The 115,343-nt window shown below is 69.3% G+C and carries 78 protein-coding genes and 5 pseudogenes (1 of these 83 running past the window's edge); 43 read left to right on the forward strand and 40 right to left on the reverse strand.

Annotation, left to right across the window (positions count from 1 at the left end):
• From ACFV0O_RS12925 to ACFV0O_RS12985, 13 genes are all read left to right on the forward strand, one after another.
• Nucleotides 1–1,016 (forward strand): alpha/beta fold hydrolase (locus tag ACFV0O_RS12925; RefSeq protein ID WP_380340304.1); only part of this gene is annotated, 1,016 nt, incomplete at its 5' end.
• 142 nt (nucleotides 1,017–1,158) lie between these two features.
• A complete protein-coding gene (ccrA, locus tag ACFV0O_RS12930; protein ID WP_380340596.1) occupies nucleotides 1,159–2,412 on the forward strand; it encodes a crotonyl-CoA carboxylase/reductase in 1,254 nt (417 codons plus the stop codon).
• Between the two features lie 81 nt (nucleotides 2,413–2,493).
• The gene (locus ACFV0O_RS12935; RefSeq protein WP_380340307.1) at nucleotides 2,494–2,946 is read left to right on the forward strand and encodes a cobalamin B12-binding domain-containing protein; all 453 of its coding nucleotides are present in this window, start codon (nucleotides 2,494–2,496) and stop codon (nucleotides 2,944–2,946) included.
• Complete coding sequence (locus tag ACFV0O_RS12940; protein WP_380340310.1) at nucleotides 2,943–4,358, forward strand: methylaspartate mutase; 1,416 nt, start codon at nucleotides 2,943–2,945, stop codon at nucleotides 4,356–4,358. The genes ACFV0O_RS12935 and ACFV0O_RS12940 overlap by 4 nt, the downstream gene beginning before the upstream one ends.
• Nucleotides 4,355–5,371: an asparagine synthetase A gene (locus ACFV0O_RS12945; protein ID WP_380340313.1), complete on the forward strand. Its 1,017-nt coding sequence runs from the start codon at nucleotides 4,355–4,357 to the stop codon at nucleotides 5,369–5,371. The genes ACFV0O_RS12940 and ACFV0O_RS12945 overlap by 4 nt, the downstream gene beginning before the upstream one ends.
• Nucleotides 5,368–6,678: a glutamate synthase-related protein gene (locus ACFV0O_RS12950; protein ID WP_380340315.1), complete on the forward strand. Its 1,311-nt coding sequence runs from the start codon at nucleotides 5,368–5,370 to the stop codon at nucleotides 6,676–6,678. Before ACFV0O_RS12945 ends, ACFV0O_RS12950 begins: the two co-directional genes overlap by 4 nt.
• 21 nt (nucleotides 6,679–6,699) lie before the next feature.
• Complete coding sequence (locus ACFV0O_RS12955; RefSeq protein ID WP_380340318.1) at nucleotides 6,700–9,357, forward strand: amino acid adenylation domain-containing protein; 2,658 nt, start codon at nucleotides 6,700–6,702, stop codon at nucleotides 9,355–9,357.
• The gene (locus tag ACFV0O_RS12960) at nucleotides 9,354–9,758 is read left to right on the forward strand and encodes a nuclear transport factor 2 family protein (RefSeq protein WP_380340321.1); all 405 of its coding nucleotides are present in this window, start codon (nucleotides 9,354–9,356) and stop codon (nucleotides 9,756–9,758) included. Before ACFV0O_RS12955 ends, ACFV0O_RS12960 begins: the two co-directional genes overlap by 4 nt.
• A 24-nt stretch (nucleotides 9,759–9,782) precedes the next feature.
• A complete protein-coding gene (locus tag ACFV0O_RS12965) occupies nucleotides 9,783–10,871 on the forward strand; it encodes a branched-chain amino acid aminotransferase (protein ID WP_380340324.1) in 1,089 nt (362 codons plus the stop codon).
• A gap of 77 nt (nucleotides 10,872–10,948) precedes the next feature.
• Nucleotides 10,949–12,310 (forward strand): DUF6002 family protein, encoded by a 1,362-nt coding sequence (locus ACFV0O_RS12970; RefSeq protein ID WP_380340327.1) that lies wholly within the window; start codon nucleotides 10,949–10,951, stop codon nucleotides 12,308–12,310.
• Nucleotides 12,311–12,470: 160 nt separating this feature from the next.
• Nucleotides 12,471–13,634 carry a hypothetical protein gene (locus ACFV0O_RS12975; RefSeq protein ID WP_380340330.1) on the forward strand — a complete coding sequence of 388 codons (1,164 nt, stop codon included), beginning with the start codon at nucleotides 12,471–12,473 and terminating at the stop codon, nucleotides 13,632–13,634.
• A gap of 20 nt (nucleotides 13,635–13,654) precedes the next feature.
• Nucleotides 13,655–15,475, forward strand: a complete 1,821-nt coding sequence (gene asnB, locus ACFV0O_RS12980) for an asparagine synthase (glutamine-hydrolyzing) (RefSeq protein WP_380340333.1) — start codon at nucleotides 13,655–13,657, stop codon at nucleotides 15,473–15,475.
• Nucleotides 15,476–15,534: 59 nt separating this feature from the next.
• Nucleotides 15,535–17,184, forward strand: coding sequence for a DUF885 family protein (locus tag ACFV0O_RS12985; RefSeq protein WP_380340335.1), 1,650 nt, complete (start codon nucleotides 15,535–15,537; stop codon nucleotides 17,182–17,184).
• On the opposite strand, the gene ACFV0O_RS12990 is transcribed toward ACFV0O_RS12985, so the two are convergent.
• Nucleotides 17,169–18,110, reverse strand: a complete 942-nt coding sequence (locus ACFV0O_RS12990) for an LLM class flavin-dependent oxidoreductase (protein ID WP_380340338.1) — start codon at nucleotides 18,108–18,110, stop codon at nucleotides 17,169–17,171. The two genes, ACFV0O_RS12985 and ACFV0O_RS12990, sit on opposite strands and share 16 nt — an antisense overlap.
• 4 nt (nucleotides 18,111–18,114) lie before the next feature.
• On the reverse strand, nucleotides 18,115–19,425 hold the full coding sequence (locus ACFV0O_RS12995) for an MFS transporter (RefSeq protein WP_380340340.1): 1,311 nt from the start codon (nucleotides 19,423–19,425) through the stop codon (nucleotides 18,115–18,117).
• Between the two features lie 462 nt (nucleotides 19,426–19,887).
• Here ACFV0O_RS12995 and ACFV0O_RS13000 point away from each other — a divergent pair, with 462 nt between their 5' ends.
• From ACFV0O_RS13000 to ACFV0O_RS13015, 4 genes are all read left to right on the forward strand, one after another.
• Entirely contained in the window at nucleotides 19,888–20,124 is a 237-nt protein-coding gene (locus ACFV0O_RS13000; protein ID WP_380340343.1) for a hypothetical protein, read from the forward strand.
• A 36-nt stretch (nucleotides 20,125–20,160) separates the two neighbouring features.
• Entirely contained in the window at nucleotides 20,161–21,348 is a 1,188-nt protein-coding gene (locus tag ACFV0O_RS13005; protein WP_380340346.1) for an SPFH domain-containing protein, read from the forward strand.
• 237 nt (nucleotides 21,349–21,585) lie between these two features.
• Nucleotides 21,586–22,998: a DUF2252 domain-containing protein gene (locus tag ACFV0O_RS13010; RefSeq protein ID WP_380340348.1), complete on the forward strand. Its 1,413-nt coding sequence runs from the start codon at nucleotides 21,586–21,588 to the stop codon at nucleotides 22,996–22,998.
• Between the two features lie 239 nt (nucleotides 22,999–23,237).
• Nucleotides 23,238–23,408, forward strand: a complete 171-nt coding sequence (locus ACFV0O_RS13015) for a hypothetical protein (RefSeq protein WP_380340351.1) — start codon at nucleotides 23,238–23,240, stop codon at nucleotides 23,406–23,408.
• 111 nt (nucleotides 23,409–23,519) lie between these two features.
• Here ACFV0O_RS13015 and ACFV0O_RS13020 read toward each other — a convergent pair whose 3' ends face one another.
• A complete protein-coding gene (locus tag ACFV0O_RS13020; protein ID WP_380340354.1) occupies nucleotides 23,520–25,136 on the reverse strand; it encodes an alpha/beta hydrolase in 1,617 nt (538 codons plus the stop codon).
• A gap of 331 nt (nucleotides 25,137–25,467) precedes the next feature.
• Nucleotides 25,468–25,887 (reverse strand): hypothetical protein, encoded by a 420-nt coding sequence (locus tag ACFV0O_RS13025; protein ID WP_380340357.1) that lies wholly within the window; start codon nucleotides 25,885–25,887, stop codon nucleotides 25,468–25,470.
• Nucleotides 25,888–26,368: 481 nt separating this feature from the next.
• On the opposite strand from ACFV0O_RS13025, the gene ACFV0O_RS13030 reads away from it, so the two are divergent.
• Nucleotides 26,369–27,619: a metalloprotease gene (locus ACFV0O_RS13030; protein WP_380340360.1), complete on the forward strand. Its 1,251-nt coding sequence runs from the start codon at nucleotides 26,369–26,371 to the stop codon at nucleotides 27,617–27,619.
• A gap of 302 nt (nucleotides 27,620–27,921) precedes the next feature.
• On the opposite strand, the gene ACFV0O_RS13035 is transcribed toward ACFV0O_RS13030, so the two are convergent.
• The 4 genes from ACFV0O_RS13035 to ACFV0O_RS13050 all read right to left on the reverse strand — a co-directional run bounded on the left by ACFV0O_RS13035 (nucleotide 27,922) and on the right by ACFV0O_RS13050 (nucleotide 30,636).
• Nucleotides 27,922–28,050: a hypothetical protein gene (locus ACFV0O_RS13035; protein WP_380340363.1), complete on the reverse strand. Its 129-nt coding sequence runs from the start codon at nucleotides 28,048–28,050 to the stop codon at nucleotides 27,922–27,924.
• 28 nt (nucleotides 28,051–28,078) lie between these two features.
• Nucleotides 28,079–28,795 carry a hypothetical protein gene (locus tag ACFV0O_RS13040; protein WP_380340366.1) on the reverse strand — a complete coding sequence of 239 codons (717 nt, stop codon included), beginning with the start codon at nucleotides 28,793–28,795 and terminating at the stop codon, nucleotides 28,079–28,081.
• A 289-nt stretch (nucleotides 28,796–29,084) separates the two neighbouring features.
• Nucleotides 29,085–30,116 carry a peptidase gene (locus ACFV0O_RS13045; RefSeq protein WP_380340368.1) on the reverse strand — a complete coding sequence of 344 codons (1,032 nt, stop codon included), beginning with the start codon at nucleotides 30,114–30,116 and terminating at the stop codon, nucleotides 29,085–29,087.
• 4 nt (nucleotides 30,117–30,120) lie between these two features.
• Nucleotides 30,121–30,636 carry a hypothetical protein gene (locus ACFV0O_RS13050; protein ID WP_380340370.1) on the reverse strand — a complete coding sequence of 172 codons (516 nt, stop codon included), beginning with the start codon at nucleotides 30,634–30,636 and terminating at the stop codon, nucleotides 30,121–30,123.
• Between the two features lie 49 nt (nucleotides 30,637–30,685).
• On the opposite strand from ACFV0O_RS13050, the pseudogene ACFV0O_RS13055 reads away from it, so the two are divergent.
• The 6 genes and pseudogenes from ACFV0O_RS13055 to ACFV0O_RS13080 form a co-directional block, all read left to right on the forward strand.
• Nucleotides 30,686–30,925: pseudogene (locus tag ACFV0O_RS13055) on the forward strand (hypothetical protein); the annotation flags it as partial.
• Nucleotides 30,926–31,482: 557 nt separating this feature from the next.
• Nucleotides 31,483–32,166 (forward strand): zinc ribbon domain-containing protein, encoded by a 684-nt coding sequence (locus tag ACFV0O_RS13060; protein WP_380340373.1) that lies wholly within the window; start codon nucleotides 31,483–31,485, stop codon nucleotides 32,164–32,166.
• 395 nt (nucleotides 32,167–32,561) lie between these two features.
• On the forward strand, nucleotides 32,562–32,924 hold the full coding sequence (locus tag ACFV0O_RS13065) for a hypothetical protein (protein ID WP_380340375.1): 363 nt from the start codon (nucleotides 32,562–32,564) through the stop codon (nucleotides 32,922–32,924).
• Nucleotides 32,925–33,212: 288 nt separating this feature from the next.
• On the forward strand, nucleotides 33,213–33,815 hold the full coding sequence (locus ACFV0O_RS13070) for a hypothetical protein (protein WP_380340378.1): 603 nt from the start codon (nucleotides 33,213–33,215) through the stop codon (nucleotides 33,813–33,815).
• A 483-nt stretch (nucleotides 33,816–34,298) separates the two neighbouring features.
• Nucleotides 34,299–34,508: pseudogene (locus tag ACFV0O_RS13075) on the forward strand (transposase); the annotation flags it as partial.
• Between the two features lie 369 nt (nucleotides 34,509–34,877).
• Complete coding sequence (locus tag ACFV0O_RS13080) at nucleotides 34,878–35,087, forward strand: DUF6243 family protein (RefSeq protein WP_380340380.1); 210 nt, start codon at nucleotides 34,878–34,880, stop codon at nucleotides 35,085–35,087.
• A 760-nt stretch (nucleotides 35,088–35,847) separates the two neighbouring features.
• Here ACFV0O_RS13080 and ACFV0O_RS13085 read toward each other — a convergent pair.
• Nucleotides 35,848–38,457 (reverse strand): tetratricopeptide repeat protein, encoded by a 2,610-nt coding sequence (locus tag ACFV0O_RS13085; protein ID WP_380340383.1) that lies wholly within the window; start codon nucleotides 38,455–38,457, stop codon nucleotides 35,848–35,850.
• Nucleotides 38,454–38,876 (reverse strand): hypothetical protein, encoded by a 423-nt coding sequence (locus ACFV0O_RS13090; protein ID WP_380340386.1) that lies wholly within the window; start codon nucleotides 38,874–38,876, stop codon nucleotides 38,454–38,456. Before ACFV0O_RS13090 ends, ACFV0O_RS13085 begins: the two co-directional genes overlap by 4 nt.
• 361 nt (nucleotides 38,877–39,237) lie before the next feature.
• Between ACFV0O_RS13090 and ACFV0O_RS13095 the strand changes: the two genes are divergently transcribed.
• Together ACFV0O_RS13095 and ACFV0O_RS13100 are read left to right on the forward strand one after the other, a co-directional pair.
• Nucleotides 39,238–39,861, forward strand: coding sequence for a hypothetical protein (locus ACFV0O_RS13095; RefSeq protein WP_380340389.1), 624 nt, complete (start codon nucleotides 39,238–39,240; stop codon nucleotides 39,859–39,861).
• Nucleotides 39,862–39,905: 44 nt separating this feature from the next.
• Entirely contained in the window at nucleotides 39,906–40,676 is a 771-nt protein-coding gene (locus ACFV0O_RS13100; RefSeq protein ID WP_380340392.1) for a transposase, read from the forward strand.
• Between the two features lie 128 nt (nucleotides 40,677–40,804).
• Here the strand turns inward: ACFV0O_RS13100 and ACFV0O_RS13105 are convergent, their stop codons facing one another.
• From ACFV0O_RS13105 to ACFV0O_RS13155, 11 genes are all read right to left on the reverse strand, one after another.
• Nucleotides 40,805–42,346: a long-chain fatty acid--CoA ligase gene (locus ACFV0O_RS13105; RefSeq protein WP_380340395.1), complete on the reverse strand. Its 1,542-nt coding sequence runs from the start codon at nucleotides 42,344–42,346 to the stop codon at nucleotides 40,805–40,807.
• Nucleotides 42,347–42,428: 82 nt separating this feature from the next.
• A complete protein-coding gene (gene hemA, locus ACFV0O_RS13110) occupies nucleotides 42,429–43,643 on the reverse strand; it encodes a 5-aminolevulinate synthase (RefSeq protein WP_380340398.1) in 1,215 nt (404 codons plus the stop codon).
• A 336-nt stretch (nucleotides 43,644–43,979) separates the two neighbouring features.
• The gene (locus tag ACFV0O_RS13115; RefSeq protein WP_380340401.1) at nucleotides 43,980–45,581 is read right to left on the reverse strand and encodes a fatty acid--CoA ligase family protein; all 1,602 of its coding nucleotides are present in this window, start codon (nucleotides 45,579–45,581) and stop codon (nucleotides 43,980–43,982) included.
• 98 nt (nucleotides 45,582–45,679) lie between these two features.
• A complete protein-coding gene (locus tag ACFV0O_RS13120) occupies nucleotides 45,680–47,089 on the reverse strand; it encodes a class II 3-deoxy-7-phosphoheptulonate synthase (RefSeq protein WP_380340404.1) in 1,410 nt (469 codons plus the stop codon).
• 40 nt (nucleotides 47,090–47,129) lie between these two features.
• On the reverse strand, nucleotides 47,130–48,059 hold the full coding sequence (locus tag ACFV0O_RS13125; RefSeq protein WP_380340407.1) for a diiron oxygenase: 930 nt from the start codon (nucleotides 48,057–48,059) through the stop codon (nucleotides 47,130–47,132).
• Between the two features lie 13 nt (nucleotides 48,060–48,072).
• Complete coding sequence (locus ACFV0O_RS13130; protein WP_380340409.1) at nucleotides 48,073–48,900, reverse strand: aminotransferase class IV; 828 nt, start codon at nucleotides 48,898–48,900, stop codon at nucleotides 48,073–48,075.
• On the reverse strand, nucleotides 48,897–51,017 hold the full coding sequence (gene pabB, locus ACFV0O_RS13135) for an aminodeoxychorismate synthase component I (protein ID WP_380340412.1): 2,121 nt from the start codon (nucleotides 51,015–51,017) through the stop codon (nucleotides 48,897–48,899). The genes ACFV0O_RS13130 and pabB overlap by 4 nt, the downstream gene beginning before the upstream one ends.
• Nucleotides 51,017–51,847 carry an arylamine N-acetyltransferase gene (locus tag ACFV0O_RS13140; protein WP_380340415.1) on the reverse strand — a complete coding sequence of 277 codons (831 nt, stop codon included), beginning with the start codon at nucleotides 51,845–51,847 and terminating at the stop codon, nucleotides 51,017–51,019. The genes pabB and ACFV0O_RS13140 overlap by 1 nt, the downstream gene beginning before the upstream one ends.
• 14 nt (nucleotides 51,848–51,861) lie before the next feature.
• Nucleotides 51,862–52,662 carry a UbiA family prenyltransferase gene (locus tag ACFV0O_RS13145; protein WP_380340418.1) on the reverse strand — a complete coding sequence of 267 codons (801 nt, stop codon included), beginning with the start codon at nucleotides 52,660–52,662 and terminating at the stop codon, nucleotides 51,862–51,864.
• Nucleotides 52,663–52,768: 106 nt separating this feature from the next.
• The gene (locus ACFV0O_RS13150) at nucleotides 52,769–53,923 is read right to left on the reverse strand and encodes a cytochrome P450 (RefSeq protein WP_380340421.1); all 1,155 of its coding nucleotides are present in this window, start codon (nucleotides 53,921–53,923) and stop codon (nucleotides 52,769–52,771) included.
• 78 nt (nucleotides 53,924–54,001) lie between these two features.
• Entirely contained in the window at nucleotides 54,002–54,958 is a 957-nt protein-coding gene (locus ACFV0O_RS13155; protein WP_380340424.1) for a polyprenyl synthetase family protein, read from the reverse strand.
• A gap of 774 nt (nucleotides 54,959–55,732) precedes the next feature.
• Here ACFV0O_RS13155 and ACFV0O_RS13160 point away from each other — a divergent pair.
• Nucleotides 55,733–56,953, forward strand: coding sequence for a cytochrome P450 (locus tag ACFV0O_RS13160; protein ID WP_380340427.1), 1,221 nt, complete (start codon nucleotides 55,733–55,735; stop codon nucleotides 56,951–56,953).
• A 342-nt stretch (nucleotides 56,954–57,295) separates the two neighbouring features.
• On the opposite strand, the gene ACFV0O_RS13165 is transcribed toward ACFV0O_RS13160, so the two are convergent.
• Nucleotides 57,296–58,126 (reverse strand): methyltransferase domain-containing protein, encoded by an 831-nt coding sequence (locus tag ACFV0O_RS13165; RefSeq protein ID WP_380340430.1) that lies wholly within the window; start codon nucleotides 58,124–58,126, stop codon nucleotides 57,296–57,298.
• A 306-nt stretch (nucleotides 58,127–58,432) separates the two neighbouring features.
• Nucleotides 58,433–59,344, reverse strand: a complete 912-nt coding sequence (locus tag ACFV0O_RS13170) for an SAM-dependent methyltransferase (protein WP_380340433.1) — start codon at nucleotides 59,342–59,344, stop codon at nucleotides 58,433–58,435.
• A 513-nt stretch (nucleotides 59,345–59,857) separates the two neighbouring features.
• On the opposite strand from ACFV0O_RS13170, the gene ispH reads away from it, so the two are divergent.
• Together ispH and ACFV0O_RS13180 are read left to right on the forward strand one after the other, a co-directional pair.
• A complete protein-coding gene (gene ispH, locus ACFV0O_RS13175) occupies nucleotides 59,858–60,808 on the forward strand; it encodes a 4-hydroxy-3-methylbut-2-enyl diphosphate reductase (RefSeq protein ID WP_380340435.1) in 951 nt (316 codons plus the stop codon).
• 112 nt (nucleotides 60,809–60,920) lie between these two features.
• Nucleotides 60,921–62,744, forward strand: coding sequence for a 1-deoxy-D-xylulose-5-phosphate synthase (locus ACFV0O_RS13180; RefSeq protein ID WP_380340438.1), 1,824 nt, complete (start codon nucleotides 60,921–60,923; stop codon nucleotides 62,742–62,744).
• Nucleotides 62,745–63,086: 342 nt separating this feature from the next.
• Here the strand turns inward: ACFV0O_RS13180 and ACFV0O_RS13185 are convergent, their stop codons facing one another.
• Nucleotides 63,087–63,371, reverse strand: coding sequence for a LuxR C-terminal-related transcriptional regulator (locus tag ACFV0O_RS13185; RefSeq protein WP_380340441.1), 285 nt, complete (start codon nucleotides 63,369–63,371; stop codon nucleotides 63,087–63,089).
• Nucleotides 63,372–64,659: 1,288 nt separating this feature from the next.
• Between ACFV0O_RS13185 and ACFV0O_RS13190 the strand changes: the two genes are divergently transcribed.
• Nucleotides 64,660–65,679 (forward strand): ISAs1 family transposase, encoded by a 1,020-nt coding sequence (locus ACFV0O_RS13190; protein ID WP_380340444.1) that lies wholly within the window; start codon nucleotides 64,660–64,662, stop codon nucleotides 65,677–65,679.
• On the opposite strand, the pseudogene ACFV0O_RS13195 reads toward ACFV0O_RS13190, so the two are convergent.
• Together ACFV0O_RS13195 and ACFV0O_RS13200 are read right to left on the reverse strand one after the other, a co-directional pair.
• Nucleotides 65,654–65,884, reverse strand: a pseudogene (locus ACFV0O_RS13195) (IS5/IS1182 family transposase); the annotation flags it as partial. The gene ACFV0O_RS13190 and the pseudogene ACFV0O_RS13195 overlap by 26 nt on opposite strands.
• Nucleotides 65,885–66,912: 1,028 nt before the next feature.
• Nucleotides 66,913–67,062 (reverse strand): hypothetical protein, encoded by a 150-nt coding sequence (locus ACFV0O_RS13200; RefSeq protein ID WP_380340447.1) that lies wholly within the window; start codon nucleotides 67,060–67,062, stop codon nucleotides 66,913–66,915.
• A 128-nt stretch (nucleotides 67,063–67,190) separates the two neighbouring features.
• On the opposite strand from ACFV0O_RS13200, the gene ACFV0O_RS13205 reads away from it, so the two are divergent.
• The gene (locus tag ACFV0O_RS13205) at nucleotides 67,191–68,705 is read left to right on the forward strand and encodes a recombinase family protein (RefSeq protein WP_380340449.1); all 1,515 of its coding nucleotides are present in this window, start codon (nucleotides 67,191–67,193) and stop codon (nucleotides 68,703–68,705) included.
• Nucleotides 68,706–69,155: 450 nt separating this feature from the next.
• On the opposite strand, the gene ACFV0O_RS13210 is transcribed toward ACFV0O_RS13205, so the two are convergent.
• Both ACFV0O_RS13210 and ACFV0O_RS13215 read right to left on the reverse strand, forming a co-directional pair.
• Nucleotides 69,156–70,328 carry a two-component system response regulator gene (locus ACFV0O_RS13210; protein ID WP_380340451.1) on the reverse strand — a complete coding sequence of 391 codons (1,173 nt, stop codon included), beginning with the start codon at nucleotides 70,326–70,328 and terminating at the stop codon, nucleotides 69,156–69,158.
• Between the two features lie 29 nt (nucleotides 70,329–70,357).
• Nucleotides 70,358–73,384 (reverse strand): ATP-binding protein, encoded by a 3,027-nt coding sequence (locus ACFV0O_RS13215; RefSeq protein ID WP_380340454.1) that lies wholly within the window; start codon nucleotides 73,382–73,384, stop codon nucleotides 70,358–70,360.
• 360 nt (nucleotides 73,385–73,744) lie between these two features.
• Between ACFV0O_RS13215 and ACFV0O_RS13220 the strand changes: the two genes are divergently transcribed.
• The 5 genes from ACFV0O_RS13220 to ACFV0O_RS13240 all read left to right on the forward strand — a co-directional run bounded on the left by ACFV0O_RS13220 (nucleotide 73,745) and on the right by ACFV0O_RS13240 (nucleotide 83,316).
• Nucleotides 73,745–75,289, forward strand: coding sequence for a hypothetical protein (locus tag ACFV0O_RS13220; protein WP_380340457.1), 1,545 nt, complete (start codon nucleotides 73,745–73,747; stop codon nucleotides 75,287–75,289).
• Complete coding sequence (locus tag ACFV0O_RS13225; protein WP_380340460.1) at nucleotides 75,286–76,098, forward strand: hypothetical protein; 813 nt, start codon at nucleotides 75,286–75,288, stop codon at nucleotides 76,096–76,098. Before ACFV0O_RS13220 ends, ACFV0O_RS13225 begins: the two co-directional genes overlap by 4 nt.
• A 17-nt stretch (nucleotides 76,099–76,115) precedes the next feature.
• Nucleotides 76,116–80,576 carry a hypothetical protein gene (locus ACFV0O_RS13230; RefSeq protein ID WP_380340462.1) on the forward strand — a complete coding sequence of 1,487 codons (4,461 nt, stop codon included), beginning with the start codon at nucleotides 76,116–76,118 and terminating at the stop codon, nucleotides 80,574–80,576.
• Nucleotides 80,573–81,721, forward strand: a complete 1,149-nt coding sequence (locus ACFV0O_RS13235; RefSeq protein ID WP_380340465.1) for a Wadjet anti-phage system protein JetD domain-containing protein — start codon at nucleotides 80,573–80,575, stop codon at nucleotides 81,719–81,721. The genes ACFV0O_RS13230 and ACFV0O_RS13235 overlap by 4 nt, the downstream gene beginning before the upstream one ends.
• 416 nt (nucleotides 81,722–82,137) lie before the next feature.
• A complete protein-coding gene (locus ACFV0O_RS13240) occupies nucleotides 82,138–83,316 on the forward strand; it encodes a hypothetical protein (RefSeq protein ID WP_380340468.1) in 1,179 nt (392 codons plus the stop codon).
• Between the two features lie 371 nt (nucleotides 83,317–83,687).
• Here ACFV0O_RS13240 and ACFV0O_RS13245 read toward each other — a convergent pair whose 3' ends face one another.
• Nucleotides 83,688–84,395: a PIN domain-containing protein gene (locus ACFV0O_RS13245; RefSeq protein WP_380340470.1), complete on the reverse strand. Its 708-nt coding sequence runs from the start codon at nucleotides 84,393–84,395 to the stop codon at nucleotides 83,688–83,690.
• 163 nt (nucleotides 84,396–84,558) lie between these two features.
• Here ACFV0O_RS13245 and ACFV0O_RS13250 point away from each other — a divergent pair, with 163 nt between their 5' ends.
• The 4 genes from ACFV0O_RS13250 (at nucleotide 84,559) to ACFV0O_RS13265 (ending at nucleotide 93,368) form a co-directional block, all read left to right on the forward strand.
• Nucleotides 84,559–85,233 (forward strand): hypothetical protein, encoded by a 675-nt coding sequence (locus ACFV0O_RS13250; protein ID WP_380340472.1) that lies wholly within the window; start codon nucleotides 84,559–84,561, stop codon nucleotides 85,231–85,233.
• Nucleotides 85,234–85,235: 2 nt separating this feature from the next.
• Nucleotides 85,236–86,627, forward strand: a complete 1,392-nt coding sequence (locus ACFV0O_RS13255) for a Shedu immune nuclease family protein (RefSeq protein WP_380340474.1) — start codon at nucleotides 85,236–85,238, stop codon at nucleotides 86,625–86,627.
• 435 nt (nucleotides 86,628–87,062) lie between these two features.
• Nucleotides 87,063–92,339 (forward strand): sacsin N-terminal ATP-binding-like domain-containing protein, encoded by a 5,277-nt coding sequence (locus ACFV0O_RS13260; protein WP_380340477.1) that lies wholly within the window; start codon nucleotides 87,063–87,065, stop codon nucleotides 92,337–92,339.
• Nucleotides 92,340–92,720: 381 nt separating this feature from the next.
• Complete coding sequence (locus ACFV0O_RS13265; RefSeq protein ID WP_380340479.1) at nucleotides 92,721–93,368, forward strand: DCL family protein; 648 nt, start codon at nucleotides 92,721–92,723, stop codon at nucleotides 93,366–93,368.
• 294 nt (nucleotides 93,369–93,662) lie between these two features.
• Here the strand turns inward: ACFV0O_RS13265 and ACFV0O_RS13270 are convergent, their stop codons facing one another.
• Entirely contained in the window at nucleotides 93,663–93,824 is a 162-nt protein-coding gene (locus tag ACFV0O_RS13270) for a hypothetical protein (protein WP_380340482.1), read from the reverse strand.
• Nucleotides 93,825–94,042: 218 nt separating this feature from the next.
• On the opposite strand from ACFV0O_RS13270, the gene ACFV0O_RS13275 reads away from it, so the two are divergent.
• On the forward strand, nucleotides 94,043–97,519 hold the full coding sequence (locus ACFV0O_RS13275; protein WP_380340485.1) for a hypothetical protein: 3,477 nt from the start codon (nucleotides 94,043–94,045) through the stop codon (nucleotides 97,517–97,519).
• Nucleotides 97,520–97,921: 402 nt separating this feature from the next.
• Here ACFV0O_RS13275 and ACFV0O_RS13280 read toward each other — a convergent pair whose 3' ends face one another.
• The 3 genes from ACFV0O_RS13280 to ACFV0O_RS13290 all read right to left on the reverse strand — a co-directional run bounded on the left by ACFV0O_RS13280 (nucleotide 97,922) and on the right by ACFV0O_RS13290 (nucleotide 105,751).
• On the reverse strand, nucleotides 97,922–102,238 hold the full coding sequence (locus ACFV0O_RS13280) for a hypothetical protein (RefSeq protein WP_380340487.1): 4,317 nt from the start codon (nucleotides 102,236–102,238) through the stop codon (nucleotides 97,922–97,924).
• Nucleotides 102,239–102,695: 457 nt separating this feature from the next.
• Nucleotides 102,696–104,924 (reverse strand): hypothetical protein, encoded by a 2,229-nt coding sequence (locus ACFV0O_RS13285; protein WP_380340490.1) that lies wholly within the window; start codon nucleotides 104,922–104,924, stop codon nucleotides 102,696–102,698.
• Between the two features lie 191 nt (nucleotides 104,925–105,115).
• Nucleotides 105,116–105,751 (reverse strand): hypothetical protein, encoded by a 636-nt coding sequence (locus tag ACFV0O_RS13290; RefSeq protein WP_380340493.1) that lies wholly within the window; start codon nucleotides 105,749–105,751, stop codon nucleotides 105,116–105,118.
• Nucleotides 105,752–106,362: 611 nt separating this feature from the next.
• Here ACFV0O_RS13290 and ACFV0O_RS13295 point away from each other — a divergent pair.
• Nucleotides 106,363–106,485, forward strand: a pseudogene (locus ACFV0O_RS13295) (formate dehydrogenase); the annotation flags it as partial.
• A gap of 151 nt (nucleotides 106,486–106,636) precedes the next feature.
• Here ACFV0O_RS13295 and ACFV0O_RS13300 read toward each other — a convergent pair.
• The 6 genes and pseudogenes from ACFV0O_RS13300 to ACFV0O_RS13325 all read right to left on the reverse strand — a co-directional run bounded on the left by ACFV0O_RS13300 (nucleotide 106,637) and on the right by ACFV0O_RS13325 (nucleotide 112,855).
• Nucleotides 106,637–106,843, reverse strand: coding sequence for a hypothetical protein (locus tag ACFV0O_RS13300; RefSeq protein WP_380340496.1), 207 nt, complete (start codon nucleotides 106,841–106,843; stop codon nucleotides 106,637–106,639).
• A gap of 129 nt (nucleotides 106,844–106,972) precedes the next feature.
• Nucleotides 106,973–107,425, reverse strand: a complete 453-nt coding sequence (locus tag ACFV0O_RS13305; RefSeq protein ID WP_380340598.1) for an SDR family NAD(P)-dependent oxidoreductase — start codon at nucleotides 107,423–107,425, stop codon at nucleotides 106,973–106,975.
• 127 nt (nucleotides 107,426–107,552) lie between these two features.
• Nucleotides 107,553–107,813: pseudogene (locus ACFV0O_RS13310) on the reverse strand (AAA family ATPase); the annotation flags it as partial.
• Nucleotides 107,814–108,045: 232 nt separating this feature from the next.
• The gene (locus ACFV0O_RS13315) at nucleotides 108,046–111,690 is read right to left on the reverse strand and encodes a DUF4132 domain-containing protein (RefSeq protein ID WP_380340498.1); all 3,645 of its coding nucleotides are present in this window, start codon (nucleotides 111,688–111,690) and stop codon (nucleotides 108,046–108,048) included.
• Between the two features lie 165 nt (nucleotides 111,691–111,855).
• Complete coding sequence (locus tag ACFV0O_RS13320) at nucleotides 111,856–111,990, reverse strand: hypothetical protein (protein WP_380340501.1); 135 nt, start codon at nucleotides 111,988–111,990, stop codon at nucleotides 111,856–111,858.
• Nucleotides 111,991–112,051: 61 nt separating this feature from the next.
• The gene (locus ACFV0O_RS13325; protein WP_380340504.1) at nucleotides 112,052–112,855 is read right to left on the reverse strand and encodes an exodeoxyribonuclease III; all 804 of its coding nucleotides are present in this window, start codon (nucleotides 112,853–112,855) and stop codon (nucleotides 112,052–112,054) included.
• Nucleotides 112,856–113,164: 309 nt separating this feature from the next.
• Here ACFV0O_RS13325 and ACFV0O_RS13330 point away from each other — a divergent pair, with 309 nt between their 5' ends.
• Nucleotides 113,165–113,938, forward strand: a complete 774-nt coding sequence (locus ACFV0O_RS13330; protein ID WP_360262999.1) for a GntR family transcriptional regulator — start codon at nucleotides 113,165–113,167, stop codon at nucleotides 113,936–113,938.
• Between the two features lie 312 nt (nucleotides 113,939–114,250).
• Here the strand turns inward: ACFV0O_RS13330 and ACFV0O_RS13335 are convergent, their stop codons facing one another.
• Nucleotides 114,251–115,343: the 3' portion of an ROK family protein gene (locus ACFV0O_RS13335; protein WP_360262997.1), read on the reverse strand. The gene runs 71 nt beyond the window's last position; 1,093 of the gene's 1,164 nt are visible here — the last part of the coding sequence; its start codon lies beyond the right edge, outside the window; its stop codon occupies nucleotides 114,251–114,253.

The raw sequence follows: 115,343 nt of genomic DNA on the forward strand, positions 1-115,343 counted from the left end.
AGACCGTCATCGCCGGGATCTGGGCCGAGGTCCTCGGCGTCGACCGGGTCGGCGTCCACGACAACTTCTTCGACCTCGGCGGACACTCCCTGCTGACCACCCGCGTGGTGGTCGACGCCCGGGCCCGGGGTTTCCGGCTGCTGCCCAAGGACATCGTGAAGTTCCCGACGGTCGCCGGTCTCAGTGCCGCCCTGCGGAGGCCCGAGCAGGCAGCGTCGGAGCGGGACCCGGTCGCACCCGAGATCGTGCGTCTGAACGGGCACGCCCCGGGCCGGCCCACCCTGTTCTGCGTGCACGAGATCGGTGGCGGTACCAGTGCCTACGCCCACCTGGCGCGCCGGCTCGTCGGGCGGGTGAACGTCCTCGGCGTCGATGTGCCGTCCGACGGGACGGCGCTGGGAGGCGACCTGCCGGCACAGTCCGCCCGGTACCTGGCGGCCATCCGCGCGGTGCAGCCCGAGGGGCCCTACCACCTGGCGGGCTGGTCGTTCGGTGGGCTGGTGGCCCTGGAGCTGGCCGGGCAGGCCAGGGCCGGGGGTCAGGAGGTCGGTCTGCTGGCCGTGATCGACTCGGTACTCCCAGAGGGTGAACTGCGCGAGCGGATCACCAGGGACGCCGACACCCTCGACGAACTCCTCGCCCAAGCCGATGACTTGCGCGCTGAGGGTCGGCCGAGCGGGATCTCGCCGGCCGCGGCGGACGTGCTTCGGAAGGCCGGGGTCACCGAGGACATTCTGCTGCTCGGCTTCGACGCGGTGATCTCCCACCTCGGGATCAGGACGTTCCAGCTCCGTCGGATGGCGGCGTTCGTGCCGCGCCGGGTCGATTGCGACCTCCGGCTGTACACCGCGACCGGCAATCAGTGGAAGCACTCCCTGGAACCCGTCTGGCGCCCGTTCGTCGCCCGCCTCGAATGGCGGGAGTTGGCGGGTGACCATTACTCGATCATGCGGAACCCGAGCATCGGGGACATCGCCGACGACATTCTCCGGCATCTGGAGGATCCGCAGGACTAGCGGACCTCCGGATTCGCCCGAGAATCCTGACCTCCCCCTTGAATGCTTCCCTCCCGGAATGCTTTCCCCCCGGAATATTTCCCCGGAATCCGTCCCGCCGAATTCGCCCCACCGAATCCGACCCGCCGACACGGGAGATCTCATGGAGTCCAAGAAAACCGACACCCTGTACGACGTGGGTGATCTGCCCCCGCTCGGGACCGTTCCGCGCAGCATGTACGCCTCGGTCATCCGCCCGGAGCGGTACGGCGACCCGGTCGACGCGTTCCGGACGGAGGTCGTCGACACCCCCGAGGTACCGCCGGGGTTCGTGCTGGTGGCGGTCATGGCCGCCGGGATCAACTACAACAACGTCTGGGCCGCGAAGGGCCGTCCGGTCGACGTGGTGGCGATGCGTCAGCGGCAGGGAAGTGCCGAGCCGTTCCACATCGGCGGCTCGGAGGGCTCCGGGATCGTCTGGCAGGTCGGTGCCGGCGTCCGCCGGGTGGAGGTGGGCGACGAGGTCGTGCTGTCGGGCTGCCGCTGGGACGAGGACGACCCGGACGTCCGGCTAGGCCTGGACCCCATGCTGGCGGCGTCGCAGCAGGTGTGGGGGTACGAGCTGAACTGGGGGTCGTTCGCCCAGTTCACGCTGGTGGCCGAGTTCCAGTGCCTGCCCAAGCCCGGTCGGCTCAACTGGGCCGAGGCGGCGGGGTACCTGCTGACCGGTGCGACGGCGTACCGGCAGCTGAACGGCTGGCCGCCGAACACCGTGCAGCCAGGCGACGGCGTGCTGATCTGGGGCGGTTCCGGCGGCCTCGGTTCGATGGCGATCTCGCTGACCCTGCAGATGGGCGGCAAACCGATCGCCGTCGTGTCCTCGCCGGAGAAGGCCAAGTACTGCCTGGACCTGGGCGCCGCCGGTGTCATCGACCGGACGAAATACCGTCACTGGGGGCGGGTGCCGGAGGCCGGTACCGCGGAGCACAAACCCTGGACGGCCGACCTGCGGGCTTTCGGCCGGGAGGTCTGGGAAATCCTTGGCAACAAGGTGTCTCCCAAGATAGTGTTCGAACACCCCGGCAGTGACACCATTCCCACATCGGTCTACGTCTGTGCTCCCGGCGGAATGATCGTGATTTGCGGTGCCACGTCCGGATTCACCGTGGACGTCGACCTCCGGTATCTGTGGATGCGGCAGAAGCGGCTCCAGGGCTCTCATTTCGCCAATCCGCGGGAATGCCACGCGGTGACCCGCCTGGTGGACATGGGCCTGCTCGATCCGCATTTGGGAAACACCTATGCGTTCGACCGGATCGGTGAGGCCCACCAGCACCTGATGGAAGGCGTGCAGGGGCCGGGCAACGTCGCCGCGCTCGTCGGCGCGACCGGCGACGCCGGCCTTCCGCACCGCTGAGCCCGGCCTTCCGCACTGCTGAGCGGCCCACCCGCGCTGCACCCAAGCTCCTCGCCCCAAGCCCTTCGACGGGAATCGACTGTGGAATCTCAGGTCTTCGCGCGCCCGCCCGCACCCACGGGCCTGGACGTCGTGGTCACCAGCCTGGCCTCCGACGCCCACACCTGGAACCTGGTCTACCTCCAGCTGCTCCTCGAGGAGTTGGGGCACCGGGTGACCAACCTCGGTGCTTGCGTGCCCGACGAGATGGTGGTCGAGGAGTGCCGCACCGTGCGTCCCGACCTGATCGTGATCTCGACGGTCAACGGGCACGGCGCCGTGGACGGCAAGCGCGTGGTGGGTCTGCTGCGGAGCTGCCCGGAACTGCGACGGACGCCCGTCGTGATCGGCGGCAAGCTCGGCATCGGCGGCGAACGGAGCGGCGGCGCCGACGAATTGCTGGCGGCGGGCTTCGACGCGGTGTTCGAGGACGGCGCGGGCATTGTCGGGTTCCGGGACTTCGTCCGGTCGCTGCCGACAGGGGTGGCGGGGTGAGCGGGCACGGCCTCGCCCGGCCGGCGGGCCCGGGCGGCGGTGACCGTCCGGCCGGGCCCCCGCCCCGGTCCTTCGGCGGCTTCGTCGGTGCGGCCCGGCGGGCCGGTCACCTGGTGGTCCAACCGAGGATGGGGATGAGCGACCCAGGGCTGATGCGGTCGGGACTGCGGGCCACCCGGCAGGCCGAGGCGGTCACCGTGGGCACGGTCACCCTGGACAGCTACACCCGCCTGGGCGCCCACGAACGTGCCCGCCGGGCGATGGCCGAAGGCGTCTCCCTCAACGGCTACCCCATCGTGGCCCACGGCACCGCCACCACCCTCGCCGTCACCGAGGGGATCGCCGGCCCCGACTTCCCGATCCAGGTCCGGCACGGCTCGCCCGCCCCGCACGACATCTTCGAAGCGCTGACGGCCGCCGGGATGACCGCCACCGAGGGCGGGCCGGTCTCCTACTGCCTGCCCTACAGCCGGGATCCGCTGGAGCGGTCCGTCGCGGAATGGGCCAGGTGCTGCGAGCTGTTCGCGCGCCTCGCGGAGCGCGGCGTCGAGCCGCACCTGGAGACCTTCGGCGGCTGCATGATGGGCCAACTGGCCCCGCCCGGGCTGCTGGTCGCGCTCTCCGTGCTGGAGGCGCTGTTCTTCCGCCAGCACGGTCTGCGCAGCGTCTCGCTCAGTTACGCGCAGCAGACCAACGCCGCTCAGGACGAGGAGGCCGTCGGCGCGCTGGCCCGGATCGCCGGCGAACTGCTGGGCGGGATGGACTGGCACATCGTCCTCTACACCTACATGGGGGTGTATCCGCGCACCTCGTACGGCGCGGAACTGCTCCTGGCGGAGGCTGCCCGCCTGGCGGTGCGGACCGGCGCCGCCCGGCTGATCGTCAAGACAGCCGCAGAGGCGCACCGGATCCCGACCGTCGAGGAGAACGTGGCGGCGCTGGAGGCCGCCGCCCGGGCCGCGGAGGGCGAGGCGACCGGACGTCCCCGCGCACCCGTCGAGGACACCGGCATCCTCGACGAGGCCCGGACCGTCATCGACGCCGTCCTGGCGCTCGACCGCTCGGTCGGCCGGGCGCTGGTCCGGGCGTTCGCCCTCGGCCTGCTGGACGTCCCGTACTGCCTGCACCCGGACAACGCCGGCCGCACGCGCAGTCTGCTGGATGCCGAGGGGCGGCTGCACTGGTGCGACCCCGGCGCGATGCCGGTCCGCGCCACGGCACGGGACCGCACCCGGCTCTCCTCCTCCGACCTGCTCAGCTCGCTCTCCTACGTCGAGCGCACGTTCGACGGACTCGCCCTGGCAAACGCAACGTCCCGTACGGCCGCTCAGCACGGTGCCCGGTACCCGGCCCTGACCGCTCCGGTTGACGTCGCCGATCCCACCCGACACGAGAAGGAACCGGTCCCATGACGCACGTTCCCGAGCCCACGCCCACCGGTCGACGGCTGCCGACTCCGGGGGGTCTGCGTGACCACCTCACCTCCGAGGTCACCCGGGCCGTCCTGGCCGTCCAGCGGCACGTGCTGGCCGTCGCCCGCGAACACCTCACCGGGGCGGGCTTCGTGGAGATGCTGCCGCCGGTCATCGGACCGGTCACCGACCCGGGAACCCGGGGTTCGAAGCAGGTGGACGTGGACTTCTACGGCCACCGCTACAAGCTCATGACCAGTGCGATCCTCTACAAGCAGGCGTCCCTGCTGACCGCCGGGAAGATATTCTTCATTGCTCCCAACGTACGGCTTGAGCCGCTGGAGACCACCGACACCAGCCGGCACCTCGCCGAGTTCCACCAGATCGACGTCGAGATGGCGGGCGCCTCGCGCGAGGAGATCACCGGCGTCCTGGAGGAGCTGGTCCGGCGGATCGTGAGCCGGGTGGTGAGCGATCTGCCCGCCGAGCTGAAGACCCTCGGCCGTGACACCGCCGCCTTCGAGCAGGTGGTCACCCGGAACTTCGCCCGGCTGACGCATGCCCAGGCCATAGACGAGCTGGCCGGGTTGGGACACACCCAGAACGCCGACGCGGAGATCGACTGGGCGGGCGAGGCCCTGCTCTCCCGCCACCTGGGGCGACCGGTCTTCGTCACCGACTACCCCAAGGGCTCGCGCGGCTTCTACGACCGCGAGAGCCCGACCGAGCCCGGCGTGCTGCGCAACTTCGACCTGCTGGCCCCGGAGGGGTACGGCGAGCTGTGCAGCGGCAGCGAGCGGGAGTACGACTACACCCGGATCGTCAGCCGGATCCGGGAGACCGGCGAGAACCCGGCCAAGTACGGGTGGTACCTGGACCTGCTGCGCGAGGGCGTGCCCGCGAGCGCCGGCTTCGGCATCGGCCTGGAGCGGCTCACCCGCTACCTCGCCGGGCTGGACGGCGTCTGGCAGGCGGCGGCGTTCCCGAAGCTGCCGGGGGTGGTGTCGCCATGACGTCGGTGCGCGCACGGGGATTCGCCGAGGACGCCGTCCGGGCCCGCGCCCGCGCGGGCGCGGCGGCGGCGTTCCCGGACCGGCAGGACTACGGCGAGGCCCTCTTCGGCTCGACCCCGGGTCCGGCTGCGGTCGGCAACGGCGACCCCCTGGACGCGCTGCGGCTGACCCCGCCGGTGTTCATGCCGCAACGGTTGGCGAAGTTGATCGAACTCGGCCGGGAACCGCTGCACAGCGACGTCGTCCTCGACACGGTGGTCGGCGGCCTGCGTTCCGCCCTGCCGCTCTACCTGTCCGCCTTCGGCTCGACCAGGGCCGCCGGCACCGGACAGGTGCTGAACGCCGGCCGGCAGGCCGGCCGGCTGGGCATCCCGATGGTGATCGGCGAGAACATCGTGCCGATGACGGGATACGGCCGGGGCGGCGAGCGGACCCGGCGTACCGTGCTCGACCGGCTCGCCGCCTACCAGGAGGAACTCCCCGACGGGCTGGGCGGCGTGGCGGTCCAGCAGAGCACGGAGGACGCCGACGCCGAGGTGTGGAACCTCGTCCACAGTGATCCGTCCGCGCAACCGCTGCTGGAGAGCGGACGGCTGGCCTTCGAACTCAAGGTCGGCCAGGGCGCCAAGCCGGGCCTCGGCGGGATGACTCTGCTGAACCGCGCCGCCGCGGCGCAGGTGGACGAGCAGTTCGCCCTGGACCCGGTATTCGGCCGAGACGCCGAGGAGGTCCTGCGCTGCGGCAGCGCCGGGACCTTCACGGAGGAGATCCTGCGCCAGCAGATCCGGCTGATGCGCAACAACTTCCCCCGCGTCAAGGTCTGGGTGAAGCTGCATCCCGGACGGGACGTCGCGCTGGCCGCGGCGACCGCCTGGCAAGCCGGGGCGGACGCGGTCACGGTCGACGGGGCCGAGGGCGGAACCGGCTGGGCGCCGGTCGCCGCGATCGACCAACTCGGGCTCCCCCTGGGCGAATGCCTGCGGCGGATCGGAAACCGGGACGCCTGTCTGCTCGCCTCCGGGCGACAGTGGGAGGGCGCCCGGGCCGTCAAGTGCCTGGCGCTCGGGGCCACCGCGGTCGGACTCGGGCGGGCCGCACTGCTCGCCGTGGACGAGGACCCGAAGGCGGGTCTGCTCAACCTCGTGGACTGTCTGGCGCTCGAACTTCGGTTGCTGATCAGCGCGTTGGGCAAGTACGAGCCCGCCTCCCTGGGGACCGAGGATCTTTGGACAGAGGATCTGCGGACCGGGGGTCTGGGTCCCGGGGATCTGCGGCCCGCACCAGCCTGGTCCACGGCAGTTGACTGACCGACTCTGGGGGAAAGCTCGATGACGCCACCATCTCCGACACAGGCGCAGGACCACCTGCGGTACTGGCGCGCGGCCCTCGCGGATCTGCCCGAGGAACTCGCGATACCCGCCGACCGGCCGCGTCCGGCCGTGCCGTCCCGCGGCGGCGGGGTGCATGAGGCCCGGATCGGGGCCGACTTGCACCAGCGGATGACCGCCTTCGCGCGGCAGCACCGGGTACAGGTGCTCCTGGTGGTCCACGCGGCGCTGGCGGGATTGCTCTCCAGGCTGGGAGCGGGCACCGACCTGCCTATCGGCACCCCCGTCCCCGGGCGGACCGGTGCCGGCGACGACGTTGCCGGAGGCGTCGTCAACCGGCTCGTCCTGCGCACCGACGTGTCGGGCGACCCGGACTTCCAGGAGCTCGTCCGCCGGGTCGGGGAGACCGACCGTGCCGCCCGCGCCCACCAGGACCTGCCCTTCGAACAGCTGGTGGCGGACCTCTGCCCGACCCACGCCGGGGACCGGCACCCGCTCTTCCAGATCATGCTGGCGGCGCGGGACGAGGCCACGGGCCGCGCCGGGCTCGTCGGCACGGTCGACGGGGCGGGAACGTCGGGCCGGACCGTGGCCGGCCCCGATCTGATCGTGGAACTGGCCGAGGGGCACGCCGCGGACGGCAGCGCGACCGGTGCCGAGGTCCTGCTGCGGTACGCCACCGCGCTCTTCGACCGGGAGTCGGCCGTCGCCCTGACGGAGCGCCTGGTCCGTTTCCTGGGCGCGGCGCTGGCCGACCCGCGGCGGCCGCTGAGCGGGTTGGACCTGCTGTCGGACGCCGAACGCCGCACCCTCCTGACCGACTGGAACGGCGCGTCGGCCGGGCCGCCCGGGGAACCCGGGGCGCAGGTGGTGCACGCGGTGTTCGAGCGGCGGGCGGCCGAGCGACCGGACGCCGTCGCCCTGGTCCTCGGCCTGGAGCGGCTCGGCTACCGCGAGCTGGACGAGCGGGCGAACCGGCTGGCCCACCACCTGGTCGCCATCGGACTGCGGCGTGGGGACACCGTCGGCGTGTACCTGGAGCGCGGCATCGAGCAGGTGGTCGCCGTCCTGGCGGTGCTCAAGGCCGGCGCCGCCTACACCATGCTCGACCCCGACCTGCCGGCCGGCCGGGTGGACGCACTGATCGCCCTCGCCTCCGCACGGGTCGTGGTGACCCGGAGCGAACTCGCCGGCCGGCTGCGCCGGCGCCCGGACACCGTGGTGTGCGTGGACACCGACGCGGCGACGACAGCCCGGCAACCCGCCCGAGGGCTCGGGCACCGCGCCGGTCCCGAGGACGCCGTGTGCGTGATGTTCACGTCGGGTTCGACGGGCGTGCCGAAGGGCGTGCTGACACCGCACCGCGCGATCGTCGGCACCATGCTGGGCCAGGACTTCGCGGACATGACGCCTTCGCGGGTGTGGCTGCAGTGTTCACCGGTGTCGTGGGACGCCTTCGCACTGGAGCTGTTCGGAGCGCTGCTCTCCGGCGGCGCGTGCGTCCTGCAGCCGGGACAGCGGCCCGAACCGGCGGCGATCGCCGCCCTCGTGCCGGAGCACGGCGTCACGACGCTGCACGTTTCGGCCAGCCTGCTGAACTTCCTCCTGGACGAGCATCCGGAGACCTTCACCGGCCTGCGGGAGGTGATGACCGGTGGGGAGGCGGCCTCGGTCCACCACGTGATGCGGCTGGTGAGGGATTTCCCCCGGATCAGCTTGGTCAACGGGTACTCGCCGGCCGAGTCGACGATCTTCACACTGACCCACCGCATCACCGCCGAAGACGGTTCCCGTCCCTCCGTCCCGGTCGGCAGGCCGCTGCGAGGCAAGGGCCTGTACGTGCTGGACGACGAACTCGCCCTCGCGGCTCCGGGCGTGGTGGGCGAGCTGTACATGTCCGGCGTCGGCCTCGCGCACGGCTACGTCGGCCAGTCGGGTCCGACCGCCGAGCGCTTCGTGGCGTGTCCCTTCGGCGCGCCCGGCGAGCGCATGTACCGCACCGGTGACCTGGTGCGGTGGCGTCACGACGGGGTGATGGAATACCTGGGGCGCGCCGACGAACAGGTGAAGATCCGCGGCTTCCGGATCGAACCGGGCGAGGTGCGGGCGGCGTTGGCGGAGCACCCGGCGCTGGCGCGGACGGCGGCCGTCGTGCGCGAGGACGTCCCCGGCGACAAGCGCCTGGTGGCGTACGTCGTGGCCAGGGCCGGCGGTGACGGCGTGGATCCGGCCGAGGTCCGGGCGTTCCTGTCCGACCGGCTGCCGCACCACCTGGTGCCCTCCGCCGTGGTCGTGGTGGACTCGCTCCCGATCACGGCGACCGGCAAGCTCGACCGCCGCGCGCTGCCGGCCCCCGGCCCCGCTCCACGCGCGGTCGGCCGGGAGCCGAGCAGCGAGGAGGAGAGGGTCCTCTGCGGCCTGGTCGGCGAGGTCCTCGAAGTCGACGGGGTCGGTCCCGACGACAACCTCTTCGACCTCGGTGGTCACTCCCTGCACGTCACGAAGCTGGTCAACCGGGTCCGCTCGGTCCTCGGGGCGGAGCTGACCATCAAGGCGGTCTTCGAAGCACCCACGGTCGCGGTCCTCGCCGGCCGGCTCACGGTGGTCCGTCAAGCCGGACCGGTGCTGCGCGCCCGGTCCAGGAAGGAAACGCGATGACGCCCGGTCCCGTACGTTCCGACGACTCTGCGGGCTCCGGCTCCGAGCCGCCGGCGATCCGCGTGGTCCGCCGCTTCTACCACCTGGTGGACACCGGGGATGTGCCCGGCCTGGCCGCGTTGTTCGCCCCCGACGCCCGGTACCGCCGCCCCGGCTACGAGACCATGACCGGTCCGGAGGGCCTGTCGGGCTTCTACGGCGGGAAACGGACGATCCGTTCCGGCCGGCACACCCTCACCACCCTGCTCACGGACGGTCACCAGGTCGGCGTCTTCGGCGAGTTCCACGGCGTGCTGAACGACGGCGAGCCGGTGGACCTGCGCTTCGCGGACGGCTTCTCGGTACGCCCCGACGGCCTGTTCTCCAGCCGCGACACCTACTTCTTCGCCCCCCTCGTCTGAGACCACAGCCCCAAGGAGTCACCCATGTCCGCCATCTCCGAACCCGGTGCCGCCCCGCGCAGCCGTGTCGTGGAGCATCCCGGCCACGGCGAGTCGTTCACCGAGCACATGATCAGCATGGAGTGGTCCGAGGCCGAGGGCTGGTCCGAGGCCCGGACGACCCCGCTGGAGGACCTGCGCATCCACCCGGGGATGCTCGGCCTCCACTACGGCCAGGTCGCGTACGAGGGGCTGAAGGCGCACCGGCGTGCCGACGGCTCGATGGGTGTCTGGCGCCCGTACGACCACGCGCGGCGCTTCCAGCGGTCCTGCCGCCGGCTGGCGATGCCCGAGCTGTCCGTGGAGACCTTCGTGGCGGCCGTCGACCGGCTGATCGACGCGGACCAGGGCAGCCTCTCCGACGACCCGGCACACAGCATCTACGTGCGGCCGATCATGTTCGCCACCGACACCTCGTTGATGCTGCGCGAGTCGCGGACCTACCGGTTCCTGGTGATGGCCTTCGTTGCCGGCGGCTTCTTCGGGGACGGTGTCGAGTCGGTCTCGGTCTTCGCCAGCCACACCTACAGCCGGGCGTTTCCCAGCGGCACCGGCGACGTCAAGGTGGCCGGCAACTACGCCCCCTCGTTCCTGGCCCAGCGGGAGGCGGAGGCGGCGGGCTGCCAGCAGGTCCTGTGGCTGGACGCGGCCGAGCGGCGTTACCTGGAGGAGATGGGCGGGATGAACATCTTCCTGGTCCGCGGCGGGGGAGACCGGGCTCAGGTGGTCACTCCCGCGCTGACCGGCACCCTGCTGCCCGGCGTCACCCGCGACAGCATCCTCACGCTGGCCGAGCGCCTGGGCCACGAGCCGGTGGAGGAGCGGATCTCCCTCGACCGGTGGCGCGCCGAATGCGAGGCGGGCGTGATGACCGAGGCGTTCGCCTGCGGGACCGCTGCCGTGGTCACCCCGGTCCACCGGGTCGTCGACCGCGGCAGCGAGTGGACCATCGGGAGCGGGAAGCCCGGCCCGGTGACGCTGGCCTTGCGCTCGGCACTGACCGACCTGCACCACGGGCTCGCCGCCGACCCGGACGGCTGGCTGCACTCGCCGGTCGACCACCGACGCCGGTGAAACAGCGGGCGGCCCGGTCCGGGTGATGCCCGTCCAGATCGTCGAACCGAGAACTTCCCCAAAGGAGTGAGCCCCCGATGTCCGCTGCGGGTCAGGCGGCCGATGCCGGCCGTGTCGTGCACAACGTCCTCGACAGGTACTTCCCCCAGATTCAGGCGGCCGCGCGCAAGGCGGACGCCGAACGCACCACTCCACCGCAGATACCTCTGCAACTCGCCTCCAAGCCAACAGCGTTCACCCGCTTCACCGAGGTCACCGACGTCGGCCTGACCCAGGTGCGGCCGCGGACCTACCTGCTCGACCTGATGCGCAACCCCGGCGCGCGGACCACGAAGACGGTCGCGTCACTGCTGATGATCGCCCGGGCCGCCGCCCACGTCCGCAGCACCGGCGAGCGGGTGCTGCTGGTCACCCCCACCTCCGGCAACAAGGGCACCGCCCTGCGGGACGCCGTCGCCCGCGCCTACGAGACCGGCCTCGCGACCCCCGACGAGCTGCGGATCGTCATGCTCGCCCCAGAGGAGTCGCGGACCAAGCTGCGCGATTGCCCGCTGACCGCCGATCCGGTGCTGCGGACGGCCAACCCGGTGGTCCTCGCCGACGTCGAGCAGGCGGCCGACGTGAAACTGCTCAGCAGCCAGGTCGTGGACGCGTACACCGACGAGATCCTCGACACCACCGGCTTCCGCATCTGGTACACCCTGGACCTCGACAACTACCGCATCGCGGACGCGGCGCGCGCCTTCGTCGAAGCCGAACTGCTGCCCCTCACCGAGCAGTCCGCGCCTCGCGTGCACGCCCACGCCGTCTCCAGCGCGTTCGGCCTGCTCGGCTACCACCTCGGGCACCGGCTGCTCGCCGAGGGCTCGACCGGCTTCCCTGTGCCCGCCCGGCACCCCGGCTTCTTCCTGATCCAGCAGCTCGCCACGGCCGACATGGTGACCAGCCTGCTCGGCACGAAGGTGCCCGACTACACCTACGACGACGACTCCGGCCTGTGGCGGCAGTCCACGGCCGCCGCGTTCCCCGCGGTCACGGACCACCCCGAGGAGGTGATCGACGCGACCTTCTACACCAAGGAGCCGCCGACCCGGGCGCAGGTCAACGCGATCGTCGCGCGCCACGGCGGCGGCGGTGTCGTGGTCTCCCGCCGAGAGTGCCTCGACCGGTACGACGAGGTGCGCTCGATCGCGGCCGAGGCCGGTATCACGATCGCCGCCGACCCGGCATCGATCCGGGAGTGGTCCCTGGTGAAGGCGCTCACAGGCGTACTCGTGGCGCGCGAACGCCGCCTGATCGCGCAGGACGTCGACGTGGTCGTGCACGCCTCCGGCTACTACAGCGACGAACTGCTCGCCCCGCTGCGCGACGAGCACATCACCCGCGTCCGGACCGCGTCCGACCTCGCCGAGGTCGTCCTCGCGGCCGCCCGCGCGTAGTCCCCGGCAGCGACCCCCCCCGAGAACCCTGACGAACCCGAAGGGCGACGGCGATGTTCCGCAGCATGCTCAGACCAGGGATCCACCGGGCCACCGTCACCCGGTGCGGTCCGAGGCACGCCGGCCACGGACCGGTCGACGGGGACACGGCGGCGGCCCGGTGATTCCACCGAAGTGGCGGTACGCCTGGAACAACAGCGCCGACCCGCGGATCCTCCGGGCCCACACCCTGGCGGACGCCGTCCTCGCCGCGCGGCCCCGGGTCACCTGGTCCCGGCCGGAGGGCGAAGGGCCGGTGCTGGCGTACGGCGGCCTTCCCCACGGCCTGACGCACGTCCTGCCCTTCCTCGAGCAGCGGCGCCGTACCGCGTCGCACCGCACCGGGCGGAGCACGTCCTGGCCCGACCTGCTGGCGGGTCGCGCCGCCCCGGGCGCCGACCTCCTCGCGGTCGGCATGCCGACCGACCGCGTCCCGGCCCGGCTGCCGCGCCACAGCCTGCTGCTGCCGTTCCGGGTGAGCCTGGCGGTGCCGGTGGGGCCCGACCGGCCGGACATCCTGGGCAGGGTCTCGCGCAAGGCCCGACAGCAGCACGTGCGCGAGCTCCGCTCCCACTGCCGCACGCTCGAAGTGGCCACCGGCGAGGAGGACTTCGCCGCCTTCTACGACGGCATGCACCGGCCGACCATGGTGGGCAGGCACGGTGACGCGGCCCGCTCGGAGGACCGGGAGAGCGCGCGGACCTGCCTCTTCCGACGAGGAGTGCTGTTCTTCCTGCGGGAGTCCGACCACCGGGTGGCGGGGATGCTGTGCCGCCTGGAGGGCCCGACCCTGGTGATCCGCCTGGCGGGCGTCGAGGGAGGCGCAGCCCGCGCGTACGACTCCGGCACCTACATGGCGATGTACGTGCTCATCCTGCAATGGGCGGCCGGGCACGGCCTGACCCGGGTGGACCTGTCGGGGTGCGAGCCGTTCCTGAGCAAGGGGATCTTCCAGTTCAAGCGCAAGCTGCACCCGGAAGTGTCCCTGCCGGCCAACCACTTCGCCGACAAGCGGCTCCTGCTCCGGGTCTGCCGGGACAGCCCGTCCGTCCGTGACTTCCTGACCGCCAACCCGGTGCTCGGCTTCGGCCGGGCCGGGGCGCTCGAAGCGGTCCACTTCCACGACGACGACCGCCCGCCCAGGCTCGACCTGCGCTGGAGCTGCCCCGGCGTCGAAGGGCAACGGCTCGTCCACTTCGACGACTTCTTCGCCGGCCCCGAAGGAACCACCGTCCCCGCCGCCCCGCCGCGGCGGGCACCCGTGGTCCACCCCGACCTTCCCTGACGATTGCACCAGGAGTGCGCATGTGCGGCATCGCCGGCTGGATCGACTTCTCCCGGGACCTCACCCTGGAACGCGAGACCGTGGAGGCCATGACCGGTACCCTCTACCGGCGGGGCCCCGACTCGGACGGGGTGTGGTGCGCTCCGCACGCCGCGCTCGGCCACCGGCGCCTGGCCGTCGTCGATCTGGAGGGCGGCAAGCAGCCCATGCTGGCCCGCCGCGGCGCGGCTCAGGCACCGGTGGTGCTCACCTACAGCGGTGAGGTGTACAACTTCCGTGAGCTCCGTGCCCAGTTGTCCGGGCGCGGGCACCGGTTCGAGACGGCCTCCGACACCGAGGTCGTGCTCCGTGCCTACCTGGAGTGGGGCGCCGCGTTCGTCGACCACCTGACCGGCATGTTCGCGTTCGCGATCTGGGACGCCGGCCGTGAGGAACTACTCCTCGTCCGCGACCGGCTCGGCGTCAAGCCCCTGTACTACCACGCCTACGACGGCGGCCTGCTGTTCGGCTCGGAGCCCAAGGCGGTCCTGGCAAATCCGCTGTTCACGGCGCGCACCAGCGAGGACAAGCTCCCCATCCTGTTCAACCCCCGGCTGTCCATGCCGTGGGAGACGCCGTTCACCGGCCTGCGCCAGTTGCAGCCGGGCCACCTGCTGCGCTTCGACCGGTCCGGAGCCCACGAGACGCCCTACTGGCGGCTGGTGAGCCAGGAGCACCACGACGACGCCGAGACCACAGTGGCCCGGGTCCGCGAGATCCTGGAGGACGTCGTCGTCCACCAGCTGGTCTCGGACGTACCGCTGTGCTCCCTGCTGTCCGGAGGCCTGGACTCGTCGGCCGTCACCGCCCTGGCCGCCGCCCACCAGCCGCCGGGACTGCGCTCCTTCTCCGTCGACTTCGAGGGCGCCGACGAGGACTTCCGCGCCACCGTCCTGCGCCCGGAACGCGACACCCCCTTCGCCCTGGCCGCCGCCGCCCACCTGGGCGTCGACCACACCGCGATCACACTCGACCCGCAGGACCTGGCCGGGGTCGTACCGGAGACGCTCCGCGCGCGCGACCTGCCCAGCCTGGGCCAGTTCGACGCCTCCATGTACCTGCTCTTCCGCGCGGTCCGGGAGCGGTCCACGGTCGCCCTGTCGGGGGAGGCCGCCGACGAGGTGTTCGGCGGCTACCCCTGGTTCTTCGACCGGGCCACCGTCTGGGGCGACACCTTCCCGTGGCTCGGCAACAGCCCCCGCCTCACGGACTGCCTGGCGCCCGACGTCCGGGCCCGGATCCGCCCGGACGACGACGAACGCGACCGCTACGCGACGCTCCGGGCCCGGGTGCCCCGACTGACCGGCGAGTCCGGCCTCCAGGCCCGGATGCGCGAAGTCCTCTACCTGAGCCTGCAGGGCCCCCTCCTCTACCTGCTCGACCGGAAGGACCGGATGAGCATGGCCCTGGGCCTGGAGGTACGGGTGCCCTACTGCGACCACACGCTCCTGGAGTACGTGTGGAACGTCCCCTGGAAGATGAAGGTCGCCGACGGCCGGGAGAAGAGCCTGCTGCGCGCCGCGGTCGCGGACCTGCTGCCGGCCGAGGTGCTCACACGCCGCAAGAGCGCCTACCCCGCCACCTTCGCGCCGGCCCACGCCCGGGCCGTACGGGCCGCGCTGGAGACGGTGTTGGACGGCGGCGGCTCCGGACTGGCCGACCTCCTGGACATACCCAGGGCGCGGGAACTCGCGGCCGGCCGCAGCGAGATGATGACCATGGCGGACAACCTGCACCTTTTGCTGCCGCTGATCGAGGTGGACCGGTGGATGCGGACGTACAACGTGTCGATGACCGCGTGACGGCGTGACGGCCCGGGTGTGCGACCGATCGAGGACGAATCGAGGACGAGGAGACGGCAATGGGCAGTGCCAGGAACGAACTCGACCGCCTGTCCGATGAGTTCTGGACGTGGCGGACCGCGGCCCAACCCGACTCCTACGACGACATCACCCGGGTGGAGCGACCGTCGGGCTGGCTGCCCGACTGGTCGCACGGCGCGGTCGTCGAACGGCGACGGGTCCTGGCCGAGTTCACCCGCCGCCACGGTGACCTCGACCTCTCGCCGGAGCCGGTCGCAGCCCGGGTCGACGCGGCCCTGCTGGGTTCCGCGCTGGCCCGGGCCCACTGGGAGCTGAACCTCCTGCGGGGCTGGCGACGCAATCCCTGCTTCTACCTCGACCAGGCACTGGTACCCGTCCACAACCTGCTGCTCCAGCCGCCGCCGTGGCCGGACACCCGGGGCCGGGACGTGATCGCCCTGCTGGGCCGGGTGCCCGAACTCCTGGAACAGGCGAGGGACAACCTCACCGGGCATGCGGCAGCCCCGTTCGCGCAGTACGCGCTGCGCCTGCTCGACACCGCGGACGAGGCGCTGGGCACGGCCATGACGGCGCTGGCCCCGTTCCTGGCTACCACCGCGCCGCAGGAGCTCGCCGCGGCCACGGCCGCTGCGCAGCAGGCCCTCGCCGACTACCGGAACTGGCTCCGGGAGCACCTGCCGGCCTTCGGCGCCCCGATCAGCCCCGGCCCGGCGGCCTTCCGCTACTTCCTGCACCGGGTGGCCCTGCTGCCGTACCCGGCGCAGCGGCTGCTGGACATGGGCCGCCAGGAGTACGCCCGCGCGGCCTCGGCCGAACTGGTGCTGCGCCGCCGTCACCGGGACGTCCCGGAGCCGGCGCTGTTCGCCGACTCCGCGCGGCAGGTCGCGCGGCAGCGCGTCGACGAGCAGGACGTCCGGGCCTTCCTGCGCGGCGCGGGCCTCGTCGACCTCCCCGACGGTCTGCGTCACTACCGCAACGCGCCGATGCCGCCCTACCTGGCGCCGTTGGCCTGGCTCAGCGTTCCGCACGACATCTCCTCGGTGCGGCGCCCCGACGACGACGCCGTGCGGTACATCAACGAACCCCGAGCGGACCTGCCCTACTTCCAGCGCGTGGAAGCCCATGACCCGCGCGCGGGAATCGTCCACGAGGGTGTGCACGCCTGGCAGGCGGCGCTGTCCTGGCGCCACCCCAACCCGCTGCGGCGCCACTACTACGACTCGGCGGCGAACGAGGGCATCGCATTCCACGCCGAGGAACTCGCCCTGCAGGCCGGACTGTTCGAGGACAGTCCGGCGGGCGCGCTGTTCGTGGTGAACGCGATGCGCCTGCGCGCCCTGCGGGTGGAGGTGGACGTCTCCCTCGCGGCCGGCGAGCTGTCCCTGGAGCAGGCCGCCGACCGGCTCGCCGAGCGGATTCCGCTGGATCCCGGCACGGCATGGGAGGAAGCGGCCTTCTTCGGTGGGAACCCGGGCCAAGGGCTGAGCTATCTGATCGGCAAGATCCAGATCGAGGGGCTCCTGACGGACTGTGCCCGGCGTGAGGGCGACGCCTTCGACCTCTCCGCCTTCCTCGGCCGGATGTGGTGTGAGGGCAACGTTCCGCTCGCGCTGCAACGCTGGGAACTCCTCGGCGACCGCAGCCACCTGGACGCCGCCCGGCGCCTGGGCGCTCAGTCGTCCCGCTGATCCGGGTCTCCGCCTCCAGCCCGAGGCTGAGATGAGCTGCCGGCCGAAAACTGCGGGAGCGCTTCGATCGCTATCCGCTCCAGCACCTTCATGTCCCGGCGAGCAGTCGGTGTGTCGTGCGGAAAGGGAATCACCAGATCCGTGGCACCCGCCTCCTCATACTGCTTCACGGCAGTGATGAAGGCCTCCGGCGATTCGAGGACCGATCGGTCCTGGCCGAGGAGTACGAGCCTGCGGAGACCCAGCGGATCGCGATTCTCCTCACGGCAGATCTGTGCCAGTCCGGTGATCTGGTGTCGTACCAGGGCGGGTTCGACGCTCTGTGCGATCAGCCCAGGTTTCGGGGAGTATCCGTTGGTCACCCAGATGTCGGCATGGCGGGCGGCAGTTCGCATTCCTTTCGGGCCGGTGGCTGCGACGGCGATCGGTATCCTGGAGCGCGCCTGGCCGCTGGGGTCGATACAGGTTCCGGCGGACCCGTAGTATCGCCCCTGGTAGTCGGTGCTCGCCGTGCGGAGCAGTCGGTCGGTCAGCTCGACGAATTCATGGAACCTTTCGGAGCGCTCGGCCGTCGACCACGGCTCATTGGCCAGGACTTGGGCGTCGACACCACCGGAGCCGGCGCCGAGGCCCACGATGAAACGTCCGTCCGAAAGGTCGTCGAGCGTCACGATCTCTTTGGCGAACGGCACGGGATGGCGGAAGTTGGGCGAGGACACCAGCGTACCCAGGCGGATGTTCCGGGTTGTTTCGGCGGCGGCCGCAAGTGTCGGCACGGCGGCGAACCAGGTCTGTCCGAGGCGTTCACGCCAGGCCACGTGGTCGTAGGTCCAGGCATGATGGAAGCCCAATTGGTCGGCCAGCTGCCAATGGTGTCGGGCAACCTTCCAACTCTCGGAGGGGAGGATTCGTACTCCGATGCGCATTGACCTACCTCTGCTGATCCGTGTCGGCCGGGATTCCTTCCGACAATTTCTCCGGTGCCTGCTCGTGGTCTTTTTCCAGGGGCAGGGCGCGCATGGTCCGCAAGGGTGACAGAAGGGCGGGCAGAGCACTCAGCGTCATCCCGGTGCCGGCGATCCACAAGGTATGTGCCGCTCCGAACGCGGAGCCCGAGGTGCCACCCAGAAGTCCGCCTAGCGCAAGGCCGCCCCATGACACGAAGCGGGCCGTCGCACTCGTTCGGCCCAGGAGCCGATCCGGCGTGAGGGCCTGTTGGAAGCTCGCCTGGGCCACCAGGCGGACGACTCCACCCAGTGAAAGGGCCACGAGTCCGAGGGCGGCGACGTACACGGTCCAGCCCGGCTGCGCCATCGGCATCACGAGGGTCAGCGGGCAGGTGACCAGCGGCGCGATCCAGATGACCGGACCTGGCCCGACCCGCTTCGAGATTCCGGCCGCCAGCAGTGCGCCCAGCAGACCGCCGCAGCCCATGGCCGACAGGATGAGGCCGGTCCCGGTGGCGCCGAGGCCCAGCTGCCTCGTCAGGAAGACCATCAACATGGTCTGGTACATGACCAGGAAGAGGTTGAACACCCCATCCGTGAGCATGGTCGTGCGGAGGATGGGATACGAAAGAACGAACCTCAGCCCCTCCATGATGTCGCGACTCAATCGAGGGCGTTCATGCGGCGCCGGGGCCGGCTCCGGCTCGCGATTTCGGATACCGCACGCGAACAGGCCGGAGGCGGCCATTCCTATCGAACTCGCCACCAGCGTCGCTGGGGCTCCGATCCAGCCGATCAGCGGACCCGATACCCCCGGCCCGCTGATGCTCGTCACCGAGCGTATCGCCGAGAGTTTCGAATTCCCCTCGACCAGGTTATTCCGTCCGACCAGGTGCGGCAGGTAGCTGACGTAGGCAACATCGAAGAAGACGGTGAATAATCCGTGAACCAAGGCGACCGCGTAAAGCAGCCAGATGGTCAGCAGATCCAGTTCCCACGCCACCGGGATGGTCAGGAGGAAGAGTGCCCTTGCGAGATCGGTGGTGATCATGACCGAGCGCTTCCGCATGCGCTCCACCCAGGCGCCCGCCGGGAGCCCGATCAGGAGTGATCCCGCCATGGTCGTTGCGCTCAGCAAGCCGACCTGAAACGGGTCGGCCTTCAAGGAGACGATTGCCACCATCGGCAGTGCGAGGAAGATGACGCGATCGCTCAGCTGGCCGAGCGCGGTGGCAGTGAATAAGAGCCTGAAATTCGGATCGCGTAAGAGTCCAATTCGGGAGGATAGTGGCATCTGAATTTCCTACCGGGTAGGAGAGGTGACAATATCTCCGGACGAACCTAGCAGGGTGCCGGGAGGTTCTCAAGAGTCCTTGAAGGGGCCACCCGCGGTGGCCTCGATTCTCTCGCGACGTTCCGTCGGTTCATTCGAGTTCCAGCGAGTGGTCCTTCGATGGTCAGGCGGTGGTGCAACAGCCACAAATGCGTCAGTCGGCACCTTCGCGGCGTGGCCGATCGTGTCCGGCCCACCACGCTCACCGCGCAGCCGCGACCGAGGAGCGGGGTCCCTTTGACGCCCGCGTCCGGCGGGCCCGCGCCGGAGTACCGTGGAAGCGTCGAGGCATAACCGCCGTCGGCGGATGCCGGAGCTGTCCTCGACGCGTGACCGGGCCCGGGACCCGGGCCCTTCGGGGGCGGTGTCCGCAGGTGGAGGTTCCACTGCTCGGGTGCGGCGGCCTGGTGACCGGAGGTGCCGATGGCGCGCGAGCGTGTGCCCCCGGCCGACGACTCCCGGCAGAGCCCGGTCGGCGCCGTCGGCAAGGTGACGGTGCCCATTCCGCCGGGCGGTCCGGGCGAGGTCCTCGTCGCCCTGCGGGGCGGTTCGGAGGTGTTCGCCGCTTGGTGCTCGCAGCCGGTCGGCCGGGATGTCCGGGTGGTCGTGGTGGACGCGATCTCGGCCCGCTCGGTGATCGTCGAGCTGCTTCCGGCCTAGCCACGGGCCGCAGTCCCGACAGTCAGGTGGTTGGTCATGTTTTTTTGGCACGTTCCCGCCCCCAACGAGGCGATGCTCATCTCCGGCTCCAAGCACAAGGCGCAGGACACCCAGTTCCGCATCGTCACCGGCCACGGGAGCCTGGTCCTGCCGGTCAAGCAGAAGGCCCGGATGCTCTCCCTGGCCCTGCGGGAGGCGGAGATCGCCGAGGACTGCGTCACCCAGCAGGGGATCCGGCTCACCGTGCGTGCGGTCTGCGTGTTCAAGGTCGGCGACGACGCCGTGTCGATCGCCAACGCCGCCCGCCGCTTCCTCTCCGAACAGGACCAGATGGAGGAGCTCGTCGGCCGGATCTTCGCCGGCCACCTGCGGTCGATCGTCGGCGGACTGACCGTGGAGCAGATCATCCGGGAACGCAGCAGGGTCGCCCAGGAGGTGATGGCGGGTAGCCACGGCGAGATGGAGAAGCTCGGCATCGTGGTCGACGCGCTGCAGATCCAGGAGATCGAGGACTCGACCGGCTACATCGACAACCTCGCCGCGCCGCACGTGGCGGCGGTCGCCAGCCAGGCCCGGATCGCCCAGGCCAAGGCCGACCAGGAGGCCACCGAACGGGAGCAGCAGGCGGCTGCCCTGAAGGCCGAGTACGAGCGTGACACCGCGATCAAACGGGCCGGGTTCCTCGCCGAGACCGAGCAGTCCAGGGCCCGCGCCGCCCAGTCCGGCCCGCTCGCCGAGGCCCGGGCGTCCCACGACGTCATCGACGAGCAGACCGCGCTCGCCCAGCGCCGGGCCGCACTGGCGGCGCAGCAGTTGGAGGCGGAGGTGCGCCGCCCGGCGGACGCGGAGGCGTACCGGCAGCGGACGCTGGCCGAAGCCGCCCGTGACCGGGTGAAGTTCGAGGCGGACGGCAACGCCTACGGCGAGCGGGCCCTCGCCCAGGCGCAGGCGGACGCCAACATCGCCCGGGCCGACTCCCTGCGCGGCGGGAACCAGGAACTCATCGCCGCCAACCGGATCGTGGAGAACCTTCCGGCCCTCGCGGACGCGGCCGCCCGGGGCATGTCCGGAGCCGATCTCACGGTCCTCAACGGCAGCGACGGAGTCAACCAGATGGCGGCCGGCATCGTCAGCCAGGGCCTCGCCATCCTGCACGCCCTCCAGCACCCGACGGCCGCGCCCGCCGTCGGCAAAGCCGAACCGCACCACCCCGAGGGCACCTGAAGCCCCGGAGTTCCGGAGCACCGAAACCTCGAAACCACGAAGCCCTGAAGCCCCGGAGCCCTGAAGCCCCGGCGCCGCGGGCCGGGGAGTGCGCCAGGTGATGCCGGACCGGGGGCGGTCCGCGATGATCGGTAGTGAGAGCACGGTGCGGCCGGGAGGTGGCCGCTCTCCTGGAAGCCCGGTCCGGGCGTCGATCAGCCCACGACCGTGGTGACGGATCCGGTCAGGAGGCCCGCGATGTCCCAGGAATCCGCGACGGCGATGCGCGCGGTGCGGCGCGCCACTCCCGAGGAGCGGGCGGTCCGCGGCAAGGCGGCCCGCCGTCGCGCACCCCGGTCGAGCCACGCCTGGTACGAGCCGTCGAAGGACCGGCCGGATCCGCTGGGCATCCTGGCGGCCCAGTCGGCCCGCCGGGTCCCCGAGCTGGTGCCCATCCGCTACAGCCGGATGAGCGAGTCTCCGTTCCGCTTCTACCGGGGCGCCGCCGCGATCATGGCGTCCGACCTGGCCGGCTCGCCGGACTCGGGGATCAGGGCGCAGCTGTGCGGCGACGCCCACATGCTGAACTTCCGGCTGCTGGCTTCCCCGGAGCGGCAGCTGCTGTTCGACATCAACGACTTCGACGAGACCCTGCCCGGCCCCTGGGAATGGGACGTCAAACGGCTGTCGGCGAGCCTGGTCATCGCGGCCCGGGCGAACGGCTTCGATGACGACGAGCGCTCGGACATCGTGCGGGCCACGGTGCGGTCGTACCGCGAGGCGATGGCCCGGTTCGCGGACATGAGCAACCTCGACGTCTGGTACACCAAGATGGACGCGGGCCGCCTCCGGGAGCTGGCCGAGGACCGGATCCACAAGCGTGGACGCGAGAACCTCGCGCACGCCCTGACCAAGGCCCGTACCCGGGACAACCTCCAGGTCTTCGAGAAGCTCACCGAGACGGTGGACGGGCGGGTCCGGATCGCGGCCGACCCGCCGCTGCTCGTACCGCTGTCCGACCTGGTCCCGGTCGTCACCCGCGGGGAGCTGGAACGCCTGTTCCGTGACCTGGTCGAGCGCTACGCCCGCACCCTGTCCACCGACCGGCGCACCCTGCTGGAGGACTACCGGCTGGTGGACGTCGCCCGCAAGGTGGTCGGCGTGGGCAGCGTCGGCACCCGCTGCTGGATCTTCCTGCTGCTCGGGAAGGACGGCCGGGACCCGCTGTTCCTGCAGGCCAAGGAGGCGGACGAGTCCGTCCTGGCCGCCCACGTCGGAGCCGGCCGGTACTCGAACCAGGGTGAGCGGGTGGTCGCCGGCCAGCGGCTGATGCAGGCCGCGGGCGACATCTTCCTCGGCTGGGAGCGGGTGGAGGGCATCGACGGCCGGCGTCGGGACTTCTACACCCGCCAGCTGCGCGACTGGAAGGGCATCGCCGTGGCGGAGGAGATGGTGCCGCGCGGCATGAGGGCGTTCGGCGAGCTGTGCGGCGCCACCCTGGCCCGCGCGCACGCCAGATCCGGTGACCGGATCGCGATCGCCGCCTACCTCGGCCGCGGCACCTCCTTCGACCGCGCGCTGGCCGTGTTCGCCGAGTCGTACGCCGATCAGAACGAACGGGACCACCGGGCGCTCCTGCAGGCCGGCCGCCGCGGTCACCCTGAGGTGTGAACGCCTCCCGGACAGCGTGCGCACCGCGCCCCAGACAGGACAGGACAGGACAGGACCGTCCGGGGCGAACCGACAGCGGACCGCTACTGCGCGCCACCACCGCCTCCCACAGGGGCAGTTGTCGTCGACGTCGGAATCGGTGGCAGGGACCCCGTCGAGCTCGCCCGGCCCGAGGACGTCGGCATCCCGTCGGTGCCGCCGGTGGCGCCGGTGGGGGCGCGGACGGGCCGGGTGCCGGCGTGTCTCTGCGCGAACCTGATGTGGACGGCTGCACGCTCTTCCGCGACCACCACGTCGAGGACGACGACCTGCGCGCCACGATCACCGCGCAGCTCGACGACCTGGAGAAGGCGCCGGTCGAGCGTCGGATGCGCATCGCGCCGCCGGCCCGCCGCGCATCGCGCCGCTGACCGGTGTCTCCCCGGTCCGCCCGGTCAGGGCATGGTCGGACGGACCGGAGAGGGGGACGCCGGCCCGAGGCTGAGGAGGGGAGGCTCGCCTCGGGCCGGCGGGCTCGGGTGTCAGTTGGCGCAGCGGGTACCGGGGGCGGGCATCGTGCCGGCCACCAGATAGGCCTCGTACGCCGCGTCGATGCAGGTGTTGCCCCGGCCGAAGGCGCCGTGCCCCTCGCCCTCGCGGGTGAGCAGGGTGGCGTGGGCCAGGCCCTTGGACAGGTTCTCCGCGGCGGCGTACGGCGTGGCCGGGTCGCCCGTGCTGCCGACGACCAGGATCGGGGCGCTGCCCTCGGCCCGGACGACGTGCGGCTTCTCGGGGGTCTTGAACGGCCAGTTCTCGCACCTGCCGTGCTGGTAGTCCTCGACCGAGACGCCCTGCGTGACCAGCGGGGCCTCGGCCTTGAGCTTGGCCACGACAACCTGCGCGCGTTCCGGGGACGGCGCGGCGGCGGCTCCGTCGGCGCAGGAGATCGCAGTGTGGGAGTCGCTGAGGCTGGTGTAGTGGCCCTTCTCGTCACGGCCGTGGAAGCGGTCGGCGGACGCGAGGAGGAGGTCGCCGCGCTGCTGGACCATGGCCATGGTGAGGGCGGCGCGCAGGGCCGGCCAGGCGTCCGTCTCGTCGCCGTAGAGGAGGGCTTGGGTGCCGGCCCAGCCCAGGTCGCTGGTGAGCTTGCGCCCGTCGGCGGTGTCCAGCGGGTGGTCGTGCAGGCTCTCCAGGTAGTCCGCGGCCTTCTTCGCCGCGGTGTCCGGGTCGCTGCCGAGCGGGCACTCGGCGGCGTGGGCGCGGACGCAGTCGGCGGCGAAGTGCTGGAGCGAGGACTCGAACCCGATGATCTGGTCAGTGGACTCGTCCAGGGTGTCGGCGGCCGGGTCGACCGCGCCGTCCAGGATCAGACGACCGGTCCGGGCGGGGAACTCCTCGGCGTAGAGCGTGCCCAGGTAGGTGCCGTAGGAGATGCCCAGGTAGTTGAGCTTGGGATCGCCGAGCGCCTGGCGCAGGACGTCGAGGTCGCGGGCGGTGTTGCGGGTGCCGACGAAGGGGAGCAGCTTGCCCGACGTCGCCGCGCAGGCGGCGGCGAACTCCTTGTCCCGCTGTTCGAGCACCACACGACGTTTCGTCGGGTCGACGGGGATGTCCACCTGGTCGCGGTCGTCCCGCTGCCGGTCGGTCAGACAGGTCACCGGGGAGCTCGCCCCGGTGCCCCGCGGGTCGAACCCCACGACGTCGAAGCGGTTGTGCAGGGCGCCGTCGAAGAGCTTTCGCCCCATTTCGACCATCTCCACGCCGGACCCGCCGGGTCCGCCGGGGTTGATCACCAGGGAGCCGACCCGCTGGGCGGGATCGGCCGCGGGCAGCCGGACCAGCGCGATGCCGAGCGCCTCGGTGGCCGGGTCGGTGTAGTCCAGCGGAATGCGCAGTTCGCCGCACTGCAGCCCGGTCAGGTCGACCGGCCGGCTCTCGGAGTCCGGCCGGCAGGTGTGCCAGTCGATGTGCTGGCCGTAGAAGGCGCCGAGCCGGGGGTCGTCGGCTCCGGCAGGCTTGGCGGCGGCGCCGGCTGAGCTGACGGCGCCTGCGTCGGTCGATTGGTCGGGTGTCAGGTCGTTGCAGGCGGTGGTGAGCAGCAGGCTGCCGGCGGCGAGCGCCGCCAGCATGAGGCGGTGGCCGGTCCGGTGGGTGGTCATGGGGGTTCCTGTCGAGCGGGATCGGGTGTGACGGTGGTTCGGTGCGGACGGCCTCGGCCGTCGACGGTCGATGGGCCCGCGCGGTGGGGCGCTTCCTCCCGCGGGGTGGCGCGTTCCGTCCCGTCGTGCCCGGCGGAGGGGGCGGTGTCCGGCTGGACTCGCGCTTCCAGCGGATCAGGTCGAGTCGTGATCTGACGATGCGTCAGAATGCGTCAGAACTGTTCCCGGGGAATCTCTCGGTGCGATCCGCCCGGGCCGGGCTTCCCGGTACCCCTGGCCGGGCCGGGATTCCCGGTACCCCTGGCCGGGCCGTCGCGCCGGGCGCCGGGGGTCAGTGCCCGGCGGCGGCCCTGTCCAGGTCGGCGGTGAACCGTGCGAACTCCTTCCGCCAGCCGAGGCGGACGTTCATCCGGGTGGGCGTGTCGTTCCCGGGGAGGACGAACGGGAAGGAGCTCCAGAGCAGTTGGCGGCGGACCTCGCCCATCCGGCGCGCCGCGTCATCCCGGTCGAAGCTGTGGACGAGGCTGCCCGGCCGCTGTCCCAGCCCCCTGGTCCTGACCTGGTGGAAGTGGACGGACCGCGCGGTGGCGGTGACGAAGTAGGTGTCGGCGTCGAGGCCGCCACCGAGGCAGGAGAGCCACGGGCTGTCATTGAGGAACACGCCGAAGACGGTGAGCGGAGGGTCGGTCACATCCATCTCCCGCACCGTCTGCTCGACCTGCTTGATCGTGGCGGCCTTGCGCACTGCCATCCGTCCGTCCTCCCGCCCCGGCCGGCCCGGCGTCGGGGCCGGCCCTGTCCGTGACCGATCGGGCGTCGACTGTCGCCCGGGGGTGGCCGGGGCGCATCCCGTGCCCCGGCCGTGGCCCAACGTAGGGGCTGCGGGGGTCGGAGAGGATGACGGTCGGCACCGAAAGACTCAGGACGTTCGGGACCCTTCGGTCCGCAAGGATCGGGCCGGTGACCCGGCAGTGGAAGGCGCCGGGGAAAGTCTGCGGGCCGTCCGGTGCCGCTTCGGGCCCGTCGGCCCCGTCGGATCGTCTAGTCTCGTCGAATCCCGCGCTCTTCCGCCGGGATTCCCCGTGCCGCCGTCCGCAAACCGCGGAGCGTGGTCGTTCTCAGCCGTCGGCGTTTCACCGCCGGCTTCCGCCTGGCCGGACGGTGCCGTCGTCCGGATCGGCCTCGTCCGCGCGGCCGGGATCTTCCTCCAAAGTCCTGAAACACTCACGGAGTTGACGTTGTCCGACCGCTTCCGAGCCCTGCCCCCGTCGCCCACCGTCGCGGGCGCCGCCCGGCGGGCCGCCGCCCGGGGCCGGGCGCTGGCCGCCTCCCTCCGGCTTGCGACCGGGGCGGCCGCGGGCCCGCCGCGGGCGGGCGCCTCGGCCGCACCGCCGCCGCCGACCGCCCCCCCCCCGCCCCTCGTCCCGGCCACCACCATCCCGGCGGCCGGCCGGACGTGCCTCACCGGAGTGCTGACCTACGACCACCACGACGCGGAGGCCGGCACGAAGGGGGCCGAGCGGCTCACCACCGCGGTGGCCCGCGGCGGCACCTGGGAACTGTGGGGCCGGCTCTCGACGGACGGCGCGGACCGGTTGCTCGCCTCGGGCGTCACCGACGACGGGGGCGGGTTCCGGGCCTGCGCGGGCCGGGCCGGTGAGCTGACCGAGGCCCACGTGAGGTTCCGGTCCAGCGGCGGCGACCTGTGGCGGGTGATCAGCCCCACCGGCGGCACCGAGTACGCCTTCGACTCCGCGCGGCTGCGCGACGTCGCGGGCATCCGGGACCTCGGCACCCTCAAGGTGCCCGCCGACCGGCAGGGCGCCTGGAAGATCGTCGACACCGTGGGCGACCTCTACCGCAAGGTGACGGCCGCCGAGGGCCCGGGCTCGCGCTGCTGGACCCGTCACCGGACGACCGGAGGCTGCGACGAGCTGACCTTCACCTGGGCGCCGGACGCCACCGTCGGCGGTTTCTGGGAGCCCGACACCCGCAACGTCGTGCTCGCCGGCGAGCACACTGCCTCCCGGCACACCATCCTCCACGAGGCGTCCCACTGGCTCCAGTTCGAGCTCTACGACCACTGGTTCCCGGACGCCCCGGGCTGCGAGAACCACACCTTCGACGTCGCCAGCACGCCCGGGTGCGCCTGGACCGAAGCCTTCGCGGACGCGGCGGCGGCCTACGCGCTGGGCGACTACCGCTACGTCTACCCGGACGGCCAGGACTTCGACCTGCACAACGACGGCGCCACCGCGTGGGACCGCGGCGATGCCGTCCAGGGCCGCGTCGGCGGCTCCCTGCTCGACCTCTGGGCCGCGGACGGTCCGGACGGCGGGACGTGGGACCGGACCGTCCGGCTGATGGGCGAGCAGCGCAGCGCCGACTTCCGCCAGTACTTCACCGAGGACCGGCCCCGGGCGGGTCTCTCCACCACGGACGCGGCCGGCCGGATCATCGCCGACCACACCATCGCGTACTGACCGGCGGTCCCGGCGCAGGTGGGGGAGGCCCCTGGTTGCTGTCTGCTGACAAGCCCAGTGGCAGGCAACGGGGTTGCTCGTGCTCGTGCTCGTGCTCTGGCGCCGAAGCAGGCCGAGGCGCAGATGCCGACCGGCCGTGCCCAGTGCGACCGGGGTGGAGCCTCCGATGTCATCTGCCCGATCCGGCTGAGCTGCTGGAACACGCGCCGGCGTAGTGCCGGACCTCTCAGCGGCAGGGCGTGGCCACCTCCGGGATGCAGGGCGGCGACAATGGGGTCGCCGCCCTGGTCCACAACGCCGAGTCAGGCCTCCAGGTCGTAGGCCGCGGTCACCGGGGCGTGGTCGGACCAGCGCTCGGCGTGGGTCTCGGCGGACGCCGGCAGGGCGGGAGGTGGTGGAGGTCCGCTGCAGGGACGGAGGACCTGCACCACCTCCCGCTACGTCCACACGGGCCGAGTGCTACCAGTGGTCGTGGCCGTCGCAGTGGTCGTGATGCCCGTCGTGGCCGCCGTGCCCGTCGTCGTCATGCCCGTGGCGCTCGATCGTGGTGGGGTCGGTGGCGGTGTGGGTGGTGCTGTCACCGCCGCCGGTGACGGTAGCGGTGTTGGTGACCCGCTCACGGGCGTGGCAGGAGACATCGACCTTCAGGGTGATGGGTGGGTAGCTGTGCCCGGCAGACAGGATGTCGCTGCGCGTACAGGTGAGGGTGGCCGGAACGCAGTTCCATCCCACGCCGGTGATCCTGTCGGCCCGAAGACCTTCGGGGAGGAGGTCGTGGACGGTGACCGTGGTGCCATTGGTGGGGCTGGCCGTCGCGAGGTTACCCACAGTGATGGTGTAGACGCCGTCCTCGCCACTGACGAAGGGGTCCGTGTGACTCTTGGCGATGGTCAGGCTGACCGGGACGACCGTGAACGTGAGGCTGGTATTGCCGCTACTGCTGGTTCTGGCAGCGCGGTCGGTGCCGCCGGGGCCAGTGGTGCCACTGGGCTTGGTGAGGCCAATGGCGGTCAAGGGCTCGATCACCGGCGCCGTCGCGTAGCCGACCCGGGCGACGCGGGTGGGTTGAACCGTGGCTGTCCAGGTCGTGGCCAGGACGATCAGCAGGACGGCCAGCCCGGTCAGCGTGACCGCCCCCGCCCTCCGGGCCCGCACCCTCAGCCACGGTCGCCACATGCCGCCCGCACCTCCCGTGCCGCGGCTTGCTCCGGCCCGCCCTCTCCCGTGTCCGAACACCGACATCTCCGCTTCCAACCGTCGATACCAAGCCGTGGTTACTCATAGCGACACGAACATGACTTTCAGTATCCGTGCGGCAGGGGGCGGGCGAGAGGTGTGCCGACGTCGGCGCCCCGGCGAGGATGGCGCCGGCGCAGAAGGAGCGGTGACACGCTCGACGAGAACCGTCATACGTCGCTCACGGAGCAGATCAGCCGACGGCGACGGCGGGTCGTGGTCGGAGTGGTCATCGACGGCGCCGGAGGAACCTGGAGAGCAGAAGGCAGAGAGCGGCGAGGGCGAGGGCTGAGAGCCAGGCCACCACCGAGGTGGGGAAGTCCCCTTGCAGGGCGGCCGACGCGGCGTCCGCTCCGACGCTGCCGGGGGTCGACGGGAAGGTGATGGTGGCCCGGGTGGTGTGCTCCACCAGGCCGCTTCTGAGCGCGAGCTCCCCGGTCCACGGGCCGTTCGGCAGCGTCGCGTCCAGCGGGACGACCACCTCCCCGCTGTCGCCGGGAGCCAGTGTGGCGCCCGTCCTGCCGGTCGAGAACGGTCCGGTGTGCTGTCCACCCGGCCCGTCGAGGAGGGACAGTGTCCCGCTGATGTCCAGGGCGCGACCCCCCGTGTTGTGGATCCGGGCGCGAACCTCTCCCCGCCCGTCGCGGGCTCGGGCCGGATAGAGCCGTTCGATCGTGAAGTCCGAGGGTGGCTCGTCACCGGGACCGACGTCGATGTACATGCGGACGCCCACCCGGCCCAGCACCGTCAGAGTGTGCGAACGATCCGTGGGGGCGGCCGTCTGCGCCCAGATGACGCCGTATCGCTCCCCGGCGGCGGCGTCCCCGGGCACCCGAACGGTGGTGCGCACCCGCGCCGTTTCGGAGGCCGCCAGCTCGAGGTCCGCCGCATCGAATGATGTCCAGCCGGTCAGCTCGTCGGGGGTGCGCTGCGGCGCGAAGGTGAACTCACCCTTCGCGATGGTGGCTGCCGCGGCGTAGACCTTGACGTGCATCGGTGTGGACGACCTGTTGGTGATCTCCACCCGCCGTTCGATGGTCGAGCCGGGTGCGAGGTGATCGATGATGTAGGCATGCGCTCGGGGATCGGCGCGGCGGTTCTCCGGAGCGTCGAGAAGCTTGATGGCGATGGTCCTGTCGGCAGCCGGGTCCTGGGGGGAAGACGCCGCGGGTGCCTCGTGACCTGCCGCCGGCATCACCCCGGCGGCCTGCACGAAGGCCAGCATCAGCAGGAGAACCCAGTACCGGCGCGCGCCTTTCATTCCGTCAGGCAACGGATTGGGTCAGCGTTCCGGTGTAGGTTCCGCCGACGGCGCCGGCGGGCACGCTCACGGCGACTGTCGGGTTCCAGCTCGCGGTGTTGTCTCCGACGCCGGCGCTCCCGGTGAGTACCGTCTGCGCGGAGTTGCTCAGCGTCACGTCCGTTGTGGTGACGGTGATGGTGCCGGTCGTCGTCACCGTCCCGACCGAGTAGGTGGCGTCGGTGGCGGGAATCGTCGACGGACCATTCGCGAAGTCCGTCTCCGCCGCGGTCACCGTCCAGGAGGCCGAGGCGAGGGCGCGGTTGTCGGTGACGGTACAGGGGCCGATCGCCCCGCTGATCGTGGTGCCGGGCGCTCCCGAGCCCAGGCTGACGCTGACCGGGACCGACATCGACAATGCGCCGGACGTGACGGTGAACGTGACCGTGGTGCTGGGGTCGCCGTCCGCGGCGGCGAGGCCTGGCTGGACCAGGGCGAGAATGGCGGCTGCGGCCGCGACGAACAGGCTTCGTGCACGCATGATGGCTCCCGGAACGGCCCGCCAGAGGACATTCTGGCCGACGGCGGACATGCTGGCTGACGCGCCCCAGACAATCCGGCGCAACCTGTTCACACAAGGCGACGCGCGCCGCGTTCCGCCATACGAATGGCCACCTCTCAACCGGAGCGAAGCCCGGCCCGCCCCATCGGCACCCTCGGACCGTCTGACGGAGCGTCCGCGGATCGCAGGCGCGGCACCGGACGTCGTCGACCTCGAACCGCTGCCCGTCGAGCACCCCCTGCGCGCGGCTCCCAACGCCCTCCGGACCCCGCACATCGGATACATGACCGACGACCCCTTCGAGGTCTTCTACCGTGACGCAGTCGAGGACATCGCCGCCTGGGTCGCCGGCACCGAGCTGTGCACCCTCACGTGAACGCGCGCCATGATCTCCCACTCCTTCGAGAGCGCGTGCCGGGCCGCCGACCGACTCCGCCTGAGCCAGGTGCGAGACCTTGTCTTCATCCCCGTGCGTGTCCGACACACGCGAACCCACCATCGCCCGGTCCGACGCCAACGCCGTCCTCATGCCGATGAGCCTCCGCCTACCGCCAGGCCGGCAGACACCCTCGAACAAGCCTTGCTCGAACGAGTGGACCTTTATCGAAAAGGCGTCCATCCGCTGACCGATCGGGCAGGTACTCCTGAAGGCCGCGGTGGAGGAACACGGCCGAGCAGCCGGGCGAGGCCGCGTTCTTTCGGCGCCTACACCTGGTCCTCATAGACCACCTGCCCGACGGCCTCCACCGCGCCGTCGCTACGGCTGAGCGGGACGACCCAGGCCGGGCACCGGTGGTGTGGCTGCCGCCGGCCGACGGGGCCCGGATGGCCAAGCCTCTGTTCGCGGAGGCGGAGTGGGCCGCGGTCCAGGCGCTGATGGACGAGCGCTCGGTGACGAAGGAGCGCTCGAACGGCGCCTCGCCCTGGCTCGGCGTTGCGCTCTGCGACCGCTGCGGCGACCGGTTCTACCGGCAGGTGAACCTCGCCGAGAACGGCAAGACCTATGAGTACTACCGCTGCGCGAAGACGGCCGGCAAACCCGCCTGCAAGGGCCAGTCCGTCAAGGGCGAGCGCGTCACCGCCGCGATCACCGCCCTGGTCGAGCGCTTGGCCGGCCTGGCGATGACGGTGCGCAGATTCATCCCCGGCGAGGACCACACCGAACAGCTCAACCACGTCACCGCGGCCATGCGCGACCTCCGCGAGGAACGCCGCAACTTGTTCGACTACCCCGGCGGCGACGACGAGTACGCCGAAGCCCTCGAAGTCCTCGTCGACGAACGCCGCCGCCTCGCCGCACTCCCACAACGCCCCTCCGCCTGGGTGGAAGTCGAGACCGGCCAGACCTTGGCCGCCGCCTGGGCCCAGGCCGACCAGGAACGACGCCGCCGGCTCCTCCTCGGCCTCAAGGCCCGCCTCTACATGACCCCCACCATCGAAGGCTGGTACCTACCAGCCGAACCCGAAGCGCGAGTAGAGCAACGGCAACGCGCTGGAAGGTCGGCGTAGATCGCGAAGCGGACGAGCAACTGGCGGCCGTCATCGACAGATTCGACGGGCCGCTTCCGTGCGGGGGAGCGGCTACGGCGCTAGCCTCTACCGTCGGCTGCTGGTAGCACCGCCGTGGATGCCCTCGACCACGAGTGGGCCACCCTGACACTCCGGAGTGGCCACCCTCCGGGCCACCGGATTGGCTGTCTCCGATGCCGTCGACCACGTCCTCGGCCACAGCTCTCCCCAACAAGCCGAAGATAGGCAATAAGTTGGTCGAGCGTCGGGCACTGTAGTCATCGAGGAGTTGGCCACGATCAAGCCCGGATCTGCCGAATCATCCAACCGAGGAGTCCTGGGCTGGCAGGATGGCCGGACCGGTAGTTGACGCCGGTGCTGGACGAGGAGCATGTGTGGGACCGCATGTGATCAACGATCGTTTCCTGCTGGTGGGAGACAGCGCGCGCAGCGGCGGTCTGTCGAAGGTGCGCAAGGCCGTCGACACGGCAAACAGCGACAGTGACAGGCAGTTCGCGGCGATCAAGTTACTCAAGCGGCGCGACGACGAAATCATCAAGGTCTTCCTGGAACGGGAGACCGCCGCACTCAAAGCTGTCGAGCACCCTCATATCGTGCGGATGCTGGAGTCGGGCTGGGACCCGGTTCTGGAGCGGTACTACATCGCCCTGGAGTGGGCGGAGCGCAGCCTGAAGGACGATCGACAGGATCGTCGGCTGGGACGCCCACTTCGAGAAGATCGTGTCACCGCCTTGTAACAGTCAGCGATGATCAAGGAGCGGCACAGGATCGGGCTCACCGGCCGGGACCGCGCGGCGAAACCCCGGACGGGCATCGCTCCGGGTGAGAGGTTCGCCTGTTCGGCTCAGCGAGGATGACGGCCAGGAGACGGCGCCCGGAGACCTTCCTACCGTTGGACCCCGGGAGGCTGCATCCCCGCGGAGTCCGGCCGAGGACCTCTCGCCCGTCGGCCACCGCTCACGCCGAACCCGGCAGTCGACTTCCACCGTGACCACGCAGGGTCCGGGTCGAAGGAGATGAAGGACATGAACACCACGCGCACCGCCCGCACGCCCGCGACACCCGCACTGAACGGGTGCCGGACATCACGCCGCCGCCTTCGGGCACGGATCGGGCTCGCCGCGACCGCCACGGCCCTGTCGCTGGTGCCGATCGCCCCGTCCACCGCCAGCGCGGCACCCCACCTCCCGCTCACACAGATCGTGCGGGAGGCCAAGGTGAAGGCGCAGCAGGAGCACCCCGGCTCGCAGTTCTACGACGCGGACGCCGTCCTGCTGACACCCACGACCAACCCCGATGACGTCCAGGCCTGGTGGATCCGCTTCCGGGCCATGGGCTCGGAGCCGTCCTTCGAGTACAAGTACTCGACCACCGGTCAGTACCAGAGCACGCAGCCGTGGAGCGTCCCGATCGGGATCCAGGCCATCTCCCCGTTCACCATGACGGAGGTCCAGGCCCACGATCTGGCCGTCAAGGCCGGGCACACCGGCGCGTTCAAGCCCCTGTACCTCAATGAGCCCGTCGTGCAGAACCCGCATCCCACCTACTACTTCTGCATTCCCAGCGAGGGCAGGACGGTGGCGGTGGACACCGTGACGGGCCACGTCACCACGCCGTGGTCGTGCTAGTGACCACAGCGTGAGCCCTGTTCGGTGGCCGTCCCCCAGCGGGGGTGACGGCCATCGGCGGCTGGCGACCCTTGCCCTCCGCCCGCTCGGTGCCGCCGACCGGGCGGGCGACAAGGGTCGCTGGCCTGGAGCGCGAAGGGCCGGCTGTAGCCGGTCAGCCGGGCCCGGGTACGAGCGGGGGCCGTGCCGGTTCGGCCGGTCGCCGCGGATCCGCGCCGGCCGTTGCGGCCAGCATGCTCTGTGTCGCCGGCATCGCCCCGGTGGCGCTGTCCGGGACCGCCCACGCGCAGGGCACCTGCACGGTCTCGGGCCCCACCACCACCTGTACGTTCGCCTTCACGGGCGCCGAGCAGACGTTCACCGTCCCGAGCGGCGTCACCCAGGTCGACGTCACGGCGATCGGCGCGGCCGGCGGCCTGCAGGGTGTCAACAAGACGCCCGGCGGCCGCGGCGCGCAGGTCTCGGGCACGGTCACCGTACCTGCGCCGCCGACAGATCCCCGCCCGCATCGCCCGCCGCGGGATCGAGACCTCCAGCCGTCTCGGCCGGCACCGCTGGCTGGTCGAGCGCACCGTTGCGTGGCTCGGCGGCTTCCGCCGACTTCACCGTCGCTACGAGCGAAAGGCTGACCACTTCGCCGCCTTCGCCAGCATCGCAGCAGCCCTCATCTGCACCCGACGCCTCTCCAAATGAGATCTCCTCTCATGCCATCAGTGTGCTCGCGACCACTGGCAGCGCCCCCGCGGCCCGGCAACGCCCATCTGGACACGGCGGGCGGCGACGACCGGCGGGTGCTGGCGGGTGCCGGCGGTGCTGGGATTCCGAAGGAACCGGTCGGCCCCGGGCGCTCGCCGAAGGCCCGGCCGACGCGGGAGCGGCGAAAAGGTTGGTGTTCAGGGCCGACGGAACCGGGTAACGTCGTTGCCATGTTCTTCCAGACGCCGACTTACGAGTGAGCGCGTGATGGGCCCCTGCTGACGTCCTTCGACGTCGCCGCCCGTCCCCCACCGATGAATCCGTAGATCACTTCACTTCACTTCACCACCGGGAGAACCCACGACCGTGAGCAAGAACATCAACAACCCCGTGGGCATGGGCGGCGGCCAGCGCAAGAGGCAGTCCCGCGCCGAACGGCAGAACAACGGTCCGCACCGCAACCTCGACCGCCAGGGTGCAGCCGACCAGAAGGCGGAGCTGGTGCGCAAGATGCGCGAGAAGGCAGGAACGGCTGACGGCGCCGGGCAGGCGGGCGGCGACACCGTACAGGGCTGACGCACCGCCGCCGCAGCGCGGCACCGCACGGGGCAGGGCTCGGACCGCGACGCGCGGTCCTAGCCCTGCTGCCGTACCGGGCGCGGCCGGTCCCGCTCAGCTCTTGGCCGACCACCCGCGTCTCAACTCAGCTGACCACCCGGGCAGCCGCAGAATCGGCAGCCCCGTCACTGCCACCACCCCGAGCTGCACCAGCAGCCCAGCACGTTCCCGTGCCCAGCCCGGGCAACACCGCAGCCGGCGGTGGCAGAGGATGTGGACAGGGCCGCAGGACAATACTGGTGGACACTTCGGAGGGACAACCGCGAAACCCGCTGGCCAGAACGACTCCGGCGGACAGGCCGATGCGGAACCCACAGGCGGGCTCTGCTGAAGGGTCGACAGATTGTCGTCACCCGCAGCGACCGGGGCCCTGGGGGACCATTTGGGGACCAGTTTGGGGCCACGACTGGTGAGCGCCCGTGGGCGGTAACAGACATCTATGTACGAACTTGAACCCGGTTGGGCATCGAGCGGGTTCGAGCTCTGTCGACCGTGGATCTTCAGATGAGTCTCAACTTCCCTTGTTTTCAGTGCAGTTGAGATGCAAGAAAGCCGAGGCCTTGAGGTCTCGGCTGCCGAGAATGGTTGAAACCCTTGACTGGGGGTCATGAGGTACCTACCCCTTCAGGGATCGGCCGATCACGGGCAGCGGACCTGATCAGGCGGTGGACGGCGGAGTGAACCGCCTTCCCTGCCACTCGCGAGGCCTAAATCGAATTCACGTAGGCGGGTTAGCGCGCTTGTCTCGCTGTCGGATTGATTCGGCGAGGGCTTTGCGGGTTTTGACTGTACTCGGATGAGAATCGCCAAGAAGTTTTTCACGATCCGCGAGGGTTGCCTCGAAGAGGGGAATGGCGTGTTCAAAATTGCCGATTTCATAATAGAAGTTGGCAAGGTTGATGCGGCTATTGATGGTGTCGGGGTGGCTTTCGCCGAGGGATCGTTCGCGGAGGTTTAGTGCCATCTCGCCTAGGGAGATAGCGCGCTCGAATTCGCCGACTGACTGGTAGGTGCAGGCCAGATTACTGAGGCTGGAGAGTGTGCTGAGGTGGGTTTCTCCGAGGACCTGCTGCGACTGGGCAAGGGCAGTTTCGAGAAGGGGTAAGGCGCGCGTGAGGTCGCCAGTCTCGTAAAGCGATCCAGCGAGGTTGTTACGGCTTGTGATGGTGTCGGGATGGGTGGTGCCGAGGATCCGCTCACGCATGGCGAGGGTGACCTCATGAAGCTGAATGGAACGTTCAGTCTGGCCAGCTGATTGATAGGCGCAGGCCAGATTGCTTCGGTTCAATAGGGTGTTGGGGTGAGTCTCGCCGAGAATCTGCTCTAATTGAGCGAGGGTGCTCTCATAAAGGGGGATGGCGCGCGCGAGATCATCGGCCAACCGGTAGGCATGGGCGAGGTTTGTGCGCGCGACAAGGGTGGTGGGGTGGGTTTCTCCAAGGACTCGCTCGAATTGATTTAGAGAGGTTTCATAGAGAGAGGTGGCGCGCGTGAAGTAACCGGCAGACTGGTATGCGCCAGCCAGATTGTTTCGGCTCATGGCGGTGTCTGGATGGCTGTCGCCGAGGAAGCGTTCGCGGTGGGCGAGGGTGGCCTCGTGGAGTTGGATGGCGCGTGCGAGGTCGCCAGCGGACAAGTAGGTGGAGGCCAGGTTGGCGCGACTGGCGAGGGTACTGGGATGGGTGTTGCCGAGGAAGCGTTCGCGGTGGGCGAGGGTGGCCTCGTGGAGCTGGATGGCGCGTTTGAAGTCACCGACCGACCCGTAGGCGGCTGCGAGATTGTTACAGCAGACGAGAGTGTCCGGATGGGCGTTCCCTAGGACGCGTGTGTACTGGACGAGAGTGGTTTCGAAGAGAGGAATGGCGCGGGCGAGGTCACCAGCGGACTGGTAGGCGGCCGCGAGGTTGTTGCAACTGGTGATTGTGTCGGGGCTGGTGTCACCGAGAGCCCGCCTACGCTGAGCGACGATGGCCTCGTAGAAGGGGATCGCACGCGTGATGTGTCCCTGTTGGTGCAGGTACTCGGCTGCTGTGGTGTAGAGGTTCTCTGTGTGATTGTCTGTGGTTTCTTCCGGTCTGGTGATGGCCAGTGCGATGAGCTGTGGCATTAGGGCATCCCACTCTGCTGAGATGATTCCCTGGGGAGAGCCACACTGGTTCAGAACTTTGAGGAGCGCATTTTCCGCTGCGCGACGCCCAGCGGGTGATCCATCAGGCCCGTCTGGCGCAGTAGAGCGAAGTACTGTTTGAATAAGCCGATGGATGCTCACGGTTCGTTCTGTGATGTTTACCATGCTGTAGCAGTTCAGGAGACCAAGGGCCTCGTGGAACTCATGGTCGTCGGCGGCGGAGGTTTCGAGGAGGGAGATCGGGACTCCGTCGGGGGCGAGCCAGGCCAACGTGCGGAGAATGTTGACAGCCCGGGGGTTTCGGGCGGCAAGGTCGCGGACGGTTTGATTCCAGATTCGGGCTATGGTCCGTTCGGCGTCGATGCTATCGGCGGCCTTGTCGAGATTATTGAGTAGGCGCCGACGATAGGAATCGATGGTGATGGTGGGATTCTGCCGGAGGTAGGCGCCAGCCTGTTCGAGAGCAAGTGGCAGGTAGCCCAGCTCCACCGCGAGCTCGCGGGCTTCTTGTAGTTCCCGTGCGGTGGGCGTGCTGTCGGGAAAGGCGTACATGCAGATTAGTTGCGCGGCATCTTCGGAATGGAGCGTACCGAGAGCGATGGTGCGGATGGTGTGGGGCCAGCCGGTGGCGCGTCGGCTGCTAATCAGGTGGTGGCCTTTGTTAAGAGCGCCGAGGTAGTAATCCAGGTCGGCAGGCTTCTCGGCGTTGTCGAAGACGAGAAGCCAGCCTGAATGCCACTGGAGCCAGGCCATCGCCCATTCAGCTTGCTGGTCCTGGGATGTGGCTCCGGCCCAAGCGGGGAGGAGCCTTCGGGCGAGACCAGCGAGAGCCTGCTCGATGCGGGTGGGGGAGTCGGCGTTGACCCACCAGACGAGCGAGTAGTCCGAGCGGTGGCGGTGGGCGTAGGCGAGAGCGAGGGTGCTCTTACCGATGCCGCCGAGGCCGTGGACGGTTGACGCCTGCGTGATTGCGGTGCCGTTGGTTTCGGTAAGGGAGGCGCGGAGCTGGGTGAGGACGTCGTCGCGGCCGAGACAAAGGGGGTAGGGCGGCAGGTTGGTGAGGCCTGGTGGGGCTGGTACGTCGCGGGCCGCGGTGAGGACCTCGGCGGGCAGGCCAATGACGTCGCCAGTGATCGCAGTTCCGATGGTTCCGCCGGCGACTGACCGATAACCGTACGATTCGAAGCTGTGGCTGCTCACGTGTTGGCGCGGCGGCCATCGCCAGTGATGGCGGTGGTGATGGTGTGGGCGGCGATGGATCGTTCGCCGGACGCGGTGATGGTGACAGGGCCGACAATGGGTGCAGGCAGGAGCATGGCAAGTTCGTTCCGGAGATCGGGGTTCTCGCGCAGGGCTCGCTTGATCTGCTGGCGCAGCGAGGCGGCCGCGTCCGCGTCCTGTGGGGCTTCGGCGGCGTCATGCACTGCGGATTCCAGGGTGGCCTGCTCGCTCTCGCTCACGCGCCGGAACACGATGGAAAGGATGCGGCGGCCGAGGTTCGCGGTCGCTTCCACGGCGGCGTCCTCGCCTCGGGCCAGGACCGCGCCGCCAAAGGCGCTTATAGCCGACGTCAGGTATGGACTGGCTTGCTCCACCAGCTGAGCGATCTCCGCACTCATTCCCGTCTCCCATCGAGTCGAGCTCGGCAGCGTCACTGTCTTAACACGGAGCGTAGAGCCGCTGGTGCTGTCTCGGTGGATGTTTGAAAAGTTGGGAGGTCGTGCGGGGGAGTCAGTTCCCAGTCTGGCGCTGCGTCGTTCGACATAGCTGGACGGCGTGAGCGGGGTGCTCTGTCACAGCGGTCCCATCGTCCCAGCAGGGCCCCTGACCTGCTGTTCTTGGGTGAGACAGGCCTGGGGCGGACGAGGGGTGCCCGTGGAGCGCTCAGTTGCTTCGGCTAAGCGTTGTCCCGTAACTGGACGGCGCCCCCTTGTCGATCCCGGATCGGACCGTGTCGGTGGCTGGTGACAGGATCCACGGGTGCTGATCAAGGGATACGACGTCGGCCCGTTGGCGCCGGGCGAGTCACTGCTGGTCCACCCGGGCTTCTGGTCGAACTACCTCTTGGTGATGTGCAGCGACGGGGGGTGTGCCGAGCGCCCGGTTCCGGAGTGGTTCGGTGAGGACGGCGCTGATGCCGATGCCCTGTCCGAGGTCCTCTTCGATCCTGAGCACTGGCCAGTGTTCAGGATGCCGGCAGAAGATGGCCCCGGAGCCGTGGTGATCTACCGCAACCTGGATGGCGATTACGGCACCGACTACCTCCTCACCCACCCAGGCAGAGGCTACGTCGAGCAGATCGCCAGCTGGGACGGAGATTTCTCGGGCACTGGGCTGACATGGCACGAACTGATCCGGATCGCTGACAGCCCGTCCCTTGCGGACGAAGGCGTCCAGGACACAGCCACCCGCTTCCTGCTGCTGCTTCCCCTCCCCACCGACCTGGACGTGCCGGAAACAGCATCGGCAAGGCTCATCGCCGTCCTGACTGCAATCGGCGCGCCGCAAGACACTTCCTCCCTCGCGGCGGAGCATCTGCCGGCCCACCTTACGAGGAGATCCCGACACGACCCCGCGTGGACGTCTCCGCTGAGCGGCAGCTGAGAGGTGGGCCAAACCACTGATCACACCCATGGAAGATTCTTGGCATGGCTGGTGTGATCACGGCGTCGGTGTCTTCCTGGATAGCCCCGTTCTCCGGGCTGAGTCCTCGCACCTTCGGGAAGCTGGTGACGGTTCTGCGGCGCCAGGGTGCGGACGCGGTCCGCAAGGGCCGTCCTTGGAGCCTTCCTTTGGAGGACCGGGTCCTACTGGTCGCGGCCTACTGGCGAACGAACCTCACAATGCGGCAACTCGCTCCGTTGTTCGGGGTGTCGAAGTCGGCGGCGGACCGGATCATCGACCATCTCGGGCCGATGCTCGCTCTCCAGCCCCGCAAGCGGTTCGCCAAGGACACCGTGCTCATCGTGGACGGCACCCTGGTCCCCACCCGCGACCACACCATCGCAGAGCGGTCGAAGAACTACCGGTACTCCACCAACCACCAGGTCGTCATCGACGCCGATACCCGCCTGGTCGTCGTGGTTGGCCAGCCGCTCGCCGGCAACCGCAACGACTGCAAGGCATGGGAGGAATCCGGCGCCAAGGCCGCCGTCGGCAAGACCCTCACGATCGCCGACGGCGGCTACCCGGGCACCGGACTCGTCATCCCGCACCGCCGACATCGCGGCCAGGCCGAACTCCCGGACTGGAAAAAGGACCACAACAAGTCCCACAAGCAGGTCCGAGCCCGCATCGAGCATGCCTTCGCCCGCATGAAGACCTGGAAGATCCTCCGCGACTGCCGCCTCAAAGGCGACGGAGTCCACCACGCCATGCTCGGCATCGCCCGCATGCACAACCTCACCCTCGCCGGATAGACCAGCGGGCCACACCGCAGCCAACCATGCCTGAGACGACTCGGAGATCATTTACGGGACAGCCCTTAGGCGCAACATCACCTGCCTTGATCGCCTTGACAGGTTCCGCGGGCTGCTGGCGGTCTGATTCAGCGCTCGGCGCCGAACCGCTGCGCCAACTCCCGCTTGAGCACCTTGCCGCTGGGGCCGAGCGGGAACGCGTCGACGAACTCCACCAGGCGCGGGTACTTGTACGCGGCCATCCGCTCCCGGCTCCAGGCGACGATCTCCGCGCTGAGCGCCTCGTCCGGCGTCCGGTCCGCGCGCGGGATCACCACCGCGCACACCTCCTCGCCGTGCCGCTCGTGCGGGACGCCGATGACCGCGACCTGCGCGATCGCCGGGTGGTGCACCAGCATCTCCTCGAGCTCGCGCGGGTACACGTTGTACCCGCCGCGAAGCACCAGGTCCTTCTTGCGGTCGATGATCGACAGATAGCCGTCCGCGTCCTTCACCCCGAGGTCGCCCGAGCGGAACCAGCCGTCCACCAGCACCTCGGAGGTCGCCTCGGGCCGGCCCAGGTAGCCGGCCATCACATTGTGGCCCCGGATGACGATCTCGCCGACCTCGCCCGTCCGCAGCAGCTCGATCCGGCCCTCCAGGTTGGCCCTGGCGATCTCCACCTCGACGCCCCAGATCGGGCGGCCCACGGTGCCCGGCTTGCACGGCCAGGCCCGCTGGTTGTACGCGACCACCGGTGAGGTCTCGGTCAGCCCGTACCCCTCGTAGATCGTGCAGCCGAAGGTGGCCTGGAACTCCTCCAGCACCTTGACCGGCAGCGCCGAGCCGCCGGAGAACGCGCGGTCCAGGGGCGGGCGGAGCGGGGTGGCGGCGGCCGCGTCGAGCAGCGCCAGGTACATCGTCGGGACGCCCATGAACACCGTGCACCTGTGCGCGACCATGAGGTCGAGCGCGCCCGCGGCGTCGAAGCGGTCCGTCAGCACCATGGTGGCGCCCGCCCGGAAGCAGGTCAGCATGCCGCAGATCTGCCCGAAGGTGTGGAACAGCGGCAGGCAACCGAACAGCACGTCCTCGGCCCGGAAGTCGAACGGGGAGAGCATCCCGACGGTGACGTTCATGGTGATGCTCAGCTGGGTCAGCATCGCGCCCTTGGGCCGACCCGTGGTGCCGGAGGTGTAGAGGATCACCGCGAGGTCGTCGGGCGCGCACGGCCGGTAGGCGGCGATCGGTTCGGCGTGCTCGGCGAGCACGTCCAGCCGCGGCGCTTCGCACTCCGCGTCGGCCCGCACCGCGAGCAGCGGCACCTCGGCGATCTCCGCGCCCTCGCGCCCCTTGGCGAGCAACGACCCGGCGCAGATCAGCACGTGGGCCCCGCTGTCGCGCAGCACGTACTCGATCTCGGTCGCCTTGAGCAGCGCGTGCATCGGCACCACGACCGCGCCGAGCGCCAGCACGGCGAAGTAGGCCGCCGGGAACTCCAGGCCGTTCGGCAGCAGCAGCGCCACCCGGTCACCGGGGCGAGTACCCCGTTCGTCCAACACCGTGGCGTACTGCCGGGCACGGAACCATAGTTCACGGTACGTCAGGCGAGTTCCGGCGAACTCGATCGCCGGGTGGTCCGGACGTCGTACCGCCGACTCGGCGAGAACGGCTGCTACCGAGAGAGTCACCAAACCTCCGCTGATCGATTGCGGTCGAAATCAGCGACGACGGCGGCCGGGCGCGCCAGGGCCCCCGACCGCGGTCCCCGCCTCACGCCTGTGTGCGCGGGATGTCGAGCTCCTGCCAGACGGCGTCCAGCGCCTCCGCGAACTCCTCGACATCGGCCGTGGTGTGCGTCGCGGACGGCGCGACGCGCAGAATCTCCTCGCCCTCCAGCACGCTGGGGGCGTTGATGGATTGCACATAGATGCCGTACCGGTCCAGCAGCAGCGCCGACGCCTGACGGCAGGTGGCGTCCTCGCCGACGAACGCCGAGACGATGTGCGACATCGGCGAGACGAACGGGATGCGCTGCTCGTCGAGCAGCCGGTGCAGCAGCTGCGCGTTGTTCCGCAGCCGCTCGCGCTCCTCGTCGGAGGCGACGAGGTGGCGGACCGCCGCGAGCGCGCCGGCGGCGATGGCCGGCGGTAGCGAGGTGGTGAAGATGAAGCCGCGGGCGAAGCTGCGCACCGCGTCCACCATCGCGGCGGGCCCGGCGATGTAGCCGCCGGCGGTGCCGAAGCCCTTCGCCAGGGTGCCCATCACGACGGTGAATTCGTCGGCGATGCCGTCCCGGGCGGCGATCCCGGCACCGCGCGGGCCGTACATGCCGACCGCGTGCACCTCGTCGATGTACGTGGTGGCGCCGTAATTCTCGGCGACGGCGGCTATCTCGGCGAGCGGCGCGATGTCACCGGACATCGAGTACACCGACTCCAGGACGATCAGCTTCGGGCGGTCGCCGTCGGCGCGGATCAGCTCCTCGAGGTGCGCGACATCGTTGTGCCGGAAGATCCGCTTCTCGCAACCGCTGTGCCGCAGCCCGTCGATGATCGATGCGTGGTTCAGCTGGTCTGAGTAGACCACGGTGCCGGGCATCCGGCCCGCCAGCACTGACAGCGCGGCGTCGTTGGCGGTGTAGCCCGAACTGAACAGCAGCGCCGCCTCCTTGCCGTGCAGCGCGGCGAGCTCCTGCTCCAGCAGGACGTGGTAGTAGTTGGTGCCACCGATGTTGCGGGAGCCGCCGGAGCCGGCGCCGAACGCGTCGACGGCCTCCTTCATGGCGGTCAGCACGGCCGGGTTCTGCCCCATGCCGAGGTAGTCGTTGCTGCACCAGACGCTGATCTCCAGCTCGGCGCCTGCCTGCCCCTCCCGGGCAGTGGCACTCGGGAACCGTCCGGCACGCCGACTGACCTCCAGGAACTGACGGCTGTGGTCGGCGAATTCCTTCATCTCATGAGTGAAGAAATCCAGGTGTGCGGTCATTATGCCACTCGCTCTCTGAAGAAGCCGCTGTCATATCGATCATGAGGCTGTCGATCGAACGGAATTTGGGAAGGTGGATCCGGCCTGGGACTCGATCCCCAGTAGCACCGGTGCGTTTGGGGCTGGTTGGCCGCCAACAGAGCGCCTGTAACGAGAGTCAGCCAGTCATCGGTCTCAGGCCGGTCAGGCCAGGATTTTCGACAGCATCCCCGCCAGGAGGACTGCCGAGATTGACAGAAACGTGGCCCCCGGTCCAAGTGGGAACCTGTCCCGCCGGATGGACCAACCCTGTCGCGCGGTCGCCGAGCCTAAGCCTGGCCTGCGGAAACCTACCGATCACATCCGATAAGACAACGGCTTGTCAGCGAGAGCGCTAGCTAGTGCGACCAGCGTCTGCTTGTCCGGCTTGCCGGCACCGGTGAGGGGCAGTGCGTCGTAGAACGTCACCACGGCCGGTACGTGATTCGGGGACAGCTCGGCAGCGACGTGACCGATCAGCGTCCCGGAGTCGGCGGTGCTGCCCGGCCGCACCACGATGGCGGCGTGGATGTGCTCCAGGCGGTCGTCGTCGACCACGCAGTACACCGCGGCCTGGGCGACCTCCTGATGGGTTAGCAGCGCGTTCTCCACATCTGTGGGACGGACCTTGATGCCGTTGGTCTTCATCACCTCGCCCATCCGGCCGTGCAGGCGCAGAAAGCCGTTCTCGTCGAGGGAACCGAGGTCGCCGGTGTGCACCCAGCCGTCGCGGATGGTCACGGCGGTCAGCTCCGGTTCGCCCCAGTAGCCGAGCATGGTGGACGGGCTCCGCACGCACACCTCGCCGATCTCGCCGGGTGGGACGTCACGGTCGTCGTCCAGGCCGCGGATGCGTACCTCCGCGGTCGGACGCCCGACGGTCCGGCAGAGTGCCGGGTCGGAGTGGTCCGGCGGGGTCAGGATGCTGATGGGGCTGGTCTCCGTGGTCCCGTAGATCTGGGTCAGCACCGGGCCGAACACCTCGACCGCCTCGGCCAGGCGGGCGGGAGCTGCGGGGGAGCCGACGTAGGTGATGTTCCTGATGCTCGACCGGTCGGTGGTGGCGATGTCGGGGTGGTCGACCAGCATGTACAGCTGCGGCGGGGTGATCGCCAGCGTGGAGATGCGGTGCTGTTCCACGGCCCGCAGCACTTCGCCCGCCTCAAACCCGTCGTGCAGGACGACCGTTCCGCCGGAGGCGAGCGCGAGGTCGACGACGGTACCGCTGGAGTTGCTCACCGGAAGGGTCGACAGGTACACGATGGGTTCCGGGGACTGGAAGCCCACCCGGGGGCCCACCTGCAGGTAGAGGCTGCGGACGCGGTACGGCATTGTGACAGCCTTGGGGCTGCCGCTGGTACCGCTGGTGCAGATCACCACGGCCGGTTGTTCGGGGTCGACCTCGACGGCGTCGAGGTCGAAGGCGTACGAGTCGCCCGACGAGAGGTCCAGGACATCGGGACCGAGGGGGCCGAGAGCGGCGAGACGCGGTGGCTCAGGCAGCCGGTCGCACAGCTCGCGGGCCGCGTCGACGTTCTCCTTGTCGATGGCGAGGAAGGTCGCCCCGGTCCTGCTGAGCATCTCCTGCCGGGCGGCGGCGGCCAGCTGATCGGTGGGATCCACCGCGTTCGTGGAGTGCAGGTGGACCAGGGTGGCCCCGGCGAGGTTGGCCGCGTAGCGGAAGATGATGGTCGCCGGGGTGTTGGTGACGGTTAGCACCGCCACAACCGGATCCTTGCCTTCCGCAATCGGGGCTCGGAGTTCTGTGAAGTGCCGACGCAAGATTTCCGCCGCGGTGAGAACGGCCTTGGAGAACTGGCCTGCGGTGAACTCTTCGCCTTCCCGCCACAGGGCAATCCGGTCAGGATCGGACGCCAGCGCCTCAAGCACCCGGCGGGCGTAATTCTCCTTCGAAGGCATCGGAACTCCATTCCGCCGACCCGTTTATTGATCGGTGTAGGATTACATGATCGCGAGAGCGTGGGCACTCGAAAATGTTGCTGGTTTCACGCGGCGAACTAGGCGGGAGAGTTGCTGTGACTTGCGCCCTGGGCCGCGGCGTTCACCGCTGCCTCCGGTGCCACGACGCCGGTTGCTCCCGGGTTGAACATCTCGGCTACCAGGAAGGCCAGGTCAAGCGCCTGGCCTCCGTTGAGGCGCGGGTCGCACGCCGACTCGTACCTGCGGTGCAGGTCATCGAAACCCAGATCGGCGCCGCCGCCGACGCACTCGGTCACGTCCTCGCCGGTCAGCTCCACGTGCAGTCCGCCGGCGTGGGTGCCGAGCGCCTGGTGCACCTCGAAGAAGCCGGCGACCTCGGCGAGGATGTCGTCGAACCGCCTGGTCTTGTGCCCGCTGGGCGCCTCGAAGGTGTTGCCGTGCATCGGATCGCACACCCACACCACCGGCGCGCCGGAAGCCGTGACCTTCTCCACGAGTTCCGGCAGCAGGTGCCGCACGCGGTGTGCGCCCATGCGCACGATGAACGTCAGCCGGCCCGGCCGCCGGTCGGGGTCGAGGCGGTCGATCAGGGCCAGCGCCTGCTCGGGCGTGGTGGCAGGGCCCAGCTTCACCGCGATCGGGTTGTCGATGGTCGCGAAGTAGGCGACGTGGGCGCCGTCGAGCTGTCTGGTGCGGTCGCCGATCCACAGCATGTGGCCGCTGCCCGCGTACCTTCGGCCGGAACGCGGCTCGTAACGGGTCAGCGCGGCCTCGTAGTCGAGCAGCAGTCCCTCGTGGCTGGCGAACAACTCCGTGGTGCGCGACGGATCGCCGCCGCGCGCGTCCTTGGAGGACAGTGCCCGGCCGATTCGACCGGCGAGTTCGCCGTAGCGTTCACCGGCAGCCGAGCGTGAGACGAAGTCCTGGTTCTCCTCGTGCAGTTGGCGTAGATCGGTGCCGACACGGGCGAATGCGCGCATGGCGTCCAGGGTGTAGCGCGAAGCGTCGTACATCCGAAGCAGCCGGGACGGGTCCGGCCGTCGTTCGGCCTGGCTGAAGCCGACGCCGTTCACCGCGTCGCCCCGGTAGACCGGCAGCGTGCGCCCGTCGACGGTCTCGGTCGGCCGGGATCGGGGCTTCGCGTACTGCCCGGCCATCCGGCCCACCGTGACCACCGGCACCGCCGACGCGTACGCCAGGATCACGGCCATCTGCTGCAGGAGGCGTAGTTTGCTGTGAATCGCCTGCGTCGAGAGGCGGCCGAAGCGTTCGGCGCAGTCGCCACCCTGCAGCAGGAACGCTTTGCCCTCTGCCGCCTGGGCGAGTCGTGCGGTGAACGTGTCGCACTCCTGCGGCGTGACCAACGGGAGCACGGCTGCCAGCTGATCCATCACGTCGCCGAGCTCAGCCAGGCTGGGCCACTCCGGCCGCTGATGGGCGACAAGTGTGCGCCAGTGCGCGGCGGCTTCGCCGGTGGGGGTCAACATGATCTCCGTCCGCTTCTCACGGCTCAACGGTGCGGGGCGGTCATGGGTGGACCATCTCGACGAGATCGTGGCTGATGCCCAGGTCGTCGAGCAGCAGCTGCAACGGTCCGGTGTCCCGCGCGGGCACGGGACGGGAGGCGGCCCACTCGCTCAGCTGATCGGTGTCGATCTCGAAGCCGCCCTGGGCCGCCACGGTCACCCAGGGGTCCAGGTCCGCGGAGCGGAACGCGGTCAGCCCGGCGACGAGCGCTTCGCGGAACGTCCGCTGCAGTGCGCCGTCCAGGTTCCGGTAGAGCGAGCCGCACAACTCACGGAACACCACCGCGTGTCCGCTCTCGTCCCGCCGGTGCAGATCGGTGGTGATCCGGTTCATCGGCTGGATCTCCTGGGCGGTGGCGAGTGTGGAGAGGAACCCGTTGATCGTCGTCTCGGCGGCCAGGGAGAACGCGATGTCGACGATGTCGCGGTCGAACCCGGACAGCCCGGCGCGGGTGGCTTCCAGCTCCCGGACGACCGACCAGACGCCCGGCGCGAACCGCAGGTCCGTCAGGTCGCGCCGCCTGCGGGTCACGCCGACGGCGTTGTGGCACATCAGGATGTGGTAGTGCTCATCGATGATCGTCTGGTGCAGCGCGTCGACGGCGACGTCGTCGTGGCGGACGGGGATCCGTTCCTGGAGCATCAACCGGCAGGCCGGCAAGATGATCTCGTCCTCGATGGCCGCGGTCTTGGCGTTGTAGGAGATCCACGCCGCGGACAGGATGCGCTCGCGAGCGTCCTGGTCGAGCCGGTCGGCACCCGGCAGTCCCAGCACCGGGACGAGGCGTTCGGGGAAGTCCGGCATCGCCGTGTCGAAGTGACCGTCGAGGTCGAGCTCGTCCTTCTTGACGGCCACTCGCTTCCCCCAGCGGCGCGTCAGCTGCACCAGCAAGTCGCGTTCGTACGTGGGCTCTTCACGTGCCGAGGTCATCGGGAAACCTCCTTCATGGGTTCACCACAGGAATCAGCGAGGCGTCGGCCGCAACGGCGAGCGCGGCCAGGCGCGACTGCCAGCGCTCGGCCGCTGCGGCGTCCGTGTCCTGGAACCGGCCCAGCCCCTCGTTGACCGGCCGGATGCCGTGCAGGGCGTTCAGCGTCCAGACGGGGACGCCGGCGAGATCCGACGCGGTGGCCTGCTCGGTGACGACCTGGTGCCCTGCCGTGGCGGCGAGCTCGCCGAGCAGGGCGCGGGTGATCCCGGGGAGCAGGCCGGGGCCGGGTGGTGGCCCGCACAGCGTGTCGCCCCGCCACCAGACGATGCTCGTGGACGCCCCTTCGACCACATGCCCTTCCGTCGAGACCAGCACCGGCTCGTCAGCTCCCGCCGCAGCCGCGGCAGCGCGTAGGGAGGCCAGGTGATCCAGGTCGGCGCCCTTGACGGCCGGCAGTCGACGGCGGTCGGGTCCCGCCGCGGTCCACAACCGAACGGTCGCGGTGCGCGGTGGCGCGGGGCGCAGCCACATCCACAGCCGCGTTCCCGACCCGGTCTCCACGAGTTCGACGCGAGGAAACCATCGGCCTTGCGCGGGCAGCGACTCGGCGACCGCCCGCAGGAACCGGTTCGTCCGTTCGGCTCCCGGTCCGCCGAACCGGTCGCAGGCCGAACCGAAGCGTTCGGCGTGCCGGTCGAGTCCCCGCACCCGCCCCTCGTCCACGAGCCAGGAGTCGATGACCAGCACCGTCCCGGCGGCGTCGGCCGTCGACCATCCGCCATCGGGGTCCCAGCACCGGCGGAGGCCCTGGTCGGTGGCCGTGCTCTTTGCCGTGTTCATCGTCGGGAGCCGCCCACGTCCGACACCGCCGGCGCACGCCAGGCTCGGAGCGACGCCGCCGCCTTGAGCAGCATCTCCTCGTACTCCTCGTGCGGGTGGGAGTCGAGCACTATCGCCCCGCCGGCTCCGATGGTCAACCGGTCACCGACACGGACCGCGGTGCGGATCACGATGTTCAGTTCCGTGCCGCCGGAGAGGCCGAAGTAGCCGAGGGCGCCGGAGTAGACACCCCGGGCCTCCGTCTCCAAGCGGTCGATGATCTCCATGGTGCGCAGCTTCGGCGCTCCGGTCATCGACCCGCCCGGGAAGCACTGCCGGGCGCAGTCCATCGCGCTGACCCCGTCACTGAGCCGTCCGCGAACGGTGGAGACCAGTTGGTGCACGGTCTCGTAGCTCTCGACGGCCAGGTACGGGTCGACCTCGATGCTGCCCACCTCGCACACCCGGCCCAGGTCGTTGCGCAACAGGTCGACGATCATCAGGTTCTCGGCCTGAGTCTTGGCGCTGGAGGCGAGGACGGCGGCCAGTTCGGCGTCGCGCACCGGGTCGGCGTCGCGCGGGGCCGTGCCCTTGATCGGCTTGCTGGTGACCGTGCGGTCCCTCTCGATGCGCAGGAACCGCTCCGGCGAGGAGCTGAAGACCGTGACGTCGCCCAGGCGTAGGAGCGCGGCGTACGGTGCCGGGTTCGCCCGGCGCAGCCGCAGGTAGAAGGACGTGTCGTCGTCATGGAACGGCATGTGCAACTTGTTGGTCAGGCAGATCTCGTAGCTCTCGCCCCGGTTCAGCTGCCGCTGGCACTCCGTGATGTCCGCCAGGTACTGGCTCCGGCCGCGGCCAAGGTACTCCTCGGCATTCGGGGGCGGGCCGGCGGCGGGTTCGCGCGGCGGCTCGACATCGGCCGGGTTCAGGCCCGTCAGGAGCGCGGACGTCCGTTCCACCCACTCCTGCGCGTCACGCCGGGTCTTCTCGTCGTGGACGGCCACCAGGTAGGTTAGTCCCTCCTGGTGGTCGACCGCGATGACGCGATCGGCGAACATCCAGATGGCGTCCGGCGTTTCGGCGGTGTGGCTGGCCGTGGCCCCGCATTCGGCCTTGAGTTCGTAGCCGAAGTAGCCGACGTAGCCGCCGGTCAGGTCGAACGGCAGGTCCGAGTCGGGGATGCGCCGGTCGCGCAGCCGCTGTTCGAGGACGTCGAACACGCTGCCGGTGACGATGCCGACGCTGTTCGCGTCGCGCACTTCCACTGTCCCGCTGCCGGTGCGGTAGGTCAGGACCTCGCTGAGCGGACCTGACGTGTCGCCGAGGAACGAGAACCGGGACAGGCCCTCCTCCACCCGGCTGCTGTCCAGCCAGAAGCAGTGCGGGGTGTTGTCGAAGAGCTTCAGAAAGATGGCCTCGGAATCGGCGGCGGTCGGCACGGCCGTGCTGATGATTCCCAGTTCCTCGACCGCGCCGGGCGTCTCGCCGGCCAGTGCGGTGCCGGTGCCGGTGTCCGTGTCCGTTCCGGTGTCGGTGACGGAGGGCCGTTGTTTGTGCTGCGTCCGGCGGGTCAGATCGGCGAAGTTCCGCAGGATCTCACGCCCGTGCTGGGAAGCTATCGACTCGGGGTGGAACTGCACGCCCCACTGCGGCAGATCGCGGTGACGCAGCGCCATGAGTACACCGTCGTCTGCCCACGCGGTGGCGATGAGCTCCTCGGGCAGGGGCTCCTGCACGCACAGCGAGTGGTAGCGAACCGCGACGAATTCCCGCGGAATGCCGGCGAACAGCGGATCTCCCTCGTGGGAGACCTTGGCGAGGTGCCCGTGTCTCGGTTCGGGCGCGGCGACCACCGACGCTCCGGCCAGGTGCGCGATCATCTGATGGCCGAGGCAGACGCCCAGCACGGGCAGCGTGGTGCGACGCAGCAGGTCGCCGAGGAGGCCGACGTCGCGCGGGTTCTGCGGCTGTCCAGGGCCGGGCGAGACGACGATGTTGTCGAAGTCCTCCAGCCGCAGGCTTGACAACATCGGATCGTCGTTGACCATGACGACGGGCTCCTGGCCGTTGATCTCGGCGATCAACTGGTACAGGTTGAAGGTGTACGAGTCGTAGTTGTCCAGCAGCAAGGTACGCATCACGGGCCGTCCAAGATCTTCCGGAGCGTTCGGACGTCGCCCGGTTCCAAGGTGATCCCGAAGATCTCCTCGGGAGCGGAAAGCGTCTCGTCCTTGTCGAGTTCCCGGAAGGTCGCCGGCTCTGCGGGACGTATCTCCGTGAGAGTGCTGCCGACGAGGAGGTGCCTCACGTCGGGCTGAGTGCGCTGGAGGACCATCCGGTGGTTGAACGGCGAGCGCGGGTGAGTCAGGCAGAAATGGTTGAGGAGCTCGAAGTCCGACGGATAGCGCGCGTCGGTGGTGAAACCGTAGAGCTCTGCGGGACCCTCAGGTCGAAGGAACCGCAGCACGTGTTCACCACTCGGTTCCCGCACCACGTCGAAGGGCCAATCGCCGTCCAGCCGCGAGTTCTCGGCGAGGCGGATGGGGACGTGCGGCCCGTATGCACCGAAACCCACGTCGAAGATCCAGCGTTCGTCGTCGAGCTGCACGCACAGGGCTACGTGGAGTGCCGGACCGAACTTGTTCCCGGTGCGGATCCGTGTCCTGCCCGCGAACGCCGAGAACGTGAAGCCGATCCGGTCCAGCACTGCCGCCATCAGGACGACCTGTTCCAGGCACCAGCCGCCGCGGCCCTGTCGCACGATCTTCTCCTGGACGCTGTCCAGGTCCAACGGCACCGTCGGCCGCCCGAGCACCGCGTCGAGGTTGTCGAAGGCGATCGCGTCGACGTGGGCGGCGTGCAGACCCCGCAGCGTGGAGAGGTCCGCAGCCACGTCGCCCTGGTAGCCCACGCGGGTCAGGTAGGCGTCCAGGTCGACGCCACTGCTCTGCCACATCGAATCCGTCATACGTAGCTCATCCTTCATGTGAACTGCCCGGCGACCGCGGCCGCGAGAACGATCCAGCCGAAGTACGTGTTGGCGACGAAGGTGTCCCAGCACGATTGCGGATCATCCAGGTCCACACGTACGACCAGATAGGACAAGAAGATTCCCGCGAGCACGACGATCAGATAGAACGCCCACCCCATCGACGTCTGGGAACCGGCCCACAGCACGCCGCCGACGCTGAGCACGACGAAAATCGCCAGCCACGCCTTGGTGGCCTTGCCGAACAGCAGGGCGGAAGACCTGACACCGATGTTCCGGTCGTACTCCTTGTCCTGATGGGAGTAGATCGTGTCGTGAATCAGGGTCCAGAAGGCCCCGCCGGCGTACAGGCCGTACACCGCGAGCGGGTAGTCGGCGCTCCCGGTCACCGCCGTCCAGCCGATCAGCACGTAGACGCTCATCACCAGCGCCAGGAACGCCGAGGGCCAGAAGAAGATGCGCTTCATGAAGGGGTACGCGACGATCAACGGGTACGAGGCCCCGACGACCAGGGCTGTCCCCACGTTCGCCACCGCCAGGACCAGCAGTGCGACCACGGCCTGTGCGGCGGCGAACAGGAGTGCGTTCCCGACGCTGATCGTCCCCGACGCGACAGGACGCGACACGGTGCGGGCGACCCGGGCGTCGACGTCCCTGTCGACCACGTCGTTGACCGCGCAGGCCGCGCCGCGCACCAGCACCGCCGCGACAGCGACGACCACCACCGCCAGCAGGTCCGGTCGTCGCCCGGAGGCGAGGACGACGGCCCACAGCCCTGGAAGCAGGTACAGCACGTACCCCGTAGGCCGGTCCAGTCGCATCAACAGGAGATATGCGCGGACTGAATCCGGGCTCTTCGTGACTACGCCGGTAGATATCTTGTGCAGCATCAGGATCCAATCACCAGGTCACCGGAAGCTGGACCAACCCGCCGATCAGCGTGTTGTGGCGCAGCCCCAGCTCCTCCACACCGACAGCCAGACGCATGGTGGGGAATCGCGCGACGAGCTGGGTGAGCAACACCTGCAGCTGCATCCGGGCCAGCATCGCGCCGACGCAGGAGTAGGCGCCGCGCCCGAACACGAGGCTGTCCGCGGTGTTGCGAGCGACATCGATCCGGCCGGGGTCGGCGAAGGCCGTCTCGTCGTGGTTGGCCGCGATGATGTTCAGCAGTACGAAGTCGCCGGCCCGGATGGTGACTCCGTCGATCTCGAAGTCCGTCAGCGCATAACGGGGCATGCCGCCGTTGTGCGGGTTCGGCATCGACATCCGCAGGGTTTCCTCGACCGCGCCGGGGACGAGGCCCGGGTCGTCCAGCAACGCCTGCCACTGCTCGGGATTGGCCAGCAGCAGCGACACGCAGGTGCCGATCCGGGCCACCGTGGTCTCATAGCCACCGAACAGCAACAACGCCGTCAGCCCGAGGACCTCGTTGTCGCTGATCCCCTCGGTCGCGCAGATCCGGGAGATCACGTCATCGCCGGGATTCTGCCGTTTGTCCGCGACGAGTTGCCTGCAGTAGCCGAACAACTCGCCCAGTCCCTGCTTGGACCTGACCGGGTCCCCGACGTTGGCGGCGTCCTGGATCCAGCTGCCGAACCGGTCCTTGTCCTCCCGGGGTACGCCCAACCACTGGCACATCACCTGAAGCGGCAGCGGCAGCGCCAACATCTGGCGCAGGTCCACCGGTGACTTCTGCCCGGCCAGTTCGTCCAGGAGCCGCCCGGTCAGTTCTTCGACGTGGGGCCGCAGCGCCAGCATCCGCTCGGGTGAGAAGTGCGGCTCCAGTAGCGCACGCAACCGAGCGTGGTCGGTGGCGAAGTCGCCCAGCAGGCCGGCGAGGAACGCCGACCCGCTGTCCTTCGCCGCGGCCTCCGGATCGGGATTGGAGCGGCTGAGCCGGCCATCGTCGAGCAGCTGCGCCACCTGGGCATGACCGGTGACCAGCCACGCCTCGACGCCCTCGGCAGTACGAACCCGATGGACCGCGCCCTGGGATTGGAGCGTGCGCAGCCCTGGCGCGAGTTGCAGCACATTCGTCTGCTCGAAAGGCAATTGAGCTGGGGTACTCACTGACGGCCTCCGCCGGAATCGAGGTTCAGACCACCTTGTCGAGGATGATCACGATGTACGTCATGGCGTGCGATTGACGATGCGGTCGAACAAGGCGGTCAGTTCGGCGGACGCGGCCGGGGACAGCTCGGCTCGTCCGAGGTGCTCCAGAGCCGAGTCCAGATGGCTGCGGGACAGCTGCTCGGCCGTGTGCCGGCTGCCGGATTCCTCGACGAGGTCGGCCATCTCCTGGAGGTCCGCTGCCGTGCTGCCGTCGGCGTGCCACAGCTGGCGCAGTCGTTCGCCGGCCGGGCTGTCGGTGGACAAGGCCGCCAGCACCGGAAAAGAAGGGTTGCGCCGCAGGATGTCGCTCCGGACGGGCTTGCCGGTCACTGCGGGGTCGCCCCAGATGTCCTCGACGTCGTTGAAGATCTGAAAAGCCAGGCCCAGATGCCGGCCTGCGCTGCGCAGGGCAGTCAGGACGTGCTCCGGTCTGCCCGCCCGCAATGCGGGCGTCACCAGCGCGCACTCCAGCAGCGCGGACGTCTTCTCCTCCACGATCCGGTCGTACTCCGCGATGCCTGTGCCCGGACCCAGCCGGACGGTGAGCTCGCGAGCCTGGCCCGCGAGAACCAGACCGAGGGCTTCGGCGAACAGGCTGGAGATTTCCGCACGGCCGGGGCCGGGGTCGGCGACGACCATCTGCAGCCCAAGAGCCTGCAACGCGTCCCCGGCCAGGATGGCCAGACTGGTGCCGAACACCTTCCACGCGGCCGGGCGGCCGCGACGCAGCTCGTCCGCGTCGATGATGTCGTCGTGGATCAGGGTCGAGTTGTGCAGCAACTCCAGTGCTGCCGCCTGGCACCGCACGTCCTCCGGCCGTAGGCCGACGCCATCAGCCGCCGCCATCATGAGGGCGGCGCGGGTCAGCTTGCCGCCCTCCGCACCGCTGGGGTCACCGTGTTCGTCGATGAAGCCGAGGTGGTAGGAGCAGATCCGGGCCAGGATCGGCTGCAGTGCGGAAGTCTGCTGCCGCATAACGGGCAGTACCGTGGATTGCACCATCTTCGGCGACAGGAAGGCTTGGAGCCCGGTCGACGAGGTGTCGAGTGCGCTGATCGGGATTCTCCTTCGGTCGCGCGCCTTCCCAATTCGTGGTCAGAGCCTACGCGCATGGCGTTCGCGAATTGCACCACTGGAAATCACTGCGCTGGATGGACGAATGATTGCGCAAAGCTCATGATCACCCGATCTCACTACAGGTCAATGCGTAGGCAGCTCCCGCAGCTACGCGCAATCCGGACCCGGAGTGATGCACCGGAATTTGCGTGATCGTTCCGCCTGTCATCCTGAACGACCTCTCCCGTCGTGTCAACGACGCGGCGTGGGCAGCTTCGACTTTAGGAAAAACCCCAAACGGAGACGGTGTGGGGACTGGATTGGAGTACTGTGCAGATTGGTAGCTGCTGGGCGGCACCCGAGGCCGTACTTCGAGTCCGGCTATTAAGCCGGCACCAAACGGCAGACAAGACTTCCTGAGAAGGGCTCGGTTTCTGTGCCGGTGTACGCCTGGCGATAGCCGTCATCGACCTCGCGCTGGAACAGCACGGCGCGCGCTGGACGTGCTCGACCTGCCCCCTGGTGGCCGAGGTGCACCAGGAGGCCCGCCGGTTCGCCCGCGACGGGCGGACGTTGCGACCCTGGGTCGCCCCGGCGGGCCGAGCAGTATCACACGACGTCACTGATCATTGCCGGGAATGGTTCACTGAAAGCTTGAGAGGCTGAATGGCTATGCCAGTTGATTCTGAGCAATTGCATGAAGTCAGGTCGTTCGACCCGTACGGCGCACATCGCGACGACCCGTATTCATTTCTGGCCGACATCGGAGAGACGGAACCGGTGTTCTACGCCCCTTTGCTCGGCGCGTGGTGCGTCACCCGGCGCGAGGACATGGTTGCCGTGCTGCGGGACGACCAGGGCTTCTCGGCGCGTGACCACAACCCTCGTCCCGCGGCCGCACTGCCCGAGGACGTGAGTCGGATGTTCCGCACCTGGCGCGGCGCTGATGCGGTGGCCGTCGGCTCACTCGACCCGCCCGAGCACGCCAGGGTCAGGGAAGTGCTCAACGCCGGGTTCACGCCGGCCAGGGTCAGAGCGTTCGAACCCACGATCCGTGCGATCGCCACCGACCTCGTCGAGCGTGCCGCGGTCTTGACGGAATTCGACTTCATCTCGGCGTTCGCCGTTCCGTACGCCCTCGAGGTGATCTGCCGGCGTCTCGGGGTCCCGGAGGATTACTACGACCGCTGCCGCACGTGGTCCGAGCAGCGCATCGAGCTCATGATGTCGCAGAGCAACGCCGATCCTGAGCGGCTGCGTGAATTCGCCCGCGGGCTGATGGACTTCGGAGCGTTCGCCCGTTCACTCGTGCAGGAGCGGCTGGCCGCACCGCAGGACGACCTGATCAGTGAGCTGCTCCACGACGGCAAGGCGGGCCGCACGCTCACCGCTGACGAGGTTTCCGTCCAGGTCCCCACCCTGATCTTCGCGGGACACATGACCTGTGCCGAGGCGCTCGGCACGATCCTCTACCAGCAGCTTCAGTCACCCGGCGGCTGGGCCGAGGTCGTCGACCGGACGATCGCCGTACGGGACCTCGTCGAGGAGGGGCTGCGGTTCGACAGCCCGCTGGCGGGCATGTACCGGACCGCGGTCCGTGACGTAGTGGTCGGTGGCGTCCACCTGGCCGCGGGGAGTCGGCTGCTTCTGCTGTACGGAGCGGCCGGCCGGGACAGCCGCTCTCGCGCATGTCCGGCCGCGTTCAGTCCGGACAGCCGGTCTGCCACGCATCTCGCGTTCGGGCACGGCATCCATTTCTGCCTCGGAGCCGGATTCGCCCGCGCGGAACTGGAGATCGCGGTAGAGGCCATCGCCACCAGGATGCCGGGTCTGACCCTGGCGCCAGGGCAGCCGCCACATCACCGGCCAGTGTTTCCGCTTCGGGCGTTGACCGAGTTGCGGGTACGGCAGTGAGGACGGGCATCCGGGCGGTCGTCGGGGATCTGGACGACACGCTGACCCCTGCGGTGAGGACCCTGGGTTCCACAGATCCGGATGCCGGCTAGCCCCAGCACGGTGTGACGGCCCGTCAGTTGAACTGGCGGGCCGTTTCGGCTTGTCGGACTGCTGATGGGCCGTGCGGCAGGTCCGGTGATGCAGGATGGACAAACAACGAGGCCCTCCGGAAATCGAGTTGAGACGTCAGACATCTCGCTCAACCGCCGGAGGGCCCTGTTCAGGAAGCGTCAGGAAGTACCTCGACCCCAGCCTTGCGCCATGAGACGCCGAGCTGAGAACCGGGGACGGCGCCCGCGGTCAGGCGCGGACCGCGGTCAGGAAGAGGTAGCCGCTCTCCGGGATGGCCCCGAACCTGCGCACGTTGTGGATGAGCGACTCGGCGTGCTCCTCGCCGACCAGGTCGGCCAGCTTGTCGCGGACAGTATCAAAGGCGTCGGCCATGAGCCCGAGGGTACGGATGACGTTGTCGGTGATGTCACGGATCTCCACGTCGACGAAACCGTTGGCGGCCAACGCCACCCGGTATTCGTCCACAGTGCCCAGGGAGCGCACCGCGTAGTTCTCGGAGATGTGGTCCAGGACCACGCGTCCCTCAGGGCTGATCGGGTCGCGCTGGATGACGTCGGCGATGGCGAGGCGGCCGCCGGGGCGCAGCACGCGGGCGGCCTCGGAGAGCACCTGGGCCCGGTCGGGCATGTGCCACATCGACTCGAACGCCCAGGCCGCGTCGAACGAGCCGTCGGGGAAGGGCATGTCCATCGCGTCCGCGAACTGGAACGTGGCCCGGTCGGCGAGCCCGGCCTCGGCGGCGAGTTCCGTGGCCTCCTCCACCTGGATGTGGCTGACGGTGATGCCCACCACGTTCACGTCACAAGTGCGGACGAGCCGCTGCGCGGGGTAGCCGATGCCGCAGCCGATGTCCAGGACCCGCTGGCCGGCCTGTGCGGCGAGACCAGAGATCATCAGGTCGGTCAGGCGGTCCGTGGCCACCTCGACGGAGCTGTCGTCGGCCTCGTTCTCCCAGTAGCCGTAGTGGATATTGGGGCCCCAGACGGAACCGTAGATCCGACCGAACCCGTCGTACACGTTGCGGACGTCGCTGTGAGCGGGAGACTGTCCGAGCGTCATGAGGAACTCCGTATCGTCGTGAAGGTGGCGGGAAGTCGGCGGCGGTTCAGCCGTACCGGCGGTGAGCCCGCGAATGATCGTGTTGGTACGCCACCGCAGATCCTGCGGGTCGACCGCGAGCCACAAGCCGGGGAACGCGTCGAGGAGATGGTTGGCGACACCTAGGCGGCAGTCACATCGAAAGGCGGGCGGAAACCCGCTGCGCTGGGCTGGGAAACCCCAGCCCAGCGCCTGCGTGATCTACTGACAACCACTGGTAACCAGTGCTGCCAGGTCAACAAACTGGCTGTCTGCTACTCTTCGCGCTCACTTACGCTCGAAGCGCAAGAAGCCCAGCTGCATGCCTCCTGCTTGCCATTCAGCGCAGAGCGCCTGGTTCGCCAGCAGAGATATCCTCAGGTTCCTGCGGTCAACTGCAGAGAGGCTGCTGTCGGTGTCCAGTACCGCCTTCGTCCAGGCGACACTCTCCTCCCAGAACGGCAGGGTCTCTGACGTGGCGTCGACCTCATCGACCAGTTCGAAGCCCGCAGCCTGCGCGGCTTCTGCGTAGTCGAGCACCGTGGCCGGCTTCGTGTAGAAGTATTCGGCCCACACATCGGCCCCGTGAGGGCGTGTGATGAACACTTCCTCGATGCACACACTCGCGCCCGGACGAAGCACCTGCGCCAGACGCTCGAACCACTGCGGACGGTTGAAGTATCCGCTGCTCTCGATCGCTACTGCTGCGTCATAGGGGCCGTCCAGGGGGAGATGCATCGCATCACAGACCAGGGTTCGGACCCGCTCGTCCACGCCGCATTCCCGCGCGAACTCGTTGACGATCGGCGCGTGTTCCGGCGCATTGGTGACCGCCGTGACGTCGGCGCCGTACTCCTGCGCCCAGAAGAGCGAGCCCCCGCCGAGACCGCAGCCGACGTCCAGGATTCGCCCCGACAGCCGGTTTTCAGCGCCCCAGATCTTGGCCGCGTACCGCAGCAGACCCTCTTGGTGGTCCCGGATGCTGCGGCGAATGGCATCCGGCGTCACATCGTCGGGATGCAGCGGCGTTTCAGCCGAAGGGTAGTGACCCACGTGGTAGTGAATCCTGGGGCCGGGCCCGTATTTGCGGACAAGCCTGGCTGTTTTGTCGTCGTAGTACTGGCCAACGATTCTTACCTCGTCCTGAGGCTCCAGCGCTGCCTGAGGCGAACTCGAAAGTTCATCCAGCAGATTTGACACGGTCACTCCTCCAGAGCTCTGATGCCGACGACATTGGCGAATGGCCTGCTTCGGTCGTTGCGCTGCGCTCGTCATGAATTTTGGCGAGGATACGTGGTTTAACGAGGATCGCCGGACCGGATTCCGTGGCTTGCGGCACGAGCAGCGCCTCGTTCGAAATGCAGGGCCGCTCTCACGATCCGGAATCCTGAGTCGCCCAAAATTGAGCGGCGGCAATTGGATGCCATCCTGGAGGACAGTCCTGGTCGTGTCAACGACGCGGCGTGAGCAGCTTCGACTTTAGGAAAAACCCCAAACGGAGACGGTGTGAGGACTGGATTGGAGTACTGTGCAGATGGGTAGCTGCTGGGCGGCACCCAAGGCCGTACTTCGAGTCCGGCTATTAAGCCGGCACCAAACGGCAGACAAGACTTCCCCAGAAGGGCCCGGTTTCTACCGACCGGCGTGGATGCCCTGTTCGGCAACGCAGGCCAGGCGTTTCAACGCAAACGTCATGGCACGGAACGGAGTGGGATGAGTGACGGTAAGCGGGTCCTGCTGGCCGAGCCACGGAGTTTGTGTGCCGGTGTACGCCGGGCGATAGCCATCATCGACCTCGCGCTGGAACAGCACGGCGCGCCGATCTACGTCCGCAAGGAGATCGTGCATAACCACTACGTGGTGCGCGAGTTCCAGCGCCGGGGAGTCCGGTTCGTCGATTCCGAGCAGGAGGTACCGGAGGGCGCGGTGTGTGTCTTCTCCGCGCACGGCGTCTCCCCGCAGGTGCGGCAGAACGCGGAGGCACGCGGGCTGGACGTGCTCGACGCGACCTGCCCCCTGGTGGCCAAGGTGCACCAGGAGGCCCGCCGGTTCGCCCGCGACGGGCGGACGTTGCTGCTGGTCGGGCATGCGGACCACGAGGAGGTCGAGGGCACCTACGGGCACGCTCCCGACCAGACGATCATCGTCGAGACGGTTGCCGACGCGGAGGCACTGGACCTTCCCTCCGACGCAGCAGTCGCCTACCTCACCCAGACCACGCTCTCGGTGGACGAGACCAGGGACATCATCGCCGTGCTCCAGGGCAGGTTCATCGACCTGCGCGGGCCCGCCACCGACGACATCTGTTACGCCAGCCAGAACCGCCAGGACGGCATCCGGGCCATCGTGGACCGCTGCGACCTGGTGCTGGTGGTCGGTTCGACCAACTCCAGCAACTCGATCCGGATGGTCGAGGTGGCGCGCAGGCTCGGCGGCAGGGCTGAACTGGTGCCGGACGTGACGCACTTCGACCCCACGTGGCTGGCCGGCGTGAGCACGGTCGGCGTGAGCGCCGGGGCGAGCGCGCCGGAGATCCTCGTCGACCAGCTGCTCGACCGGCTCGCCGAACTGGGTTACGCGGACACGTCCGTGGAACGGGTGGCGACCGAGGACATCGTGTTCTTCCCGCCCACGCGGCTGACCGGAGTGGCGGACGCGCCGTGACCGGTCGGGACCGATCGTCGGCCGAACCGGCATCGCGCCGGGCAGTCGGCCCGAACTGACCGAGTGGGCGGCCGCGGCCGCCCACCACGCCCGGTGAGGAGCACTGTTCGACATGGCGCTGCTGGAAACCGTGCGCGACCCGGCGCGGCTGCGTGAGTTGACCGCCGGGGAGCTGCGCGACCTCGCCGGGGAGATCCGCGCGTTCCTGATCGAGCGGGTCTCCGCGACCGGGGGACACCTCGGGCCCAACCTGGGTGTGGTCGAGCTGACCATCGCGTTGCACACGGTGTTCGAGTCCCCGCGGGACCGGTTGCTGTGGGACACCGGGCACCAGTCCTACGTGCACAAGATCCTCACGGGCCGCCAGGCCGGGTTCGACCGGCTGCGTAAGTCGGGCGGGCTCTCCGGCTACCCGAGCCGGGAGGAGTCCGAGCACGACCTGGTGGAGAACTCGCACGCGTCCACCGCGCTGTCCTACGCGGACGGGCTGGCCAGGGCGGACGCCCACCTCGGCCGACGCGACCGGGCGACCGTCGCGATCATCGGCGACGGCGCGATGACCGGCGGCATGGCCTGGGAGGCGCTCAACAACATCGCGGGCGGGCCGGAGCGGCCGCTCGTCATCGTGCTCAACGACAACCAACACTCCTACGCGCCGACCGTCGGCGGGGTGGCCGAGCACCTGGCCGACCTGCGCGCCGGGCGCGGGCCGGGCGTGTTCGAACAACTCGGGCTCGGTTACCTCGGCCCCGTCGACGGTCACGACCTCCCCGCCGTCCAGGACTCCCTGCGCCGCGCGGTCGCACTGGGCCGGCCGGTGGTGGTGCACGTGATCACCGCCAAGGGCAAGGGATACCGGCACACCGAGACCAATGACCTCGATCTCGGCCACGCCGTCAAACCGATGGACCCGTACACCGGGCAGGCACTGAAGGTATCGCCCCCGTCGTTCACGTCGGTGTTCGGCGAGAAGCTGGTCGAACTGGCCGAGCAGCGCAACGACCTCGTGGCGATCACGGCCGCGATGACCGAGCCGACCGGGCTCCTGCCGCTGCAGCGCAGGTTTCCGCACCGGGTGATCGACGTCGGCATCGCCGAGCAGCACGCGGTCACGATGGCCGCCGGGTTGTCCATGGGCGGTGTGCACCCGGTGGTGGCCATCTACTCCACGTTCGTCAACCGCGCGCTCGACCAACTGCTCATGGACGTCGCGCTGCACCGCCGCCCGGTGACGTTCGTCCTCGACCGGTCCGGGGTGACCGGCGACGACGGGCCGAGCCACAACGGCATGTGGGACCTGTCGGTGCTGCAGGTGGTGCCGGGGCTGCGGATCGCGGCGCCGCGGGACGGCACCAGGCTGGCCGAACTGCTGGCTGAGGCGGTGGCGTGGCACGAAGGTCCGACACTGCTGCGGTTCCCCAAAGGCCCCGCCGGTGAGGACCTGCCCGCCACCGCCACGTTCAACGGGATTGACGTGCTGCGCCGTTCCGGCCGGCTAGACGTGCTGATCATCGCGGTAGGTGCGCTGGCCGGCCTCGCGCTCACCGTCGCCGACGGTGGGCGGGCACAGGGCATCGGGGTGACGGTGGTGGACCCGAGATGGGTCACCCCGGTCAACCCCGCGCTGGCCGACCTGGCCCGCCGCCACCGGCTCGCGATCACGGTCGAGGACAACAGCCGCGCGGGTGGTGTCGGTTCCGCGATCGCGCAGGCGCTGCGGGACGCCGACGTGCACACCCCGCTGCGCGAGTTCGGCATCCCGAGGCGGTTCCTCAGCCATGGCACCAGGGCCGAGGTGCTCGCCGCCTGCGGGCTGACCGCGCAGAACATCACCAGGGTCGTGGTGGGGCTGCTGACCGGCCTCGACGCCGCACCGGCGTCAGCAGACATCGACGACCCCGGCACCTGGCCGGTTCATTCAGGGGAGGAACATTGACGACCATCGATTTGGGAATGCCCTTGCCACGCAAGGACGAGGTCTCCCTCTCGGTGGCCACGCGGCGGACCTCCCGCCAGATCATGGCGGGCACGAGGTGCCGGTTGGCGGCGTCGCGCCGGTGCCGGTGCAGTCGTGACCACCACGTCCACGGCCGACATCGACGCCCGTTGCAGCAGATCGCCGAGCCAGGTCACGGCTTGGCCCGCGCACTCGTGGCCGGTCAGCGTCTGACCTCCGACCTGGCCAGAAGGAGCGAGATAAAGTAAACGTCCGGGAAACATGACACAAAATGCAGTTCGTGCAGAACGTGCGGATTACGATCTCGCGAACCGCCGGGCATTAATCCACAGCTTCATGCGCAATGCGCGGGGGCCATGAATCTGTTCGCAGAATCTGGAGGACGAACGCCCTCGAAACCAACGCGACACGATTCGGCGCCTGCAGCTTGTCGGACATGACGCGGACGTGATAGTCGATGGTCTTCGAACTGAGGTATAACTCTCTCGAAAGTCGCCCGCTGGAGAAGCCGGCCGCAATGCCCTCCAGGATCCTGACCTGGACCGAGCTGAGAACGCAGCCGCCGACCGGCTGGGACACTTCACAGCCGTTCTGGTCATTACCCATGGCACTCGTCCGTTCCGTACGGCCCGGCTGGGACGAGATCGTAAGCGGAGCCCACAGTCGTGACAGGCGGCAGCTCGACGTCCGACTCGATCGAGAACCGCCGCACTTCCTGGGTCATGCCGGGTCCGTAAAACAAAAGGACGTCATCGCTCGAACGGACCTCGTGGGGTTCGCGTATCAGCTGGGCTTCCGGCCAGGAAGGGCAAATCGATCCGACGCCGTGAGGACCGGTCAAAGCTATTGATAATAACGTCGGCGAAAATTCTCCCGCCGGAGTAGTGTGGGTTTTCGGCACGACACTCTCCGTTCATGTCTAACGAGGGTGCATCGGAGCCTGTGGCGAGTTACTCCGACCTGAAATTCCTAACACTGCAAGATCATCCAGGCCGAGTGGCCCGTAGTGCTTCAAAATGGCTTCACCGGCTGTGAGCCGGGGGTTTGTCGGATGGTCAGCTTGCTCGGTGGTACTCGTTGATGAGGCCGGTGACGGCTTGTCGGCGTTCGATGCGGGCCGTCGGGATGGGGATGACGTTCGAGTCGTCGAACGGTGCGAGCTGGTTCCGGCCCTGGTGCGGAGACCTGGCCCGGGCGTCGTCGCCGTGGTCCAGCAGGTGTTCCAGCAGCTGTCCGACCGCCGGCCGCCGCGGGTCCCAGGCGTGCAGGCCGCGGGTCCCAGGCGTGCAGGCCGCGGGCCGCGGCGAGCACGGCGGCGGTGTCCGTGACCGGCCCCCCGAGCAGCAGCAGCAGGGCCGCTGGGCAGTTCCGCTCCAGCTGGGTCATGCGCACCACTTTCCGTACGTCTCATCTCTGTTGACCACTACCGGAAAGAACGTAGAGCCAGGGTCTGGCGGTTCATCCTGGCGGGCAGCCGGCGCCCCGGGTGATCGCCGGAACACCGGCCTGGCACCGCAGGGCGAGCCGGGGTAGCGGTGGGTAGCGGTCCAGCACGTCGTGCACCACATCCACCTCGCAGCCGTCACGGTACTGCCGGACGGCCGCCGGCCGCGGATGCGCCATGACGCCGTGCGCGCCCAGGTCCGTAGCCAGTTCTAGACCCCCTTCCAGGATCCGAACCGTCCTGGCAGGTCGGTCCACGCAGCAGGGGCGTTTCAAAGTCCCGGTGATCATGTGAGTCCGCTGGTCGTGGCGGTGCGAGGCGTGCGGGCCTGGCCGTCACGAATGCAACGAAGCTCCGGTTGAACGGGGTGACCTTGCCAAGTCGCCCTGAACCACCGGAGCTTCGATGTGTCGCCAGTCTGCCACCGTCTGCCGGACCAAGTCGCCCGCGGTGGACGGCGTGGCGGGATTGCCGCTCGTGGAGCGGTTGCGGGTGCTGCCCGATCCGCGACGGCGGCGCGAGGTGCGTCACCCGTTCGTGGCGGTACTGCTGGTTGCCGCCTCGGCGGTAGTCGCTGGCGCGCGCTCGTACGCGGCCATCGGCCAGTGGTCCGCAAACGCTCCGCAGCACGCCCTGGCCCGGCTTGGTGCCCGGGGCGTGGGGGCGTTGGGCGTGCGAGTCGCACCGAGTGCCGCCACGATCCGGCGCGTTGTCGGTCTGGTCTGCCCCGGCGGCCTGGCAGACCTGACCGGCGCTGATCCTGCCGGCTCGGACTCGGTGGCCGTCGACGGCAAGGCCGCCCGAGGCTCCCGGAACGGTGAGTTGCCTGCCGCCCACCTGCTGGCCGCGATGACCGGCGACGGCCGCACCGTCACCCAGCTGCGGGTTGCCGACAAGACCAATGAGATCACCTGCTTCGCCGCGCTGCTGGCGCCCTACGACCTGACCGGGGTCACTGTCACGGCCGACGCCCTGCACACCCAGCGCGCGCACGTGCGTTTCCTGGTGGAGGAGAAGAAGGCGCAAAAGGACGTCACCGCGCGCCGCTACGACCGCGAGATCGGCCACGGCCGCAGGGAGACCCGAGCGACTAGGGCCCTCACCGTCACTGATCTCGGCCTGGACTTCCCCCACGCCGCCCAGGCCGTACGCATCCTGCGCCACCGCACCGACCTCAAGACCGGCATGGTCAGCCGCCAGACGGTCTACGCGATCACGGACCTGACTTCGCATCAAGCGTCGCCCCAGCGCCTGGGCCAACTCGCCAGGTCACAGTGGACCATCGAGAACCGGCTCCACTTCGTCCGTGACACCACCTTCGCCGAGGACGCCTCGAAGATCCGTACCGGCCACGGCCCCGACAACATGGCGACCCTCCGCAACCTGGCGATCAACACCCTCCGCGCTGCATGGCACCTCAACATCGCCGCCGGCATCCGGCACGCCAGCCGGCGTCCAGGTGCACAGTAATGTCGTCGGGCAACGGTCCGAGGTCGTCCAGCAGGTCCAGGGTCGGCGCGAGTAGCGGGGAGTCGTGGCGGTTCGCTCCGGCCAGGACCCGGCCGAGCGGAATTCCGTAACCATCCGTCATGCCCGAACGTTTCAAGCCCTGTTTGCCGCGGTCGACCGGTGAGCGCCCGGCCACCTCACCGCCGATCGCAACACCCATGCACCCACGCTGGGGTACTGGCTGAACTGGCCGTGGCGGTCGCTCCCTGGGGCGGCCGAGGATCGCAGCAAGGAGTTCATCTGGGACTCGGTACAGGCCGAGGAGTGACGGTCGCCCTCTGGCGCGGCAGAGGATCGCAACTGGTCACTCAGCACCACCGCGCCGGCTGCACCCGGCGTTGGCGATCGCCCCCTGGGGCGGCCGAGGATCGCAACGGCAAGGTGTACGGGGGTGGCGCTGCCATGATTCAGTGTGGCGGTGGCCCTCCGGGGCGGCCGAGGATCGCAACGTCGATGAGACCGAAGCGTACGTGCAGGCCGCCGAGGTAGCGGTCGCTCTCCGGGGCGGCCGAGGATCGCAACACCCACAGGGTCTTGCCGCGCGGAGCCGCGATGTGCGTGGCGGTCGCTCTCCGGGGTGACCGAGGATCGCAACGTCCTGGACGAGGCAGCGGTGATCTGCCCGGTGCCGGTGGCGGTCGCTCTTCCGGGCGGCCGAGGATCGCAACGTGATGCCGCGCTGTCCGCGCACCCAGCGCCGGAGGGTGGCGGCGGTTGCCCTCCTGGGCGGCCAGGATCGCAGTTCCGGTGCGGTGCCGAGCTGGACCCTGAGACGAGAGTGGCGATCGCTCCCTGGATTAGCCGAGACCGAGTCGTGGGGACTCGCTGGGGACCACGCGTCGTTCACCACCGTCTCTGAGGTCCATTTCGGTGAACGAACAGCGCGGGCTGTCTACCGTCTGACGTGCAGCGATGGCTATGGCCGGGCGACTGGGGGTCAAGGGGTTGCGGGCGGTGGCCGTATCTAGAGGGATGTTCGGGTCTGGATCGTCGGGGGAGCTGATCTGGGGCGGACAGGTGCTTCGCTTGTGGAAGCAGGGTCACGTGAATCGCTTTGCTGAAAAATCCACTCCGGGATTGCCGTGCGACTTCCTTCGCCGCTGGCGTATTTGCTACCGAGAGGCGGCCCCGACGTGTGGAATGCTGCGCGTCGGGGCCGCCTCTTGATTCTGTCGAACTACCCGTTTCTGCTGCCTACTTGTTCAGATCGAACACTGCCGTGACCGGTGCGTGGTCGGACCAGCGCTCGGCGTGGGTCTCGGCGCGTTCGACGTAGGCCTCGACGCACTTCTTGGCGAGGTTTCCAGTAGTGACGATTAGGTCGATGCGCCAGCGGAACGACACCTTTTCGAAAAAGGTCCACCCGTTCGAGTGCAGCCTGTTCGAGGGTGCTCGCTGGCCTGGGCGGTAGGGGACCTCCTGTGAGCATCATGACGGCTTCGGTGCCGGTTCGGGCGGTGGTTGGTTCGCGTGTGTCGGACACGCACGGGGATGAGGGCAAGGTCTCGCACCTGGTGCAGGCGGAGTCGGCGACCCGGCACGCGGTCTCGAAGGAGTGGGAGATCGTCGGGTCGTTCGAGGACTTGGACGTCTCCGCGGAAATTACACCGTGGAAGCGTCCGGACCTGGGCCCGTGGCTCACCGATCGCCAGAGCGAGTGGGACGCGTTGGTGTGGGCCAAGGTCGACCGGGCGTTCCGCTCGGCCAAGGACTGCGCGGACGTGGCGCACTGGGCGGAGGAGAACCACAAGGTCCTGGTCTTCACCGACGACGGCATCACCCTCGACTACCGGCAGGGGCGGGAGTCGTCCTTCGGGAACGAGCTGGCGAAGGTCTTCCTGATGCTGGCGTCGATCTTCGCGGAGATGGAGCTCAAGCGGATCAAGGCTCGCGTCACGGCCGCGCACAAGCACCTGCGCAAGACGGACCGCTGGGCCGGCGGGCAGCCACCGTATGGGTACCGGATCGTCGACCGCCCTGGCGGTGGGCACACCCTGGAGCCGGACCCGGTCACCTCCGAGGCCGTCCGCTACATGGGCAAGCTTCTCCTGGAAGGGCAGAGCCAGTGGATGATCGCCACGGCCCTGGAGGCCGCCGGCTTCGACACCCCGGCGACCCACGCGTACAAGAACCAGGGCGACAGCTACACGAGCAAGCGCAAGGCGCCGCCGTCGAACCACTGGAACCCGACCAGCGTGGGGAAGATCCTGCGCTCGCCGGCGACGATGGGCCTGAAGCTGACCGGCCGCTCCGTGAAGGCGCGCAAGATCGCCCGCGACGCGAAGGGCCTGCCGATCCGGATGGCCAAGCCGCTGTTCATCGAGGGGGAGTGGGCTGTGGTCCAGGCCGCGATGGACGAGCGGTCGGTCACGAAGGAGCGCTCGAACGGTGCCTCGCCCTGGTTGGGTGTGCCGCACTGCGACCGCTGCGGTGACCGGTTCTACCGGCAGGTGAACCTCGCCAAGAATGGCAAGATCTACGAGTACTACCGCTGCACGAAGACGGCCGGCAAACCCGCCTGCAAGGGCCAGTCCGTCAAGGGCGAGCGCGTCACCGCCGCGATCAGCGTGCTGGTTGAGCGCCTGGCCGGGCTGGCGATGACGGTGCGCAGGTTCATCCCCGGCGAGGACCACACCGAACAGCTCAACCACGTCACCCAGGCCATGAAGGATCTCCGTGAGGAGAAGCGCCGCAACCTGTTCGACTACCCCGGCGGCGACGACGAGTACTCCGAAGCCCTCGAAACCCTCGTCGACGAACGCCGCCGCCTCTCCGCCCTCCCACAACGCCCCTCCGCCTGGGTCGAGGTCGATACCGGCGAGACCTTCGCGGATGCCTGGGCCCAGGCCGACCAGGAAAGGCGCCGCCAGCTCCTCCTCGGCCTCAAAGCCCGCCTCTACATGACACCCACCATCGAAGGCTGGTACCTACCCGCCGAACTCCAAGCACGAGTACCGAAGCTGGAGCGCACTGGCAGCTCGGCGTAGGCCGGGTGAAGTAGCCGACGGTGGCGTCGTCTAGGGTATCGACTTCAAGGTACTGGGCGTGGTTGGCCTGGCTGTCGATCGCGGCCTTGTAGCGGTCGAGTTCGGACTCGTCGTCCCCGAGGACAAACTGGACGTTGAACTTGCCCTCCTACAGGCCTTCCGGCGGTCGCGGGCTGCAGCCTTTCTTGCCGACGTTCTTGGCGTCGATCAGCGCCCCCGTCTGCCGGGCGGAAGCCGTCCGCCCACACCTTCTTGCTGTCCGCGCGGAGCACCCTCCGCTCCGGCTTGCTGGCGACCTGCACCTGGTAGGCGCGGCCGTCAGCAGTCCCGTAGTTCGCCGTGGAGACCGCAGGCTCAGGCAACTGCGCGGCCCTCGTCCAGCTCCGCGTCCATCGCGACGTACAGGGGGTGGAGGTGCCGTGGGCCATTGCGCCTCGCCGTATCGGTACGTCAGAGGGCGGTCCACTGTGCCAGTGCGGGCCAGGTCGCGATGGGGTACTCGGCCATCGCTTCGTCGCCTTCGCTAGCCCTGCTGTACCTGAGGGGTGTGACGGGGCCCAAGCCGCCTCGGCCCCGCTGCAGGCCGTCAAATTGGAGGCAATGAATAGTCCCTGATGCTTCCGCGATGATGGAGGTCAGCAGCGGTGCGAGCGTGACAGGCTCGGCGTCGGTGTCGAGAAGCAGCACTGTTCCGCCGACGACCGGGCCTTGTGTGAACACCTTGTCCGGGATCGGCTTGCCCGTGCCACGGAAGACGAGGACCTCTACCGCATACTTCGAGCCGTCGAACGTCATGGAAGCCGGAACTGCCAGGTCGAAGCTTCCGTATGACGTCGCGCGGTGCGCGAAGCGTCGAAGCAAAGCGTCGAGACGATCACGATCGGCGCGGCGCGCAGTTGCCCGGCCGTGGGCCAGGTCGTTGCGGATCGTGATGAACTCCCGGACGGACCGACGGGCAACCGAGTCCGGGGCCAGCCAGGAGAACAGCCGCTTGAAACCGGCGCCCGCGCCTGGAGCGTCAGCGAGCGCAGTGCACATGTCGAACCATGTGCCCATACTGGGGGCGGCGAGACGCTCGGGCGTGATCCCGCGCAGCGGTGCTGGCGGCGTGGTGGCCAGGCCGACCGTGGCTGCGAGACGGAGGATGGACTCGAGCGTGTGGAGCCCTTCGGCCAACTGCTTGTCAAGGTCGGTCGTCCGGATGTATCGGGCGATGCGGAAGGCGATCGGGGTCGGCAACCGGTTGCTGGCAGCGCTGAGGGCCTGCGCCAAGCGCTCTTCGAGGATGGTGACGCACCGGTCGAGCAGTTCTTCGCCGGCGTCCTCCTTGTAGATCCAGTCGGCCGCGCCAAGCCGCAATGCCTGCTTGAGCTGCGGCCCGGCGCCCTCTCCGGAGAGCACGAGGGCGGGAACGCGTTGCCCGCCCGTCTCGAACTGGCTGAGCAGCCACACGCCACCCCAGTCCTCAGGTGGCATCTTCATGTCCACCAGGGCGAGATCGAACGGTTGGGCGGTGAGCTCGTCGAGTGCAGTCTGGCCGTCACTGACGTAGCGCAGCCACGCTCCGGCTTTCCGCAGCGGTGCGCACAGGGTACGGGCCACATCGTGCTGGTCGTCGGCCACCAGGATGCGTACACCTGCGAGGGGTTGGGTCACTGCGTCTCCAGGTTCGTTGTCGCGGTGGGGAGAGTGACGAGCCAGGTGGTCCCCGACTCTGCAGGGAGAGCGGTCAGCTGTCCTCCCGCCCGAGTCACCAGTGCACGTGCCCCCAACAGGCCAAGCCCGTTGCCACCGGGCTTCGTGCTGCGGATCCGGTCGCCTGAAGCCAGCGCGGCGATGACCTCCTCCGGAAGCCCGGGACCGGTGTCCGCGACCTCGACGACCGCCTCGTACTCATCGGCCGTCCATTCCAGAGTGATGGCACCGCCGTCGGGCATGGCCTCGATCGCGTTGCCCACCAGGTTGTCGAGTACCGCGGTCAGCGCGCGTTGGTCCATCGCGACGTGGACTGAGCCGCTGGCAGGGGGGACCGACAGCTTGATCGACCCAGGTAGGCGTGAGAGGACGGTTGCGGCGTAGGAGCGCAGGAAGGGGCCGAGATCGAGAGTCTCGCTGCTTGTCCGCCCCAGGCTGGAGGTGGCTGCCCTGAGGCGCAGAGCCAAGGCATGGGCCTGGTCTAGGTGTCGGCTGGCCTGCAGTTGCTGCTCGAGCCGGGCAGTGAGACCTTCGGCCGGAGCGGAGGTAGCCAGACGCGCGGCGACGACCTGGTTCTTCAGGTCGTGGAGCAGGTCTGCCACCGAAGCCAGGTAGGGATCGGTGAGGGGTTGGAAGGAAGCGAGGGCAGCCCGGGTGATGGGTCCTGGATCGCGGGGAGCGTGTGCTCCGATGACGGTCACGTCGACACCGCTGCTAGTGGGTACGAGGGTCGTCGTCCTGGTGACGCTGGCCCACAGGGTGCATAGCCTGGCGACGGCGGCCTGGTCGAGCTCGCCACCAGAGGTGAATCGTAGCCGCAGTGGCCGTTGGCCGAGCAGTTCGACGGATGCCTTCGAGGCTGGTTTCACCACGAGGGCGGCGAGGGCGTCCAGGATGGCCCGTTCGCGGCCGGTCAGCCGAGCGGCGGGCACGCGCTCGCCCATGGCCACGTCCAGCCGTCCGCGATATAACATCCCCCAGTCGTCTACGAGTTCGTCGAGGGATTGCGCGGGGTCCTCGGTGCCGAGGCACCGGTAGATGTCACACAGCCGGACCAGCCTGTCGAGGTGGTTGCGACTCAGCGACGCGGGGTCCTGGATCTGCTCCAGAACTTCCATAACCTCTGCGAGTTCCACTTCGATGCCTCGGGACTGGCCGTCCGCCCTCTCGGCGTCACGGGCGGCCCGAAAGATCCCCTCGAAGTGGTGGATGTCCGCTTCGAAGTCCACCACCCGGGAGAGGAGTTGGTCGGCCTCGGTGGCCCAACCAACGAGAGCTTTGGGAGATCCGGCCCAGTGCAGGCCGAAGAACCGTCCCTCGATCCATCGGGGCAAGGGGATGCGATGGCCGGCCAGGACCGCGGCCTGATGGGTGAGGATGAATCGGCCTGCGGATTGGTCGCTATCGGAGGCAGCCATCAGTGATCGCGTAGGGTGGCGCTCCGCCAGCATGTCCACGACGTTCAGGACGACCTCGGACGCGGTGAACCGTGCCGCGGACTTGCCCAGATCCGCTGTGCCTTCGCGGGTCCTCGTGCTGATGCCAAGCGCCGAGCTGCTGAGCACGGCTGTGGCATGGTGACGCTTCTGATGGTCCAACCCAGACTGACGGAACTCGAAGCCAATCCGCAGCTGCATCCCGCTGATTGTGCGGTCGAGGAGCGATGCCGGATCGTACGGCGACGCCTCGACCGTGATGGTCCGCCACAGTGGGAACCACTCAAGCGGCCATTCTGATGCCAGAGAGGCCGGGAAGCGCTTCGCGATGAAGACGGCACCGATCACAGCTTGGAAGGCTGTTGCACCCACCTCCACGGAAGGTCCCTGGTTTGCCTCGCCTACCCCCAGCAGAAGTGCCGGCGCGAGACCGGACAGCCGTAGGGCGGAGTCATACGTCGTGTTCAGCACCGCGTCGAAGACGAACACGTCTGGAGGCGTTCGGGCTGCGCTCGCGGCTCGAACCAGATACTGCTCAAAGAGGAGCGCTTGGGATCCGATGTAGGCGAGCGCTTGATTGTCCCGTTGGTGCAACGGCGCGAGCTTGTGGCGGTGTTCGTAGGCCCAAGACGCGTGGGTGAGTGCCTGCCCGAGTAGGGGTCGGGCCGTCACCGGTAGTGAGAACAGGTCCTGCACCGTTCGCACTGCGGTGCGATGCGCCTCGGTTCCGGGAATCTCCCCCAGCACCACCTGCGGGGCCGGCCCGTCGCTGCGAACCTGTAGAACCTCAGGTAGATGCCTGGTGAGGAAGTCCAGGGCGGCGTTGCGTGTCGCCGCCTTCTTGCTGCTGGCCTCCCCAGTTCCTTGACGGCCCCTGCAGTCTGTTACGACGGCAGTGAAAACAGCGGCGTGATCCGGACCTTCGCGGTGGTACTCGTAGCTGATTGAGTCTCGGCCGCCGAGACGAACCTCGAGCTCCATCCTGGGCTCGGCGATCGACTGGGGATTACCGGTGTCGGAGACGAGACCCTCCAACAGCCCCTCAGCAACGCCTTCTGCACCGGCCAGGCACAGCATGCCGAGCAACTGGCGGAACATCGTCGCCACCGTGTTCGGGGGCAACGGGCGTCCCTTGAAGCTGGCTCCCGTCCGACACGAGCTCACCAACCATGCTTGATCCACCGCCCACCTTGGCAGTTGCGGGAAGATCTGCCCTACCTGTTTGGCCATTTGACCCGCGGTTGACGATGGGCGACGCTGATACGCCCGAATACTCGCCAGCCTCCCCAGATAGGCGGAGCCGAGCGCGTTGAGCGTATCCAGCAGCCCTTTCGTCACCCCTGGCAGATGCGTCGGGTGTTCGTATAGATAGGAAGGGTGGGTGAGGGCCGCGCCGACTGCCCGGCGGAATACCGGAGCCGGATCGCCGAGCCCGAGCTCCTCAAGCACGGCCAGCGCAGGCGAGACGTCATGCTGGCCGTCTGCCACGGCATACTCCAGAACGCCCAACGGGCGCCCGTTGGAAACGCGGGCCGAGCCCATGCTCATCCGTCCCCCACATCCTGAGCCGCGTGTCTCGTCTCGAAGCCGTCCCCTTCACGCAGGACAGTACCGGCGGCGGCTTCCGAGCGAGAGGCGATCAAGCAGATCTGCAGTTGTCGCGAGGGGCGGTGTCTCGTCCACAGCCGGGCGATGTGCGAGATCCGCCGGGTCGTCTCCGCCGCGCGACCCGGAACGGCTACGGTTGGCCGCCGGCTTCGGTACGACAGGACAACTGGCTTGGGTGCCGGCCGACAGGAGGATTCAGCTGCCGAAAATAATCGTTTGACAGTTCGAATATGACGTATTGTCAGACCCTCCCCCTAGCTTGGCCCTCGTGTCGGCCATCTACGGAAGGGGGCCCTGCCAGTGTTCTTCGAGGAACCGACTGCGGCCTACGAGAGCCTGACCGCACGGATGAAAGCACTGGCTGTGGTTCGCCCGATCGTCGGCCTCGACTCCAGCAAGGCAAAGACTGAGAGGGGCTGGCAAGGCTACCGGCTCGCAGAACTGGCTCTGGCGGCCGTCGACTTCGTAGCCCTGAGCAGCGACATGGGCACGATGGTTCGCCAGGATGCCGTGGCCAAGGAAGTCGCACGATACGCGGCTCTGCAGGTGCCCGAAGGGACAGAGAGCGAGCGTGAGGCCGTTGGTACGTGGATCACCGAGCGACTGATCAACGTCGAGGAGCGTGACCGTGCGTTCCGACAGCCCATCGGCACCCTCGACGAAGAAGGCTTCTCCGTAAGGGACTTCCCGTTCCAGATCCTCAGGGAAGTGCCCGACGAGGTCGGGCGTGCCGCACTGGTGGTGACCGAGGCCGCGATCAATGTCCTCCTCCACGCGATCGACATCGACGTCGCATCGGCGCAGATCGCGGCCGAGGCCCGACTGACTGCGATGCTGAAGCGGGCCCGCATCGAGGACGCGTTGCAGGCGGCACTGCACGCCCGCCGACAGAGCCTGCGCTACGCGAAGCAGCTCACCGACTGGAGGGCCGCCATGCAGCGCAGCGTACGCGCCATCAGCTGGGCGGACCAGGTCGACGAGGAGGTCGAACTCGCCCTCGAGCATGTCAAGGCGCGCTCCGATGCCGAGACTGCCATGCAGCATCGGGTGGGCGAGCTGCTCGCAATCACCGAGGACGAGCAGAAGCGCCAGCAGCTGATCGATCTGGACGCCGTGCTCGCCGACTGCCTCGACCGCCACGCGGGGCTCACCACCTTGCTGATGGAGCTCGGCTCGGAGTTCCGCCGACAGCAGGACCGGCAGGTGTTCGTCGTACCCGCGCTGCACACACGGGTCCACCTCGAGGACCAGCTGCTGCGGCCGGTCCTCGAGCTGCCGATAGACACTGCGATCGGGCCGCTGGCGGCCTTCGCCCGCGCGGCCTTCGGCTCCAAGCGCCCGCACGTGCTCTACCTCCCCGACTTCTTCGCCGCACTGTGCCGGGTCACCGAGATTCAGCCTTTGGAGCCGGTTGTGGTTCAAACCGATCATGAATGGGACGAATCAGCCGACGAACCTCTGTTCACCGCAGAACAGGAGCAGGACGTGGCAGACATGCTCGCCGGCGTGCCGGCGGCGGGGGTACGCCTGTCCTCGCTCCTGCAGCAAGCACGGCTCAACCCGCCAGGCGCTAGCCAGCGGTGGGGGACCGATCAGCTGGTCGCGCTACGTGTCCAGGAGCTCTTCCGCAACATCCCCGTCTCCCGGCTGGCCGAAGGGAGGGAGTCGGTTGTGGCGATCGACGACGGCGTGGAGCTGGATGACCAGCGGTTCGGAGGATCTGACTTCCTCGTGCTGAGCGTGCGGGCCGACCCGGCCAACGCCACGGGAAGTCCGCCCGCAGCCCGTCCTATTCCCTCGCCCCGCCGTCCCGGCGCCCCTGCACCCATGAAGGACCAGGTATGACGAACGATGACGTGGCGGACGCCACCCGCATGATCGCTATGGCCCTGGGCCGCGGCAGAGCGCCGGCACGATCGAGCGAGTACGCGAGACTCGTCCAGCGGTACCACCGAGACCCTGACTATGCCCGCATGGTGCACATGGCGGCGAAGGGCTTCGATCTCACGGTCCTGGGTGTCGACCACCGCTCAGGACTCATCCTGGGCACCACCGCGGAGAGCTCACTGTCCTTGTCGGTCACCGAGCTGGTGCCCAATACCGGGGACCGCCCGTTGTATCTGCTCGCCCAACTCGCCATCGCTACGCTCGCGTTCCCCCGGCCGCAGGACCTGGACGACGACGAGTTCGTGGGCCGTGTCACCGTCAGCGCCGTCGACGACTACGTGCGCGAACACGCTCTGGCGATCGAGCAGCGCATCAACGCGGCCGGTGAGGACCAGGACCCGCCGACCGGCCAACCGGGGCTGGAAGCCCTGTGGCGTGCGTACCTGCGGCGCAGCGCCACGGGCAGGACCAAGGGCGACAACGAGCCGTTCGGATCCAGCCGAAAGATCGTCGAGCGGGCGCTTAAGCACTTGGTCGATTACGGCTTCATGCACAAGGTGCCAGGCGATGGCGAGGGCACATACGTCACGCACGTGAAGTACCGCGTGCAGATCCGCGAGCTCGCAGCCGGCGAGATGCTCAAAGAACTCGCGGCTCTGGGCATCTCCCGCCTGCCGAGCAGTGACCTCGGAGACAAAACCGGTGATCCCGCCCCTCCAACGCCCGGCGCACCTGGTCCCACGCCCGCCGCAACCCTCGCCGACTGACCCCACGGGAGTCCACTGTGTACGAGTTGAACCGCGTCCTGCTGCGGAACTTCGGCCCTCGCGACGCCCGGTACGAGTGCGTCGACCTCGACCTGTCCGGGGTCGGAGAGCCGGTATCGACCGGCGCTCTGGTTCCCGACGCCGGCCACGTTCCCCATCGGCCCTCGCCCGCGAGCCTGGTGATGCTGCAGAACGGGGGTGGCAAGGGCGTGCTCCTCACCGCAATCATGTGCACGACCATCCCTTACCGTCACAAGGATCTCGAGGCGCTTCGCAAGTTCGTCGTCTCGCCCGCCCAGCCGTCGCACATCGTGATGGAGTGGGTGGACGTGCGCACCGGCCGGCTCCTGGTCACCGGTCAGGTCCTCGCGCCGGCAGCAGACAAGAACCTCAGCAGGCTCTTCTACAGCTTCCAGCCCGGAGCGGCCCTCACCGCGGATCGCCTGCCATTCCACCATGACGGCACCTGGCTCTCCTTCGACGACTTCTGCACCGAGCTGCGGGACCTCAGGGCCCGCCATGAAGGACTGGGCCTGCGGGAGGAGGCTGGCCAGAAGGAGTGGGAAGCCCACCAGAGCAGCCTCGGCCTCGAACCCGACCTGTTCAACGTCCAGCGCGCGATGAACGCTACCGAGAGCGGTGCCGCCAACGCGTTCACTACGACCACGTCCGGTGCCTTCGTGGAGTGGCTCCTCACGAAGGCTTCCGACGCTTCCGATTACGACGCGGTCGGCAAGATGTTCGCCGGGTACGCGGGGGCAGTCTCGCAGTACCAGCTTTGGCAGAAGGAGCGCGCGTTCGCCCTCGAGATGCAGCGCCAGTGCCAACAGGTCGACGACGCCCACACGGCACAACTTTCGCAGGCGGCACAGGCAGCACAAGCCTCGACGAACCTCGTGGCGCTGGCTTCGACACTCCTGGCCAGGGACAGGCAACTGGCCTGTGAGGTCGAGCTTTGCAGTACCGCCTACGAGGAGGCGGATGTCGAGAACCGGACGAGACTGGGCGCACAGGACGCGGCCGACCGCGTGCTGCGACACGTCCAATGGCACAGCCTCCGGCTGGATCTGGCCGACCTGGAAGCCAGGCGGACGGATGCCGAGGCGAGGAGGCTCGAAGTCGAACAGGAACGCGACGGCTGGACCCAAGTTCCGCTGGCCCTGGCCCTCGCGGCTGCCCGCCATGCCTTCGACAGTACCCAGCTCGACCTGACCCGGGCCGAAGGGGCCATCGCGCCCTATGCGAGGGCCGCCGATGACGCCGCAGCCCGGCTGAGGATCAGCCTGCGGCTGGCAGAAGAGGCCGCCCGTAAGAAGATCCGCGACTTGCAGGAGGCCACGCGCGCCAGCGGGATCGACGTCAGCCAGTGGCGCGCCCGCATGGGCGACCTGCGCAAGCTCGACGGTGTCGCGGAGGGCGAGACGGCGAACCTCAGCTCGCTCGTCGCCGAATTCGAAGCCGCCCTCCAGCGGGCGCGCGAATCGCGGGACGTGCTGGCCGGAGAGACGGCGGCGGACGCAGCTGCCCGCTCCCGTACGGCGGAAAGGGACCTGGGGGATCAGGCCGACGATGCGAAAGCAGCTGTCGATGACGCGAAGATGAGGGCTTCCCGTGCCCGGGTGGAACTGTCCACCGCCGATGCCGCCGCGTCCGCGGCCAGCAATGCTGCAGACAACGCGAACGCTGTGATCGACAGGCTCCGGACCAGGGCGCGGCACATCCAGCGCGATCCCCTCAGCTCAGAGCTGCTGGAGACAGAACTCGACGCGACCGGCGATGATGCCTTGACCTGGATCGCCGTTGCGGCAGGGCCGCTGCACGACGTCGCCAGCCGCCGCCATGCAGCCCTGGAAGGAGCCCTCACAGCTCAACGGCGCAAGCTGGACAGAGACCAGGAGTACCTGACCGCCCTGGACACCAGTGCCGGACTGCTGCCCGCGCGCACTCACGTCCGCGAGGTCTGCGACGCCTTGCTCGGGCACGGAGTCGCTGCACATCCCGGATGGATCTGGATGCGCGACAACCTGCCGACCGACCTCCACGCCCGGGCAGTGTCCGATCACCCCGACCTGGTGGACGGAGTGATCGTCACCGACGAGTTCGCGCTGGAGAAGGCGCGCCAGTTCCTGGAAGAGCTCCGCCCACTGCCGGCAGCGGCCGTGGCCATCGGAACCGGCAACCGCTTCGCCAACACGGCCCCCAGCGACCAGGCGGGGCGCACCGTGGTGGAGCCCACACCCGCCATGCACGATGAACTGGCCGCTGCACGCGAGCGGGAGATCGTCGAGACGCGTATCCGGGAGACCTCCGAGGAAATCCAGCAGCAGGAGACACGCCGAACGGCAACGGCACGACTCCTTGCCGCCCTGGACCACTGGCAGGACGAGATCGGAGAGCTTCCCCTTGACGTACGCCTTGAGGAACTGAGCAGCCTTCAGGCCGCCTCTGGAGCCGCCAGGGAAGCAGCCGACGCGGCCTCCGACCGAGCACAGGAACTCGAACTTGCCCTGGGCGAGACCGAGTCGCAACGCGATAACGTCCTCGCCCAGTGGGCAGCCCAGCAAAGGACGGCAGACGACCTGGAGCGGCTGGCCGACAGCGAGGCCGAGGCCGGCCGTGCCGCCGACCGGATCGCCGAACTCGAACGCCAGACCACACTGCGGCTCGCCGAGTTCGGCAAGCTGGAAGCAGCCTGCTCCGCAGCGGAGGACGAGAACCTTCGCCGTGCCCGCCTCATCGAGAACCACGAACAGGAGGCGGCCAGACACAGCGGGGAGCTGGAGGTGATCACGGCCACCGACGAGGCCGAACGCCGCCAGGCACAGGCTGGCGTGCTCGCCCCCCTGCCCGTGCTGCGACAGCAGTACCAGCAAGCCGCCTCCGATCTACACGCCCGTGAGGTCGGTGACGACCTTCGCGAGCGCGCGCGGACTGCCGAGGCCGACCTCCAGACCTGCCAGGCCCTCTGGAAGAAGGTCCCGCCCTCTGTACAAGATCGAGCACAGGTCCTCGCGCAGGACACACGTGCGGACGGTGCCATCCAGCGAGATGCCCTCGTGCGCAGTATGACCGAGCAGACCACGCGACTGCAGACCGACGAAAGCCTTCTCAACTCGGAGCGCGCCCGTGTCCAACTGCAGCTCGAGCAAGCCCAACCGGCAGAGGGCCAAGCCTTTCTGGAAGAGGAGGCCGCACAGGAGTGGACCCCGCATGACCGGGCCCAGGCCCAGAAGCTGCTGGAGACAGCCGGAGATTTGAAGAGCAGCGCGGACCGGGCAGCGCGGACGGCCGGGGACTCCTTCGATGCCGCGGGCCGCGCCAAGAAGCAGGCTGAGCGTAGCCGCACCGCCCTTGCCCCGGTCCTTGCACTCTTCGAGGCGGCGATCAAGGGCATGCCCATCGATCAGGAGGCCGCACCCTACCCTGGATCACTCGAAGGCGCCGAGTCCAAAGCCCGAGAAGCCGTGAGCCTCCACACGACAACCCACAAGCAGCAGGGCGCTGCCGACCGAGCTGTCGAAGGAGCCGTAGCCGATCTGAAGGACGCCGTCTCCAACGTCGCCTACCACGACCTCGACATTCCCCTGCGCGCACAGATTTCCGCCCTAGACGGACGAATGATCCCTCCCCTGGCCGCCGATTTCGTCACCGCTCTCACTGAACGCGCCGCTGTCCTGGCCTCCCAGCTGAACGGAGTCGAGCAAGTACGCGAAGCCCTGGTCCTCCAACTGGCAGGTCGTGTCTCCGAAGAGCTCAAGAAGCTCGACCGCGCCAGCGCCTTCTCCGTCTTCCCCGACGACGCCGGCCCATGGTCGAACCAGCGCTTCCTGACGATCAAGTACCAGCCGCCGGAGCAGCCCCTGCTCCATGGACTTGTCCGCGAAGCAGTCCAGACCATGGCCACTGCCCCCAACGCCGGTGGGCTCAAGGGAATCGACGTCGTCATGCGCTGCCTCCACCGCGCCGTCCCACGAGGCTTCACCGCCAAGGTGATCAAACCAACTGCCTCGCGCACCATCGAGCACGTGCCCGTGGAAGACATGAAAACGATCTTCTCAGGTGGCCAAGAACTCACCGGAGCCATCCTCCTGTACTGCGCGCTGGCCGCCCTGCGAACCTCACCAGGCCCGCGTAGCCGCACTCGGCACGGCGGCCTCCTCATGCTGGACAACCCCATCGGCCGCGCCAACGCGGACTACCTCATGCAGATCCAGCAGGAGATGGCCACAGCACTCGGTATCCAGCTGCTCTACACCACCGGACTCAGCGACGACAACGCCACCCTGCGGTTCCCCCTGCGCATCCAACTGCGCAACGACACGGAAGCCCGAAGCGGACTGTCCCTCGTCCGCATCGACGAACGCGTGCGCGCATCCCTGCTCCCCAGGCCACGGGTCACACCCGATCCCGAGGCCCCCGAACCCGCCGGCTACCTGAGCGCCGCCCGGCTCTACACCAAGACCGAGGCCGGACAATGACCACGCCACACGACGGCCCGGTGCCACCCTTGTCTCCAGCCGCCACCAGGCTCAACGACACCCTGCAAGCCAGGACCCCCGGCAGCGGCACGCTCTCTCGCACAGCCCTGACGGAGGCATTCGCCTCTGCTCTACCGGGTCTGTCCCACAGCGGCAACAGCCGCCAAAGCCTCGCCACCCTGCTCATCGAGCTTGCCGACGCGCAACTCCTCACCCTGCCCTCCAACCCGGCGAAGTGGGACGCCGGGCGCCCCCCACTGCCCGACGCCGTCCGCATCGTCCGGCACCACCCGGCCCCCTCGGCCCCCCGAGATGCGCGGTCATGGAGACCAGAGCTCAGCTGGGTATCGACCGCGCGCGTCACCACCACACAGACGAACATCCTGACCGCGATCAACCGGTGGTTTCGGGACACGAGTAGCACAGCGCAGGCCCGCCGCCCCCTGTCCCTGCGCGAACGATCCCACGAGATCTTCAACGACGAGAAGCGCCTTGACAGCCTCATCGGCGGAGCGCTCTTCGGCCCGGGCCGACTCGACCTCGACCAGCTCGCGACCTACCGGGAAGCCCCACCGCTCGCCTACCGACACCTCGGAGACGGCGACACCATACTCGTGATCGAGAACAGCGATACCTTCGCCACCCTGCGCCACCTGCTCCAACGCGAGCCCGGACGGATCGGCTACATCGCATTCGGCGCCGGCCGCGCCTTCGAAGCGACCGTTGCCAGCATCACCGAACTCCCGCAGATCCACCGCATCCTCTACTACGGAGATCTCGACGCGGACGGCCTGTCCATCCCGGCCAGGGCCTCCATTACCGCAACGCTCCTGGGCCTACCGCCCGTTGAACCAGCAGAAGGCTGCTACCAGCTCCTCCTCACCCGCCCTCGCAACACCGCACTCGAGATCGATCCGAGCCGCGCCCGGCTGCTCGTGGAGTGGCTACCACCCGCCTTGCAAGATCAAGCCCTCGCCATGCTCACGGCAGGCGACCGCGTCGCCCAGGAAGCCGCAAACCAGAACCACCACCTCGAAGACACTCAGTGGCTCACCATCCGGGAGTTGGCACCAACGACCTCCCGCCCACACTCCGAGCCTCCCCCACGAGGCGCGGGCGGCAACAACTCTTCGGTCGCGTCCTGAGGCGCCGCACGGTCTCGTCGAGGCCGCCCCACTGGCCGAGGGCGGCCTCGACGAGCTCGACGTCAGGCGGATTCCTCAGATCACGTCCTGAAGGGTGAGTTGTGCTATCCCGGTTGGCCTTGCCCCCAGGGCCAGGGCCTCGCGGCGGCGGGACCGGAGTGTCGGTGACGTGCTGTTGAATGTGTGGCATGGCGGCTCACAACCGAGGCGTCCGAACGCGGCCAGTGAACGCGAGTATCCATCAGATCGTCGACTGGGATCGCCCGTTGCACTCCGTGAGTCGCGCGCAGCGTGCACCGCGGGTGTGGGCCGTCTGGTCTCGGGCTTCAGGGGGGACCGTGCCGAACAGAGGGGTGACGGCGGGGGCTGGCGTGCCACCCGTCAATTTCGCCACCCACCAAGTGCGGACGGGAGGCATGGGCGGCGCCCGCGACGACTTCGAGGCAATGATCGGCCAGCTCGCACTCGCGCTCACCCCCGGCGTCCGCATCATCGCGGCGAACCCGGGGGACTGGGGCATCGACGCCTTCGCGGGCGACCTCGACGGTGCCGTCACCGTCTGGCAGGCGAAGTACTTCTTCCCCGCCACCGCCGGAGACAGCCACCGGCGCCAGATCCGTAAGTCCTTCAACGCGGCCGTGAAGGCCGCACGGGAGCAGGGCCACACCGTCCAGCGGTGGGTGTTGTGCGTGCCGTCAAACATGGACGCGCCGACGGCGAAGTGGTGGGACGATTGGAAGCGGCGCAACGAGCATGCCCATGGCCTCGTGATAGAGCTCTGGGATGAGACGGCCCTGCGTGCGAGGCTGCTGAGGCCGGAAGCCGACCATGTGCGGAGACACTACTACGATCCGTTCGCCGGGAGCTCCTCCTCGGGCCTTTCGGACCGCAAGCCGACGCGTTCGGTGGCACGGATGGTCCGGCGGTACGGCTGGCTCGGCATCCTGCCGACCCTCGCGATCGGCGCGGCGACGACCCTGTGGCCGAGTTCCGGCGGAGACGTCCACATCCAGGGCCGGCTCGTTCCGGCCTGTCCCGAGTACTACACGCTACAGGCACCCGGAGAGGCGTTCGTGCAGGCCAAGCGGACCAACTGGGCGCCCTGGGACGGCGCCACCCTGGTGGCGTCAGCCCCGGTGAAGCCGGTGATCGAGGTCACCGCCCAGACATCGTCCCATGAGTCGGTCCTCCTCATGGGCGTGCGGGTGAACATCGTCAAACGCGGGCCGCTGCCGAAGCAGGGCATCGTTCTCGGGCAGGGCGGTTGCGGCGCAGGCCAGGACGAGCGCCCGTTCGACGTCGACCTCGACCCGACGCCTCCAAAGGTCATAGCCGTCCAGGGGACGAAGCCCCTCACGCAGTTCCCGTTCCGGATCGAAGCGGCGGACCCGGAGGTGTTCGTCCTCAACATCTCCGACACGTCGGACGAGTGCTGGTTCACGATCGAGCTGGACTGGGTGAAGCAGGGAGAGCCGGGCACCACGGTCGTCGATGACCGCGGGAAGCCGTTCCACGTCATGGGTGCCGGTGGGCGGCCCCGCTACGTTCCCGGAGGCGGCCCCACGGCTGTTGACGGCCTCGTCCAGGGCGGCTGAGCGCCGTCCCACCGCCCTGCGGCCGCACCCAGGCCGCTGGCAGCACCAGCACCACCAGACCCCACAAGCCGTCAGGAAGGATCCAGCCCCACCCGCCACTCCCCATGACCGATTCAGCGACCCGACCACCACATGGGACACACTGTCAGTCGCAGCGCACTGTGTTCCGGCTCGGTCATCGCCTGCCCGTGCTGCCCTACGGCGCCGGCCAGCCGATGCCCCCTGCGCTGTCAGCTCGGTCGCGAACGTGCCGTCCGCCCGGGGCGAGTGGCTCACATGGTCGTGGCTGGTCATCTCAAGGGCCGTCATCCCTGTGCGCCCTCTCGCCTGGTTGGGCTGCACAGGATGACACAGACCGCGAGACCGCGTCTCTACGCGTCCTCCGGTGTGCTCAGCTTCTCGACGTCGAGCCCGGCGTGCCTCGCTCGGCTCGACTGGCCGACGTCGTAGGTGAACAGCTTCATCCGGCCGCCGACGACCGGGCTCACGGCCAGCGCCCGGTCCACGATCTCATCGTCGGCGATCGGCAAGCGAGTGTGCGCCGGCGGGTCGAACAGGATCTCAGCGGCCACGCCGGGCCCACCGTCGCCCTTCCGGAGGATCGTGTAGCACCGATCCCCCTTCGGGAAGAGGCCGTCGATCACCTTCAGGGCGCGACGAGCCCGATGGCGCACGTGCTTGTTCGTGGACTCCTTGAGGCGGTCCAGCTCATCGATGACGACGATGGGTACCATGAGGTGAACGGTGCCGAACTCCGCACCCACCAGAGCGGCCCAGTCGATGTACTCAAGCTCCTGCGGGTGCTCGATGAACATGCTGGTGTCGAACACCACTGTCAGGGCCGCCTGAGGCCCTCGGTTGATGGCCTCTTGAAGCCTGCGTACGGCTTCCTCGAACGCGATCTGCCGCTGCCGCAACTCCAGCCGGACGAGGCTGTTGGTGAACCTCTCCATGGAGCCCGAGCCGAAGTCGGCGGCTCCGGCGAGCAGGTGCTCGTAGCGGCGGGTGAAGACGAGGCGCTCGATCTCCCGCTCGCTCAGCTGGCTGGTCAGCCGCTCGACCGCGTTGTTTGCCCTCACCTGAAGCGACGTTGAGGATGGGCAGACCGTTGCCGACACCTTGGCCTCGCTGGAAACACTGCGGCGTTCTCGCGGCCGGCCTTCCAGACTCCTTGATGCCCGCGCGAGAACGGAATCTCCCGATAGTCCGCCTCCTGGCATCCCGGCCGTCCATTATGGAGGCATGACGTCCAGTAACCCCGCCCCGGCACAAGCACGACCCGATATCACGGCGGTGACGCGGCAAGACATCTTCAAGTACCTGCGCGGGATGTCGAGGCCCTGGTGGGGAAAACTGGACGAAGTCGCGTTTCTGGAGGGCCTCTACGACCTGGACCTGCCGCCGTCGGAGAGCAGCCAGCTCCCGACTGTCCGCGCCGATATCCAGCAGCACCGGTTTAACAACTTCGACCTGCCTGACGACTGGATCTTCGAGGACCCCAGGCTGGAGCTCTTCCGCGGAGCGGATGAGGTGTTGCTCGCCTTTCTGGCCCGGGTGGTCCATCCCGAGGTGGTGGCCGACGTCGAGGAGGCGCCCGGGCACGTCGAGGAGCTGAACCGGCTTCTGGCACCGGACGGATGGAGCCTGCGTCCCTATGAGTTCATTTCCGGCCGCCCGCTGTACACCCCGGTGCGCGTCGCGCCGACGGGCCCGTTGGTCCCGTTGCCGCTGGGCGATGAGGACACGGGCAAGCTCGACCTGGTCCTTGGCCAGACCTACAGCCTTCTGGACTGCGCCGGCGAGGAGAGCGCACGGGACCTGCTGCGCACCGCGATTCTGACCCTGCGCCGCGACGGCGGCTTCTTCCATCCCATGCCGGGTGACGCTGGACGGCGGACACGTACGAGGCGGTCCTGACGGTGGAGCGCGAGCTCCTGCACGCCTTCACCGAAGAGACGAAGGACTTGGTCTGGCGGACTCTGGAGAGCGTGCTGCGCCAGCTCGGGCGCACCGACGTCCAGAGCCTCGTGGTCGAAGGCGATCCCCGGCCCATGCCCAACATCGCGCCTGACTGGCGGACCCGGGCCGCTGCCCCTGCCACCCCCATCGTTCGGGGCTTCCGTTTCCCTTTCACCAGCACCGAGTTCGACGTCACCCGAGGGGACTTCGCCAGCCTGGAGATCCGCGGTTCCCAAGACGGTGATGGGCTCCAGCACCTCTACGACACCCGCGCACGCCGAATGATCACCGACTTCGTCCTCGACGATCGGCCTCAGGTAGCGACCCTGCTCAACGTCACCATCATCAAGAAGGGCGACAGCTACACGCCGAGGATCAAGCTCTGGAAGAAGGACAAGAAGAAGGCGGGGGACACCCCCATCTCCCAGATGATGCCTGACACCGGCGCCACCCGGGCGGTCAAGGCGCTCGTCGACACCGGCGACGTTCACGAGAACTTCTGGAAGGTCATCAACTTCTTGCAGGGCTGCGTCGGCCTGAGCACCCCCGGTGTCCTCCACCAGCTGGTGACCGGGGACGAAGCGCAGCTGGCCCAGCTGCTGACCGGTCAGGACCGGAGGATGGTTCTCGGTGCGGTCAGGTCCGCGGTCGGTGGCGGACTTACGGAAGCGGACATCCGGCTGATCAGCAACCGCAAGGAACAGCTCCAGAGGTTCGAGCGGCTCCTTAACGATCCGGACTACTTCCAGCAGGCGGAGAGCCTGGCCACGACACGCGGAGCGGAGGCGGTCTGGCAGGCCTTCTTCGAAGAGAACCAGTGGATCTTCGGTTACGGCCTCAACCTCATCGCCTGCCAATCCATCGACGACGGCAAGCTGGAACGCATCACCACAGGCGCCAATATCTTCGGCGGTGCCGGGAAACGCATCGACGCCATCATGCGTTCCAAGGGTCTGATCAGCAGCATGCTCTTCTGCGAGATCAAGACCCACGAGACTGAGCTACTCGCCAGAATCCCGTACCGATCGGGCGTCTACCAGGCATCGAAGGAGCTGGGCGGGGGCGTGGCCCAGGTGCAGAAGACCGTCAACAAGGCCCAGCAGCTCATCTCCCGTCAGTTCCTCGATCGCATCTACGAGGACGACGGCACCCCGATCGATGTCGGGCTGTCTACCACCCGCCCGCGGCAGGTCGTGGTGATCGGGAGCCTGCAGGAGTTCATCCAGAACGGCGCCGTGAACCCGGAGAAGCTCAGCTCCTTCGAGCTGTACCGGACGTCGATCCAGGACGTCGAGATCATCACGTTCGACGAGCTCTACCAGCGGGCGTGTTTCATCGTCGAGGACCGCTGAGTCTGGTCGGTGTAAGAGCATCGGGTCTGGCTCCACCGCGTGGGCATTGCGACGGACAAGTCGCCGCCCCTGGCTCAGAGTGTGTGGACGTTCGACGTTTCGACTTGACGTTCGACGTGCTCCGGCGGCTGGAAGCTATGGTTGATCCGGCAGCTCGCGATAGCACCATCGGCGGCTGCGACAATTTGGCGTTACACGGCTGCGGGGGCTGTGTGCGCAGGCCTTACGCTCACCCACTGAAGCAGTCCTGGCGACGTGCTGGGCACGGTGCTGGACAAGACCGAGCTGATGGATCAAGGCCTCGGACCCATTGAGTATGACCAAATGCGTGTCCTAGGAGCGTGGCCGCGGATGATTTCGTACGGCACGGGGAGGCGGCGGTTGAAGGGCTCCGGGGCGGCGGGTTCCCGTCGGCGGCAGGTGTGGGCGCAGTCCGTGAGGAAGGCGCGGACGTGCCTGAGAGGCCTGGCGGAGGGCGACACGACTTCGCGCGAGCTGAAGGACGTGATCGAGGAGGTACTGGCTCCCGAGTACAAGGGGCGGGTGATCGTCGAGCTCCTGCAGAACGCCCACGACGCGCACCCGGCCACACCAGGCGGCGGGCGGGTGGAGATCCTGCTCGACGAGACCGAGGGCGAGCACGGGGTCCTCTACGTGGCCAACGGCGGCCGTGAGCTGACGCCGAAGCGCTTCGGCGCGCTGTGCCGGGTCGCGTCGTCCAGCAAGCGGCCGGACGAGGGCATCGGGCACAAGGGGGTGGGCTTCAAGAGCGTCCGTGAGCTGACCGAGGCCCCCGAGTTGTACAGCGTCTCGGGCCCGGTCGCGAAGGCATTCGACGGCTACTGCTTCCGCTTCGCCCTTCCGTCGGACTTCGACCGGCTTGCGGCTGAGGCGGCCCCGGATGACCCCGGCGCGGCGGACAAGCTGCGCGCCAACCTGTCCGCGCTGACCGTCCCGGTGCCCGTGGACGAGATCCCCGAGCCGGTGCGGCAGCTCCGTCGCCACGGGATCGTCACCGTCGTCCGCCTGCCCCTCAAGGACGCCGCCGCCCGCGCCTCGGCCGTCCGACAGCTGCGCGAACTCATCGACGACAGCGCGCCCTTCGAGCTCTTCCTCGACCGTCTGGCCACGGTCGTGGTGACCCACACCGAGGCCGGTGCCGCCCCGAACCGCGCCGTCTTCGGGCGGCGGGTGACGACGCTGTACAAGGCCCGCGGCCTGAGGATCGAGGAGGTGGCGCTGCGCCGGGGGCGCCTGAAGCTGGTCCTGGTCCGCAGCAGCGTGCCGGAGGTGCGCGTCCTCCCCGCCATCGCGGCCGGCGGCGACATGGGCAAGGCATGGGACAAGTGGCGCGGGTCGGCCGAGGTGGTGGTGGCGGTCCCGGTGGGCAAGCCGCTGACGCGCGGTCGGCTCTACACCTTCCTGCCGATGAGCACTGCGACGGAGTGCCCGGTCGACGGGTACGTCAACGCCCCGTTCTTCGCCCATGTCAGCCGCCGCTCGCTCGCCGTCGAGACGTCGTGGAACCAGCTGCTGCTGGACGAGGTGGCGACGGCGTGCGCCCGCGCGGCCGTACTGGTCGACGAGGGGCGGGTGTCGCTGCCGGGCGAGGCCGTGATCGACCTGGTCTGCCGACAGGGCGCGGAGCTGGAGCGCCTGCGGGAGGCGTTCCGGAAGCTGGACCGGAAGCTCAACGAGGTGGCCTTCATGTCGAGGGTCCACCCAGAGGGCTCTCGCACCTCGTTCGACCACGGCTACCTCGTCGAGCAGCCCGAGGGCGTCGAGGTCTTCACCCCGCAGGCCATCGGCGCGACGGGCAGGGCCGAGATCATCGACCCGGCCCTGGACCCGCTGCGCGCCGAACGGCTCCGGACGATGGGCCGTCTGCTCCGACTGCGTTTGGAACCACCGACCGCCGAACTCGCGCGGTGGGCCGAGGCTGTGGCCGAGGGGCTGGCCGCAGCCACCGGCACGGAGGAGGCGGATCACGAGCGCTGGGCCGACTTCTACCACGACCTGGCGCTGTCGTTCCCCGACGCCGCCGAGCTGCGGGGCAAGCGGATCGTCCTCGACACGAGCGGCCGGCTCGTCCCCGCCGGTGGCGAGCACGTCTTCTTCCCCGACACCGGTGACGTCCTGCTCCAACCCGACGCGCTGCCCGTCCGCGTGCGGGAGCACCTCTCCTTCGTCCGCGATGCGATCCCGTGGTCGGGAGGCCGGGGCAGGGCCCGGAGCCGACGTGTCGCCGGGCGCCGGTGGCTCGAACAGCAGGGGCTAGTGCAGACGTACACCCCGGCGGCACTGCTGCCCGTCCTGACCGCCGTGATGCGGCAGGACGGGCAGGACGACGAGACCCGGCGCGAGTGCCTGCACCTGGCCTGCCGCCTATGGAGCGCGCAGGGCCAGCGGGCCGGTCGCATCGAGGGTCTGCTCGTTCCCACCAGGAGAGGGTGGTCGTCCGCCCGGCACGCGATGTTCGGCCCGGGCTGGTCGGGAGTGACCTCGGCCGTCGACGGCACGCTCGTCAGCTTCCTGGACCTGACCCAGGCCCTGGACGACTCCCTCCGGAAGGCCCACGGCGCGCTCCTCCGGCCGGCCGCCGAGGTGTGCGACGGCAGCGGCACCGATCCGGCCGCGCTCCAGCGCTTCCTGGAGCGCCAGGGCGTGAGCCACGGCCTGCGCCCGACCTACCAGGCTGTCATGGGGTCGGTGAAGGGGAGCCAGCTCAACTACCCGAGGTCCTTCGACGCATATGGGTCCATCTGCCGTACCCTCCAAGCGCACCGGGACTGGACGGAGACGGCCCAGAACTGGCGGAACAGGCACGGGAGCCTCTACTCGACCGTGGCCTACCGGCCCCATAACGGCGTGCTGGCGAAGCTCCCGGGCCAGGACGCCTACGCCGAGTTCTCCGACGAGGGCCGTCGGCTCTACGCCGAGCTGATCGTCCACGGCCTGGACAGGTGGCGAGACAGCGCGCTGGAGGCTCGCTTCACCGGAGGCAGCGACCGCTCCGGCACCCTCTGGCCGACTCCGCTCGCCGCCTTCCTCTGCCACGCGCCGTGGATACCGCAGACCCTGGACTATCGGGGCCGGAGCACCTTCGCCCCGGTCTCCACCGCGTGGTGGTGGAGCGAGAGCGAGCAGCCGCCCGCCTACCTCTCCGTCGTGCCCGGGGGGCTGCGGCAGCTGGCCACCGGCACGGCGCTGGGCCGGCTCGACCTGCTGGGCGTGCGCCGCTGGTCCGACCCCCGTACCGCCCTGGACCGGCTCCGTCACCTGCCCCAACTCCTGCTCCAGGCACCTCAGTTGCGGCACGGGGTGCACGCCAACGCGATCCGTCGCGCCTACGAGCGGGCCTGGTCGGACCTGCTGCCGCCCCACCCGGGCCAGGACGGCTTTCCGGTCGGCGGTCAGCCCACCGGGCCGGAAGCCCTCCTGATCTCCCGGGCCGGCGCCCTGGAGGTCCTTCAGGTCGGCCCCGACTGTGAAGCCGCCGAGCCGGTCTACCTGCCGGACCCGGGCAGCGGCCAGCAGCGCAAGCTGCTCGACCAGGTCCCCGTGCCGGTGCTGCCGCTGGACGACCGGGCGCTGGGCGGCCGGGTGTACGAGCACCTCTCGGACCACGACGGGTTCGAGCCCCGTCCATGCAGCGAGGCGGCGGTCCAGGTGGTCGCGGACCAGCTGCCCGCACCGCAGGCGCCGAGCACGCCCCTGCTGGAGTTCGCCGGCCCCTGGCTGCGCACCCTGGTGGCCGCGGTGGTGGAGTACGACGAGGACCGCGCCCTGCGTCCGGGGACGGTCACGGTCGCCCGGCTCACCCGGCGTCTGCGCTCCTGCTCCCTGGTGCTCGCTGCCGAGGCCGTCACCCATGTTGCCGGACACGTGCTGACCGCCACCGACCGCTCGGTGTTGCACGACGACCCCGAGCGCCCCTGCCTGGTCGTCGTCCAGGCACCGCCGCGAGCGGACTGGCCGGTCCTGGAGGCGGCCGCGCCGGGCATCGCCGAGCTGGTCGGCGCGCCGTACCGAGCCGACGCACTGGAGATCGCCCTGGTGAGGCTGGGGCAGCGAATGCGGAATCGGGGAACCGCCGAGGTGACGGAGGCCGACCTGGCCGCAGCACTTCGCCTGCCGCTCCACCGGCTGGAGGCGGTGCTCTCCGACCGTGCCTCCGCCCGCTCGGGCAGCGCCCGGATGGTCCCCGTGCTCGCCTGCGAGGACGTCGAGTTGGCGGAGCAGCTACAGCAGCTCCAGGAGACGTTCAACAGCCGTGAGGAGCTGCGCGGCTGGCTGGCCGAGAACCTCGGCGCCGGTCGCGCCGAGCTGCTGCTCTCACTCCCGGAGGACGACTGGCAGCGGCTGCTGCTACGGCTCGGCGTGCCGCTGGAGCGGGCCAACCGCGCGTGGGAGGTCCTTGGGCTTGCCACGATCGACAACTCTGCCCTGCACACCCGCCAATTCGAAGCATGGCTGCAGGGCAACCGCTCGCGGCTGGCGGACCGGGTGCGCGACGCGTTCGCGGCCTCCCACCGCGCCGGGCGGGAGCTGGGGGAGTACGTGCGGCTTCGCGAACTGCCGGAGCTCGGCCCCGACCCGGCGTGGCACCGGACGCTCTGGGAGCTCCCCGCCCAGCTGATGGCCGACCACGCGGACCGGTGGCTGGCCGAGCACCTGCCCCCGGCGGGCAAGGACTCGGGGGCGCTGCCGCCGGTGAGCGAGGTCCGGGGCGCGTGTGTGGGCTTCGTGCACGCCCGACTGCCGGAACTGCGCAGCCTGATCGAGCGCTGGGTCACCCGGCAGGGGACCGAAACGGAGTTCACCTGCCCTGGGGCGGCGCGGGTCGCCCAGGAGATGGAGGCGGAGGGGCTCCTCGACTTCGCTCCGCTGACCCGCAAGGCACTGATCGCCTGGCTGCGCTCGCGTGGTTACTGGCCGGACGGGATGCCGGCCACGACGAACCTCGCCGATCTCGGGCTGGAGGGCGACATGGCGGGCCGTCAGCCGTCGTCGCCGCGCGACGGCCGGGCAGCGGCACCGTCGGGGCGGTCCCAGACGCCGACGCTGGAGTTCAACGGCGAGCTCCTGCCCATAGGGAGCGACGACCTGCGCGAACTCGCGCGCACAGTGGTAGCCGACCTTGCCGAGGCGGAGCTGGCGACGCCGGTCGACGTGGTGCCCCCCGAGGCCCCCGGGCCCGCTGCCGCCATCCCGCGCCAGCGCGGATCCGGCGGCTCAGGGAACGGCACGGGCGGCCTGCGGGAGTCCGGCAATGGCGAGAAGCCCGTCGCGGTCGGCCTCGCCGGCGAGGTGGTGGTCGGCGCCTGGCTGGAACGGCACTTCGGGGTACCGCCCGAGGAGTCGTGGAAGTCGGAGATGCGCCGCCACGTCCTCGCCGACGGGCTGGGCAACGACAGCCTCGGCTACGACTTCCTGATCCGGGACGGCGAGCGCACGCTGCTCTTCGAGGTCAAGTCGTCCACCGGCGCGGACGGCGACATCCACCTCGGGGACACCGAGACGCGGGCCGCACGGGCGAGCCAGCTGGAGCCCGACGTTGAGTACCGGATCGTCTACGTCTCCCACGTCAACGACCACGAGCGCCGGAGGATCACCCCGCTGCCCAACCCGTTCAGCGAGTCCGGCCTGACTAGCTATCAGATCGTCAGCACTGCGATGCGACTGCGCTTCGTCCTGCCACAGGAGGAGTGACGGCGCTGCGCCGGTGCCCGGTCCAGGCCGGTTCACCGGCCGGGGTGAGTGAACGGGCGAAGCCGTGCTCGACGCGGGCGCAGCTCTACATGACACCCACGATCGGAAACTGGTGTCTACCTGCCGAACTCGAAGCACGAGCACCGAAGCTGGAGCGCGCTGGCAGCTCGCGTAGGTCGAGTGACCCGGGATCGCTGTTGGATCCGAACCCCCGTGAAGGCGGAGCAGACGAATTGGCCCGGGTATGCCCGGACGGGTTGGTGTTGGAGACGCGAACTCCCTTACCACAGCCGCGGTATTCGCTTCCCTCGTGCCGCTTGGCGGGTCCATCGTTGTGGGGGCGCCCGGATGTGGCGGGCGGATGATCAGGAGGTTGATCTGGTGGCAGTGACTTGGATCGGGCGACGTCGGTACACGACGAAGACGGCGGCCGGCGACGCGGTGCGCAAGATTCTGCATGGGAACCCGATCGGCACCGAGTTGGCTGGCGAGGAGTTCGACCTTGTGCGGGACCTTCTCGACATGCATCACGAGGCCGAGGAGAAGATTGGCGTAGGCGTGGCTGGCATCCGGATCGCCCCTCCGCAGAAGGGCAAGTACCCCGGGTTCGAGGTGGTGCGGACGGACGGCAGCACGATCGACTTCTCTTACAAGACTTGCCTCACGACCCCGAGCCTTCGATCCCAGGTACACAACGTGATGCAGGTGGAGATCGAGGGTGAAAAGACCGCCTACTTCGAGTCGCGGCTCGCCGCCGGGACGTTCGCCTCTGACCTGTCTGGCGTGCCGCTGGATACCGCCGACACCGCCGTGAGCCACTTCCGGGGCCCGGCGTTCGCTCAGATTGCTGATGGGTTCGCCGTCGCCGAGGGCGGGTGGGAGGCCATCGAGCTGACCCCTTCGACCGACTACGGCCTCGGGCTGTTCGTCAATCGCGACCAGGCTGACCGGTGGCGCGCGTATTGGAAGAACCAGGCGGTCCTCGGTCTTCTGACCCAGGCAGAGAACCGCAGCCGCCCGCGCGCCTGATCACCGACTGCGGCCCCGGCTCCTGGAATAGGCCGGGGCCGCGCTGTCCCCTCTGTCGGGATGTTCTACCGGCTGTGTGCAATGCGGACTCGGTGGTGGCAACGTCCGTGCGGACTGTGCGCAGTGCGGTGATGTGTCGAGGTCGTGCTTGGCGGGGCAGGGGCAGGGGCAGCAGATGGCGGTGGGGCCGCTGAGCTGTCCGCGCCGATGCCTGGGCGGGGGCGCTCCCACTCCCCGTCCGGGCAGCCCTGGGTACGGCGCCTGACCGGAGCAGCGTCTGGGGAGAGGACGAAGTCAGTGCGTACGGGTCCACCACTGGACCACTACGAGGACGATGGAGCCGCTTGAGCCGGCCAGGCTGAGGACGGCGCGGCGTACGGCTTCGCTCCATGCTGACGGGCGGTGGAAGGGGTTGGCCCGGGTACGGGCTTGGGACGGTCGGCGGTGATCATCCACGGCGGAACTCCTCTGACAACGTACGGAGATGACTCGCCGGGCCCGGCGTGGGGTCAACAGTGCCGTCGATCGGGCGGATGTCCGGCCAGTTCCGGGCGGAACGGGTGTGACTGCGTACTACGCTGCTGGTCAGCGAGCCGGCCAGGAGGGTGCGAGCCCGCCCGTTCCGGGCGGGAACGAGCTGGGCGGGCGGGGTTTTGGAAAGGGGGCCAGCTGTCGTGGGATCGCAGCGCCAGCAGTTGTACGACCGGTTGAGGGGGCTGCGCGAGCGGGCGGAATCGGCCCGACGCGCGGCTGGGGAGCAGGGCACCCAGACCGATGCGCAGAGTTGCGTGCGGCGCTCGCGCAGGCCGGGCGCCGAACGGTTCTCAGGCAAGCGGATCAGCGACTGGGCACCGAAGACGTCCGACGGCTTCAACGTTCCCCAGTCCGGCACGGACGATCAGGTGCTGGCGCTGGTCTCCGTGTGGTCACAGTGGGCCGGTGAGCCGTGGAACGAGCGCAACTGGCGCGACCACCTGGAACGCGCCCGTGACGAACAGGTGCAGGAGCGGCGCGACCAGCTTCAGGGCCCGACCTCCACGCACGGTGATCCGTCGCCGGCGTTTCAGGGTGCGACGGTGGAACAGCTCCAGCCCTCCGCTCTGGAGGTCCACGGAGCCGCGGTCCCCGCCTCAGTCGTCGGGACGTACCCGTGGTTGACCCCCTACCTCTCTCGCGAGCACGACATGGTGCTGCGCCAGGTGATGGCCCCGGCACTCGCCGGTGGCCCCTCGGTGCTGGTGATGCTGACCGGCGGTTCCTCCACGGGCAAGACGCGTGCTCTCTACGAAGCGCTTGGCGACCTCGCCCCAAATAGGCCGCTCCTGCGCCCGTCGACGGCATCTGATCTGCTCGCGATCGCGGAGAGGGGGCTGATCACGGCCGGGGCGGTGCTGTGGCTCAACGAGACCCAGCGCTTCCTGGACGCCGGCGGGGGAGAGGCGGCTGCGGCCCGTCTGCGAGTACTCCTCGAACAGCAGCCTGGCATCGTGGCATTGGGAACGATGTGGCAGCAACCTCACTGGGAGAGGCTCGTTCAGCAGGGTCTGCCGGGAGACCCGCACGGCCAGGCTAGGGCACTCCTCAAGGGCGGGTCCACCCGGCGGATCCAGGTCCTGGGCGAGTTGTCGACGCTCGATCAGGAGCGCTGGAGTGACCTTGCTCAGCAACATGGTGACCTGCGGATGACTCATGCCTTGAGGGCCGGGGCTGCCGATGGTCTCGTGGTCCAGCACCTCAGCGGCGGGCCGGAGCTGCTGGACGCATACGTGCAAGGTCCTGATGCCACCTTCAGTCACCAGGAGCACGCACTGGTCACCGCCGCGCTCGACGCCCGGCGCCTTGGCCACTACATGCCCCTAGCCGCCGATCTGCTCAGGGATGCGGCAGACGGAGCCCTAACCGCCCGGCAGCGAAGCTCCAACCCGCACTGGGGCCTCCGCGCCCTTCACACGTTGAGCACTGGCGAACGGGCAGACGGCAGCCGCATCGACGTGCGTGCCCCCCTCACCCCGCTCGTCGCCCTTCGTGCCCGGTCGGGAGGCGCTGCCCTCTTCATGCCCGCCGACTACCTTGACCAGCACACACGGGCCGCACGCGTCGAGCAACTCGGTACGCGGTCGCTCTGGGCGGCCCTGGCCGCCCACACGACCCACCCCGACGACCTCGACCGCCTCTTCGAGGCCGCATGGCGACGCGGACTGTACAAGCAGGCCATCGCGCTGGGACGAAAGGCCGTTTTGGCCGGGCGATCGCGCGTGCCGGCTACCCTGGCCCTTCGGCTCGACGGCCCGCTTGATCCTGATCGACGCGGCGCTCTGTGGATCGCCACGCATGCGGACACCGAAGACGTGGGAGTCGTACGAGAGTTGCTGTTCGCGCTACGGAGGACGGCTACGGAGGCCTTCGACTTGCTGGCCAGCCGGGTCGTCGGCCACACCGACACGGGGAACGCCAAGGCAGTACGGGAGCTCATGGCGCTGCTCCGGATGGTCGAGGCCTGGCCCGCCATGGATGAACTGGTCGAACGATGCGGAGCCGACACTGGGCTCGTCAGCGACCCGGGGCTCCTCGGGAAACTTATCGAGGAACTGCAGGACTCGGGCCGCGCGGCGACGGCAGAAAGGTTCGCAGACCTCGCCGCCGCACATGCCGACCTCACCGACCCGCGGGCTGCTGGTGGTCTGCTGCGGTCTGCGAGGACCGTCGGCGCGGATAGGGCCGCAACTGTCCTGACCGATCGCCTTGCCGCACGCGCGCGCCTGGTCGACCCCGCGCTCCTCCCACACCTGCTGCGGGACCTCTGGAACGCTGGCGAAGAACGGGCCGCCAGGGAACTGCTGGCGCGCGATCCAGCCGGACATGTCGACATCACGGACACCCCCGCTCTGGTCGCCCTCCTGGACGTGCTCTACGCCATGGGGGCGGTTCAGCAGCTCGCGGCACTGCTTGGCCGTGATCCGGCCACCCGCGCAGACCTAGACGATCCGGCTGCCGTGGAAGGCCTGTGGACGGTTCTCCGAAAGGTGGGGGCGGAGCCGGCCCTGTCCGTACTGGCCCATCGCTCGGCCGAAGAGGTCGACATCAACGACGTCGTCGCCGTCACCCGCCTCCTCTCCGAACTGTGCGAATCCTCCTCGAAGCCCGGGCTGGACGTCCTCCTGTCGCGCTCTCCCGCCGCGCACGTCGACCTCGCCGCAAGCGACGACCCCTACGAGGTCAACGACCTGCTGAGGATGTTGAGGCGGGCCGGGGTGATGGCGGACGTCGACACCCTGGCACGGCGGATGGTCGCTGACACCGACCTCGAAGACCCGGACGAGGTCAGCTGCGTCTCGGCGACGCTGCGCGAGGTCGGCGCAGACCGCGCCCACGACGCCTTGGTCGACAGAGTCGTCGGCGTCCTGCAGACGAACGGCCCCTTCTACCAGCTGTTGAACCTGAAGAACATCGGCTCGAAGCAGACTATCGACAGGGTCGCCCTCCACGTGGCCGCCCACGCGGACCTCTCCGACCCGGAGGCTGCCTACCTGCCCACCATGTTGTGGGACCTCGACGCCCATGAAGCGTTGCACATCCTGCTGGCCCGAGGGCCGGCCAACCACGTCGAGCTCGATGGGCCCGATGCCGTCGAGCGCGTCTGTGAGCTGATGAGAGTCCTCGATGCGCTCGGGCACACGGATGCGGCCCACGAACTCGCCAACCGGGCCTGCGAACGATTGGACCCGACAGAGGCCTTTCCCGTAGCCCAGGCCTTGAGCGTGATGCGTGAGATCGGCGCCGAGCTGGCCGCCCACGCACTGGCCCGCCGTGCCGCCCGGCAATCCGACTTGCGCTGGGCGTTCGGCACCGCGAGCCTGCTCGACGAAATGGACGAACTTGACGCGGACGAAGCCGTCCAGGACCTGCTTCGGCGTGACCCGGCACACCAGGCCGAGCTCAACACCAATCACCACCACGAAGAGTGGTCGACCGTGAAGTCACTGCACGAGACCCTGAGGTACTTGGGGACCGACGCTGCCGCGGACGCCCTCGAACGCCGGGCTTCGAACGCAGGCCTCGCACCCCCCGACAGTTGGTCGGTCTACGGCCGCGAGACCGACGGCCTGCCCGCGGCTCCCTGGACGTGGGACGACATCGCCATCGAGGGGTAGCCTCCCATGACCCCGACGCCCCGCGTGGTGAGCGAAGGCCGAAGCGTACGAACCCGACCGAGGCGCATTTCCTGGCGACCGGCGTCTGCGGGATCAGGGTGAAGATGGCCGACGCGGTCGTGCCCGCCAAGCCCTCCCGGACCGTTGATGTCGACCGCGCACTCGCCACCGCGGCGATGGTCGGGCGGCGAGTTACTGCCGATGGGAGCACCCGTACAAGCGGAGCGGCGGGCGCCACGTGCCGGGGCCCTTGTCGGCCTTGGCCTGTCCGAGACGCCAGAGAGTGTGAGCAGTCGGCTGTGGGCGAGGTCGTTGGCGACGGCACGTCGCTCGTCGGTGGTCCAGGCGTCGGCGCCTGACCTCCAACTCGTCGCCAACGGGACAGAGATCGATGTCGAGTGCTCATGGGCGGGTTACTGGTGGGGCCAGAGGCTGGGCCTTGTCGGCCTCGATGGCCGCGGTGAGGGCGAAGTTGAGTTTTGCGGCGGCGTGACACTCTGGAGGGATCTGGAGTTTGGTGGTGTCGAGGTCGGCGAAGCCAACGGCCAGGCCGGAACCTTGTCCGTCCTCGTCGGCGACCAGAGCGCACACCTCAAGCAGGGTCTGGACGGCGATGAGGTGGGCCTGATCGCCGGGAGTTAGCTGTTCGGGGTGGTCCTGGAGGGCGAGAACGGCCGCCTGGTCATGGGCCACCGCCTCGGCGACGCGGTCCGGAGCCTGGGGGCGGTCTGGGTTCGTGGCCCAGTCTGGCGGGCGGTGGGCCCGCCGCACCAGATCGTAGGAATATGCGTGCAGGGCCTTCGCGGGCTCCTCCAACGCTGCCTGCGTAGCCCGGCCACGCAGCGGCAGGCTCAGAGCGTCCAGCAGTCGCGGAACAGCATCGGGGAGCAGGGGCAGCGCTGGCCCGAACTGGGAGGTGTGGATGCCGACCGGAAGGGCTTCGCCGTCCTCGACGGGGACGAGGGCGACCCGGCAGCGTAGGCCGGCCTCCTGGCGCTGCTCGTCCGTCCAACCACGAAGTGCCTCGCAGGCAACCAACCACTGCTCAAACGGGACGGCGATCGCGACCTGACGGTCCAGCCATGCAGCGGGCGGTGCCGTTTCGTCGGCGAAGCCCGTTGATGCCGGGAACACACCGGCATCGCGCAGCACCCGGGTCGCGGCCTGCAGCGCGCGGTCCAACACGTTCCGGAGGGCTGCGTCGACTGCGGCATCGAGCTTCGCGTGATCGGAGGCGCCCCGACCAAGCGCAGCGGAGACTGGCGGTTCATCGACGGCGGACAGCAGTCGCGCGGCATGCCTGACCACGGTGACCAGTTCCGCGGGCAGCGTGTCCCCGATACCGGAGTACACCGGCGCACCCCGTGTGATAGCGCTCTCCAGGTCTGCGACCGTGTCGGACAGCCTGGCGCCGGCGCCGCGCAACCCCTGGAGGTTGCCGGGAGAGTGAGCGACCTGATTGAGGCAGGACGCCAGCTTCACCAAAGCCTTCTTGGCCAAGTCCTGACGCGCCGTGTCGAGCACTGCATGGTCCTCACCAGTGGCGGTGAAGGCCAGGGACTCGGCCTCGGCAGGGGAGAGCGGAGTGGTCAATTCGCTGGGCTGCGGCGGCAGGGCGGTAGCAGCCTCGTGCGCCCGCTGCACTTGGGTCATCCACATCTGTCGGGCCGGCACGGTGTCGCGTGACCGCAGTCGGGAAGGGAGTTTGTCGAACAGGTTCAGTAGGTCCCGGCTCAGCTCAGCCTGGGCCCGGCAGCGCCGGGTCCAGCTCCCGGTGCCTTCGGCCTCCACCGCCATGGCGTGCAGTGCGACGTTCGGGGCAGTTTGGGGTCCGCGCCGCAGCACGCCAGCAAGGATGTTCTTGACCCCATCGGTCATCTGCTCGAACATCATGGGCCGCCCGTTGGCGTGCCAGAGTTCCGCGTGGATGACATCGATCTCCGGGCAGGCATCGAATACACGCCGCATCAGCAGCACGATCTGGGAGTTCTCCGACCGTGGATCAGCCCCTGGCTCGGGCATGTACACCGACTCTGCTGAGGGTTCGTCGCCCATGAGAGCGTACGAGATCACCCGTGCCGCGCAGGCCTGGTCAGGGGAGTACGTCCAGGCTCGCGCCAGGCTGCTCCCGCCCCTGGCACGCAACTGCCGGACCGACGTGAGGGACACCTCGACGCTATAACCCAGGTAGTTACTCGCAACGGCGTCGGCCGCCCGAGCCTCCACGTCACCGAAGACTTCCGCGACTGCGGGCCCCCGTAGGTCGGCCAGTACGGCCAGCGAGGCGGTGAACCGCGCGCGCAGGTCCGCCGCGACACCGGGATCACTCCCAGGTGGATCGGGGAGGGCGGGAATCCGGTCCCGGTACGCCGCGCCAGCCTGGTCGTGGCTGAGGCAGATCAGCGTCTCGGCTGCCTCCGCCAGCCGGACCGCGTCCTTGATCGGGGCACCACACAGCAGCCTCATCAGACCGTCCGCCCCGAGGGCCCGCCCAGCGGCCGGCGCGGCCTGTGGCTTACGCGCGGGTAGCAGCGGAACGAGCACATCCAGGATGTTCGGTCCCGGCAGGTTGCTGATGTCCATCCCGTCCGTGGCAAGCCAGGCCAACCACAACAGTTCCACCCTGTCGACCTGCGCAGGACGGACTGCGTCGGCGACAGGCAAGCACGCGTAGACGTGCGCGAGGGTGTCGATCCCGTCGGCGACCTCCAACAGCGCGGCCGCCCGTGCCGCTGCTCCGTCGACCGGTCCCGGCCCGGCGAGACCGCGCAACTGCTCGCCGATGCATTCCGTCAGCGGTCGCAGCACGTAATGGAGCTGCGTCAGCCGCCCCTCGGCAGTCAACGGATTCACGACCGGGCCACACGACTTCGTCACGCGCATCGCCGCACGCCGAAGTGCCAGTGGACGGGCTGCCGGTCCGAGCGCCATCACGGCCGCAGCGAACGTCGCTCCGAGCGCGGGATGTCCCTGCTCGTGCAGCAATTCCAGCAGCACCTCGGTCCGCAGATCATGCAGCCCCCGCAGACCGCCGACTCCTATGTGGGTGATCAGGTGTTCGCCTAGCAAGCGGCGCAGGGCACTCTCCACTTCACCGGCAGACCGTCCCAAGGCGGTCGGGACGGTGTCGGAGAGGGTCTCGAAACCCAGGGCATGTGTGGCGCAGATCAGGCGTAGCAGCTCCCGGTCGACTTGGCGCTGCTCCTCGTCCAACCGGTCCACCTGCTCGGCCAGGACCTCTCGCAGCCGACGCCCAGTGGTCACCAATGCCAGGAACTCCATCAGGAGTCCGTCCGCTCGTGCGACGGCCTCCTCACGCGCCATCTCCACCGACACCCCGGAGGCGCACACCGCGTGATGCACCTCTGCGGCCGCACTCGGCGTCAAACGCGCGTCCACGATCACGGCCCCGCGCGACAGGGAAGCCGTGAGGTCCTCCTGCCGGGCCGCCGCCATGATCTTCACCCCCGGAAGCCCCAGCAGTCTGTCGCGGGCCTCGGTCCACGCACCGGTCCTGGCACGGCCCAGGTCGTCGATGCAGACCACTACCTGGTTCTGCTCCGTGGGTTGGGCGCGCTGGACATGCCGGAACAGCAGCTCCGCGTCCGATGAGGTCTCCACCCGCAAGACACGCAGCAACTGCGGACCGGCCTCGATCAGGCGGGCACAGCGCCACAGCAGGGCCGACTTTCCACTGCCGCTGGGACCGGCGATGACCACCTGACCTCGGCTTGCCAGAGCGTTCAGAACCGCTTGAGACTCCGCGGGCCGCACAACGTCCAGTCCTGCCGCGATGTGGCTGGGCAGCACGCTGACACCCTCGTAGAACCCGCGGACGTCCTGCGGCGACGGGGCCAGGAAGTCCACGGGTTCGCAGACCCCGGCCTTGACGGCCTCATCGAGGGCGTCAACGCTCACCTCTCGGGCCAGCCGGGCGGCCATGGCATCCAGGTCGGCGATCGTGCGGACACTGACGGTGGCCCGGGTAGCCTGGCGCTGGTAGGTCGCGACCTGTGCCAGGTTGTCCTGCAATTCCCGCCTCAGCCTCACGGCCAACGCCGGATGCAGGCCGAGGCCGGCCAGCAGATGTGCGACGGCGGCCTGCCCCGGAGCGTCCTGATGGACAAGGTGCGTGCGCGCCACCACCATCGGCGCCAGCCCCTCGTCCAGGTCTGCTCCCTTCAACTGAGCCTTCAAGGCCGTCAGCAACGTCTGTCGGACCGCGGAACCGGTCGGCAGCACAGACAGGGCGGCATCCAGGGTCTGCGTCCACCCAGTGAGCGGAAGGGAACTGCCGAAGGAGCCGTTCGTGACCACTGCCAGACGCGTGCCCGGCCCCGTCGCGCCAGGACCGGCCTTCGCCGCCTCATCGCTCAGCTTGACGCCCAATGCGGCGTGGGCCAGGATCCCCGCGAGCTCTGCCGCTGCGATCTTCGCGGCACCCGGCCCCCGTTCCTTGCTCTGCACCAGCAGCCTTGAACCGTCGACAAGTTGACAGTCAATATCCTCCAGACTCTCCGGGATCACCGCCGTCACCGGCAGCCCGGGAACCGTACCCGTTCGGCCGGCCGCCAGCAGCATGGCTGACAAGGCCACCTGGTAGGTGACACCAGCCACGTTCGCCGCCCCCGAACGCAGTTGAGCGAACAGCTCGTCAAGATCGGTGGCGAGTGGCTTCGGCTGTTTGCGCTTCGCCTGCCCCGCACCCTTGCCCGACACCCTTGCCTTGCCGGAAGACCCCAACGCTCAACCCTTCTCTCGTCATAGCTACCAGGCGCTTTGCAAGGCCCACGTCCGACCCAGGTCCGACTGCATGGCCGCAGCGGTAACGAGATGGATCGCTTTCCCACGGCCCATGCCGGTCCGGTCGGTCGCCAGGCGGACAAGATGATCCGCGACTCGACGGATCGCGGCGACCCAGTGCCCCGGCTTGTTCAGCTCCATACTCGCCGAGCCCACGATCCTCCCGTCCACGACGGCCGCGCCTCCTCTAACCCCTGCCCCTCGGGAAACGCGTACGTCCGCCCCTCGGCCGTGATCACGGAGTGGAACGAATAGATGCCCGGCCAGTCCTCATCAGAAGCAACACGAATTTCCGTCCGCCCCACCTATCGGCCTACCCCCCACTCCACCCCGTCAATTTCACCCCCACCCCACCCGTCCCGACGGGGCCCGGCTACTCGTCGTCCTCGTACTCCTCGTCGTCGTCCTCGTGCTCCTCGTCAACTCGACGATCCACGGCCGGGGAGTTCACGAGGATGTCGCCACCCAACTTGCGCACCTCGTCGATGATGCGGTTCTGCTCCTCGGCCGATCCGAACGGGTGCGAGGTGGTGGCCCGTGCCTCAGGAGCTTCCGCGAGGGCCATCAGCCGCTTCACGGCCTGCCGCGCGTCGTTCACGGCACGGCGCAGGGCTCGCCGCTCGGCCGCCAACTGGGCGTGGATGGACTTATCGGCGCTGGCCTTCTCCTTCTCCGAGTTCTGCTCGTCCTCGACCTCGCGAGCCTTCCCCGGGTCGGAGAGCACCACGATGCTCCACTGGCTGAGTGCTTCGGGGGCCACACCCCCCGCGTCCTTGCGGATCTTGTCCTCAGCCGTGAGGTCGACCGCCGGGACGGAGTACATCGTGGCCGTGTTGCGTCCGAGGAGCTGCGTGTCGGTGAAGGCGTTGAGGCACTCCCGCTCCGGGTCGAAGGCCTTGGCGGCGAAGGCCAGGGTCCACAACCCCTCCTCGGACTCCGTGAGCCCGGCGATGATCTGGTCCGCGTTGGCGCGGAACGGGACCGTCCGACCCACCGCCGACCCGACGTTGCGCGTGATGAGCTTGTCCGTTATGAGCGCGACCCCTCCGGCCACCGCGAGGGTCTGCCGCGCACTCTCGTTGCCGTTCAACGCGGGTTGGACGAGTTCGGCGAAGTCCGCCGTGGGAACCGGCTGCCAGTTCCCCATGACGCCCTTGGTGAGCACGCCGCCGTTCGCCCAGGCGTTCCGCGCTTGTTGGAGCGATCCCGCCTTGTACCCGCGCCAGGGCAGGTCGATGACCGGCCCGAGGAGTTCCGCGTACCCGGCCGTCCTCATCTTGCTGGTGCCCTTGATGTCCTTGGCGAACCGCTTGACCTGCTCGAAGATCTCGGGCCGGGTGAGGAAGTTCACCAGGTAGACGGCCCGCCAGAGTGCTGTGCCCGGAATGCGGTTGTTCTGGAACACGGCGGGTAGTTCCGCCGGCTTCCGGCGACCGATCGCGAGCCCGATGATCTCCTCCAGGAGATTGTGCTGCGGCAGCCCGGGAAGGCGGATGCGGCTGATCGCCCGGGTACCGACCTCGACGTTCTGCGCTGCCGCGTCCCAATGCCGGAACTCGACGTGGATCGAGGCGAGGATGGAGCGGATCGCGTCGTCGAAGACCTCCTCCGCGGAGAGCCCGGCCGAGCTGTGCCGGTGGACGCCGACCGTGACCTGGGCCGGCAGGACAAGGGTCTGGCCAAGGCGCACCGCGCGGTCCGTCGGCTGCGCCTCGTTCACTCCGCGCTGGAATTCGGCGAGGAAGCCGACGAGTGCCTCCTGCCGGCCGCGCGCCATGCGCTGGCTGAGCGCCTTCTCGCCGGCACCGCGCCGCTGGGGCTTCTCGGCGGTCAGCACCTTGAGAGCCGTCGCGGCGATGTCGTCGGCGTACGGTGCTTCCCCTTCGGTGAGCAGTGCCCAGGCACTGGTCAGACGCGTGATGCCGTCGCGCACGGCGAGGACGTCGATGTGTTCGCTGCCGTCGGCGAACTCGAGCCGGCACGGGTGCGCGATGACGGCACGGGTGATCCGCCGGGCCAGGATCGACCGGTCGTAGGGATTCGGATTGGCGTGTCGAGTCTGCTCGATGGTCTGCGTCAGGTGGTCCCGCAGATGGTCGCGGTCGCGGTAGCGGTAGACGACACGGGCATACGGACGTCCGCCCTCGTCCACATCGCCGTGGACCTCTGGATCGTTCACGGGCAGTGCTCCCTGGCTGGTCCGCGGCTGGTGCCCCGGGAACAGTTCGGTCAGCCATACCCTGGTGTGGAGCGAGCGGAGCGTTGCCCCCTCCACGTGTTCTTCGATCAATGCGGGCGCCTGCCCCTTGGAGGAGCGCAGTTGGGCTGACGCCGCGTCGGGGGAGACGACGGCACGAGCCACGACGTGCCACCCGTCCTCGTCCAGTGAAGCGCCCTCGGCTGCCAGACCCGCTCGAACCAGTGCGGAACGATCACCCGCGGTGGTGGGAGTCGGCAGGGTCCGCTCGAATCCTGAGACCATGAACTCCTCCCCCGCGAAGCGGAACGAGATGCTCTCGGGGTCGCTCGCCGGTGTCACGACACTGGATCCGTGGTCGCCATCTTCCTCGTCGATGACCTGTGATTCGCTGGCGTCAGACATGTTCTTCCTTTCAAGAGACTGTCAAAGTTGGTTGATTTCTCTCGATTGCTCCACTGGCTGGCCACTGCCTCGGCAGTTAGACTGGGGAACGCAGTCAGGGCTCGCGCCCCGTGCGCGTGCCAGGTCTGCTTTCACGGACCCCGGCCGACGGCCGGGGTCTCGTCATACCGCCGTCCTGTCCGATCCCTCGGTCAACTCCGTTCCGGAGCCGGGGCCTTCGGCAGGTACCGGCCGAACCAGCCCCACATCATCCGCTTCGCCTCCTGCCTGGCGATCGACTGGCACGCGGCGTGTGCCACCAGGTCCGCCATCTGGAGCCACTCCGAGGTGTCGGCCGGAGCCTGCGCGGCCGGCAGCGGGATCCACCGGGGGTTCACCAGCCGGTGGACCTCTTCGTAGAGCCCCTCGGTCCCGTCCCCGTCGACGATCAGCCCAGCAGGTTCACCGATCTCGGCCAGCCGCCGGTCCAGGCGACGGAGCAGTCCCTCGTAAGCCCGCCGCTTCGCCGTCCCCCAGTGCGAGGGCTCTTCGGCGTAGACCGTCACGATGTCGAGTGAGGGCCAGGAGCCGATCACGGAGAGGGCCTCCTGGGCCATGCGGTACCGCTCGATCTTGGGGGGATTCAACCCGCCCGGACGGCCACGCCCTCCGAGGAAGTCGGTCGCATGCAGCTCGAATCCGACCGGCACGCTGTGCTCGTGGTTCCACCGGTGGCGCATGTTCTGCCAGTCGGCTAAGACTTCAGGGGTCAGTACGGGGGAAGCGCCGATCGCGGTGTAGAGCGCGAGGCCGGTCTTGGGGATCCCGGAATCGTCGACGTACCACAAACGGTCGACCGACTGATGGGCGTTGATGGTGGTTCCCGGCCTTTCGCTCGAATCCGAACATGATCAGGACGATCTGCGGCTGCACCGCTTCGAACTGATCGACCAACCGGGCTGAGACACGGTCGGAGACACGGATTCGGGCGATACGTGCTGCGTCTCCCCACCACCAGGCTCCCCGGGCCCTGTCTCGACGGCCTGCTGAGACTCAACGAGTCTGTGAGGTCCGCCAGTCAGAGTTACCGGGTAGCGTTCGGCCGTCTGCCGAATGCCGGTCACTAGGTCGTGGAGGGCTCGTACACGCCCAGGCTAGATCCACTGCCTTCACGCGGTCAATTCAACTATTTATAGGAAGACTTGAGTCACATGGTCCACTTGGCCACGTGAACGACCGTGGCCTGTTAGCCCCGGAGTGAGGACGTGGCGGCGAACTCCAGGTCGGTCGCGCTGGCCGTGCGGCGCGCGGGGAGAGTACCCCGACGATCGGTTGGCGCGGGGCCGGCGAGCCTGAGTAGGCGTCGAAGGTGCTGCCGCCGACGATCGCGGTGACGGTCTCCGCGTAACCCGGCCCCTGTTCCTGCGCAGCTCCGCAGAACTCCAGGGGGCGGACGAGGCTGGCCGTCGCCGCGGTGCTGGCAGGGCACATCCGCAAGGCGTACCGGGATCCCGAGGCGCGCCGTGGCATGCGGACCAGGTGCGTGGGCCGCGAGTGGGCCGATCGCAACCACCCCCGGTGACTGAGCAAGTACGAGCCCGAAGACGCACGGAACGCCGCTGGCCGGGACGACCGGTGACCAGCGGCGTTCCGCGCGTCGGGGGAGCGGAGTACTATGCGAACTGGCCGTGCGCGTAGTCCCGCAGCCTGTCCCCAGCGACCGGGTCGATCGACTACCGCTCGATGTCCGACATGGTGAACTCGGCTCCTCCGTGCATGACTTCGGACCCGCGGTTGTCCTCGACGTGGCGGCCCGTGACACCCTTCACCAGCGGTGAGGTGGCCAGCAGGACGCTGGTGGCCACCCCCTGCGCGGGAGTCTTGTAGTAGTCGGGAGTCAGCAGGTGCCCCTCCTCGTCCATGGCGCCGACCGCCTGCATGGTGGCCCGGCTGAGGTAGCGCGTTAGGTTGGTGTGGATCCAGCCGCGCTCACAGGAGTTGGCGACGATGCCGTCCCCCGTCCAGAGGCGGCTGATCCCGACGGCGAGCAGGACGTCGGCCGTTTTCGACTACGCGTAGGCGGCCATGGGGTCGTACGGGCTGCGCTCGAACTGCGGGTCGTCGAAGTCGAAGCCGTACAGGCGCTGCGCCCCGGAACTGACGACTACGACGCGCGGCTCCTCGGCGGCCCGGAGGGTGTCGTGCAGTCCGTGGACCAGCGCGAAGTGGCCGAGGTAGTTGATCGCCAGCTGCACCTCCCAACCCTGCGCGCTGACCTGCCGCTCCGGTAGCGCCATCACGCCCGCGTTGGCGACGACTGCGGCGACGGGGCCGCTCCAGTCGTCGCAGAAGGCCCGGACGGATCGCAGGTCGGCGAGGTCAAGCGCGGCGGCCTCGGCGGTGGGGGACTCCCTGAGGATGGGCCCGGTGGCGGCCGGGTTCCCTGATTGCGACGACGACCTGAGCGCCGGCCCTGCAAGGGCGCCTACGGTCTCGGTCCCGATCCCCGAGGCCCCCGCCAGTCACGATCATGTGCTTGCCGGTCAGGTCGACCCCGGACAGGATCTCGGCCGCCGTGGCCCGGTCGTCCACCCGCTCGGAGAGCAGGGATGTCAGCGAGTCCTGCACGTCCAGCGGGCAGCGGGTGATTTCCTCGAACCTGAACGGCGGGCCTCGGCCATGCCGCGCAGCATCGGCGCGGGCACCAGCGAACGGGTGGAGGGGGCCCTCCGAGACGAGCAGGGCGTAGTTCCACGAGTACTTGATCTGGTCCTCGGTGGTCGCCGCGCCGCCCTGCACGGTCAGCCGGGACGTGCCGCTGACGGCTGCCGCGATCAGCTCCGACAGCAGGGACTTCGCGGTGCCCGGCTCACCGACCAGCAGCAGGCCGCGGTTGGTGGCCTGGGTCACCAGCGCGCGCTCGAACAGGGCCGGGGCGCCGACGAGCTTGCGGGCGATGCTGGCCGTCTCGTTGCCGACGATGAACCGGCGGGCTGCGCGCAGGCTCAGCTTCCAGCCCGACGGTGGTCGCGGTCCTCGCCGCGCAGTGCGGCCAGCTCCTCAGCCTACCGGGCCTCCTCCTCGGTGGTGGTCGTGGTCACGGTGGCCTTTCCCGGGTGGTTGTCAGTGAGGTGGCGAGGGGTCACAGTGTGGTCAGCTCGGTGAGGTCAGCGATCACCTCGGAGGCGGTCACCGGGTCGAGCTCGGCGAAGGTCGGGAAGGTGCGGTTGTGGGTCCAGTAGTCGCCCGGGCGCCTGTCGAGCCACACCGTTTCCACCCGCTGCTCGGGGTACGAGTCGAACATGCCGACTGCGATGCCCTCCTCCGGGGCGATCACCACGTAGAGGTCGGACCCGACCCGGCGGGACAGCCACCGCTCGACGCCGTTGTCCTGGGGCTCGCCGCGCCGCCAGCCGCGCCGCTCCATTCCGACCAGCTGGGTGGTGGGCAGCACCGGACCGTTCTCGAAGCGGGTGAGGCGGTGGCCGGCCCGCTCCTCGTCGGTCAGCGCGTACACCGGGCGGCCGAGCTGGCGGAACGGCTGCAGGATCTCGTAGTCGGCGAACAGCTCAGACCAGTCGGCGAGGCCGTCGCCGAGCAGGAGCGGGTGCGCCAGCCGGACGGAGGCCGTGGCCGGCAGCGCGAACGCCTCGTCCCGGACGTCCGCCAGGGTGCGGTCCTCGGCGACGTGGAACGCCGTCACCGTGCCGTCCGTCTCGGACAGCCACACCAGGCGGCGCACCAGGTGCCACAGCAGCGGATGCCCGACCAGGAGCTGGTCGAACTCCTGTGCCGTCCATGAGCGTTGGGTGATCATCGCCTCCTCCAGGCGGCGGATCTGGTCCCCCGCCACCGTGCGGACGTCCTTCTTCAACGCGGCGAAGCGCTTGCGCTCGGCGGGCGCCAGCTCGGCGTCGTCCCGCGTCCCCGGGGTCGGCAGGTCCTTGCGGCGGGTGCCGTCCGCGTCCAGCACGTACGGCTTGAGCTGCTCGTCGAAGCCGACCGTGAAGGTCCGGGTGCCGTAGTCGATGACGGTGGTCCCGTCGGCGTCCAGCCCGAAGTCCGGGATCAGGCGGTCGGACAGCTGCTCCCCGGTCAGGCCGAGACCGGCCGCTACCTCGGAGATCTTCTCCTGGGCCCGGGTCTTGAGGGCCTTGAACTTCACCCGCTGTGCGATGCCGTGCAGGTGCAGCAGGGCCACGTCGGTGCCGATGGCGGCCAGCACCTCCAGGCCGTCCACCGCCCGGTGGTGGGCCCCCTCGCCCGGCCAGGCGCGGAGCACCGGCGTCAGCCGGCGGACCGTCTCGTCGTCACCGAACCGGCCGAGCACGTGGAGCGCCCAGCCGTCCTGGGCGGGCATTCCGGCCAGTCGCCACTGCTCGAACACCGCCCAGCAGAACTCCGTCAACGACCGCGGCTCGCACAGCAGGGCCACCTCGTCGAGGCCCGGGTAGAACGCCCCGGGCGCGGACAGCGCGAGCATGGTGAGCACGTGCCGCACCGCCTCGGCGGGCAGGGCGCCCTCGCCGCCGCGCAGCAGCAGTTGCGGCAGCATCACCGGCTCCGTCCAGTCGCAGGGCGGGGGCAGCTTCGCCGGGAGCGCGGCCACCAGCGGGTCGGCCGACAGCAGTGCGGCCACGGCCTCCTCCGCCTTCGGCCCGTATTCGCCGGCTACCGCGTACACCGCCGCCGCGCCGTGCGCCTCGGCGATCACCCGCAGGGCCTGCTCGGCGCCGTGCCGGGCTGGCCCGGTCTTCCCGAGCGCGGCGGGCGCCAGCAGCCGGGCCGCATCCACGCCGTGCCGGGTGAACCAGGAACGCGCTGTGCTTCCGGCCGATTTGAGGCGCACCAGCCAGTCCGCCATGGTCTCGGCCACCCGGGCATCCAGGTACGGAAGCAGCAGGGGCGCGTGCGTGGCCGGGTCCCCCAGCGCTGCCGCCCGGATCGGTTCGACGGCGTCCGTCCCGAAGCGGGCGGCGACCCGGCGCAGGGTGTCCCCGGCGTTCCCGATGCGATCACCGGCGCGCCACTGCGCCAGCAGGGGCCGGGCCAACTCCTCGTCGCCGTAGGCGAACAGCGCGAGCTCGTTGTGCTGTTGGCCGTGCGACCGCGCGCCCTCGGGCTGCCCGGTCCTGGCCCGGATCGTGGCCGCGACCCGCTGCCAGTCGTCCTCCGACCAGCTCGTGTACCAGGGAAGGGAGTTCGCCGCCCACGCCTCGCGCTCACCCGGCAGCCACCGCATCCGCGGTTCCTGCGGCGCGCTGAGGCCGGTCAGCACGCGGGGCCGGCCGGCGGAGCGCGGCCGCGTCCACGGCGGGCTGGTGAACAGCTCCGGCAGCGAGTCGGGGCCGACCTCCGGCACCCGCTCGCCGAGGTCGGTGAGCGACTCGACCAGGGTGGCCTGCTCCGGCGTCAGCTCCGGCAGCAGGTCGAGTGCGGTCGCACGGTGGACGGCGACGTGGCCGGTGAGGAGCTGTCGGGCGAGCTGCCGCGCGGCCGGGTCGGTGGAGGCCGCCGCGGCCTCGGCGAGCAGGCGCAGAGCACGCCGGGGGAAGCGGCGGAGACCGGCCATGAGGGCGGCGCGGGTGGACTTGATGCCGTCCTGCTGGACCAGCAGCCCCCGGAAGCCCTCGTCGGAGGGGAGCTCGGCGAGCGCGTCCAGGATCCGCTTCTTTCCGTCCTTGTGGTGGTAGCTGGTGGTCAGGTCGTGCAGCATCACCGGTGCCGCGTCGCCGCCGAGGCCCTCTGCCACCGTCGCGATGATCTCGGTGGACCAACCGTCATAGCTCAGGCTCGGCAGCGGGGGGAGCTTCTCCAGCGGTTCCGCGGAGGAGAGCGAGCACAGCAGCATCGACCACTCGACGGCGGCCAGACGGGAGCCCGACGCGACGCCCTCCTCGACCCAGGCGGTCTCTGATGGCACCAGGTACGCCGCCACCACCAGGCGGGTCAGGCTGTGCCGGCAGCCCGCCAGGGCCTCGACCGCCGCGCGGTGGGTCTCCTCGTCGCAGTCCGCCAGCAGCGACCGGACCCGGTCCGCGGCGGGACGGTACCCGCCGTGCCTCTGGTTGGCCCCGCGTCGGACGCGGGGGTGGACGGACCTCTGGTGGATCCAGTCGGTTTCGATAGCCGTCGTGAACAGCTCGACAGTCGCCCTGGCCGCGAACGGCAGGCCGAACTCCTTCACCCAGGCATCCACGGCCAGGCTGATCTTGTTCTTGACCGGGTATGCGTACACGGCAGCGAGCACCGCCGCACCGAGCGGATCCCGGCTGCCGGACTGATGGGCGCGGGCGGCCGCGACCAGCTCCGGGTCACTGCGCTCCGAGGTGAGCGTCTGCTCCAGCCAGTCCCCCATCTGCCGCAGCCCGTCGCGGTACGAGCTCACCGGGTCCTTCCCCGGCGCGGACGGCTTCCGGGGAATGCCGCCCCGGCGCGGGATCAGGGCCCGACGCCAGGCGTCCGGCATGACGAAGACGTCCTCGTCCTCGGGACCGGCGGCCTCGGCCGTGGGCACGGACACGCCGGGCTGCGCCACGGGCGCCGGATCCGCCGCCGCATCCGGCTCCGTACCCGCGCCCGCACAGATCTCGCGGTAGCCCTTGCGCTCCTTCTCGGCGACCACCTTGGCGAAGTGTGCCTGCGCCTCCTCCACGGTCGGGAACGCCTTGACCTTCTCCCGCCCGTTCGTACCGGACCGCCCGTACCGCACGGTCACCGCGGCACCGTCGACCGCGGCCTCCCAGAACTTGTCCGAGCCGCTCTCGACGAACTCCCAGCGCCGCACAGCCCCGCCCCTCTCCTCGCACTGATGATCAGGAGACGAACGTTAGCGAGCCCCACCGACAAGTCCCCCGGCCGATCGCCCCCGCACTCACCTCCCGCCGAAGTCACCGTGCGCCGGCGCCTCGTGCCTCAGGGAGCCGGTGTACACGTCCTGGACGTATCGGCATTAGCGCCCGACGCCAGGTGTCCGGTAGCACGAACGGGCGTTGACGGGAGCGTGGTCGGACCAGCGCTCGGTGTGGGAGGCCGGACGACCGAGGTAGGCCTTGACGGAGGTGTCCGCGAGGTTCTGACTGGCCACCAGAAGGTCGATTGTCCTGCCGATAGACGCTTTCTTCTGTCGAACTACCAGTTTCTGCTGCCTAGTTGTTCAGATCGAACACTGCCGTGACCGGTGCGTGGTCGGACCACCGCTCGGCGTGGGTGGCGGCTCGTTCGACGTAGGCCTCGACGCACTTCTTGGCGAGGTTTCCAGTAGTGACGATTAGGTCGATGCGCCAGCCGGAGTCGTTGTCGAAGGCGCGGCCGCGGTAGGACCACCAGGAGTAGGGGCCGGTGCGGTCGGGGTGGAGGGCGCGGACGACGTCGACGTAGCCGGCCTCGTCGTAGACGCGGGAGAGCCAGGCGCGTTCCTCGGGGAGGAAGCCGGCGGACTTCTGGTTGGCCTTCCAGTTCTTGAGGTCCTCGGGGCGGTGGGCGATGTTCCAGTCGCCGCAGACCACGACCTCGCGGCCGTCGGCGGCGGCGCGGGTGCGCAGCGCGGTGAGGTGGACGAGGAATTCCGCCATGAAGCGTTCCTTTTCGTCCTGGCGCTCGGTGCCGACCTCGCCGGAGGGGAGGTAGAGACTGGCGACGGTCAATCCGGGAAGGTCGATTTCCACATACCTGCCCGAATTGTCGAATTCCTCCGACCCGAATCCGATCACGGTGCGCTGCGGCTCCTGCCGGGACAGGATGGCGACGCCGGCGCGGCCCTTGGTGGCGGACGGTGCCCAGACCGCGTGCCAGCCGTCCAGGTCGCGCAGTTCGACGGGCAGCTGCTCGGGCTCGGAGCGCACCTCCTGGAGGCAGATCACGTCCGCCTCGGTGCCGGCCAGCCACTCGACGAGGCCCTTCTTGGCCGCCGCCCGGATTCCGTTCACGTTCACACTCGTCACCACGATCACCCGGGCAGCCTACCGACTGGCCGTATCCGACCCGAATCGTGACGCGCGGCAGGGTCGGGTCCGACGGAATGCGGCAGCGACTGACAGGAGCTGTCGTGAACGCGGCATGAATATGTGCGACAGTCGCACCGGGCCGCGTCATTGGTCTTGACCATCTCCGGACGGAGCACCTAGGGTCGCTTACTGCAAGGACCTTTAATAAAGAAGGACGGATAAAGCCCGCTCTCCCACCTGCCGCAACAGCGGACAGCGGGCCCGGCATCCGCCCTCCTTGTCTCAGGGCGGACGGAACAACAGGTGGAGGACGCGGTGGGGACGACAGGACAGCTTTCTGCGGTGCCGGAGCCGAAGTACTGGCACCTGCGCACCGTGCTGCTGCGGGCCATCGACTCGGAGTTCTCCACCGGTCAGGTCCTTCCCAACGAGCGCGACCTCTCCGCCCGCTTCGGCGTGGCACGGGCGACGCTGCGCCAGGCGCTCGACCAGCTGGAGCTGGAGGGCCGGCTGGTCCGCCGCCGGGGCATCGGCACCCTGATCGCCGCCCCGCGGGTCGGCGTCCCGGTCAACCGGCAGGAGGAGGGCTGGCCCGGCACCGCCCGCAGCCAGTCGTGGCGGACGATCGACTGCACCACCGCCCCCGCCACCGCGCAGCTGGCCAAGGGCCTCGGGATCGCCGAGGGCGCCACCGTGCACACCGTCCGCCGGGTCCGCATGGTGGAGGGGCGGGCGATGGCGACCGAGTCGCTGCACGTCCCGGCCGCCGCCCTGCCGCACCTGCCCGGCTTCCGCGCCGAGAGCGACCGCGCCCGTTCGGTGCTGCGCCAGCTGGAGCGGCTGGAGGTCGACGGCGAGTCGCGCTCGGTCGAGCTGGGCGTCGCCGAGGCCGCCGAGGCCGCCCTCCTGGAGCGCCCGCCGGGCTCCCCGGTGCTGGTCCTGACCACCCAGTACGCCGCGGGTGGCCGCCTCGCCGCCCTGGCCGTCGCCACCTACCGGGCGGACACCTGCAAGCTGACCTTCGGCGAGACCGGGCTGGTCGAGGTCACCCCGGTCGCCGGGACGACCGAGGTCCGCTCCGCCTCCTGAGGCAGCGCGTTCCGAGGGAGCACGCCCCTGAGGGGCCCGCGCCCTGAGGGGCCACGTCCTGAGAGGGCGTGTCCTGATGTGCGGCCTCCCGACGCACCACCCCTGAACCACTTTCCGGAAACCCTCAGGTCGAGGCCCGGGCGCCAACCGGCGTCCGGGCCTTTGCCGTTGGGCCCTCGGCGGTCGGGGCCACCGCGGTCGGGGCTGCTGTCCTCGGGCCCCGGCAGGGCGGTGGCGAGGGAGGCGGCGGGGGAGGCGGAAGAGCCGGCCAGGGACGCCCGCGCCCCCGCCCCCCGCCGTCCCCCGTCGGGGTCAGGCCCGGGGCGGGTCCACCGCGAAGAGCTGCTCCTCGACGTGGTCCAGGGCGACGCGCAGGGCGCCCATCGCCACGACCTCCGAGCCGAGGGCCGCCAGCGCGACCTCGGGGGCGCGCAACGTGAACTGGGAGAGGCGTTCGCGAAGGGGGTCGAGGACGCCGTCGAGGCCGGCCGCCCAGCCGCCGATGACCACGAGCTGCGGGTCGATGGCGAGGACGAGCGCGGCGACGCCCTGGACGAGGCGGGTCAGGAAGCGGTCCATGGCGACCTTCGCGACCTCGTCGCCCTCCCGGGCCAGCCGCAGGACGCGGGCGACGGCGGCCTCGTCCAGCGGGTTGAGCGGCTTGCCGGTGGTGGACAGCAGGCGCTCGGGGGTGACCTCCTGGCCGAGCAGGTGCAGGGCGCCGATCTCGCCGGCCGCGCCGCCGTAGCCGCGGTGCAGTTTGCCGTTGATGAGGGAGCCGGCGCCCGGGCTGAGTCCGGCCATCACGAAGACGACGTCGTCGGCGCCGAGCGCCGAGCCCTGCCAGTGTTCGGCGATGGCGGCGAGGTTGGCGTCGTTCTCGATCATGACCGGGCAGCGGAAGGAGCGCCGCAGCCGGGCGCCGAGGTCGAGGCCGGTCCAGCCGGGCATCGCGGTGCCGAGCCGGATGGTGCCCTCGCGGTCGACGATGCCGGGGGTGCCGATGCCGACGGCCCAGAGGTTGTCGCGGGAGATGCCCGCCTTGCGCAGCACCTCGGCGACGGCGGTCCGGACGGCGGTGAGCCGGTCCTCGGCCTCCAGGGTCTCGTCGACCGGTTTGAAGTGACTGCCCACCACGTCGCCGGTGAGGTCGGCGAGGATGACGCGGATGTCGTGCACGCCGATCTCGATGCCGAGGATGTGCCCGGCCTCGGCGCGGAAGCGGAACCAGCGGGCCGGGCGGCCGCGGCGGCCGGTGCCCGGCTGGCCGTCCTCCTTCGGCTGTTCGACCTCGGCGACCAGTCCGGTCTCGACCAGACCCTCGATCACGCCCTCGACCGTCGGGCGGGAGAGCCCGGTCTCGCCGACGAGCTGAGTGAGGGTCACGGAGTGGCCGTTCCGCAGC

The organism is Kitasatospora sp. NPDC059577 (assembly GCF_042735475.1).
Classification (GTDB): domain Bacteria; phylum Actinomycetota; class Actinomycetes; order Streptomycetales; family Streptomycetaceae; genus Kitasatospora.

Excerpts from the sequence above, each read along its gene's own strand:
- ccrA (WP_380340596.1), top strand. The coding sequence starts at position 1,159 with ATGGAGTCCAAGAAAACCGACACCCTGTACGACGTGGGTGATCTGCCC.
- ACFV0O_RS12945 (WP_380340313.1), top strand. The coding sequence starts at position 4,355 with ATGACGCACGTTCCCGAGCCCACGCCCACCGGTCGACGGCTGCCGACT.
- ACFV0O_RS12950 (WP_380340315.1), top strand. The coding sequence starts at position 5,368 with ATGACGTCGGTGCGCGCACGGGGATTCGCCGAGGACGCCGTCCGGGCC.
- ACFV0O_RS12955 (WP_380340318.1), top strand. The coding sequence starts at position 6,700 with ATGACGCCACCATCTCCGACACAGGCGCAGGACCACCTGCGGTACTGG.
- ACFV0O_RS12960 (WP_380340321.1), top strand. The coding sequence starts at position 9,354 with ATGACGCCCGGTCCCGTACGTTCCGACGACTCTGCGGGCTCCGGCTCC.
- ACFV0O_RS12965 (WP_380340324.1), top strand. The coding sequence starts at position 9,783 with ATGTCCGCCATCTCCGAACCCGGTGCCGCCCCGCGCAGCCGTGTCGTG.
- ACFV0O_RS12970 (WP_380340327.1), top strand. The coding sequence starts at position 10,949 with ATGTCCGCTGCGGGTCAGGCGGCCGATGCCGGCCGTGTCGTGCACAAC.
- asnB (WP_380340333.1), top strand. The coding sequence starts at position 13,655 with ATGTGCGGCATCGCCGGCTGGATCGACTTCTCCCGGGACCTCACCCTG.
- ACFV0O_RS12985 (WP_380340335.1), top strand. The coding sequence starts at position 15,535 with ATGGGCAGTGCCAGGAACGAACTCGACCGCCTGTCCGATGAGTTCTGG.
- ACFV0O_RS12990 (WP_380340338.1), bottom strand. The coding sequence starts at position 18,110 with ATGCGCATCGGAGTACGAATCCTCCCCTCCGAGAGTTGGAAGGTTGCC.
- ACFV0O_RS12995 (WP_380340340.1), bottom strand. The coding sequence starts at position 19,425 with ATGCCACTATCCTCCCGAATTGGACTCTTACGCGATCCGAATTTCAGG.
- ACFV0O_RS13000 (WP_380340343.1), top strand. The coding sequence starts at position 19,888 with ATGGCGCGCGAGCGTGTGCCCCCGGCCGACGACTCCCGGCAGAGCCCG.
- ACFV0O_RS13005 (WP_380340346.1), top strand. The coding sequence starts at position 20,161 with ATGTTTTTTTGGCACGTTCCCGCCCCCAACGAGGCGATGCTCATCTCC.
- ACFV0O_RS13010 (WP_380340348.1), top strand. The coding sequence starts at position 21,586 with ATGTCCCAGGAATCCGCGACGGCGATGCGCGCGGTGCGGCGCGCCACT.
- ACFV0O_RS13020 (WP_380340354.1), bottom strand. The coding sequence starts at position 25,136 with ATGACCACCCACCGGACCGGCCACCGCCTCATGCTGGCGGCGCTCGCC.
- ACFV0O_RS13025 (WP_380340357.1), bottom strand. The coding sequence starts at position 25,887 with ATGGCAGTGCGCAAGGCCGCCACGATCAAGCAGGTCGAGCAGACGGTG.
- ACFV0O_RS13040 (WP_380340366.1), bottom strand. The coding sequence starts at position 28,795 with ATGTGGCGACCGTGGCTGAGGGTGCGGGCCCGGAGGGCGGGGGCGGTC.
- ACFV0O_RS13045 (WP_380340368.1), bottom strand. The coding sequence starts at position 30,116 with ATGAAAGGCGCGCGCCGGTACTGGGTTCTCCTGCTGATGCTGGCCTTC.
- ACFV0O_RS13050 (WP_380340370.1), bottom strand. The coding sequence starts at position 30,636 with ATGCGTGCACGAAGCCTGTTCGTCGCGGCCGCAGCCGCCATTCTCGCC.
- ACFV0O_RS13060 (WP_380340373.1), top strand. The coding sequence starts at position 31,483 with ATGGCCAAGCCTCTGTTCGCGGAGGCGGAGTGGGCCGCGGTCCAGGCG.
- ACFV0O_RS13070 (WP_380340378.1), top strand. The coding sequence starts at position 33,213 with ATGAACACCACGCGCACCGCCCGCACGCCCGCGACACCCGCACTGAAC.
- ACFV0O_RS13090 (WP_380340386.1), bottom strand. The coding sequence starts at position 38,876 with ATGAGTGCGGAGATCGCTCAGCTGGTGGAGCAAGCCAGTCCATACCTG.
- ACFV0O_RS13100 (WP_380340392.1), top strand. The coding sequence starts at position 39,906 with ATGGCTGGTGTGATCACGGCGTCGGTGTCTTCCTGGATAGCCCCGTTC.
- hemA (WP_380340398.1), bottom strand. The coding sequence starts at position 43,643 with ATGACCGCACACCTGGATTTCTTCACTCATGAGATGAAGGAATTCGCC.
- ACFV0O_RS13115 (WP_380340401.1), bottom strand. The coding sequence starts at position 45,581 with ATGCCTTCGAAGGAGAATTACGCCCGCCGGGTGCTTGAGGCGCTGGCG.
- ACFV0O_RS13120 (WP_380340404.1), bottom strand. The coding sequence starts at position 47,089 with ATGTTGACCCCCACCGGCGAAGCCGCCGCGCACTGGCGCACACTTGTC.
- ACFV0O_RS13125 (WP_380340407.1), bottom strand. The coding sequence starts at position 48,059 with ATGACCTCGGCACGTGAAGAGCCCACGTACGAACGCGACTTGCTGGTG.
- ACFV0O_RS13130 (WP_380340409.1), bottom strand. The coding sequence starts at position 48,900 with ATGAACACGGCAAAGAGCACGGCCACCGACCAGGGCCTCCGCCGGTGC.
- pabB (WP_380340412.1), bottom strand. The coding sequence starts at position 51,017 with ATGCGTACCTTGCTGCTGGACAACTACGACTCGTACACCTTCAACCTG.
- ACFV0O_RS13140 (WP_380340415.1), bottom strand. The coding sequence starts at position 51,847 with ATGACGGATTCGATGTGGCAGAGCAGTGGCGTCGACCTGGACGCCTAC.
- ACFV0O_RS13155 (WP_380340424.1), bottom strand. The coding sequence starts at position 54,958 with ATGCGGCAGCAGACTTCCGCACTGCAGCCGATCCTGGCCCGGATCTGC.
- ACFV0O_RS13165 (WP_380340430.1), bottom strand. The coding sequence starts at position 58,126 with ATGACGCTCGGACAGTCTCCCGCTCACAGCGACGTCCGCAACGTGTAC.
- ispH (WP_380340435.1), top strand. The coding sequence starts at position 59,858 with ATGAGTGACGGTAAGCGGGTCCTGCTGGCCGAGCCACGGAGTTTGTGT.
- ACFV0O_RS13180 (WP_380340438.1), top strand. The coding sequence starts at position 60,921 with ATGGCGCTGCTGGAAACCGTGCGCGACCCGGCGCGGCTGCGTGAGTTG.
- ACFV0O_RS13185 (WP_380340441.1), bottom strand. The coding sequence starts at position 63,371 with ATGGGTAATGACCAGAACGGCTGTGAAGTGTCCCAGCCGGTCGGCGGC.
- ACFV0O_RS13215 (WP_380340454.1), bottom strand. The coding sequence starts at position 73,384 with ATGAGCATGGGCTCGGCCCGCGTTTCCAACGGGCGCCCGTTGGGCGTT.
- ACFV0O_RS13225 (WP_380340460.1), top strand. The coding sequence starts at position 75,286 with ATGACGAACGATGACGTGGCGGACGCCACCCGCATGATCGCTATGGCC.
- ACFV0O_RS13235 (WP_380340465.1), top strand. The coding sequence starts at position 80,573 with ATGACCACGCCACACGACGGCCCGGTGCCACCCTTGTCTCCAGCCGCC.
- ACFV0O_RS13240 (WP_380340468.1), top strand. The coding sequence starts at position 82,138 with ATGGGCGGCGCCCGCGACGACTTCGAGGCAATGATCGGCCAGCTCGCA.
- ACFV0O_RS13250 (WP_380340472.1), top strand. The coding sequence starts at position 84,559 with ATGACGTCCAGTAACCCCGCCCCGGCACAAGCACGACCCGATATCACG.
- ACFV0O_RS13285 (WP_380340490.1), bottom strand. The coding sequence starts at position 104,924 with ATGTCTGACGCCAGCGAATCACAGGTCATCGACGAGGAAGATGGCGAC.
- ACFV0O_RS13300 (WP_380340496.1), bottom strand. The coding sequence starts at position 106,843 with ATGCAGGCGGTCGGCGCCATGGACGAGGAGGGGCACCTGCTGACTCCC.